The sequence below is a fragment of the Gracilimonas qinghaiensis genome (assembly GCF_046602855.1).
Taxonomy (GTDB): domain Bacteria; phylum Bacteroidota; class Rhodothermia; order Balneolales; family Balneolaceae; genus Gracilimonas.
In genome coordinates this window covers 1-115,343 of record NZ_JBKINJ010000003.1, presented here as the reverse complement: position 1 = coordinate 115,343, position 115,343 = coordinate 1, and the positions used below count along the sequence as shown (strand labels likewise).

Genomic DNA, 115,343 nt, shown 5'->3' with positions numbered 1-115,343 from the left:
CATCTGCGACTACAATAACTCTTATCTCATCGGCTTCCTCATCTATTTCATAGAAATGATTCAGGTTATCTTCATCTATATCAGACATCGAGCTATCCCCGGCGGCCTTTCTGAGATCGAAATCTGATAAATAGATTCCATCTTCACCTATTTGCTCATTCATCACGTCTTTAAAGGTTGCCACAATAGATTCCCTGTCATTTTGGTGATACTGTCCCAGTACGTAGATCAATTTTTCACGGACATCGGCCTGCGTGCCCCCGGAATCGATCGTCTTACGTATCTCCAGCAAAAGGTCTTTTTGGTAGTCCTTTCTTCCATAATCATGAGCAAAAGCGATCGCATGAAATAGAACAACCAATACAACCAACCCATAAAAGATACGGTAAGCCACTTTCGATTCGAATTCCTTTTCACTCAGGCTTAATACTCTGCCTAGAAATATTACACCAATAATAAATGCAATAAATAAACCTAACCAGATCTTCCCGAAATAAAGCGGGATAAAAAAGCCTAATGCAGCAACGGCTATTCCCCCGATCAACAGTTTTGTTTCTCTTTCCATAAAACAAGATTTATGAGTGTTTTAGAGAATAAGCGAAAATTCGGTAATTATTGCAAAATGTAAATTCAGGCTATGTCTTTTGATAAAATTGAGCTCTCTTTGTATTTCTCTGTATGCTTAATGTTTATCAGATGAAAAGCTTATAACCTGAATTCTATTAATGACATAAAAAAACCCACATTGTTACTCTGAGAGCATCTTAATGTTCAAAAGTTCCCATGCACTACGCGTTCCCGAGACATCGGGTCAAAACATGAACAGCATCATAAACATTTTAGGCCATAAGATCTTTCGCGGCATGCAATTATTTTTAAATGAGCTTGCAGGCGCTTTGGATAACAATCTCCAAAAAGGCTTATAATCTAACTCAGATTCAATAGACCCGACACTTCTTACAGGTGCAATTGTAAACACATACATATAATACTAAATGATGATTTACTCCGGTGGTGCCATATATTCAGGACGTGAGTGGCTTTCAACGGTTCCTTCAACGATCTCTTCGATCTCGTTTATCTGTTCTTTTGATATTTCCCAGCCAAATACTTGATTGAATGTAACTTGCTCAGGCTTCCTTGCACCCCAAATGGCTGAATCTATGCCTTTATCCAAGATCCACCTTACAGCCAGATGTATAACTTTCTTGTCAAAGTTAAGAGCAGCGTATTCCTCAAGTTTATCAACTGCTTCCAGATATTTTCTAAAGTCATCTCCCTGAAATTTTGGATCCTGATCTTTTCGCTGATCTCCTTCCTCAAAGGTGTAATCCTCATCCATCTTGCCTGACAGCATTCCACGGCAAAGAGCTCCATATGTAAGCAGACTAATGTCATTTTCTTTACAATAGGGTACCAGATCCGACTCAATCTCACGTTCAAACAGGTTATACGGTGGCTGACATACGTGTATCGGAGCTGTGTTTCTAAACTCATCCATTTGCTCCGGAGAAAAATTTGAAACCCCAATTGCTCTTATCTTTCCGCTTTCATAAAGTTCTTTTAAGACAGCAGCAGTTTCCGAGAAATTCGTTTTCAGATCCGGCCAGTGAATCTGATAGATATCAATATAATTTGTCTGAAGTCTCTCTAACGAATCTTCAATTTCTTTCAGGATACGCTCAGGTGTTGAGTTACGGATTATATTTTCGTCCTCATCCCATTCCAGACCGGCTTTTGTGGCAATTTGAATGTTCTCCCTATCACCAAATTCCTGAACGGCTCGTCCTACTAGTTCTTCACTTTTCCCAAAACCATAAACAGGTGCCGTATCAATGGTCGTGATACCCTTTCGCAACGCCTCCAATACGGTGTCAACAGCTTGTTCTTCATTAGTTCCACCCCACATCCATCCTCCGATGGCCCAAGTTCCCAGTGTGACACGTGAAATTTCAAAATCCAGATTACTAACTCGAGTAAATTCCATATCTATTCCCGGTTCATTAAGATTATCACTTATTGTTCTTTCTTATAACGTGAAATCTCTTCCAAAAAGTCCGCTGATGATTCAAAAATAGCTTTTTTATCCTCGTTGCTCTTCTTATCAAACATATTCACCATAAAGTTGGCCCGGCCGTTCTTGGAGAACGTCTCTCGCTGTTTATCAATGAAGTTCCAATAGAGATAATTGAAAGGACATGCATCTTCACCTGTCTTCTTGCTGATCTTATAATCGCAGTGTTTACAGTAATCGCTCATTTTATTGATATAATTTCCACTGCTCACATACGGTTTTGAAGCCAGTACTCCCCCGTCAGCAAACGTCGACATCCCCAGCACGTTTGGGAGAACCACCCATTCGTACGCATCCACATAGGCTAAATGGAACCAACGATTCAATTCCCGCGGATCAGTTTCAGTAAGATTACTGAAGTTACTGAGTACCATCAGGCGTGGGATATGATGCGAATAACCCTGCTCAATAACAGGTTTCAGGCACTCACTCATGCAGTTCATTTTGGTCTCGCCGGACCAATACATTTCCGGTATCTTATTAGTGAAATCAAAGTGATTAGCCTCCCGAACTTCCGGCATCATGGCTTCGTAATACACCCGAATATATTCACGCCACCCTATGATCTGACGAATGAACCCTTCTACAGAATTCAATCTGGCATTACCGTTCTTATATGCTTCTTCTGCTTTATCGCATGCTTCTTTAGGAAGGATCAAGCCATTATTTAGATACACTGATAACTGTGAATGAAACAGATCATATTTACCCTGTGCCATCGCATCTTCGTACGGACCAAATTCATCGAGACGTTCATCAATAAATTCATTTAGCCGGTATAAAGCTTGCCTGCGGGTCACGGCATAGGTGAAATCTTCACTCTCTCCAAAATGACCCGAATACCACTTCTCCACCATTTCAATGACTTCCCGGGTTATCTCATCCGTTTCTGTTTCGGCAATTGACGGTACAGAATGATCCTTTGGAAGCTTTTCCCTATTCTGTTCATCATAATTCCACTCCCCGCCTTCAGGCTGTTCCCCATCCATCAGATAACCGGTCTTGCGGCGCATTTCGCGATAAAAGTATTCCATGAGCCACCCGTCTTTTACGCGCTCTTTATATTCTTCTGCATCTGCCAAAAAGAAGTTATTGGGAATCTCTTCTACTTTGGTACTGAATTCGGATATCACTGTCCGAAGTCTTTCCCTTGAGTCCCACTCGGATGGGGTCATAAAAGTAAAATGAAGGTCTTCATACTGTGACAGTATATCCTTTAGTGCTCTGTCATAATGCTGTTTAGTGGAATGATAGTAGACAGGAAATCCGGCCTCGGCACATTCAATAGCAAAATGACGCATACTGCTCAAAAGATATACCAACTTTTTTTTGTGATATGGAAGAGTCTTCCCTTTTGCAGCTGATTCTATGAATATGAGCAGTGGTTTCTCTTCACGGATCCAGCTTGGCCAGGTATCCAGATTCAGCTGATCGTGCAGAATGAATACGGCATTCTTATGCTGAGTGAAATCTACGTCACTGATAGAGGTGTCGATATTGGTCAGGTATGTTCGGTTCATGCAAAATAAATGTTTAATTAAGCTTTCTGCGTTCCTTCATTCGAATATTAACGGGCTAACTAGTATACTCAGATATGATTGACAAAAGTATTATAGGTATTATGGGGCCCGGTGAAGGTGCAACTGATGCAGATATTGAAATCGCCTTTCAACTCGGTAAGGAACTTGCCCAACATAATCACGTGATCTTAACAGGTGGGAGACCAGAAGGTGTGATGGAAGCTGCCATGAAAGGAGCTAAAGCCGGTGGCGGTTTGACCATCGGTATTTTACCCTCCGAAAACGGTTGTGACCAATCGGATTATGTTGATATTCCCATCAAAACGGGCATGGGAAGCACCCGGAATAATATTAACGTACTGACTGCTGATGTAGTGATAGCCGTGGGTTTGGGTGCCGGAACTACTTCGGAGATCACCTTCGCATTAAAAGCTGAAAAGCCTGTCTTTCTCCTGAATTGGACAAACAAAACCAAAGTCTTTATCGATTCTCTTGGTAATTTCGATGTTACTTACTGCGAATCAATCGGCCAGATCCTAAATATACTCGAGCCTTCCTAAAATAATTCTTGAATTTTATATCATTACTATTATATTAGTACTAATTAATTAAATCACTGCCATGAGAAAATCACTGACACCCCTTGGAGAATCGGAAATGGAAATCCTGCACCACGTGTGGGCACTGGGTGAAGCTACCGTCGCCCAGGTTAGAGAGCGCATCCTGAAAGAGCGTAAAGTAGCCTATACTACAGTCATGACTATTATGAAGAATTTGAATGATAAAGGTTTCCTAAAATATTATAAAGACGGGAATACCTATGTATACAGTGCACGTATCGAGCCTGAAGAAGTGCAATCCAATCTGGTATCGGGACTGATCGATAAAGTATTTAAAGGATCCACGTCCGATCTTGTACAAACTCTGGTCAAAGGAGAAAACCTCAGCGATAAAGAGCTTAAGGAACTCAAAGACCTGATCGATGACATGGAGGATCAGTGATGTATGAACTCATCTATTATTTGAAAGAAATTGGAAACTTTAGCCTGGATGCCATTTGGTTTCCACTTGCTATCTGGACGGTTTGTTGCGGACTGGCATTCCTGGCACTGCGTAATCGCGATAACCTGAACCCACTTTTTCATTACCACCTCCGAACCGCTGCTCTGCTTTCGTTACCTTTTGGGATCGGAGCTGCTGCGCTGATGAATCATATTCCGGTCTGGTTTGCTGAATCGAACATCGAAACAGCTTTTTTTGTGGTTCAAAATCCTATTGAGTTAGTACCCTCAGGCAATGAGTCTTCTGCTGAAATATCCATTAACTGGCTTGAACCGTCTCTTTTGATTGGGATGGGTACCATGATCCTTGGTCTCGTTTCCTTATTCATGATCGGGCGACTCATCAGTAATTACCTGGCGCTAAAATCACTATACAAGAACCTGCACATCACGGAATTGCAGAACGTACTTTCGAATGAACCTTACAACAACCGAACGATAAAATTAGCTTTTCATGATCATCCGCTGGTTCCATTCACTTTTGGATGGAAGCAGCCGGTGATCGTGCTCCCTAAATTATTACAGCACGAACCGGAAAAACTGGAGATGGCCCTTCATCACGAACTCACCCATATTAAACGCGGTGATTATCTGCTGCAGCTAGCCTTATCTATGGTCGAATCGCTCTTTTGGTTCCACCCCCTCATACGGTATGGAAATCAGGAGATAGACACCTACCGGGAAATTTCCTGTGATCAGGAAGTACTTTCCAGATCCGATTTCTCCATAAAATCCTATGCCAGTCTGCTTTATGAGTTAGTTCCTTTAAGCAGCGGCGCGGGACGGTTGTCAGTAAGCATGGCAGTGAAGAACTCAACCTTAAAGAAACGGATCAAAACCATGAAATATCACAAATTACATAAAGCCTCCTTCCGGCAAAGCATCGCTTTTTTATTGCTGATGATCGTTGGAATTACACTACCTATTGCCTGCTCAGACCTTAGAGGGCCACAAAGCTTATCTGAGGAAGAGTTAGAGAACACAGAATTTCAGGTTTCGGGACTTGAATTAGAGATTAATGGTCAGACTATTATTGAACCTGAACCCGGGGTTGGATTTACAACAACAGGAGTATCCGCCTTTTTCCTGAATGCTAACGACCACGGTGTTTTTAAAATTTCACCTGTTCAATTCAATAAAGGAATCAAAGCAGGTAAAATAGATGAGGATAACATCTCATTTACAATTAATGAATTAAATGTAGTCATTAAATCTACAGAAGATGTGCTTCCTGAGATAAACAGTCAGGTTGATGTTTGGGTAGAACACTATCCTGCAGCCATAAAAGGTTTCTCTCATGGCGTTGCCAGTCCTTTCAAATCACTTGACGATTATGTTTCTGAATACATTTCGTCAGTTGATCAAAAAAAAGAGGATTATTTCGTAGTTGTGGAAAAAATGCCCGTATTAATTGACGGTATGAAATCAATTCAGAGTAAGATCCAGTATCCAACCAGGGCTAGGCGAGCCGGTATAGAAGGCCGTGTCACTGTTCAGTTTATTGTGAATGAGAATGGGGACGTAGAAAATGCTCAAGTCGTTCGAGGTATTGGTGGCGGCGCAGACGAAGAGGCACTTCGAGTAGTCAAGGAAGCCAAGTTTGAGCCGGGTATACAGCGTGGTCAACCGGTTCGAGTTCAATATGCTATGTCAATTAATTTCAGGCTGGAAGATTCTGACTTTTCATCAGGTGAAAACAATGTTCAAAAGGATAACGGCAGCGGTTTAAATTAACCGGATAATACATACTAACTTTATATATTTAGCGAAGCTTAATCGGCTTCGCTTTTTTTATTGAACTTTTTTTGCAACATCTTTTTTGAGCGGGCGTAACAAAGGCTAGATTATAATCTAAAAACAAATTCATCATGCCAGCTAAACTCAGAAAATCACGCACCGATAAAATGCTTGCAGGCGTTTGCGGTGGCTTTGCCGAATATCTTGGATGGGACTCAACCCTGATTCGCGTATTATTCATTTTACTGATCTTCCTCGGTTGGGGATCACCTATACTATTATATTTTATTCTTGCCATTGTAATGCCCGACTAACCTCTTTCTTGTAAAAGTCGTACCGGCTTAGCATCTTGACCTCCAACTTAACGTGGAGAGTATATGAAAATTGGAATTATCGGAGATGCCAAACGAGCTGTGGCCTGGGAGCGACATTTACGTCCCCATCAGATCGTGCATGAAGTAGAATTATGCCCGAGCATATCTGAATTGGGCAATGTGGATGCCTGCTTTTTGGTGGATGAATCTGAACAGAACCTCGATCTGCTTCTCGAAGGTATTCATCAAAGGTTGAACTGTTTCCTGGTCGCATTACAGCCAACCGATACTGAAAAGCTTGAAACCATTTATCGAGCGTCTATGGAAGCAGGGGTTCACGTACAGTTTTCTCACTGGCCAACTCTGGCCCCCGCCACCCAGTGGATGATGGACCGCATGCCCCGCCCTTCTTATCTCAGTATCTCACGTGATATTCATTATACCCAGTTCATGAATGCCAAAAACGAATTCAGGCATTTTTGGATCGATGAACTTGGTCTCTGCATGAAATGGATGGATAGTGGTATTCATCATATCGAGGCTAAAAATGTACTGTTGAACGATACGCATCCCTCGGCATTGCATCTGTTCATCCGCTTCGATAATGGCTCCACGGCTGACATCAACATTTACACCGGAGCATCTTCGAACAGACACAAACGTATTTCAGGAAGCAGGCATGAGATCCTTGACTGTGATGCTCCTGAACAAGTGGTTCGCATAGGCCGTTTAAGCACCGGAAAACACCTATACTTTGAGAAACAGTCATTTGACCCCTCTAAAGCTGCAGAAAAAGCCGCCCTGATGTTTTTAAAATCTGTACAAATGAAAAGAGAGACTCCTTTTACTCCATACGATGCTTATCAACTCTCGCTACAAATTAAACAGATAGAAAAGCGCCTCTCACAGTACCACTGAGCCCTATGTTAACTTAATGTTAACTTTTCGTTAACAAACCATTTACATTGAGTTAACAATTTCTTAACATTGGGGTGAACTAAGTGGAGAAATACTATGAAGAAATTAATTACGGCGTTTTTATTTATTCTGATCTTTTCTACCGGCCTTTTTGCACAACAAACGGTTAAGAATGTTGAACATGAATATGTGATCACACATGTTGAGAACAACATTTATAACGTTAAGTTTTTTGATGATGAAGGAAATATCCTTCAAAAAGGTCAGTATTGGAAAGATGGGGATACGGTAAAACCACACGGAACCTGGGTTCTTTTCGGCTTTAATTCTGACGAGGTGATAACCAAAGCCGTTTACGATAAAGGCGAAAAACTCAGTATTGAAACTATTATTGACGGAAAAGTAGTAAAGGCCGATAAAGAGCTGATTGCTACCAAAAATTAGTAGCAACTGCATTTCCACTATTCAACAACAATCATCTTTAAATACAGCACCAATTATTAAGAGGAGGTGCCACTATGAGAGCTAAATTATACGAAAAATACTACAAACTAGGATTTGATCATTATATCTTTAAAAACATTTTTGGCCTGCATAAGCCGGATAAAAATGTAAAACGATTCTACTATTTGGTCATCGCATCTGTGTTGATGATCGGCATGGTGATTTAATTATACTTTGATCACTTTTTAGGCTTCATGGCCTTGAACATCTTTTTCAGTTCACTGCGAGGCATTAAGCCGTCTATAAAGTTAAACTGACCTGCCTGAAGCCTTTCCCCTCCATCTATGACCACACATTCACCGGTCATATAGGATGAGAGATCAGACATTAAGAATACTGCAAGATTGGCGAGCTCTTTTGGCTCGCCATATCTTTTTAAGGGAATTTTTCCTATAAATTCCTTTTCCATAGTTTCTTCAGGAACCAAACGGGACCATGCCCCTTCTGTTGGAAATGGCCCCGGAGCAATAGCGTTCAACCGAATTCCATATTCCGCCCACTCGAAAGCCAGCGATCTTGTCATAGCCAGCACTCCTGCTTTGCCACAAGCCGATGGCAATACGAAAGCACAACCCGTTCCTTCAGCATAGGTTGTTACCATATTCAAAATATTTCCCTCTTTGTCGTTATCGATAAGGTAGTTCCCGAAAACATGAGTGCAGTTAAAGCTGCCATGAAGTACAATATCAACAATGGCTTTAAACCCACCGGGCGTAAGGTCTTCCGAAGCCGATAGAAAGTTACCGGCCGCATTGTTCACCAGTCCTTCAATAGAGCCGAAATCTTTAATAATATGTTCAAACATTGATGTTACACCTTCATAGTCGCGAACATCGCACTGATAATATCTGGCAACAGCTTCTTCCCTTTCATTTTCGATCTCTTTGACGGCCTTTTGGAGCTTTTTTTCTGTTCTACCGCAGATAGCAATATCGGCTCCTGTTCTTGTAAATGCTTTAGCCATTGCTAACCCAAGGCCACTGCCACCCCCGGTTATTAAAATGGTCTTTCCTGAAAGAGTGTCTTCTGTATACATAAAATTGAATTAATGTTTGTTTCATTGATCCCATAGGGGCAATTCATGAATTGCCCCTATGGGATCAATATTTTGAATTGAAACCAACTTTGAAAAACTTTATACCCTCAAATTCTCAAAAATACCGGCGGCTCCCATTCCCCCACCGATACACATAGTAACCATTCCATACTTGGATTTCCGTGCTTGCATCTCGTACAGGATCTGAGTAGTCAATTTGGCGCCGGTACATCCAAGCGGGTGGCCCATAGCAATAGCCCCACCGTTTACATTGGTGATCTCTTCATCCAATCCAAGCTTTCTTATCACTGCCAGCGATTGTGATGCAAAGGCTTCATTCAATTCGGTCAGATCAATATCGGATAAATTTAATCCCGTCTTATTTAAAACTTTTGGCACCGCTTCGATAGGTCCAATTCCCATGATCTCAGGCGCGACTCCTGCCACCTGAAAGCCCACATAACGAGCCATGGGTTCAAGTCCAAGTTTCTTGACCATTTCCCCGCTCATCACTACTACTCCGGCAGCTGCGTCATTCATCTGGGATGAATTGCCGGCCGTTACGCTTCCGCCTTGTTTAAAAGCAGGTCTTAATCCTGAGAGAGCTTCAACCGAGGTATCTGCCCGCGGTCCTTCATCTTGCCTAAAGGTGAACGTATCCTCAACAACTTCACCTCCCGCAGTAACTTTCTTTTCACTTACTTCAATAGGTGTGATCTGTTCATCAAATTTACCTTCTTCCCAGGCATGGATAGCTCTTTGGTGACTGCGATATGCAAATTCATCTTGGTCCTCTCGACTGACATCATATTTATCCGCAACGTTTTCTGCAGTAATACCCATACTCACATACACTCCGGGCTTATTATCGATCAAATCAGGGTTAGGCTGAACCGACATGCCACCCATTGGAACAAGGCTCATTGACTCAACACCTCCGGCTATGATCACATCCGCTCCACCGGCCATTATTCTTTCAGCTGCCATTGATATGGTCTGCAAACCTGATGAACAAAACCGATTAACCGTTACGCCGGGCACCGAATCAGGTAATCCTCCTAAAATTGCGATCTGTCGGGCAACATTGAGACCCTGTGAAGCTTCAGGAAATGCACATCCCATGATCACATCTTCTACCTGCTCCGGGTCTAACCCTTTAGTTCGATCTATGAGATCTTTAACAACGGCTCCACCCATAGAATCAGGTCTGGTAAATCGAAGTGACCCTTTATTGGCTTTTCCACATGGTGTTCGTGCTGCTGAAACGATGTATGCTTCTTTTGTATTTATAGTCATGAGTTTTGAATAGTGAGTTCTGAGTCTATAATTTTTTATTGAAGGAGTAGATCATTTTCTGAATTTGGTCTATTTCTTTTGATAACTCTTCATGTATTTCAGTTTTTAAATATCCAAGATTCATAGAGATTAATAATTGGGTTTCAAGTTCATAAATTGATCCATAAGCAATATTCAAAAATCGTTTAAATTCTTTTTTACTCCCCCTGCCAGCTCCTTCAGCAATATTTGATGGAACTGAAACAGAACATCTTCTAATTTGAGATGTGATTCCATATTTTTCTACATTTGGGAATGATTTTGTAACATTATAAACTTCAGTAGCTAAAGCCACCGACCTTTTCCAGATCTCCAAATTCTTATATTTATTCATAACAGCCCATTACTCAGAACTCACAACTCACAACTAATTTCTCAACGGTTTACCCTTTTTGAGCATGTGTTTTATTCTTGCCAGTGTTCGGTCATCTTGAAGACACTCCAGAATCGCTTCTCTTTCCAATTTCAATAAATAAGATTCCGGCACTTCCTGAGCTTCACTCAGATCACCGCCCGCCAACACATAAGCAACTCTCTCAGCCACGACCTGATCATAATCGGTTATATATTTTCCTTCATGCATCACATGCAACATCAACTTCATGGCTGCAAATGCTGTTTTGCCCAATACTTTAACAGGAGTTTCTGCCGGTGACTGATATCCGGCTTTAACCAGATTTATCGCTTCTTCTTTTGCGGTTTTGATAAGCAGATCCCTGTTCATCACAATGGTATCAGTCGCGCGCAAATATCCAAGCTCTTTAGCCAAGTACGCACTTTCAGAGACTTTGGCCATTCCTATTGTTTTAAATACTTCCCGGATAAAGGCTAAAGGATCAGCCTCTCCTTCAAGTTTATTCATTGCTCTTCGGAGCATCTCTGTAGTTCCTCCACCGGCTGGAATCAATCCCACGCCTACTTCAACCAATCCCATATAGGTTTCATGATGGGCCACTACTTTATCAGCATAAAGGCAGAATTCCACTCCGCCACCTAAGGTTTTTCCAAAAGGGGCAGTGATAACAGGGAATGGCGCATACTTCAAAGCAACTGCTGTTTTCTGAAAGTTATTTACAGCATCAACCACACTATCCGAATCACCATTTTGTTTAGCTGAAAGTGCTTCTTTCAGGTTCGCCCCAAAAGCAAAATTATCTCTATCGTGGCTGATCACCAAAGCTTCAAAATCAGCCTTCACCAAACTCAAAGAATTATAAAGTGATTCAACCAACTCTGCCCCAAGTGTTGAATGGGGGGTTTTAAATTCGAAAATGGCGACCCCGTCTCCCATATCATGGAGGGCAGCACTGTCATTCTCCATTACAGAAACACGATCTTTTTTCAGATTCGAGACCTTTATCTCTCCTTTGGCTTGAGGTGGTATATCGATCATAGCTTTTGATTGCGGATCATACACTTTTCCATCAGAATAGAAATGTGTGATGCCCTCACTCAACATATCTGAGATCAACTCCGGCACTTCCTTATCTTCCCTTTCAATGCGATCAGCTGTTTCCTGTAAGCCTAAAGCATCCCATCGCTCAAACGGACCCATTTCCCAGTTAAAGCCCCACTGCATAGCGCGATCAATAGATAATGGTGAATCTGTAATTTCCGGTATTCGGTTGGCTGCATACATCAACAGGTCGCGATGAACATTCCACAGGAAATCACCGATCTTACCTTCAGAGTTCACTAAAAATTTAAGCCGCTCGGATGTATCCTTTATTTTATTAGCCTCATCAAGAACTTCATCCTCCATCTCCTTCTGAGATTCATATTCAAACGTGTCAGGATTAAGTACCAGGTACTCACCATCTTCTTTGGTATAAAAGCCTTTTCCGGCCTTGTTTCCGATCATCCCCTCATCAACCATCTTCTGAAATTCATCAGGCAGATTGAAGGTTTCCCGCATTTCATCATCCGGAATAGAAGGATATAGATTTTTGGCGACGTGGTTTGTTACATCAAGCCCGGCCATGTCGGCTGTTCTGAATGTAGCCGCTTTTGAATAACCGGTAAGCGTACCTGTCAGTAGATCTATTTCTTCAGCCCTGAAATCACCGTTAAAGAAGTAAGGCATGATGTTGGCAATAGAAAATATACCCACGCGGTTAGCTATAAAATTAGGGGTATCTTTACATATCACGACCCCTTTTCCAAGTGACTTCTCACAAAAGCGGTGCATATATTCGGTCACCTGTTCAGACGTTGATTCTGTAGGAATCACCTCCAATAATTTCATATACCTCGGCGGATTAAAGAAATGAGTCCCCAAAAAATGAGCCTTCATTTCTTCTGAGCAATCCTCTCCGATTTCAGAGATAGGCAGACCGGAGGTATTAGAACTTACAATAGCATCTTTCTTCCTGATATTATCTATGCGGGACATCATATCCTTTTTGACATCCATCTTCTCAATGATCACCTCACAGATCCAATCCGCATCTTTAAGCAGATCAAAATCTTCTTCGAAGTTACCGAGCTCAATACGTTTAGCGAACTCGGGCTTGCCAAAGGGGGCCGGTTTCATATCAGAAGCTTTCTTAAGGCTTTCTTCAACAATTTTATTAGGTTGATCCGGCTCGTCACTTTGTAGATCTAATAAAACGACGTCCAGTCCTGCATTTACGCAATGGGCAGCGATCTGACACCCCATCACTCCCGACCCCAAAACGGCTACTTTTTTGATCCTATAATTCTTGCTACTCATAAATTTGATTCTCTTTTAGTATTACAATTATCCTTCAGATTCCTCATCCGCATAAATTGAATCGATGACGTCTTTATATTTTTTGTTGATCACATTTCGCTTCACTTTCATAGTAGGAGTGATCTCTCCTTCTTCGATCGTAAATTGATCTTTAAGGATCTTGAACTTTTTCACCTTTTCCCATTTTGAAAGGTCAGCATTCACCTTGTCCACTTCTTTCTGAATACGCTTGATGACGTATTTATTCTCAGTGATATTCTCTTCAGGAAATTTATGATCAGTGGTCTCAAAACGCTTTTTCATGTTCTCCCAGTTCGGTACGATCAGTGCAGCACAGAATTTATGCTCACTTCCTACAACTACAGCCTGTTCAATAAATCCACTGTTAACCAATGCATTTTCAATAGGCTGAGGAGCTACATATTTACCCGTCGATAGTTTAAATAGTGATTTTTTGCGATCAGTAACAAACAGCCATCCATCATCATCCAAATGACCAATATCCCCGGTGTAGAACCAGCCTTCGTCGTCAATGACCTCTTCGGTCTTTTCAGGCATTTTGAAATACCCTTTCATGATATAAGGTCCCTTAGCTAATATCTCACCATCTTCAGCGATCTTGATCTCAACATCGGCAATGGGCTTACCGGATGAGCCGATACGTAATTCACCTTCCGGTGGTCCTGTAAGTACCGGAGATGTTTCAGTTAAACCATAGCCAAGTCCGCAGTAGATGCCAATGCCATTGATAAATCGTGCAATGTTTGGTGACAGAGCGGCCCCACCAACATTAAACCCAACCATTCTACCCCCAAATAATTCTCTTATGTTAGCATATACAAGCTTATCTGCTATTTTCTTTTTCCATGCGGACGGAGGGTTATCCGGGTCATAATTTTCAGCCAAGTTTACGGCCCAGTAATACAATCTCTTCTTAATACCGCTGAATTCCTGACCTTTTACTTTAATCCCCGTCACTACTTTCTCCAACAACCTCGGAACCGTTACCAGATAGATGGGTTTTACTGTTGCAAAGTCTTCCTTGATCTCTTCCACGTCCTCTATATAATATGATGGAACACCGCAGTATGCATATATATATGAAGCCGTTCGTTCAAACATATGCGCTAATGGAAGATAGGATAACACCTTTGGCTCAGCATAGTCATCGGGATCGAATGGGAATATCTCATAAGCAGCTAATGCATTTCGAGCAATGTTATCGTGCGTCAGCATAACACCTTTTGGTACACCCGTTGTACCAGAGGTATAGATCAATGTAGCGAGGTCTTCAGGTTCAACATCATTCCTTAGTTTCTCAAACAAACTTGGATCTTCTTCACCCTTTTTATGCCCGAGTTCCAGAACCTGATCTAAGGTCTTCAGTTTTTTGTGTTCCGATTCCATTATAGAAATAACTGCTGTGATATTCGAGATCTCTTTTATGAGCGGTTTTGTTTCAGCAAATACATCATCGTTGGATACGAAATGGATCTTGGACTCTGAGTTCTCTAGAATATACTTTATTTGTTCGCCCGGTTGAGTGGTGTAAATAGGGACTGTTGCTGCTCCGATCGAGAGCACAGCCTGATCGATGATCAGCCATTCTGTTGAATTTTCTGCATGTAAAGAAACCTTATCACCTTTGCGCACACCAAGCTCATACAGGCCCAATGCCAGATCCCGAACCATTATCTTAAAATCATTTATGGAGGTTTCTATCCATTCTCCGTTTCTTTTAACGGCTGAATAAATACCTGTTTTGTTTTTTTCATAGCCCTGTTCGACTATCGATAAAATAGTAGTTGGATCGTATTTCATTTTAATTCCATATCATGTTCTCGGATAATGATCAATATACACTTTCAATATTCTTTTGAAAGCGTTTCCATACATTAATGAAATAACTTAACACCGTTAATCAAAAGCAAATTTTATGTTCATTGAGGATAGCCTGAAAGACAAAGCTGAAATCTACTTCAATTTTAAGCACAAGCATATGGGGCATGCCCTTGGTATAGATTTTAAACATGTTGCTGAAGACAAGGTTGTAGCTACCATGCCGGTTGATGAAAACTCAGTTCAACCTTTTGGAATTTTACATGGAGGTGCCTCTGTAGCCCTGGCAGAAACTTTATGTTCAGTTGGTGGCTGGTTTTTACTTGAAAACGAGAATAAAGCTGTTGTTGGGCTCGAGATCAATGCCAATCACATCCGTTCTGTTAAATTAGGAGGAAAGGTGACCGGCACTGCACGTCCGATCAATTTAGGAAAGAGAATTCATGTTTGGGAATGTGAGCTTCGTGATGAAAATAATAAATTGGTTTGTTCCTCAAGATGTACACTGGCAGTAATAAACAAGCCTTGATCCAAACAATTCACCCAAGAATCTTATCTAGGGTCTTATATACTTTAGTTCTTTGATCAGGCTTGAAACCTTCCATCGACTGAATACATATAAATTTAACTTTGTTATCCCTGATCTTTTTTAATTTCAGATCCAATAAAAAAGAGGGATCCATTTCACCGTGAACCATCAAATATTCGGATTTTTTTCTCAGGATGGCTTTATCATATTTTATATCCAAGTGATTAGCTAATATGATCGCCGAAAACTGATCGGTACTGCGAAAGGGATATTTGATATTATTTTCGAAAATTTCAGGATTTTCCTCGAAAAAAGAGGCTAAGGTATCTTTTTGTATAGGGTGAGGAACATGAGGTACATAGAAATATTGGTCAGAGAATCCTGCAACCTGAGCTGATTTTACCTGAAGCAGAGTATGCATAGACCGCGTTATCCCAAATAATTTCTTTGTCAGCCTGCCAAGGAATTTATTCCATTTCAGCCTTAATGGACCATATTTTTTGATTTTATGCCACGAACCCTGTAACACTGTTTTGCCGTCAACAAAAAAGTCTTCAACTTCTACCTTTCTCGTCAATACAAAGTCATCATCAAAATTTATAAAACGTGGTGCAAGCCCGGGAATTCTCCACATTGCAGTAACTATGGTGCGGGTATTAAACGTAGGAAGTGCCCACTCGTACCCCGTAAATATTTCTTTATGGTCGACTATATATATGTTGTTTCTTTCCATGTATTCATCGGTCAAAAAATCAGGTCGTTGATCATCTGTAATGATGTAAATATTTCTGATCCATGAAGCAAACTTGATAATGGATTTGATACAATATCTGATCTCGTCATTATCAGAAAAACGCGTTGTATCGGCTCCGCTGGGCAAGGTGTTTATTTCACCGTTATCAGAGTCTTTGAGTGCGCTCAACCTTTTTTTGCGATGAACCGGGTCTTCGCCATCTACCCAGGTTATTACCGCATCAATATTTTCGTCTTTTGATATCATTAAATATACTGCAAATTGTTGACCGTGAAGATAGGTCCTTTAACAATTAAATATTTCCAAGTTCTATTTAGGTTTTACTATACCAACGTATGTCTATCTTTATATAATCGTATCGAATTTATATCTCTTATGCATCCTGCAATTTATAAGTTCTTTTCTTTGAATTGTATCTCCTTCCAGTCCTTAAATTGATGAGCAACTTTTAAGCGTTGATACTTGCCTGTAGATGTAACTGGGAGATCATTCCCAAAAATTACAACTTTTGGTGCTTTAGCATGTGGTAAATGATTTTGACAATATTGCAAGATGGCTTCTTTATCAGATTTAGCACCCTTTTTAATCTGAACAAAAGCACCAACCTCTTCTCCGTACCAATCATTCTCAAATCCAACAGCAATTCCTGCTTTAACACCGGGAGCTTTATTAATAACCTCATCTATCTCAAGTGGTGCAAGATTGACTCCGCCGCGAATGATCAATTCTTTAAGCCTCCCGGTAATGAAAAAGTATGAACTACCCTCCTTGTCTTTTTTAAAAAAGCCTTCATCACCGCTTCTGAACCATCCATTTTTGAATGCATTTTCATTTGCCTCACGATTGTTAAAATATCCTTTCATCACATTCACCCCGCGGATAACGATCTCGCCTCTTTCACCTTCACGAACGGGGTTTCCTTCTTCATCATGAATAGCCATCTCATTGGCCGGAACAGGGTTTCCTATGCTTGGATAACCAAAATCACGCATCCACTTTTTGTGATCATTGTAAGATTGATCAACCGGCAGAAAACAAGAGTAGCAAGTAGTTTCTGAGAGTCCATAGCCATGAATGATCGGAACTTTGAATTTCTCTTCGAAATTCTTCGCTACCTGAACCGTTAAAGGACCTGCCCCGCAAATAATATGCTGTAATGAATTTACCGGCGGTTTTTCTTTTTCTGTGTAATAACTTGTTAGATATTGAAGTAATGTGGGAACAACACTAACTATATGTACCTTTTCTTTTTCGACTACTTCAAAAAAATGCCCTGCACTGAATTTTTGATTTAAAACGGTAGATCCTTCAGCAAAGAATGGCGTTATCATAGTCACAACTGTACCGTTAACATGGTGGATCGGCAAAACGCACATCATTTTTGTTTGACTATTGATGTTATGCCATTGAGTAATAGCTCGAGCATCTTCAAGTAAATTACGCTGTGTAAGTACTACACCTTTTGGATTGCCGGTTGTACCTGAAGTAAATACGATCAGTGCTTCTGATTCTATATCTGTAACATCACCGGATAAATTCTGCTCGTATACCTGAAAGCATTCAGGATCGCCTTCACACTCAACCAGCGTAATATGTGCCAAGGAAGCATGTTCATTAACGATTTTCTGAATACGCTCTACGCAGTTTGCTCTAACCAGTGCAAGTTGTACCTCGGCATTTTCCAGGATATAGGTGATCCTATTGTCATCCTCACCCAGATTAACAGGTACCACCACAAGCCCAGAATACCATGCCGCAAAATATTGAACCACGGTATGCCAGTGATTATGTGAGATGGTAGCGATCTTGTCACCTTTTTTAAGCCCTTTGGACTGATAAAACTGAGCGGTTCCTATTACATGGCTATAAAATTGCTTGTATGATACTTCTATTCTATTTTGATCGGTATCCCAATAACTTAAAAATACCTTGTCACTTTCTTTACTTCTCTCAAGTAACTTAATGAAGTTGGTGTCCAGGTCTTCAGGTTTATTCGCCAAATTTCTGGCATGAGCGATCTTTTCTTCTAAGCTGCTGAACTCCATATCATTCCAATAATTTTTAGTGCAGAGTGTAGCAGATGTTCGCCGGAAAGGCAAACATGCTTTTCTCATGTTAGTACCGGCACTTTACTTAAATTATTATCAATGTTTGCACATTATTGTTTAGCCGGTATTCTTGGTATCGTCATGATCTCTTTCTGTCTTCCATCAATATACCACACTCCGGTGCTGTCTAAATACGCATCTTCCTCAAGCATGATGCGTATTTCCTTACCCCACTCTTCAATATATGTGGCATTGTTGAGTTCAATAGAATATGCAGTGTTCAAGTGCAATGGGTAATCACCGTCGCCGGGTACGCCATCCTGAGCATCCCACATTCCCAGCGTAGTTCCTGCCGCATGTCCGTGGTATCCTAGTGGATGAGTATAGATACTGGGTTTTAATCCTTCATCAATAGCTTGTTGCCTCGACATTGCCAATACTTCGTTTCCAGTTCTGCCTTCTTTAAAATTACTTGTAAAGATATCCTGTAACCTGTTGGCATTATCAAATGCTTTTTTCAGGTACTCAGGAACGTTGGTCTCACCTGGTTTGAGTACATAGGCGTGTTGCTGGGTATCGGTGTTAAGTCTCAGGTATTTAATCCCGAAATCGACATGGAGCAGATCACCCGGTAATATCACATTTTCCTCAGGACGACTATCAAATGTTCTGAGATGATCAAATGATTCAGGATCAGCCCTCTGTATAGATACACTAGGATGGAACCATGTAATAAGATTTAGATCTCTGATCTCCTCCCTGAACCACCATACAACGTCATCTGTCGTGGTAACGCCCGGTTGAATTACACGATCTGAAAAACCTTCAGCTATTATCTCATGAGCAATTCTTACGATCTGAGGATAGATCTGCATTTCACGTGGCGTCCGTGTTTCCAGCCAACCCACAGCAAGTTCCTCAGCTGATACCAATCTGTTGACATATTCACTACCAATAGCCTCTTTCATTTCTTTATGATCGGTAACTACCAATCCATCGGCATGGCCCCAAATACTTGAAATATTTATTCCGATCTTTTTCGGATCAAGCTCTTCTATAATATCAGCCAGTCTTTTCCATTGATCTGGTTCTTCTTCCGGGTCCCAGGCTTTTTTGAACATGTCACCGACATCATATCGGGCAACAGCCAGGGTCTCAACATTTCCACCCCCTTTATTATGCATTACTAATATTGTTCGCCTGCGGGCAGCATGCCATGTGGAAGGTAAAAATGTTTTGATTACCGGATCCTCATTATACTCACGCGATACTATCACCCACATATCAATACCTGATCTTTCCATGAGTTCAGGCAGCACGCTTTCAACTTTGTCCTTCAGCAAGTCATCGATCACCTCCGCTCGTTCTTTCATCGATAGGATATTTGGATAATCCTGAGCTGAAACGGGTAATGCGATCATTATAAGTAAGAGGACTAGTAACAATTTTTTCATGGGATAATGTGTTTGGTTAGTTCTTTCGGCTGAATATGTAGAGTTAATTTTATAGGTGCAATTTATTATCAGCCTTTAACAAAGTGCAAAAAAAATCCCGCACAAAGATTGATCTTATGCGGGATTTGAAATTGATCAACTAAAAGATCATTGTTTACATGGAAGCCAGGTCTCTCAGTGTTTGAGCAAGTGCTCTTACTTTCTCAGTTTGAGATGAAGAAAGGGCTTTGCCCTCAATGTCACTTGCCAGCTCAGTTAGAGCACGAGTATTTCTTGAATTCTCAGCACTGTAGATACCGGATCTAAGTGATGCAATATCAGCATTACTCAATCCATTACCTCTATCCAGCTGATCAACATAAGCTTTGGCTAAAGCGTAAGTGGTTGGCCATTCAAACTTAGGCTGACCCTGAGCGTTCAGGTACTCTAAAGTAACCGTATTGGCTGCATCGATCTCATTCTGAGTTATGTATGGGCTTGGCTCCAATTCAAAGATATCAAGTCCACGAGCGATCTCTGAGTTAACGATCATGCCATTGTACCAATATACAGACCAACTACCACCCATGGCCATTTGTGTACTATCCACGGGGCCTCTGTCATGGTATGCGATCTCTACTGGATTCTCAGGGTTTGTCCAATCAAATACTGAAATACCGCCCTGATACCAAGACTGTACCATAATCTCTCGTCCGGGTACCGGGATCAATGACCCGTTATGAGCCACGCAGTTTTCATATACAGACTGAGGGGCGGGAAGTTTATAATAGCTTTCAAATTCCATCTCCCCATTATTGATTGTGAAAATAGCGTTAGCTCCCCATTCCATTGGGTCAGTTTCACGACACTTAGGTTGGCCACCGCCACCCCACTCGTCAGTGAACAGTACTTTTTCACCATCATTACTGAAAGTAGCAGAGTGCCAGTACGAAAAGTTGGAATCAGCCACTGCATCAATACGCTTAGGATTTACAGGATCAGAAATATCGAGTAGGAGGCCATAACCTTCACAAGCACCGCCGGCTAGACCGATCTCAGGATAAAGAGTGATATCGTGGCATTGGTTAGGACCTCTGTTGTCCATGTCATCATCACCACCGCCAAACATTTGCGCTACCATATCCGGAAGTTGTTCTCTGAGAGCAGCACTGTCAGCTGCAGTTGGATTTCCTGTATCGTTTCCTCGCTGTTGCATCACGTTGCTCATTAACTGATTTACAAAACGATCAGGGAGAACCCGGGGTTGACCGCCTAATTCTACAACAAAAGCACCAGCTTCACGCGCTTCTTGGATTGCTGCACGGTCGGCAGGAGCCAGTCCGTGAGTTGGAGCTGCTTCAAGATCTTCAAAGATCCTTGGTGAGTTTACAATAGCTGCTTCTTCAGGACTATCAAGAGGTACTTTTATAACCTCAATTCTAAACAAGGCTGAATTTGGATCGTCATCAGGTAATGTATTTACACAACCCGGTAATTCTTCTTCAGGTCGAACCGGCGCAGAACCGGAGATATATACAAATACATTCTCATCGTCATTTGGATCTTTAAGCACAGAGTGGGTGTGAGAACCACGGCAGGTTTGAACGTTTGCAATATACTCAGGCTCTTCAACATTGGTAATGTCAAAGATACGCAGACCTCTGAGGCGCTCTTCACTTACGCGCTCTTCAACCCCTTCAGTTCCACAATCGATACGACCGCCAAAACCTTCACCGGAAATAAAAAGCAGGTTTCCATAAACAGAAACATCACTTTGTGAGGCAGGACATAGATAGTCAACTACCAGTTCGGGCGATCTTGGGTTGGATACATCCCATACGATAACGCCATTGTAATTTCCCTGAAATACATAATTGTCCTTGAATGCCAAGTCAGAGTTGGTTACACCTAGAAAATCAGCCGGAGGTCTTTCCTGAGCTATCAGGTTAAGATTCCAGACAGCTTCTTCGGCATCAAATAAACCTGCACCTAAACCTACCCGCGGGTCAGGAGATGGAGGGGTTACTTCGGTCATTGCTTTTGGCTGAATAGCCGGCTCTACTGCTTTATTATCGTCTACCATAGACGAAGATGAACAAGCATAGAAGCCAAAAATCATACTAACTAAAAACGCCAGTATTACATTAGATCTCCTCATCACATTAGATGAGTTCAAGTTTGTAATGGTTTTCTTCATACTTTGATTATGTGTGTTGTTGTTATTGTTTAAACAGGTTGTTATACCGCTATTTGGAAGCTGTTATTTTATCTAACATGAGCTGCATTCTTGCGATCTCTGTCCTCTGGTCGACCTGAATATCACTTGCAAGTCTGAAAGCTGCCTCATCACGGGTAGCCCCTTCGGTATTAAATAATTCTGTAACCATATGAACCGCACCTTTGTGATGCTCTATCATATATTTCAGAAAAAGTCGGTCAAATTCTTTTCCTTTTGCTTCACTCAATTCCTGCAGCTGTTGTGGTGATAGCATTCCCATCATATTAGTATGGTCCATATGCATATGATCCTCACCCAAACCGTGGATCATCAATTTCAGTCCCTCAATGTGAACTTCCGGAACGGGTTGCTCCCGATCTCTGAGCCAGGTTTGCATAAGACGGATCTCATCTTTTTGGGAATTTATTATGCGTGCAGCCAAGGTTTGGATCTCAGAGCTTGCACCGTTTTCAGGTGCCAGACGAGACATGATCAACGCCTGCGAGTGGTGAGCGATCATGCCGGTCATAAATTTAACGTCATCCTCTGTAAAATTCATTCGAGCACTGTCCTGACGGGCCCAGAATAATTCTTCCATTTCAGCTTCAGTCATTCCTGCAGTTTCTGAAGTATCGCTTGAAGCTGTTTGCGAATTTGCACTTTCTGTACTTTTACAAGCCACAGAACCAAGTACAATAAATAATAAAACCGTGATCTTGAAGAGCACTGAAAACTTGATATTGCTTATTTTTAATATGTCCATAACTAATTTTTGTTGCGCTAACCGTTATCAGATTTACATTATAAGGTCATTCTTGATGAAAAACCATTTCAAAACTAAGTGAGACAATTCCTATTAGAAAGCCATGAACAAGAACTCATATGAAGTGGAATTTATTTTGTTTCGATCAAATTCAGTCCAGCCAGCTATTTCGTTTTTGTCTTTGCGATGAATTGATATCATTTAAGTACTTTGTTTGATAGTCAGGATCCTTCATAAGGATAGCTGTAGTTGTTTTCTGCTGCCCCCATCTTATAAAAGTGATCTCAACTGTGTCTCCGGGCTCATAATCTTCCAGTATTTCATCCACACTATTTACACTGTTCAGACGGTTACCTGCAATGGATAATATCTCATCAGTAGATTCAATTCCTGCTTCGTAGACAGGTGAACCTTTTATGGCATTGCTTGTCAAAATACCAACTCCATTTTCAATTCTAATATTAGTCCCCAGGCTTGCTTTGCCTGGATTGGCTTTCCCGAATTCAATGCCAACGGCCGCAAGTAATGCTTTATAATCCGGCATTCGACTATCAAAGATATATTTACTGAAGAAGTTTGATGCAAATTCTTCTCCAGCATACTCAGTCAAAGCATCTTCAATATCTCTATTGGTATATGGAATTTCCTTTTTCCCAAATTTGATCCACATCAGTTTCATGAAATCATCAAGATTTTTATCACCATCCATATCCCTAAGTGACAGATCGAGAGCTAAACCCAATACACTTCCGTACGTATAATATGAAATGAAGGTATTCTCTCGGTTCACGGGATCTACAGAGCGGGCTGCATCCACAAATGGCGCCTGATAGCTCATTTCAACTGGATTGAAAAATTGCGTACCAGGGTGATTGAAAACATAATTGATACCACCGGCCAGGCCTTCTACATATTCTTTCGGAGTTCTGATTCCTGCTCTGGTAAGGATCAGGTTAGTGTAGTAACTGGTAAAGCCCTCAGCAAACCATAGTTCGCCACTCATATTGGCTTCTTCAAAATCAAAAGGTTCTAGGCTTGCAGGACGAATGCGCTCTACATTCCAGGTATGTACAAACTCATGTGAGATTGTACCAATACTGGTCTCACCAAGTGGCTCATCAAGCGGTTTTGAGTTTGTCACAACCGTGGAGTTTCGATGCTCCATCCCATCTCCACTGGCGTTTGGCATAAAGCAATTCAGGAATACATATTCACCATAATCCAGATCCGGAAGTTCACCAAATACTTCTACCTGTTCATTAACAATAGCCATTACATTCTCAAAATAAGAGTCAACTTCACGATCTGTTGATTTAGTATGCAAGGCCATCTTTATAGTTTGCCCCCCTACTTTTTTAGACCTTTCATACAGATCAGCGATTTCTACAGGACTGTCCAAAAAATAATACAGATCGGGAGCATAATAGGTTGTTTCGCTCAAAGGCTTTAACTGCGTGGCGATCTTCCAGTTCAGGTGTTCCGGTATATCAAAATCGATCTCGATCGGCCGTTGTTCATAGTCTCTGGCCCACACAAAAGTTGCCGGCATGTTTAGGTGAGCATGTGTTTCATCCACCTGCGAATAAGTACCATCTCCCCGATTGGCAAATAGTATATATTCAAAATTTACGGTACCATCGTGGCCACTTACATTCCACTGATGTGGGTTAGGTCGTGTCACTTTCAGCTCCTTTCCCTCACCGTCAGTAGCCCTCACTCCATACACATTCTTGGCGAACTCATGCAACGCATAACGACCCGGAGAAGTGCGGCTCATCCTGATCTCAAGAACTTTATTTTCCAGATTTGTAAACTCCACCCGAATTTCTGCCTCGTGGTGAACAGCGTTTTCAAATGAGATATTGTACTTAGTGGTGCTTTGAGCTTGTGCAAAAAATATCAACACAAGTGAAAAAATGAGGGCTGTCGATGCTTTTCTCATAACAAAGATTATACTTGAATTACTATAAAGGCCGTGAATATGAACAGAGTTTCCTTCAGACGCAAAGGAACAGAACGTTAAAAGATTTGAAAGAAATGATAAATGACGAAACCATTAATTATTCAAAGAAATATCCAACGAAAAAATCCCTTCTATAGTTATTGCAATAGACATATAAAAATCGCTTTTTACATGGTGAAACAATTAAACAGAATTCAATTCAATTATGGTTAAAAGTTATCAAGCACCGAAAAAGAAAGAACCCAAGTTTAAAGGGCAGGCTATACAGGTTAAAGATTTTATGACTAAAAATCTTATCACATTCTCTCCGGATGACTCTATGGGACATGTATTACGAATTTTGGTTAAAAAAAAGTTCTCGGGAGGACCTGTGGTTAATGATGAAGGCGAACTTGTTGGTATCGTATCCGAAGGGGATTGTGTAAAGCAAGTTGTTCGCGGAAAATATACCAATACCCCTGAACTGAATGGGACCGTAAGTGAATACATGACGCCTGCACCTATTACGGTAGGCCCCAATGAAAACATCATAGAAGTTGCACAGAAATTCCTGAAACTTCGGCTCAGACGATTTCCGGTAGTGGATAATGGAGAATTAGTTGGACAGATCAGTCAGTATGACGTAATGGTTGCCGTTGATTCTCTCAGAAATGAAACATGGAGTTAATGTGCCCTTCTTAAGTATATAAATCCATTAGATGGCATTATTAATCATTTAACCAAGAATATGGATAACTGGGATCATCCAATCGCATGGCTTCTTCGGTAACATACATAGGATGGAAAGTGTCGATCATAACAGCATATTCATCTGTCTCTTCCGCCCCTATACTGCCTTCAGCTTTACCGGGCTGAGGTCCATGTGGGATACCCCCCGGATGCAACGTTATATCCGCATACCCAATACCTTTACGACTCATGAAATCGCCTTCCACATAATAAATCATCTCATCGGAATCTACATTAGAGTGATTGTATGGCGCCGGAATTGATTCAGGGTGATAATCGAACTTACGCGGGCAGAAACTGCACACCACATAATTGTGCCCTCTGAACGTTTGGTGAACCGGTGGCGGCTGATGAATACGGCCGGTGATCGGTTCAAAATCCTTAATATTAAATATCCAGGGATACAGATAACCATCCCACCCAACCACATCGCATGGATGGTAATCTACTGTATAATGATGGAATCGCCCGCCTTTTTTGATCCGAACCTCAAATTCTCCTTCTTCCGGAAAGTATAACTGCTCGGATGGCAACCTAAAATCCCGTTCGCAAAATGGAGAATTTTCCATGAACTGCCCCATTTCGGATAGGTAGCGTTTGGGGAAGTCAATAGGGCCTGTTGAGTCGGCAAAGAGATAACGGGCTTCTTCTGTCTCAAAATTGATCTGATACGTAGTACCACGAGGCATATATATATAGTCGCCCCAACCAAAATCGAGTCTACCGAAAACCGACTGTATATGCCCTTCACCCTCGTGTATAAACAGCAGTTCATCGTGCTCTCCATTACGATAGAAATAATCCATATCACCGGTTGGTCGTGCTACGCCGATCTGAATGTCGTTATTGAACATTAGCACTTTTCGACCGGTAATGGGATCCCCTCCCGCGGGAATATCCTTGGTATTCAGTAAACGGTGGCGCAAAGTCTTCTCATCCGCTTTTTTGACATCGATCTTTGCACCTTCCTCGATCTTGATAACCCGAGTTGGCATATTATGATGATACAGCAGCGAACTGTTTCCATGGAATCCCTCCGCTCCAAATAGTTCTTCAGTGTAAAGTTCACCATCCTCTCTGCGAAATATCGTATGTCGTTTGTGCGGGATCTTCCCTAATGCGTGGTAATACATGGCTAAAATTTTGAATTTTGAATTATGGATTTTGAATTGCTGTATTCCAGCCAAATTCAAAATCCATAATCTCTAATTTATAATTACAAATTGCCTCTAAGGTCTTGTTCACGCTCGATGGCTTCGAAAAGGGCTTTGAAATTTCCTTTTCCAAAACCGCGGGCACCTTTGCGCTGGATGATCTCGTAGAATAAGGTCGGCCGATCTACTACCGGCTTGGTGAATATCTGAAGCAGATATCCTTCATCGTCACGATCCACCAGAATTCCCAGATCTTCAAGTTTCTCGATGGGCTCATCGATGTTGCCCACACGGTCTTCCAATTCTTCATAATAGGTAGTCGGTACTTTGAGAAACTCTACGCCCCGATCACGGAGTTTGGTTACGGTATCGATGATATCACCGGTAAGCATAGCTACATGTTGTACACCGGGACCTTCAAAGAAATCAAGGTATTCCTCGATCTGTGATTTTCTCTTTCCGTCTGCAGGCTCGTTTATTGGGAACTTGATCATTCCTCGACCACCTGCCATCACGCGACTCATCAGGGCCGAATATTCAGTTGAAATATCTTTATCGTCAAAGCTGATGTACTGAGTAAAACCAAGCACATCGCGATAGAAATCAACCCAGCGCTCCATCTGCCCCAATTCCACATTACCTACACAATGGTCTACGAACTGAACACCTACAGGATCCGTCTTCAATAGACTTTCTTTAGGCTGATATCCCGGCATAAACAAACCATCATAACTTGAGCGATCTATGAAAGAGTGGATCACATCACCGTATGTTTTGATTGCTGCCCTGCGAATGATCCCATGTTCGTCTTTCATATCGTAAGGTTCCGTAACTGCCTCAGCTCCCCGTTTTACGGATTCATTAAACGCTCGATCTACATCCTCCACATGCATGGCAATATCTTTTACTCCATCACCGTGTTTATGTACGAACTTTGAGATCGGCGAGTTGCTGTTCAAAGGAGACGATAGTACGAAACGAATATTTCCTTGCTCTAAATAATACGATGCCCGATCCCGTACGCCTGTCTCTAATCCCGAATAAGCTTTCATCTCAAATCCAAACGTGGTAATGTAATAGTGTGCTGCTTGCTTGGCATTACTTACATAATGCTCCACGTAATCTACATCCTGAAGTCCAAGATGGTCATCAAATTTTTCTTCTACGGGTCTTTGAAGGGTGTCTTGCTTTCCAGCCATTTTACTTGGTTCTCTTAAATTTCAATTAGCTTAGTGGGCCTTTCCGTTTTTTAACGATTTTAAACTATCTTTCGAATGATTGTAAGGCTCACATTGTTTAATTTACAAAATAAAAAAGCGCTTCCACATGGAGAATCAAGAAAAGTTAGACGAATTTCAAGCCCGCATTGATGCGGGAGAAAAAATTGAACCCAAAGATTGGATGCCAGAACGGTATCGCCAGCAATTAATCAGAATGATGAGTCAGCATGCCCACTCTGAAATCGTGGGTATGCTTCCGGAGGGGAACTGGATCGAACGAGCTCCATCACTCAAAAGGAAATTGGTACTCCTTGCTAAGGTTCAGGACGAAGCCGGTCATGGTCTCTATTTGTATAGTGCGACCGAAACCTTGGGAATCGAAAGAAAAGAACTCGTTGATCAATATTTATATGGAAGTGCCAAGTACTCAAGTATTTTCAACTACCCTACTATGACTTACGCCGATATTTGCGCGATCGGATGGCTTGTGGATGGGGCAGCGATTGTAAATCAAACCATGTTGGCACGCTCTTCATATGGACCCTATTCTCGTGCCAACGTTCGAATCTGCAAGGAAGAAAGTTTTCACAAAAAGCAGGGATATGAGATGATAGCCAAGATGGCTTCCGGCACACCCGAACAGCAAAAAATGGCTCAGGATTCTGTAAATCGCTGGTGGTGGCCCAGCCTGATGATGTTCGGTCCGCATGACACCGATTCTCCAAACAGCGCCGAGCTCATCAAATGGCAGGTTAAGCTGAAAACCAATGATGAACTCCGTCAGCATTATGTTGACCGTATGGTCATGGAAGCCGATGCAATCGGTCTCGAAATTCCCGATCCGGATCTGAAATATAATGAGGAATCCGGTCACTGGGATTTCGGTAATATTCCCTGGGATGAATTCTGGGATGTAGTAAAAGGTAACGGTATCATGAATCGTGAACGCATGAAAGCTAGAAGAGCAGCTCATGAAAACGGTGAGTGGGTTCGTGAAGCAGCCAATGCTTACGCACGAAAGAAAAAATTAAGCCAAGAAAAAGCATCTTAAAAAAACAGTTTTCAGTTAGCTGCCACCAGTTAACAGATTACTTATCTCTTTTTAATCAGTTGAAACTAAGATTTTCATGTCAGATAATAATTCCGAGAAAGATAATTGGCCTCTTTGGGAGGTTTTTACTCAGCCAAAATCAGGTAAGCCCCACGAACACGCAGGAAGTTTGCATGCAGCCGACAAAGAAATGGCGCTTCAGAATGCGCGTGATGTCTATGCCCGAAGAAATGAAGGCGTGAGCATTTGGGTAGTTGAATCAAAACATATCACTGCCTCAACTCCGGATGATATGGGACCGTTTTTTGATCCGGCTAATGACAAACCGTACAGGCACCCGCAATTCTACAGTGTACCAAGAGCTGTTAAAAAGAGATCATAGTTAATGGTTATTCGTTATTGGGATTTCCCGATCAACCATTAAACAAATAGCGATCAACTAAAAATTATTTGAAAGATGAGTACTGAAACTAAAGAATTAGCAAAAAAAGAATCGTTTCTTACCTATTTGCTCAGGTTAGCTGATGATCGCCTTATTTTTGGCCAAAGAATGAGCGAATGGTGTGGACATGGACCTCAGCTTGAGGAAGATCTGGCTATGGCCAATATTGCGTTGGATCTTATCGGTCACGCTACTGCCCTTTACGAATATGCCGCAGAAATTGAAGGAGAAGGGCATGACGAGGACCACTTTGCTTACTTTCGTGATGATAGGGATTTCACCAACCTTCAGCTTTGCGAGCTTCCCAAAGGTGACTTTGCATTTACTGTTGCTCGTCAGTTTATATTCAGTGCATTCAGCTACTTCCAGTATCATTATCTGAAAGATGTCAAAGATGAGCAGTTTGCAGGAATGATCAACAAGCACCTTAAGGAGATCAAATACCACCTGCGTCATTCCAGGGAATGGGTATTAAGATTGGGTGACGGCACTGAGGAAAGTCATGACCGCATTCAAGCTTCTTTTGATGAAATCTGGATGTATACAGACGAGCTTTTTTATATGGATGAAGTTGATAAGACCATGATAAATGAAGGACTAGGTGTAGACTCATCTGAATTCAAAGGCGAGTGGAAAAAATTAATTGAGGATACTTTAACAGAAGCCACATTGACAGTGCCTGACTGGGATCAATTTATGATGACAGGCAGTCGCAAGGGAATACACACTGAGCATTTGGGACATATGCTTGCACAGATGCAGTTTTTGCGCAGATCATATCCTGATGCAGAGTGGAAATAAAATAGTCATGAGTAGTGGGTTTTGAGTCATGAGAACTCTGCTCAAAACCCACTACTCATGACTCAAAACTAATAAATGCCAACCAAACAACTACATACTAAAGAGCAGATCTGGGATTTCCTGAGGGAAGTAACGGATCCTGAAATTCCGGTATTAAATATTGTGGAAATGGGAATTGCCCGGAAAGTTGAGATTGATAATCTCGGTAATATATTGGTTAAGATCACACCTACCTATTCCGGCTGCCCCGCTATGAATGCAATTGAAAAGCTGGTAGTTGAAAAGTTAGAAGAAAGAGAGGTAGAAAATTTCAAAGTGAAGCTCGACTTCGCAGAAACGTGGACTACCGATTGGATGACTGAAGAAGCCAAATCAAAGCTTAAAGATTATGGTATCGCACCACCGGAAAAAACCGAAGAGGAAAACGATTTTTTAAAGAATTTATCCAAAACGAAAGTCATACCCTGCCCTTTTTGCGACTCTTTCGAAACTAAATTAGTCAGTCAGTTTGGTTCAACCGCCTGCAAGTCACAATACTATTGTAACAACTGTGAACAACCATTCGAGCATTTTAAATGCATTTAAGCTGTACACTATTATAGTTTTGGTTTGTCTTTGAAATCTGTTCTCAGAGTACGCATATTTCTTTTCGACAAACTCCGCTCACACTTTGGCAAATAACAACCTAGTCCTAAAACCCATGATTGAAACAAATCTCACCAACGGCGTTTACACGATTACACTAAATCGGCCTGACAAACTCAACAGCTTTAATTTTGAGATGGCCGACCAAATGAAAGAAGCCCTAATGGAGGCTGAGTCAAATGATGAAGTTAGATCTGTTTTAGTAAGGGGAACGGGCAGAGCATTTTCTGCAGGTCAGGATCTGGCAGAAGCAACTGAAATCTCTAATGATCCAGAGCGCGATCTGAGTGAGATCGTCTACCATACCTACATTCCGATCATTAAAGGTATTCGTGAACTGGAAAAACCTGTTGTCTGTGCAGTAAACGGAACCGCAGCCGGAGCCGGAGCCAACATTGCCCTAGCCTGTGATATTGTTATAGCCAGTGAAGAAGCTACGTTCATTCAATCCTTTTCACAAATAGGACTGATCCCTGACAGTGGTGGAACCTACATTTTGCCACGATTGATAGGATTAGCACGTGCTACAGCTTTGACCTTTCTGGGTGAAAAAGTATCAGCTCAGGAGGCCGTTGAAATGGGAATGATCTGGAAATCGTATCCGGAAAATGCTTTTATGAAAGAAGCTGAGGCTATAGCTTCAAAATTAGCCAAAATGCCAACCCGTGGATTTGGACTCACTAAAAAGGGTTTTAATGCAGGTTTCTACAACAATCTTGAATCCCAAATGAAACTGGAAGCCGATCTTCAGGCTGAGGCTGGAAACACTCATGATTATAATGAAGGCGTTCAGGCCTTTTTAGAGAAGCGAAAACCAGATTTTAAAGGCAAATAAGGGCGAAGGTTACTCAGACTTAAATTTTCACCTAAGAAAAGAATACTCCCTACTGAACTTTCAGAGATCACTTTCGTATTCTGCGGTTAAACCAAAAAAAATTAACTGCTATGAAAATTGAACTCAGCAGAACCTTAAAAGTCCTTCTAATTTTTGAAGAACTGACTCTTTTCATGGGTTCTCTCATCTTATTTGAATTGACCACCACTTATAGCTTCTGGTTGTTTGCTCTTCTCTTTTTCCTGCCTGATGTTTCATTTAGCGCTTATTTGATCAACAAACAAATTGGCTCAATAGCTTATAATATTCTTCACCATAAAGGCATTATGATCGCAGTTATATTTACCGGTTATTTTATTGAAGTTGAATGGCTCCTTACTGTTGGTATTATATTCCTTGGTCATGCTGCTTTTGATCGTATATTTGGCTACGGTCTTAAATTTTCTGATGACTTCAAACACACACACCTGGGTTGGATTGGAAACTGAACAGCCTATTGAAATAATTTCGAAGCTACTATTTCCATTTTTTGGTACATATTTTAAACAGTATTCCGCTTTGGATTTATTATCTTGGAAGCGATTTTTCAGACGTTAAACAAACTATTTTCTATGATACCAAAAGATACTAAGGTCGGCGTTATTGGAGCCGGAACAATGGGAACCGGAATTGCGCAAGTAGCAGCAACTCAGGGGCATCAAGTCTTTCTTTACGATGCATATCCTCAACAACTTGAAAAATCAAAGGCAGGACTGGAAAGTATTTTATCACGGCAGGTTGAAAAAGAGCGTATGACCCAGGACCAGATTGATGACATCCTTGAACGAATTGAATTCGTAGATAACATCACTGACTTTGGCGAATGCGGATTTGTAATCGAAGCCATTGTTGAGGATCTCGATATTAAAAAAGACACCTTTGCGCGGCTTGAAGGTATAGTTCCAAGGAATTGTGTTTTAGCTTCCAATACCTCCTCACTTTCAATTGCGGCCATTTCATCAGCACTGAAACGACCTGAGCGATTTTTAGGCGTTCACTTTTTTAATCCTGCTCCTCTGATGAAGTTAGTGGAGATCATTCCTGGAATTGCTACTGAAGATGATATATTTGACTCGACCAAAAACTTCGTTAAAAGCTGGGACAAGATCACCGTTTCTGGTAAAGACACTCCCGGATTCATCGTGAATCGTGTGGCACGACCTTTCTATGGAGAAGCACTCCGCATATACGAGGAAGGCATTGCTGATGCCGCTACCATTGATTGGGCAATGAAAGAGATCGGCGGTTTTCGCATGGGTCCCTTTGAACTCATGGATCTGATTGGCCATGATGTGAATTATGAAGTTACCAGTACGGTTTTTGAAGCGTTTTACTACGATCCTCGGTTCAAACCGTCTTTTGCCCAAAAACGAATGGTTGAGGCCGGTTGGCTGGGCAGAAAATCAGGCCGCGGGTTTTACCACTACAAAGATGAGTCCAAAAATTCTGCACCAAATAAAGATGAAAAAGTCGGTCAGGATATTTTTAACCGGATCCTAACTATGCTGATAAACGAGGCTTGTGATGCCGTTTTTATGAATATAGCCTCGATTGAAGATGTTGACTTAGCCATGCAAAACGGAGTTAATTACCCAAAAGGATTACTGAAATGGGGTGATGAAATTGGACTCAAGAATGTGCTCGACAGAATGACAGCACTACAGGTTGAATATCGTGAAGACCGATACCGTCCAAACCCACTGCTGAAAAAAATGGTGGCTGAGGGTAAGAATTTTTATAAATAATAGCCATCAGCTAACTGATTTCAGCTTTCAGTTTTGGCAAACTGACGAATAAAAGCCTTAAGCCAACACCTATGAGTAAAGAAACCCATCCCATAACAAACAAGATGCTTCAGAGCGATGCCTTTTCCCAATGGATGGGAATTAAGGTTTTAAAATCTGAGCCCGGTTACTGTAAACTCTCAGTGAAGATCAGGGAGGAAATGACAAATGGGTTTGGTGTTTGCCACGGTGGGGTTACTTTTTCTTTAGCCGACAGTGCTTTAGCTTTTGCCTCAAACTCAAGAGGTTCGCTCTCGCTAGCTTTAGAAAACAACATCAACTTTACCAAGAAAGTGAATGTCGGAGACGAGTTGACTGCCGAAACTGAAGAGCTCCAAAATGGCCGAACTATTGGAGTTTACAAAGTCAGGGTTTCTAATCAGAATACTGAATTGATCGCTGAATTCAGAGGTACCGTCTACCGAACGGGAAAGCAACACGAATTGGATAATTAAAAATTTAATATTTAGAAATATAAAATTATATGTCAGAAGCATATATTATTGACGGAATAAGAACTCCCATTGGTAAATTAAAGGGTTCTCTCTCCCCTATACGGGCAGATGATCTCGCAGCCATACCCATAAAAGAACTTATTAAACGAAATCCTGAGATCGACCTGGAATCTATTGAGGATGTGATCCTTGGGTGTGCCAATCAGGCCGGTGAGGATAATCGCAATGTGGCAAGAATGGCTTCTCTCCTAGCCGGTATTCCCGTTTCAGTACCCGGCGAAACCATTAATCGACTATGTGCATCAGGAATGAGTGCCACTGTGAAAGCCTATCATGCGATCAAAGCCAGAGAGGGTGATCTTTTTATTACCGGGGGCGTAGAACATATGACTCGTGGCCCTATCGTTTTAGGAAAGGGATCTTCTCCCTATTCAGGAACCACAGAAATGCACGATTCAACTTTTGGATGGAGATTCGTTAATCCCAAAATGAAGGAAATGTATGGAACCGATGGCATGGGAATGACCGCAGAAAATGTCGTTGAAAAGCATAATATCAGCAGAGAAGACCAGGATAAGTTTGCGGCCTGGAGTCAGCAAAAAGCGGGAGCCGCACGTGATTCGGGCCGACTTGCAAAAGAAATCATTCCGGTTGAGATCCCCCGCAGAAAACAGGATCCATACCTATTTGAACACGATGAATTCATGCGACCTGATACCACCCCTGAAATACTGGCTAAACTTAGTCCCGCATTTAAAAAAGGCGGCTCTGTTACTGCCGGGAATGCCTCAGGATTAAATGACGGTGCAGGAGCTTTATTGGTCGCCTCTGATAAAGCAGTCAAAGATTTTGGATTGACGCCAAAAGCCAGAATTGTGGCCCATGCTGTTTCAGGAATTGAACCAAGAATTATGGGATTGGGTCCGGTTGAAGCAGCTCAAAAAGTATTAAAACGCGCCGGTATGAAGCTGGATGATATGGATATTATAGAGCTAAATGAAGCTTTTGCCGGGCAATCGCTCGGTGTAACCCGAATCCTCGAAATGGATGACAATGATCCCCGACTCAACCCAAACGGTGGAGCTATTGCCTTAGGTCACCCGCTGGGCATGACCGGACAGCGATTATTGCAAACAGCTACAATCGAACTTCACGAAAAAGAATCATATAAATATGCACTTTGTATGTTGTGTGTGGGCGTGGGGCAAGGTATGGCCGTGATCATCGAAAAAACTTAGTAATTAACTGCAAAGGACGCGGAGGTATCGCAGAGGACGCTAAGCATTTATTCTGCGAACTTTGCATGATCTTAGCGCTCTTTGCGGTTCAAAAAACACTCGATTATGTCAATTTATGAGTTTAAAGGATATCAGCCAGTCGTTCACGAAACGGCTTTTGTGCATCCACTTGCAGCAGTTACCGGAAATGTGATCATTGGGAAAGATGTGTATATCGGTCCCGGTGCGGCTATTCGTGGTGATTGGGGCAAGATAGTGATCGAGGATGGATGTAATGTACAGGAAAATTGCACCATCCATATGTTTCCGGGAGTGACGGTGATTTTAGAAAAATCCGCTCATGTCGGGCACGGAGCTATCATTCATGGAGCTCATCTTGGCGAAAACTGCCTGATCGGTATGAATGCTGTAGTTATGGATAATGTGAAGGTTGGAAAAGAATGTATTATTGGAGCTCATTCATTTGTACCTGAGGGAATGAAGATCGCAGAACGAAAACTTGCCGTGGGAAATCCGGCTAAGATCGTGAAGGATGTAACCGATGAAATGATAGAATGGAAGACGAAAGGCACAAAGCTCTATCAACAACTTCCCAAAGAATTACATGAGACCTTAAAGGAATGTGAACCACTGAGTGAAGCCCCGGAAGGCAGAGAAGACCAGAAGATGGGGTACGAGACATGGGGAAGAAAGAAATCAAAAATCAGAACACAGCAGTCAGAATAGAAATAACTGAGTTCTGAATTCTGACTGCTGTGTCCCTTTATATTAATAGGAAATTATATGATAAAAGTACAAAGTTACATACGAGGCAAATGGTTAACTGAAGGCGAAGAAACTGACCTTCTTAGTGCGGTAAGCAATGAACCGGTTGCACAACTGGTGGAGGCGGATATTGATTATAAGTCTGCACTTGAATATGCTCGACAGCTTGGAGGACCAAAGCTCCGCGAGATGACAATCCATGAGCGGGCATTTAAGATCAAATTTCTGGGTCAGCACCTGATGAAACGCAAGGAGAAGTATTATGATATCTCCACGCATACCGGAGCCACCAGAGCTGATTCATGGATTGATATTGAAGGTGGGATCCTCACGGCTTTCGGTATTTCGAGCAAATCACGCCGCGAACTTTCAGATCTGCCCTGGCATGTTGAGGGTAATACCGAACGACTTTCCCGTAAAGGCTCATTCATGGGGCAGCATATTTGTGTTCCAAAGCATGGAGTTGCCATTCATATCAACGCTTTTAACTTCCCAATCTGGGGAATGCTTGAGAAGATGGCACCTGCTATCATCGCTGGATTGCCTGTTATGGTGAAACCGGCTCCAACAGGATCATATCTTTCCTGGACAGTTTTCAAGGATATCATAGAATCGGAAATTCTACCCGAAGGATCCGTTCAATATATCGCAGCTGACAAACCCGGCGATCTGTTGGATCATTTGACAAGTCAGGATTCAGTAGCCTTTACCGGTTCAGCACTGACCGGAAAGAAACTGAAAGCTCATCCAAATATTATCGCCAATAGTGTACAATTTAATCTTGAAGCCGATTCATTAAACTGTTCTATTCTCGGGGAAGATGTCACTCCCGATATGGAAGAGTTCGATCTCTTTATCAAAGAAGTGGCAAGCGAGATGACGGTTAAAACCGGTCAAAAATGTACAGCGATTCGACGGACTATAGTACCTGAACATTTAGAGGATAAGGTCGTCGAAGCTCTGAAAACCAGATTGGATAAAACCACGATCGGTAATCCAGGACAGAAAGAAACCCGAATGGGCCCACTAGCAAGTTCATTACAAGCCGAAAGATTTGAAGAACAGCTTCAGCAACTATCTGAGATCACAGAAACCGTATATATATCTAGCGGAGATAAGAAAGATGCCTTCACAAATCCCCGTGTACTAGTTTGTCACAAACCTATGCAGGTTGATGCGGTTCATCGGCTTGAGGCCTTTGGTCCGATGACCACCGTCATGCCGTATAAAAACACTCAGGAAGCTATCGACATAGCTAACAAAGCTAACGGTTCACTGGTTGGTTCCCTTTTTACCGCTGATGATGAGCTGGCTCATAAAATTGCTTTGGGATGTGCCCCCTACCACGGACGTTTTATGGTGATCAATAGAAATTCCGCAGGTGAATCCACGGGTCATGGTTCACCAATTGCTTCTTTGGTTCACGGCGGGCCAGGCCATGCAGGCGGTGGCGAGGAATTGGGAGGTGCCCGTGCGGTTCTTCACAATATGCAGCGAGTTGCTCTGCAGGGTTCACCTACTACATTGAGAAACATTGTTAAGCAACATATCAAAGGAGCGGAAACGAGAGAAACCGAAAAGCATCCATTCCAAAAATATTATGAGGAATTGGAGATCGGTGAAGCAATGACTACCGAAAAACGGACCGTCACTGAAAAAGACGTAAAAGAATTTGCAGAATTAAGTGGAGATCACTTTTATGCTCATACTGACCCCGAGGCAGCAGCCCGATCACTATTTGGAAAGATCGTAGCCCATGGTTATTTCGTACTCTCTGCTACGGCGGGTTTGTTCGTGGATCCAAATGAAGGACCGGTCATGTTGAATTATGGATTAGAAAATCTGCGATTCGTCGCCCCGGTTTTTCCGGGTGATACCATTCAAGCTAAATTGATATTAAAGCGGAAGAACGTCCGCCAACAAAAAAAGGACGACAAATTTCCTTTCGGCGTAGTGTACTGGGATGTGGAAGTAACCAACCAGGATAATACACTGGTGGCAGAATACACCATACTTACTCTGATGAAGCGAAAGCATAAATTAGATATAGACGAAGTGTAGTTTTAGAAAGTTTGTAAGGTTTTTCAAATTCATCGCTCTAACTGTTTAAGAATTCAGAAATCAGAATTAAACAGATAAAGCAATGAGAAAACCGGCAAAGACTTTTCGTGATTTGATTGTATAGCAAAAAGCACATCAATTTGTGTTAGATACTTATAAATTCACGCAAAATTTTCCTAAGTATGAACTATATGGTTTAAGTTCTCAATTCAGACGAGCGGCGGTTTCCATTCCAGCTAACATTGTTGAAGGATTTAAAAAACGTGGTCCAAAAGACACAATGAGATATTTAAATATTTCACATGGTTCATTGGAAGAAAGCAAATACTACATTATTCTTGCCAAAGATTTGAATTAAGGTGATACAGACCATTTGAATAATTTATTAAAAGAAGTTAGCCGACTACTTGATGGCTATTATAAAGCCATTCTGAATTCAGAGTCCTGAGTTCAGGATCCTTCAACATAAAAGTATAATGTTAAATAATTTTGAATTAAATAATGAGTGAACAAAACGGAGCGGTAAATCTTAGCATCGAGCATAACATTGGAACCATTGAGTTCTATCACCCCAAAGGAAATTCCCTGCCGGGTGCCATTCTTAGAAAACTGGCAAATACGATCACTGAGGCCGGAGAAAATAATGAAATTCACGTCATAGTGATCAAAAGTCGGGGCGAAGGAGCCTTTTGTGCCGGTGCATCTTTCGATGAACTGATCGCTATTGAGGACTACGATACTGGCAAAAATTTCTTTATGGGATTTGCCCTTGTATTGAACGCCATGCGAACCTGCCCAAAACTCATCATTGTTCGAGTACATGGAAAAACGGTAGGCGGTGGCGTGGGAATTGCCTCAGCCGGTGACTATACATTCGCACACGAAAATGCTTCCGTCAAGCTGAGTGAGTTAGCTTTGGGCATTGGCCCATTTGTGGTTGGTCCTGCCGTTGAGCGTAAAGTTGGAACCAGTGCTTTTTCCACAATGGCCGTGGATGCTACCAACTGGTACGACTCTAAATTTGCTGAGCAGAAAGGACTCTTCAACAAAGTGTTCGACTCAGTCTCCGATCTAAATCAAGCGGTGCGAGAATTAGCAACTCAACTTGCCCAAAGCAGCCCTGAAGCTATGCGGGATCTCAAAGCTGTTCTTTGGAAAGGGACTGAAGACTGGGATCTTTTATTGGAGCAAAGAGCTGAGATCAGTGGCCGGCTGGTTCTTTCTGACTTCACAAAAAATTTCATCAATAAGTTTAAATCTAAATCATAGTCGCTAGCTGTTAGTAGATTTTACTATACTCTTACAAATTCAATTTAATACGACGTTATGAAATATTACGCTATCCTGATCACTCTTTTATTATCCTGCTCACCTCTTCTTGCACAGGAAGAATGGGATGTCAGCAATCCTGACCTGGGTGCTACGATTGACACTACCTTCACTACGGATGAAGGAACCTGGATGAACCTGGACGTTAGTCCGGACGGATCTCAGATCGTTTTTGACCTGCTAGGTGATATTTACCTACTGCCAATTAACGGAGGTAAGGCATCGTTGATTCGAGGTGGGCATGCTTATGAGATCCAGCCAAGGTTCAGCCCTGATGGTTCTCAGATACTTTTTACCAGTGATGCCGGAGGTGCAGATAACATCTGGGTTATGGATGCTGACGGGAACAATGCCAGGCAGGTCACCAACGAAAATTTCAGATTGTTGAATAACCCAGTTTGGACTCCGGATGGAGAATACATCATTGCAAAAAAGCACTTCTCCTCTACCCGTTCACTTGGTGCCGGAGAGATCTGGATGTATCACAGATCAGGCGGTTCAGGAGTTCAGTTAGTTGAAAAAGCTAACGAGCAGCAGGATACCGGTGAACCATGGGTCTCTCCTGATGGTCAATATGTGTACTACAGTCAGGCCGTATATCCCGGCGGATATTTTCAGTATAACAAAGACCCAAACAGTCAGATCTACGTCATCCGAAGATACGATCGTGAAGATGGTGAAATTGAAACAGTAACAGGTGGAAATGGAGGAGCGATCAGACCACAGATCTCTCCGGATGGAGAAACACTAGCCTTTGTACGCAGGGTAAGAACAAAGTCAGTTCTGTTTTTGAGAGATCTTAATACCGGAAGAGAATATCCTGTATATGAAAATCTAAGTAAAGACATGCAGGAAGCCTGGGCTATTTTTGGCCCAAACGCAAACTTCAATTGGATGCCTGACAACCAGCATATTGTCATTTGGGCAAATGGAAAGATTAATAAAATCGACACAGAAACCGGTGAATCTGAAGTTATTCCATTTGAAGCAGAATCATCTCACAACATTGTTGAAGCTGTACGTTTTCAGCAGGATGTAGCTCCGGATAAGTTTAGGGTTAAAGCTGTGCGACAGCTTAGAACTTCACCTGATGGCAATACCTTTGTGTGGAGCGCAGCCGGTAAACTCTGGAGCAAGATGCTGCCCGATGGTACACCTAAACGCATCACCAATTCGACTGATTTCGAATTTGATCCGGTATTTTCAGCTGATGGAAATTCTGTTGTGTATGTTTCATGGAGTGATGAAGATATGGGGGCCATCAAAACCGTAGATCTTAATCCTACTCCAGAACCCGGTACTCCGACCAAGCTCACCACAAAAAAAGGAATATACAGAGAGCCGGAAATCAGTCCGGATGGAGACACTATTGTTTTCCGTAAAGAAAGCGGAAATGGTCAGCTCGGTTTTACACACACTTTGAATCCTGGTATTTATACCATTCCGGCCAGCGGTGGTTCTGAGACCATGATCACGGATGAAGGTGCCAAACCAAAATTCAGTCCTGATGGTCAGCGTATCTGGTATCAGACCGGAGGATATATTTTCGGATCCATCAACAAAGCCTACAAAAGTGTGGACCTCTCCGGAAATGATGAAAAGACGATGTTTACCTCGAGCTATGGACACGAATTTGCTCCGAGTCCTGACGGTAAATGGATGGCTTTCTCAAATCTCCACAAAGTATATCTCGCTCCTATCCCTAAAACAGGTAAAACAATAGAGATCAACCCGAATACAAAGGCAATACCCGTGAAGCAGATCTCGTCTGAGGCCGGATATCATATGCACTGGTCTGCCGAAAGTGATAAGATCCACTGGACTCTTGGAAGTGAGTACTTCACCGTTGACTTAAAAAACACATTCGAGTTCGTTGAAGGAGCTCCTGATTCATTACCTGAACCGCCTACCCAAGGCATTACGCTTGATCTGGAACTTGATACCTTCGTCCCCGAAGGGCAGGTGGCTTTCACAAATGCTCGCATCATTACCATGAATGGAGATGAGGTGATTGAAAATGGAACCATTGTAGTTGATGGAAACAGAATTTCTGCGATCGGTACGGATATTACGGTACCGACTGGTGCTAAAGTGATCGATACGTCCGGAAAAACAATCATACCCGGTATTGTGGATGTGCATGCCCATATTGGAAATTTCAGGTTAGGAATTAGTCCTCAACAACAGTGGGAATATTACGCTAACCTTGCATATGGCGTGACTACAGTTCACGATCCATCATCCAACTCCGAAATGATCTTTTCCAACTCCGAAGCGATCAAAGCCGGCAATATGGTTGGTCCACGTTTATTTTCTACCGGAGTTATTCTCTATGGAGCAGACGGTTCCATAAAAACTGAGATCAATAGTTATGAAGATGCCCTGTTTGCACTTGAACGCACAAAAGCATGGGGTGCCTTCTCAGTTAAAAGTTATAATCAACCCAGACGTGAACAGCGACAGCAGATCATCAAGGCGGCCAGGGAACTTGAAATGATGGTAATGCCTGAAGGCGGCTCAACCTTTACCCATAACATGAGTATGATCCTTGACGGACACACAGGTATTGAACACAACGTGCCGGTTGCACCGCTTTATAATGATGTGATCAATCTTTGGTCTGCCAGTGAAACCGGTTATACTCCTACTCACGTGGTGAACTTTGGGAGTATGAGCGGCGAGTACTATTGGTATCAAAACTATAACGTTTGGGAAAATGAACGCCTACTGACTTTTACCCCACGCAGCGTTATTGATCCGCGATCACGCCATCGTACAATGATCCCGGAAGAAGAATATGAAAATGGACACATTCTCACTGCCGAGTCTGATAAAAAACTCGCAGATGCGGGTGTTAAAGTTAATCTTGGTGCTCACGGTCAGTTGCAGGGACTTGGTGCCCATTGGGAGCTCTGGATGTTTGAGCAGGGAGGCATGAGTAACCATGAAGCTTTACGAGTGGCTACGATCAACGGTGCACACTATCTTGGCATGGATCACGAGATCGGTTCTCTAGAGACAGGAAAACTCGCTGACCTGGTAGTGCTGGATAAGAATCCTTTGGAAAATATTCGAAATACCGATTCCGTGACACACACTATGGTAAATGGACGCCTGTTCGATGCAGCTACTATGAATGAAGTCGGTAATCAGGAACAGGAAAGACTCCCCTTTTGGTGGGAACGTGACGGTTATGACAAGCGATTTGACTGGCATGCCATCACTATAGCACCGGCCGGAATACAGTGTACTTGTTTCACTACTCACTAGGAAAATTAATTAAATAAACTAGTTCAAAAAGCTCCGGCACCCCTGTCGGAGCTTTTTTTTATTTAAAAAGAGGATGTTAAATTCACATTTTTAAAACTTTATTAACTAAAATTGTAACAAACCCTTTGTTTGATACTCTTGCCAATTAGTTGGCATAATCGGGTAATACGTATCAGCTTTTAAAAAAACACCGGCAGGCTTACCAGCATATGGGAATGGATCGACAGATAGAAAAAAAAACATGGACACCAAAGCGCATATTCACAATTATTGCTGTTTTGGCTGTCGTAACTTTTGGTATTTATGTGATCTGGTTCATGGATACCCGTTCAACCATGGCTATTGAACAAAATAAGGTCACTATTTCGGAAGTCAATGAGGATGTCTTTCAGGAATATCTTCAGGTGAACGGAACGGTTCAACCCATACAAACTTCATATCTTGATGCCATCGAAGGCGGGGTGGTTCAGAAAGTCATGTTGGAATCAGGCGCTATGGTTGAAGCCGGCGACACAATTTTGACCCTAACTAATTCAGGGCTTCAGCTTCAGGTCATGCAACAAACCTCAGGCCTATACGATCAGATCAATAACGTCAGAAATTCAAGGCTCAACCTGGAACAGAATACACTCAATCTTCAGGAGCAACTGGCCAATGCAAAAGCACAGATGGAAATTCTTAGAGCCAGATATGAACGGCAGCAGCAGCTTTTCGAAAAAGAGCTTATCTCTGAAGAGGAATATCATAACACCAGGGAAAATTACCAATTTCAGAAACGACGTCACGAGCTGACCTATGAATCATTTCGTAAGGACTCCATTCAATCGATCAGTCAGCTCCGGCAACTTGACGATTCTGAAGAACGTATGTACCAAAATCTTGAAGCCGTTCAGCAAATTTTAGACAACCTAACGGTAACCGCTCCCATATCCGGACAATTAAGCACCAACGAGTTGAATCAGGGGCAATCTATCTCATCCGGGGAACGGTTGGGGCAGATTGATATACTAGACGGTTACAAGATCAGACTTGCGATCGATGAGTATTACTTGGCAGGAATTGCTACCGGATTGAAGGGTTCGTTTACTTTCAATGAACAGACTCATGAACTTGAGATCACCAAGATTTACCCGGTTATTAATAATGGTCAATTCGAAGTAGATATGGAATTCATAAGTCAAGCTCCCGGAAATCTACGCCGTGGTCAAACTGTAAGGATCAGGCTTGAGCTGGGAGATTCCATACAGGCCATTCAGATACCTCGTGGAGGATTTTATCAGAATACCGGTGGTAACTGGGTTTTTATAGTCGATGAAACAGAAAATAAGGCATATAAGCGGTCCATTCGCCTGGGTAGACAAAATCCTGACCATTTTGAAGTACAATCTGGACTGAGTCCCGGAGAAAAAGTCATTACATCAAGTTACGATGCTTTTGGTGACAATGAGGTTTTAGTTCTGGAATAGCTGTCAGCTATCAGACTTCAGCATTCAGTGCCACCTAAGCATACTGAAAATTGAGAGCTAACTGCTGATTTCTCAATCACTACTGATTTTTTGGTGAAGTGAAGTCAACATCCGCTTTACTTCAGTTACTTGACTTGTTTGTTCTTTGAAAATTTGGTCATTTATAAATCCTAAATCCTTGGATAAGATCAATTGGTATTCTAATTCTGAGGCAGATCCCATTCCAATATTCAAGAAATGTGCCAGTTGCGATTGTGTGTTTCTACCACATCCTTCAGCTATATTTGAAGGAACTGAAGAAGCAGATCTTCGCATCTGATTGGTCAACCCATACATTTCCTCTTTTGGATAAAAAGTAGTTGATTTATAGATATCCAATGTTAACCGATGGCTTTTTTGCCAAACCGAAAGTTTTCTAAAATCTCTCATGTATACCCTACAATTATTATTGAATTTAAAATTGCTGACCGCTGAAACCTGAAAGCTGACAGCTTTACAGTTAGAGCATTTATAACCTGTTTCCTTACAAATTTTTTTAAAGACTTAGAACTAAACGCCAAACATCATGATCGAAACGAATAACCTTAAAAAAATTTATACCACTGAAGAAGTTGAAACCACAGCTTTGAATGATGTAAATATTTCAATCAGGGAAGGGGAATTTGTGGCTATCATGGGACCATCAGGTTGTGGAAAATCAACCCTGCTCAACATCATGGGACTTTTAGATAATCCAACGTCTGGGCAATACCACTTCAATGGACAAGAGATCTCAAGTTATTCAGAAAAACAGCGTGCTCAGCTACGCAAAGGTAATATTGGGTTCATCTTTCAAAGTTTTAATTTGATAGACGAGCTTACCGTATTTGAAAATGTGGAACTTCCATTGCTCTACCTTGGAATTGATTCTGCAGAACGAAAAGAAAAAGTAGAAAAAGCATTGGAAAGAATGGGTATGATGCACCGCCAAAATCATTTCCCGCAGCAACTTTCCGGTGGTCAGCAACAGCGGGTAGCTATTGCCAGAGCTGTTGTAGCCAACGCCAAACTCATCCTTGCTGACGAACCCACCGGTAATCTTGATTCCGATCGTGGTGATGAAGTGATGAAGCTGCTGTCGGAATTGAACGACTCAGGTACTACCATAGTAATGGTAACCCACTCCCCTTACGACGCTAAATATGCTGAACGGCTCATTAATCTGTTTGACGGAAAAGTTGTGACTGAAGATATGAAAGAAGGCTTTCATGTATAGGTTCTGAGAACTAAATGATCAGATAATAACTAACTGACAAGTTTTAACAAGCAAGCACTTGATTAAGTGTGGTCTTTGGGGTTAAATGATAGTTAGTCAAAATATTCATTTAATCTCTACCTGTTATGAAAAAAGCTGCTTCTACTACACTCCTGCTGGTTGTCATGCTTATCCTCAACAGCACAGTATTAGCACAGGATAAAGCACTAACCGTTGACGATTATGACCGCTGGTCTCGAATCGTTGGTGCCGAGATTTCAAATAACGGGGATTGGATGGCTTATGGTCTTCGCCCCAATGGAGGTGATGACACCCTTCATGTCATTTCATTAAGAAGTAGTTCTGAACACATTATTCCTCTCGCTCAAAATGTCAGTTTCTCAGATGACAGTAAGTGGGCTGCTTACACCGTCGCAGTTGATGAAGAAACAAGAAAAAAAATGAACGAGAGCGGTGATGAAATCTATAGTCAGGCTGAATTGCTAAATCTTGAAACTGGAGAAAAATATTCGGTTGAACGCTCAGCAAAAATGGAGTTTTCTGAGGATGGAAGTTATTGGGCCGTACACCGCGAAATGCCGGAATCAGATAAAAGCAAGCATGAAGGCCGTGATCTGATAGTACGCAACCTTCAGGATGGTACCGTAACGAATATTGGAAACGTCTCAGAATTTGCATTCAATAAGAAAAGTACAATGCTTGCTTATTTGGTTGACGCCAGTGAAAAAGAAGGGAACGGAATATATCTCAAAAACCTAAATACCAATGCCCTAACCTCTCTTGATACCGATACCCTTTCTTACACAAATTTAAGTTGGGATGATGAAAATACTCATCGAACCAAATGGAATGACAAAGGAACCGGGCTTGCCGTATTGAAAGAGACCGCCATAGACAGCCTTTCTCATCCAAAGACCGAATTATTAGTATACCGCAACTTAGATACCAATTTAAATAGATCACTATTAAATCCCGACTCACAATCCAGTTTTCCTGACAATATGGTGATAAGTGCAAACAGGGATCTTTCATGGAGTACCAATGGTGAACTGATTTTCCTGGGATTTCGTGAGCAAGAGCCTGAAATAAAAATGGACAAAGACACCGTAGCCAATGTCGATGTTTTCCATTGGAAGGATGATCGCATCCAAACCGTTCAGGAACGCCAGGCAACAAGAGACCTGCAATATACTTATGTGGCTTCCTTTAACCCCAAAAACTCTACTTTTGCTCGGCTGACAAATGAAGAGATGCGTGCTTTAAATTTCTCAGACCATAACCGATATATGATCGGTCGCGATGAAAAACCATATATGGATGATATAAACTGGGGAGTATCACCGGCAGATCTATACAGGGTTAACCTTCAAAACGGTGAGTGGACGCTATTTGCTAAGAACATAAAACGAACAAATGGATATTCTCCTGACGGACGGTATTATTTGTATCAGAAAATAGCAGAGCAGGACACCATGTTGTATGTGTATGATGTGGAACAAAACACAAATACCAATTTATCTGAAGCCGCACCTGTACTGTTTACGAATACCGATCACATTTACCCGCACGAGAGCCCAACCTTTGGCATAGCCGGGTGGACCAAAGACGGTGAGTCTGTGATCCTGAATCACAAATACGATCTATGGATGCTGGCGCTTGATGGTTCACAAGCTCAAAATATTACTAAGGGTTTAGGTGAACAGGAGAAAATAATTTTCAGGTACGAAACACTGGATGAGGACGAAGAATACATCAATACATCTAATAAATTATTGCTTTCTGCCTTTGGCGAATGGTCCAAGAAAGATGGTTTTTATAAACTGAATATTGGCGATTCGCCCAAGCCACTCATCTATGAGGATGCCAGTTTTGGAAACGTGGAAAAAGCCCGTGATGCAAATCGCATCATACTAACCCGCCAGACTTTTGTGGAATTCCCTGATTACTATCAAACGAATTCGGAATTTAATGACCTTGAAAAAATTACGGATGCCAACCCACAACAAGAAGAATATGCCTGGGGCGAAAGAGTGTTGGTTGACTACGAAAACAGCCGCGGTATAAAATTGCAGGGTACCCTTACACTACCAGCTAATTATGAACCGGGTAAGAAATATCCGATGATCGTGTATTTCTACGAAAAAATGTCTGACCGCCATCATCAGTATTCCATGCCTGTTTATGATGACCGTCCGCATATGTCAACCTATGCCAGCAATGGATATCTGGTTTTTATGCCTGATATCGATTTTGAGTTTGGAAGACCAGGAACAAGCTCTCTTGATTGCATTACTTCCGCCACTCAAAAGGTGATCGACCTGGGTTACGCTGATCCAGATCAACTGGGATTACAAGGTCATAGCTGGGGTGGTTACCAGTCTTCATTTATTCTTACACAAACCGATATGTTTGCAACCGTTGTAACCGGAGCACCTCCTACCAACCTCACAAGTTTCTATAATAATATTTATGGAAGTACCGGTACCAATCACCATGGTATCATGGAAATTGGACAAGTGCGAATGGGACGCAATGTAACCCCATGGTCTAATCTCGAAGCCTATCAAAGAGAAAACCCCATGTTTCATGCTCCTGATATTGAAACACCATTTATGATCCTGCACGGAACCGACGATGGCGCTGTAGACTGGATGCAAGGTCTGGAGTTTTACAATGCTGCCCGCCGTCTCAACAAAGAGGTTGTACTACTATCCTATCCGGGTGAAGGACACCATTTAGGTATAGAAGCTAACCAAATTGACTTTCAGCTCAGAATGAAAGAATGGTTTGACCACTATGTGAAAGATATGCCTGCAGCTGAGTGGATAACAGACGGCATTCCGTATATCGAAAAGAGATATAATAAAGCCGAATAAGAATACCCCATAATGAGAGGATTTCATTGATCAAAGAAGTGTATTTATTTCAAAACACTTCTTTATCAGATAGTATTGAATCAAAGTATCGATTGCTGATATTTTCTTTGTTTTTGTTTTGTGTCTTTTTCATGTACCTGCACATTTGACATCAATTTGTGGGCTTCAAATATTATGTAAACCTACGGGCTAGCATACATACTCTCTGTTTAAAGACACCCATACGAAAGATCTGTAATATTCATGCATGCATTCTCAGTAATTATTTAGTGTAGCTACCTTCTACTGTACCCTCTTTATCACCATGATCGTAATATCATCGCTTTGTTGGTAACTATCCGAATGGGAAATTACTTGTTCATAGATCTGCTGTAGAATAAACGAAGCAGATTCTTCAGCACAATTTTCAATTACGGCTACAGTGCGGTCAAGACCAAACTCCACTAGATCCTTATTCATTGCCTCAGTAATACCATCCGTGAAAATGATAACGATATCATCAGGCTCGAGGGATATAGACTTACATTCATAGGTAGCCTCGTCAACTACTCCCAAAAGCATGCCTGTGACTTCCAGTTTTGAGTGTAATTTATTTGTTCTAAAAACAAGGGGCTGGTCATGACCTGCATTACAGTAATGAATTTTATGATCTTTCCTATCAAGCACCCCATAGAACAAGGTAGCAAACTTAGTTGCCTCGGTGTTTCGGTAAAGAAGCTTATTAATGTTTTCCACACATTTGTTTGTCTCCTTATGTATCAGCACCTGACTTCTTAAAGAGGCCTGAAGCCCCGCCATTAATAATGCAGCAGGCATCCCTTTCCCTGTAATATCACCAATACAGAAACCCACATTGTTTTCATCAATTTCAATAAAATCATAGTAATCACCACCAACTTCCTTAGCGGGAACATTGAATCCAACAATTTCATAAACCGGTATATCAGGATTCTTATCCGGAAGTAAATTATTCTGGATCTGCGTGGCAACCTTCATTTCTTCTTTCAGCATCAGATACTCTTTTTCCTCTTCATAAAGACGAGAGTTCTCAATGATCTGAGCAGACTGAGATGCAATTATAACTAACAGACGGCGGTCTTTTTCTTCAAATAAAGCTTCATTTTTTTTATTAAAAACTGCCAGATAACCTATCAGATCACCCTTGGCAATAAGTGGTACACATAGCATACTCTGAATCGATGCTCCTGTTTCAGGCGGAAGTGTGAATCGGTTATCAGCACCCAGGTCATTGCTTAAAAGTGGCACTTGTTTTCGCAACATCCATCCTGTTATTTGATGGTCCAGATGAATGGGAACTCTTTGCTGGGTTAAATCTTGTCTGCGGATCATAGTATGGAATTTTATATCCTCACTCCCTTTTTCCAGCAAGCTTACGGTTCCCTCTTCCGCATTCAAATGCTTAACGCACTTTATGACTATAGTATCAATGATCGTTTCAACAGACTGTGTAGAACTGATGGAGGAGGCAATATTATTCAGTATGGATAGCTCATTTACTGCCAGTTTTAGCTGTTTATTTTCCTCAATAAGTTTTTGAAAATCATCCATATCTGGTCATAAAAAGTAATGTTAGCGAAATTGGGTAAAATAAATCAGGCTATTACCACTTTTTAATGTACATTATAATGTATTAAGCGATCTAATCATATATATTTTTAAGTTATGGGTTCTTTTTAAAAACTATGATAGGTAAGCAAATCCTACATTATCAGGTATTACAGAAACTTGGCGAAGGGGGGATGGGTAAGGTATATCTGGCTGAGGACACGCGCTTAAACAGAAAGGTTGCTTTAAAGTTTCTTGCTTCCGGGGTTACTTCCGATGATTCTCAGGTGAAACAATTCAGAAATGAAGCACGCATTGCAGCCTCCCTCAGTCACCCAAATATAGCTCAGGTTTATGCAATCGAAGATTGTGAGGAAGGCAGTTTTATTGCCATGCAATATATTGATGGGGAAGACCTTGATACTTTTTTAACTAAAGATGAAGTCACAATAAAACAAAAAGAGGAGATCGCATTAAAAGTTGCTGAAGGTATCTGGGCAGCTCACAATAAAGACATCATCCACAGGGATATAAAAGCCGGTAATATCATGGTTACCAATGAAGGTCAGGTCAAGGTCTTGGATTTTGGTCTCGCACAGCTTGCCAGTGTCTCTAAACCGGCAAGTACAGGAGTGCGAATTGGAACTGCTCCCTACATGGCTCCGGAATTGATCCTAGGTAGAGATGCCGACATTCGTTCTGAAGTATGGGCCTATGGAGTCGTACTCTATCAGTTATTTACCGGGCAACTTCCTTTTGATGGAGCTTACGATCAAGCCATTACCTATTCCATATTAGATGAAGAACCACAGGCTGCTCACAGAGTTGCAGCTGATATCCCATCCTACATTGAACTGATCATTGATAAATGTCTTCAGAAGAAACCCGAAAACAGATATCAAAGTTTTCAAGATATTATTTCTGATATCAAAGAATACACTCATGCTGCCTTTACTAAAACGGGTAACCCACCGACTTTAGTTAATATAATAACCTCAAAAAAGATTGCCCTATTTTCCGTGTTAGCCTTATTGATCATTATTCCATTAGGCTTTATAATTTATCAAATGTCAAACCCCTTTGATGGCAAAATCAGAAAACTAGCCATCATTCCATTCAAAAATGTTAATGATAATAATATAAACCGTGTACTGCTGGATGGTGTACTTGAAACCATGACCAGTAAGCTTTCACAAATTGATAATTATAAAGAGGTTCTTTGGGTCATCCCATCAAGTGAAGTTATCAATAATAATGTTTCTACGGCCCAGGAAGCCTATAAATTTTTTGGAGTCAACCTTGCAGTAACGGGTAGTTTTCAGGATCTGGATGAGATTAAGAGATTGACGATCAATCTGATCGATGCAAAAAACCTGAGGCAATTGAAGTCCAGTGTTATTGATATATCAGGTGATAATATTCTGAATCTCCAAACCGAAACCGTACTGAAGCTTATTGAGATGCTGGATATCCAGGCGGATGATCAGATCAAGGGGACTCTGAATCAAGGAATTACAAATGACCCTGAAGCTTCATCCTATTATATCAGTGGACAGGGGTACCTGCACCGTTATCTGCAAGAAGACTATCTAAATAATGCTATCATGCTTTTTAATAAAGCCATAGAGGAAGATCCTGATTATGCCTTAGCCTACGCTGCCCTTGGTGAATCGTACTGGAGAAAATATGAGATACTTAATGTCGTCACATATGTTGACTCTGCAAGAATATTCCTAAATAAGGCCATGGAGATTAACAGTGAATTGACACCGGTCAAACAAACTATTGGCCTCTTGGATCTGGGTACGGGTGACTATGAAAAAGCTATTGATGTTTTCACCTCCATTCTTGAGCAAGAACCTGGGAATGAAGTTGCCTATGGAGGCCTTGCTGAAGCCTATGATAACTTGGGGATGTATGAAGAGGCCGAGAAAACCTATAAAAAAGCCATTGACCTGAAACCGGGTTTCTGGTTGAGTTATAAACGGCTTGGTAATTTTTACCTCAGAAAAGGTGAGTATGAAAAAGCATTGAAGCCATTGTATGAAGTAGTTCAATTAACTCCGGATAATCACGACGGATACTCAAATATTGGTGTTATTTATTACTACATGGCTAATTGGGAAATGGCTAAAAAATACTTCACGGAGTCATATGAAATGGAACCAACCTATTCAGCCGCATCTAATCTTGGCACTGTCAATTATATTGAATCGAATTATGAAGAAGCTGCAAAATATTACTCTCTGGCTTTAGCGATAAATCCAAACGATTATCAAATTTGGGGTAATCTGGCTTCTCTACAAGGATTACTAGGGGCAAAAGAAGACGAAAGAGCTAATTATTTAAAAGCCATCGAGGTTGCAGAAAAACAGCTTGAAATTAATCCCAATAACATAAACCTTATTTCAGTTCTTGGTTCATATTATTCTGATGTAGGAGATTCATTGCAAGCTGTCATATATCTGGAAAGATCATTGAAATTAGCCCCGGAGTTACCTGATCTAATATTCAGAGCAGGAAGTGCCTATGAAAATCTTGGAAATAGAGAAAGAGCCATAGAATTGATGACTCAGGCTCTTCTTAGAGATTATCCACTTGAAAACATATTAATTCAGCCTGAATTATCTAGCTTGGTAGCCGATAGTCGGTTTCAGGAAGTAATTAATACATATAGAACCACCGATTAGGATTACATAAGTAATAATCCAAATAGGTTTAACATGAACCAATAATATGGAAGCAAATGAAAAATACAATAAACATATGGGTGGGTCTAATTGTTATTGCTTTAGTAAGCATGGCATCAGTGACTCAAATAAAAAAAATCACATACTCCGTTAAAAAAATTGATACCAAGTGGTATGTCGTTAATGAACAAAATAAAGCAATGCCAATTGAGGCTAACAGAAATGATGATATCGAATGGGCTGCAGAAGGGTCAGATATGGTGTTTCAGTTTCCTCAGGAACTCAGCGTTTATTTTACCAAAGAAGATGGAAGTACAGTTGGAACCGGATACTACATTGAAGTAAAAGACGGAAAAAAACTTAAACTAAAGGTCAAAAATGATGCACCACTTGGCAGATATGTGTATTCTGTTCTCGTTAAAAAAGATGGCACCTTTGCTGAAGGAAGCTCACCTCCAATTTTGATCATCAGGTAATTTCATTATTTAATTTTTTAACAACAGTCAGCTTTTCATTTGAAGCCGTTCAATTTACTATTAACTGGAACGGCTTCTCATGATCCTTATCAACTAGCATGGAACGTTAATTCAATAATATTCAGTTTGTTATTAGATTTAATTGCTCACAATGACTCTACGGATATCTCTTATAACCATTGGTCTTAATTTAGTTTATACTTTTGTCCTTTTTGCCCAACCCTTAAATGGTTATAAGGATAGTCTTGAAAACACCATGAAGCAGGCTGATTCAATAGAATCACTCAGAAGCATACTGATTCAAAAAGACGGAGAATTACTGAGCGAAAAATATTTCCGAACCGCATCCCCCGACTATCCCTACAACATCAAATCGGCATCAAAGAGTATCATTTCACTATTGGTTGGTATAGCTGTAGACAAAAGTGATATTTCAATTGATGAAACTCTTGGTGGTTATTTCCCCGAATACTTTGCATCTAATCCGAATTCCAGGAAGGAGTCCATAACGATCCGCAACTTGCTTTCCATGCAATCAGGATTGGAGACTACCAGTTTCTATAATTACAGGCGTTGGGTAATAAGCGACAACTGGGTTGAATTTCAATTTGATCAACCCTTAGAAGAAGAGCCCGGAGGCAAGATGGTGTATAGCACAGGGATCTCCCATTTACTTTCAGTGATCATTACTAAAGCCACTGATATGAGCACCAAAGCGTTTGCCGAAAAATATTTATTCACACCGTTAGATATTCAGGTTGGAGGTTGGGATCGCGACCCTCAAGGGTATTATATGGGAGGAAATAATATAGCTCTCAAACCCCGTGACCTCCTTAAGATCGGTCAGCTTATGCTAAATCGCGGTACCTGGAATAATGAACAAATTGTTTCACAGGGTTGGGTTCGTGATTCATTTCAAACTTACACCCACAGTAATTTTAATCCCTATGATTATGGATACATGTGGTGGAACCGACCTGTCGGCGGTTATGAGGTTTATTTTGCTTGGGGTTTTGGAGGACAATATATTTTCATCATTCCGGAGTTAAACAGTGTGACAGTTATCACCTCTTTCCTGGAAAATGCTACACAAAGAAGAACGTATAAAGAACCGATCTTTGATCTACTCGAAAAAAATATAATCCCCTATCTCAAGAATAATTAATATCTCCCAGTAATTATTTAAATAAAGTTTAACAATTTTGTAACAAAGGTTCAGCTCAGTACTCTATCAATATATAAGGTACAATTAGGGTAATACATACTTCCGTTGGTAGTTAGAGGATTCACTGATGCTGAAAAATTACATCAAGATTGCGATAAGAAATCTCCTTAAAAAAAAGGTCTATTCGCTTATCAACATCACAGGTTTAGCTATTGGTCTTGCAACCTGCATTCTTATCGTAACTTACGTTATTAATGAAAGGAGCTATGACTCTTTTCATGAAAGATCAGAACAAATTTACAGAGTCGTTCAAACCACAATATCCGCTGATCGAGATGAGGATCAGGCTACAACTCCGTTTGGACTTGCCCCGATCTTAAAGGAAGAATATCCTGAATCCATTTTAAATACGGTCCGGTTTTTTGATATGCAACAGGAGTCCCATACATTTGTGAACCGAGAAGACCAATTCTCATTCCGCGAAGAAAACTTTTATTTCACTGATTCCACATTTTTTGATGTCTTTTCAGCAGTAATGCTTCAGGGAGACCCGACCACTGCACTGCGGAACCCTCTTTCACTTGTGCTAACAAAAGAGCTTGCTGAAAAATATTTTGGAGATAAAAATCCCATCGGTAAAACACTGAACTATAAAGGCATTCGCGACATGACCATTACAGGCATTATGCAAAACTGGCCTGAGGAATCACATATGAAGATCGATCTGCTAGCCTCCTTTACAAGCCTTGATGATATTTATGCAAGCAGCCCTGAGTACAACACAAGCTGGCTTTGGAACCCCATCTGGACATACGCGGTCATTGGGAAAAATACTGATCCAAATATTCTTGAAGAGCAACTTCAGACACTTGCTGATAAATACTATTACGCTTATTCCGGATGGCCGGCTGATGAAACCGTATATCTTGAACTGCAACCCATCACAGACATCTATCTGCACTCCAACCGTGACCAAGAAATGGAAGTTAACAGTTCTTCACTATACACAAATATCCTTTTGGCAGTCGCTATTTTTATTCTGATCATCGCCTGCATCAATTTCATGAACCTTTCAACGGCTCGATCGCTGGAAAGAGGTCGCGAGGTGGGTCTCAGAAAAGTAATGGGTGGTTATAAAAAACAGCTTGTTTCTCAATTCTTAGGAGAATCCTTCTTCATATCCCTTATTGCGATCATTCTGGGAGTCGGCATGATTTATCTTGCGCTGCCATTCTTTAATGATTTGACCGGAAAGGCTTTACGTTTTGAGCTTTTTCAAAATAACTATACTATTCCTGCTCTTCTGGGACTCACCATATTCGTTGCATTTTTTTCCGGCTCCTATCCTGCTTTTTTTCTCTCATCGTTTAATCCGGTTCAGGTTTTAAAAGGTAGCGGACTTACTAAATCGTCCGGTGTTCTTTTTCGAAAAGTTCTTGTCACATTTCAGTTTTCACTTTCTGTGATCCTGTTGATCGGAACAGCTGTAATTTTTCTTCAACTAAATTATTTACAGAAAAAAGACCTAGGCTTTGATAAGAATAACGTGCTCCTTCTTCCCACCAAGCAAAATCTTATTAGCTGGGAATTCGATACATTTAAGGAACGAAGTTTAAATCACTCCCAAGTTCAAAACATTACTGGCTTGGGAAAGATACCCGGAAGTGAAGTACAGGAATTTTATCGATATGTGCCGGCCGGAACCGGAGAATCAGAAGATGCCACTAATCTGACACTTCACGTTACCCATGACTTTATTGATACATTCGACCTAAACCTTTTGGCAGGCCGTACGTTTTCCCGTGATTTTACAAGTGATTTCGATCAAAGTATTTTGATTAACGAATCCATGCTTTCAAAACTGGATGCAGAAACTCCCGAAGAGGCTATCGGTTCCACTTTTTATTTTTATCCGCCTGTTGGGGACCGTGAATCTTTTACAGTTGTTGGAGTGACCGAAGACTTTAACTACTCGTCCCTTAAAAAAGAAATTCAACCATTGGTCATAAAGTTGGTTCAGGGAACACAACCAATTCTAGGTTATGTGGTACACACGGCAGTGGAACTTTCACCGGGCAATCCTTCTTCTGCCATTGAGCATCTGGAGCGTGTTTGGAAGCAGATCAACCCTATTGATCCATTTGAATACCGTTTTTTGGATGATCGTCTTAACGAGATCTATGAGTCAGAACAGAAAATGAGTTCATTAGCTACTGTATTTTCGGTCCTTAGCATAATTATTGCCTGCCTTGGTTTATTAGGGCTATCCTCCTATTCTGCTCACCTAAAACAAAAAGAGATAGGCATCAGAAAAAGTCTCGGAGCCTCTGTGATGAATATCGTAAATCTGCTATCAAAAGAATTTCTGTTATTGGTGATCTTTTCCAATCTCATAGCCTGGCCAATATCATATTATGGTGCAAAAAAATGGCTTGCGAACTTTCCCTACCGGTTTGACCTCTTTACATACCTTCCCATCATTTTTGTTACATCCGGTCTGATCATATTGATTATTGCACTGGCAACCGTAAGCTATCATTCTATAAGGGCTGCTATGATCAACCCGGTTCAGGCTGTACGGAACGAATAGTCTTAAGTTCTTTAAAAATTCATGTGGTTTACGTACCATTATGGAACCTTTCATTTAGGGCAATCATTGGGTTAGTATGAGATCGAAAAATTATATATCGCTTTTATTAGCACTAATATTTCTTCCCATCACGCAGGCGTCCGGAAATATTGTGCAACAAGACAGTACAGTCGATAAGACCGTTACTGTTATTACGATTAAAGGCACGATTGGGCCTACTACCACCAATTATATTACCCGCGGCCTGGAAACAGCTATAGAGCAAAATGCTGAAGCTCTGATAATAGAGCTTGATACCCCTGGCGGACTTCTAAATTCTACCCAAGACATCGTTCAGGAAATGCTTGCTTCAGAAATGCCCATTGTTGTTTACGTAACCCCTTCCGGTGGAAACGCAGGAAGTGCAGGAACCTTCATCACCCTTGCCGCACATATTGCGGCCATGGCTCCGACTACAACTATTGGTGCAGCATCGCCCGTTTCAATGGGTGGAGGACAACAGGATACAGTGATGCAGAAAAAGATCTTTAACTACTCAGAAAGTTTTATTGAGAATATCGCCAAAGAGCGGGATCGAAATGCGGAATGGGCTAAATCAGCCGTGAGTGACGGAGAAGCGATCACCGAAACTGAAGCATTGGAATTAAATGTCATTGACTTGATCGCAGCTGATCTAAATGACCTGCTTGAACAAATTGATGGAAAGGAGGTCGAAGGCAGAGTTTTATATACTTCAAACGCCACTATTGAGCCACTTGATGAAAGTTTTGCAGAGAAATTCTTCAGCTTCATCATGCGTCCTGAAATTATGCTAATACTGACTATGGTTGCGATATACGGTATAGTCGGTGAGGTTACCAACCCCGGAGCTATTGTTCCGGGTATGGCTGGCGTCATTGCATTGATCTTGTTACTCTATGGGTCAGCTGCCATGCCGATAAATGTAGCCGGATTTATTTTGATAGGATTGGCTATTGTCTTATTTATAACAGAAGCATTCACCCCAACCTTTGGAATTCTTATGACAGGAGGAGCCGTTTCATTTTTCCTTGGAGCTTTAATGTTGTTCCAGGATTTCCCCAAAGAAATGCAGTTGGATTGGTACTGGTTGGTCCCTGCAACCATTTTAATGGTCATATTTTTTGGTTGGATCGCAACTTCGGGCATCAAGGCACAATTTACAGGACACCGAACAGGCCTAGAGTCACTTATTGGGAAAAAAGCCAAGGTCATTGACGATGTTGACGAAAATTCGGGTCGCGTTATGGTATCAGGTGAATATTGGAATGCTGTTACTGAAGGAGAAGAGATTAAATCAAACGAATGGTGCGAGATAGTCCGTTTCGAAGGACTTACCGTAACCGTAAAACCTTACACCCCTAAAGAGGAGACTCATCATGGAGCCGACTGAAGTATTTTCAGGATATATAACCTGGGTAATTACCCTTGTTGTTTTCTTTGTATTATTAGCCCCGCAAGTTTTCAAGATCTTACGAGAATATGAACGAGCCGTTGTTTTCCGTCTTGGTAAATTTCAGAGCGTAAAAGGACCGGGACTTATTATACTGATCCCTTTTATTGATAAAATCGAGAGAGTGGACCTTCGTGTACTCACCATCAACGTTGATCGTCAGGAAGTGATCACCAAAGACAACGTAACCGTTAACGTAGATGCCATTACTTTTTTTCGAGTGGTAGATGCCGAAGCAGCTGTTATACAAGTTGAGAGGTATATTCATGCCACATCCATGCTGGCCCAAACAACATTGAGAAGTATTATTGGTCAGGTTGAATTGGATGAACTGCTTGCCAACCGTGAAAAGATCAATAAACAGATCCAACAAAATATTGATACTCAAACTGATCCATGGGGAATTAAAGTAGTATCTGTGGAAGTAAGGGATGTTGTTCTTCCTGAAAACATGAAGAGAGCAATGGCACGTCAGGCTGAGACCGAGCGTGATCGTCGAGCGAAAGTCATCAACGCCGAAGGTGAGTTCCAGGCCGCAGAAAGACTGGTTGACGCTGCCAAGATGATCGAAACCGCACCGGCCGCTTTACAATTGCGCTTCCTGCAAACCATGAATGAGATAAGTGAAGAGAACGCCACCTTTGCCTTCCTTCCACTGCCAATGGATTTTCTGGAAGCTTTCAAAAAAGTAGTTCCATCAGATCAGATCAAAAAGAAAGACAGTGATGATAAATAGAAAATCATAGATCAGAGCATCCATTGGTTCCAACACCAATTTTTCTCTGATACAAATACCCTGGCTCCGATGCTTTGCGTCGGAGCCTTTTTTATGTACATGTTTCCTCCTTCATGCCATCTATAGTTTTCTTAATTTCGGCTATCCTCGAACTAACAAATAAAGATCTCAATATGAGGCCTATCAGATTACTGACTCTATTTTTATCAATCTTCATTATCTGCTCCGGAACGGCATACGGTTTTCAAGAAGTACCCGAATCAACTCCGGAACCTCGCCAACAAGATCTGCTGGCTAATCCACAACGCACCGTTCACACCTTTTTGCACTGGCAACAAGCCGGACACAAAAAACCGGAATATGTGGTTACCACCATGAAGCTGGCCGGTGGTAATAAAGATAAAAAATTAGAACTGGCTGAGAGACTTCTTAAAGTTTTGGATGCACGGGGTTTGCTCATTGAATATGAGGATATTCCCAGTAATTCAAACTACACTGACAGCCTATCAGGACTCCAACAGTACATTTTGTTTCAAAGCCTGCCTGAGATCTACCTTACCAAAACAGCACAAAATGAATGGGTATTTTCTAAGGCAACCACTCAGGCTATACCGGAATTATATGCGAATACATTCTCAAGCGCGTTTACCTTCCTGATCGACCAACTACCGGAATGGTCCAGCAACGAATGGTTTGGGATCAAGGTATGGCAGTATCTCGCTGTATTCTTTTGGATATTACTTGGTCTTATATTCATGAAGGTATTTGAATTTTTTCTGGACAACTACGTTCGCCGTCTGGCACACAAAACCAAATTTACCTGGGATGACGACCTCATTGACGGCATTGAAAAACCATCCGGTTATATCTTTGTAACAGCCTTTTTTCTACTTACCTATTCGAATCTTCAGTTCTCCGTTACAGTCAGCCATGCACTATCCGTTTTTCTTGAGGTCGCATTATCTGCTACGGTCGTCTGGCTTTTTTATAATCTGTCTGATGTATTTTCGAAATACCTAACGGTTGTCACTTCAAAAACAGAGACTGAGCTAGACGATCAGCTTGTTCCCCTCATCCGAAAAACTCTTAGGTTCTTTGTCTTAGTAATGGGTGTTATCGCCATTCTTCAAAATAACGGTATAAATGTAGCTTCACTGATTGCCGGATTAGGTATTGGTGGTTTGGCAGTAGCGTTGGCTGCACGGGAGACACTCGCTAATTTTTTCGGATCAATTACTATCTTCATGGACCGGCCCTTCAAGATCGGTGACTGGATCAAAACCGGAGATGTTGAAGGAACGGTAGAAGAGGTTGGCTTTCGTTCAACCCGTATTCGAACTTTTTATAATTCGTTGGTGAGTGTCCCAAACTCCAGTGTTGCCAACACAGATATCGACAATCTTGGATTGAGGAAATACCGGAGGTTAAAAACTGTACTCAACCTTACATATTCAACCACACCTGAGCAAATGGAAGCTTTTGTGGAAGGTATCAAGGCCATTGTAAAAGCCAACAAGCACTTTCGCCAGGATATGTATGAAGTGCATTTCAATTCCTTTGGGCCTCACTCCCTTGATGTGCTGGTCTATGTCTTTTTTGATGTTCCTGATTGGAGCACTGAATTACAGCAGCGCCATAATTTCCTATTAGAAATACTGCGACTTGCTAAGGAAGTGGGTGTTGAATTCGCCTTCCCAACGCAGACTTTACATATGGATAGTTTTTACAAAGATCAGCCGCGCAAAGTAGGCGAAGAACGAACTGAAGAGGAGTTGGTATCTGCTGTAACTGAATTTGGACCTGATGGGAAAAAAGGGAAACCGGCAGGTATTCGAATATACAGAGATGGCGAAGAATTAGATTTTGGACCTAATAAATAAACAAAACGAAAGGCCACAGAAAAAATCATTTAAATCTCTGAAATACATGCTCCCAAAGATCTTGTATCCTTAGCAAAAACAAAAAGCCGACTCTAGTGAGCCGGCTTTTAAAATGAATCTCAACTATGACTCTTCAAGCTTTATTTTTCAGCTTTCTCATCTTCCTTCTTGCCTGAAAATGCATCAAACACCATAACCAGATCATTAGCAACTTGCTCCTTAGTGCGCCCTTCAATACGATGCCGCGGTATTAGTGCTTTGATCTCTCCATCTACGAAATAAGCGAAAGATGGTGAGGATGGTGGATATTCACTAAAATAAGCTCTGGCATGTGCCGTTGCTTCTTTATCCTGACCGGCAAACACGGTTACCATATGATCGGGCTTGGTCTCTGTATTCTCAATAGCGATTCCCAAACCGGGGCGTGCATTTCCTGCCGCACAACCACATACCGAATTCACGACTAAAAGCATTGTTCCTTCGTATTCCTTCATCGCACGATCAACATCGTCAGTGGTCTTTAGCTCCTCAACACCAAACTGAGTCAGCTCTTCTCTCATCCAAGACGTATCAGGTCCCATTCCAAATCCAAATTGCATAATAATCTCTTTGTTTTATTGATTGCTATAACGTGTTAAAAATACAAAATATTTAAGCCAAAAATAGATGAGGCTTTCCATTCCTGGAAAGCCTCGAAATATATTAAATACCCAACCCTATGCAGGTCAGACTTAATAGGTCTCGTATTTATTTAGCAGATTTAAAGTTTTCTGCAACCTGATCCCAATTGACCACATTCCAAAAAGCTGCTACATAATCCGGTCGACGATTTTGGTAGTGCAAATAGTATGCATGTTCCCAAACGTCAATACCCATAATTGGTGTATAACCTTCCATCAACGGGCTATCCTGGTTTGCAGTAGAATGTACTACAAGGTTTCCACTGCCGTCTACTGACAACCATGCCCATCCGGAACCGAAACGGCCACCGGCTGCAGACGAAAATTCTTCTTTGAACTTGTCAAAACTTCCAAAAGATTCGTTAATAGCTTCAGCAAGCTCACCTTCTGGTTTTCCTCCTCCACTTGGAGACAGAATAGTCCAAAAAAGATTATGATTAGCGTATCCGCCACCACTATTAATTACAGCCTGTTTGACATCAGAAGGTACTTCATCAATTCTGCGTAGTACTTCTTCAATATCTAGATCGGCAAATTCATGTCCTTCAAGGGCTGCATTCACTTTGTTTGTGTATCCTTGATGGTGCTTGGTATGATGGATCTTCATCGTACGGGCATCAATATGTGGTTCAAGTGCATCGTAGTCGTACGGCAGATCTGGTAATGTATAAGCCATTGTTTACTCCTTAATTTAATATTCGTTAACTGACGCTTAAATCTTGTGCGCCTATTATTTATCGTTCCTAAACATAAGCAAAACGGTCATTAAATTCGTTCCTCCCATCCATCAATAGCTTCTATATTTTAGATTTACTTATACTATAACATAAATGTAACTCTGAAATCCATTTAGATTTAAAGTATCTTTAAGTTCAAATTCACATTACTTTTACTCACTCACATTACTTATGAAGTACAATTACGACGTCATAATCATTGGTAGCGGCCCGGCAGGTTTTTCGTGCGCCATGCAGAGCTCAAAATTCGACAAGAAAGTTTTAGTTATTGAAGCTAATGAGGATTCTTTTGGTGGCACATGGATCAACTCCGGAACCATTCCAAGTAAAGCCTTACGCGAAACAGCCCGGATCATACAGCGTTTTCAAAGTCAGTTTGAGCATCTTTCTGACGAAAAGGCTTATCAGCATCATCAGATGTCCGAATTGCTCAAGTACAAGAGTGAGATACAGCAAAGCAAGAACACTAAGGTTGAAAATGATTTCAAAAAAAATGAGATCGATACGGTTCGTGGCTTTGGAAAATTAACGGATGATCACACCGTTGAGGTAACTGACAAGGAAGGCAAGAAAAAAACCTATAAAGGTGAATTTATCTTCCTTTCACCGGGTAGTAAACCGGTCAAACCCAAAGGATTTGACCTGGACCACAACAAGGTGCTTGATTATACTTCTATCTTGGACCTAACCCATATTCCCAGAAAATTATTAGTCATCGGAAGCGGTGTTCAGGCTTTGGAATATGCTACCACCTTTTCTAATCTTGGAAGTCGCGTTTCCATTTTGAATGAAGCAGATTCATTTCTGCCTTTCCTTGATAATGAGATCAAAGATCAGCTTGATAAACTATTGGTAAAACAGAAGATCGAAGTCTTTTCCGATGCTGAAAAAATCGAGATCAATACAAATACCATCCGTAATACAACAGAGGTCAGATATAACCTGCGACAGGATAACGAAGGTAACAGAACCCGCGTTATTGAAACAGAACATGTTCTCTATCTCGGGGGAAAAGTGCCAAATACAGAGGGTTTAGGGCTGGAAAATACCGGCATTGAAACCGATGAGGAGGGTAATATTTTAGTTAACGACGATTACCAAACGAGTATTGACAACGTTTATGCCGGTGGAGATGTGATCGGCTATCCCGCCCTTGCTTCAGCTTCTTTTTCTGAAGGCCGGCTGGCATCATGTAATATGTTTGGAATTCAGGTTTTGGACGTTCCACCCGAAATTCCTTTTGCAATCTACTCCATTCCTGAAATTTCTAGTATTGGATTGACCGAAAAGGAAGCTAAATCACGCGGTTATGATGTCACTATTGGTCGGGCTTACTATAAAAATATTACACAGGGTGATATCAGTAATCAGCAGGACGGTTTATTAAAACTGGTTTTTGAGACTGAATCTCTGAAATTGGTTGGTATCCATATCATTGGTGAAAGAGCCAGTGACCTGATCCACCTTGGACAGGCAGTGATGTCACTTGGTGGAGATATCCGCTACTTCATCAACCATGTTATGAACTATCCAACTTACAGTGAGGCTTATCGTATTGCAGCCTTTAATGGGATCAACAGAGTCTACAAAGCAGGCGTCAAATACAAGAAGATCCTAAAGAACAATAAGTAAAATACTGAACAAGGAATATTTAATATTGAAGTAATGTAAAACGGCTGCTTCCAGCTTGGAACCAGGCTACTTCTTATATCGATATTCCTTATTCAATATGCGATATTTTAAACGTAGTGTATTGCTTTACGCATTCCTTCTGAGTCATACTCAAAATCTTCCGGCAAGGTTTTTATGCCTTTTTCCTCAGAGATCTTAGCGGAATAAGCCAATACCATCGCGTCCACTATATCATCTTCTTCGACTTCATTACGCCGAAAATCTTCCTTGATATCCCGGAAGAAGTCATCTGCAATAGGCTCTCGGTCTTCGATCAGTTTTAAACGATGCTTTATTCCTTTTTTCAGGTTTTTCTTTTGATAGATCATCCCTCCGTTTATGGTTTGAAAAAGCAATTCAGGATGAGATTCCAGAACCTTATCCCTCAGGCTTTCATCAGCTCGCAGCAATTCATCCACTAGCTGGATCTTTGGTGTGATATTCCATGACTGCAAAGTCAGTTTCTTATCGGTGTACTCATGGCTGATCATATTTGCCTCCACATACGAGGGTGCCATCAGTGCTGGCCGTATCGGTGGGCTGAATACACTTGAGGCGTAATCACCACCAACTTTGTTACGTAATAAAGCATCTGCCTCACGAGTATAATTTTCATCCTCAAGACCGATCGGCATGTCAATGAATATTCTGTCAAAGGTCTCAAAAGCATTCTTCAAATCCTCCCTATTTCTAAGCACTTCGTACTTTTCATCACCTTCATCAAATGTGATGAGGATCCAGCCCGCTTTACAACCGTCTATTCCTGCTGTTTTCACTTTAATTGATCTTTAATGTTCTTCTTTATCTGAATATGCAATTCGTCCAGCTGATGTTCATCTACTACATCAGGGGAATTATCCATCATGCTTTGTGCTTTCTGGTTCTTAGGAAACGCAATAACATCTCGAAGGCTTTTTGCCCCGGTCAGTAACATCACGGCCCGATCCACTCCAAAAGCTATGCCTCCGTGTGGAGGAGCTCCATATTTAAAAGCATCGAGCAGGAATCCGAATTTTTCTTCAGCTTCACGTTCCCCGATCCCTAAAAGTTCAAAAACTTTACGTTGCATTTTCTGATCATGGATACGTATGGAACCGCCACCGAGCTCATTTCCGTTCAGTACCAGGTCGTAGGCTCGTGCTTTTACTCTTCCAGGATCCGAATCCATTAGTTCCAAATCTTCTTCTCTTGGTGAGGTGAATGGATGGTGCATCGCATGATAACGTCGCGTTTCTTCATCCCATTCAAGCAATGGAAATTCAGTTACCCATAGAAAGTTATATTTTGTCTCGTCGATCAGGTCGAACTCCTTGCCCATCATCAATCGTAGCTGCCCAAGTTGCTTGAGAACATTGGGTTTTGGCCCGGCCAGGATCAACACCAGATCACCCTGTTTGGCTTCTGATTTCTCAACCATTTGATCCACGATCTCGTCAGTCAGGAATTTAGCCACACTGCAAAGTGGCCCGTCATCCTGCATCTTGATATATATAAGCCCACCTGCGCCGGTTTCCTGTTTTACGCGATCGGTTAGACGGTCAATAGCACCGCGCCCCATATTACCCTGACCAGGAACAGTAATTCCAACTACACCGCCTCCTTTTTTAACCGTATCAGAAAAAACTTTAAACTCTGCATCTTTAACAATATCTGAGAAGTCTTTAAACTCCAGTCCAAAACGAATATCCGGTTTATCAGACCCGTAAGTATTCATTGCTTCCTCATAGGTCATTCGTGGAAAAGGCGTTTCCACTTCATAACAGATAGTATCTTTAAATACTTTTTTCCAGAGCGATTCATGGGTTTCATACACATCTTCCTCATCCACAAAACTCATTTCGACATCTATCTGAGTAAACTCGGGCTGACGATCAGCACGTAAGTCTTCATCCCTAAAACACTTCACGATCTGAAAATATTTATCATAGCCTGAAACCATCAAAAGCTGCTTGTACGTCTGCGGACTCTGAGGCAATGCAAAGAACTTTCCGGCATTCACACGGCTGGGCACCAGGTAATCACGCGCTCCTTCAGGTGTACTGCGCATCAATACCGGAGTTTCCACTTCTACAAAATTGAGATCGTGATAAAATTGACGAACCGACTGATAGAACTTCGAACGCAGCATAATCTTTTCCTGAACCTCCGGTCTTCTTAGATCCAGATATCGGTATTTAAGCCTTACATCTTCATTTGTTGAAATGCCGTCTTTGATTTCAAACGGAGGGGTATCAGCTGCGGAATAGATCACAAGGTCTGTCGCTTCGATCTCAATCTCACCCGTTGGCATTTTGGGATTTAAATTCTCTTCACCCCTCGTGATGACTTTACCTTTAACACCGATCACATATTCAGCGCGCAATTGTTCTGCTTTCTCATGCAGCTGATCATCTTCTTCGGTAAATACAACCTGAGTTACGCCATAACGGTCACGCAGATCTATGAATATAACACCGCCCAGGTCACGGCGGGGTCCAACCCATCCATTTAAAATTACTTCTTCGCCAATATTTTCTGCTGTAAGTTCTCCGCAGGTATGTGTTCTTTTAAGGGTCATTCTTTTAGATGAATCGTAAAGTGAAAACTTTTGGTTGTTAAGGCGCTGAAAATACGCATAATGTAAACGAATCGCTTAATCAATGTCGCAGGAACTCATTTTTCTGATAAATACTTTCGCTACTTTTTTCATGACCGGGCTTATATGGATCGTTCAGCTCGTTCACTATCCCTCATTTCACTATGTAGGAAGTGATAACTTCAAAGCCTTTCAACTTCACCATGTGAATAGTATCGATAAGATCGTGATTCCGGTAATGGTTGTTGAACTCGCAACTTCGTTTGGATTGGCGTGGTTTGATGGTTTTCTAAGCCTTAATGCTGTCGGTTTTTATATCGTTATTCTTATATGGGCTTCAACAGGTCTTTTCTCGGTTCCGGCTCATAATAAACTTGAGTCTTCAAAAGATCATAATGTGATCAAAAATTTAGTATTAACCAATTGGTTGAGGACTGTCTTATGGTCTTTAAAATCTGGGCTTAGCCTATACATTTTAAGTAAACTCATCATTTTTTAAGTAGTGATTTTGCAATAAAAAAAAGCGCATGAATAATGCGTTAAAATTAAATTAGCGCAATTACCTCATTTTTAACTACATTATATGCCCTTCTGCGAGTGGGTCGTGGAGGGAACCATTCTACCTGGGGAGGTAAAATGAATATCATCGACACTATTGTTGCAGACGGCAACGAAATATTCAGGCACGGGCTAAGTGCGATCTTACGCACTGAAGGAACATTTGAAATTCAAAGTGAGATCGATAACGGAGCCCTGGTTTTAACCGCTTATGAAAGCGTAAGGCCCGACCTGTGTATACTCTCCTTTTTTATGCCCGAAATGGAAGGCATTATTATCGCCAAAAAGATCATTGACAGAGATCCCGATGCCAATATCCTATTGCTTGCTGATGAAACAAACCGCAAAACCTTGAACGAGTTTCTGGATTCAGGTGCATATGGGCTCATACATAAATCTGCTCACCGTCTGGAACTTATTGATGCCGCTGAAAAAGTAGCCAAAGGTGAGAGATATCTTGGTAAGCAATTCTCCAGAATGATGACAGAAGAATACAAACGCCTCGCCCAAAAGAAAAAACGCCCCGACCCTGTCAAGTCTATCACTAAAAGAGAGCGCGAGATCCTTGGCTTACTCACAGAAGGGCTCACCAGCACTGAGATAGCAGACAAACTTTATATCAGCCCACGAACAGTAGAAAAGCACCGAACCAATCTTCTTAAAAAACTGGATCTCAGAAATACCGCTGCCTTGGTTCGGTTTGCCATGGAAAATGAGCAAGCTCTTCTATAAAAATCTCCTCACTTTACTATTTTTTAAGTGCATGAGTTCTGATTTGTTATATATTCAGAAGGCTTTGACGATTTAACACTCTGCCTATCATAATCTTACTATAAACTTACAGTTATGAAATTCAAGTACTTTCCTTTTTATCTGCTTCTTTTCTCACTCATCATAGTAATCCCGGATCGATCTCTTGCTCAGTCGTCCAAAACTGAGTTTTCTATTGAAGATTATTTTAAACTAAAAAATGTAGGATCACCTGTCATTAGTCCTGAAGGCAAGTGGATCGCCTATACTGTTACTGAAACAGATTATGAAGATGACAGTCGCGAAACCCGTATCTGGATGAGTCCGGTTGATGGAGGCAAGGCCTTGCCAATGACTGCCGAGGGATACTCAGCAAGCAGTCCAAAATGGAGTCCGGATGGGAAATACCTATCATTCATGGCATCGAGAGGTGAGGTGGAGAAAACACAGGTTTGGACATTGAATATGAAAGGCGGCGAAGCTGTACAGCTTACGAATATTGAACAAGGTGTATCAGATTTTGAATGGTCACCAAAAAGTGATCGACTTTTACTTTTGATAAAGGACAAAAAAGAGGAGTCGGAACGACCTGAACCCTATGTGATCGACCGGCTTCAGTTCAAACGAGATTACGTCGGTTATTTAGATAGACGAAGAACACATATCTACACCTTCACGCCCGGTGATACTTCCGCTGTTCAACTCACCTTTGGAGATTATGATGATTCTCAGCCGGTATGGAGTCCCGATGGAAATAAGATCGCATTTGTCAGTAACCGAACATCAAATCCAGACGGCAATATAAACAGCGATATTTGGGTAGTTGATGCGAATATCCCGGGCAAAGCACTAACTAAAATTACTGAAAATCCGGGTGGTGACTCTTCCCCGGCCTGGAGCCCGGATGGAAGATCAATTGTCCACACTTCTGTTATAGATACAAGCGCCATCTGGTATGCTACTAACAAGCTGACTATTTCTGACGCCAACGGTAACGGTAACGGTAATTCTCGCATCCTGCTTGATGATCTGGATCGTAACATCTCTTCACCAACCTATTCTGAAGACGGTAATAATATCTGGTTCCTTTTGGAAGACCGTGGTGAGACACAACTTGCATCTATTTCTCCAAATGGAAGAAATTTAAAGAGAGTCCTATCAGGGGACCTGAGCGTAAGTAGCTTTGACATTGAAAACAACACTATCGCTACCTTACAAGCTACTTTTGACAGACCACATGAAATTCACGTTTGGAAAAATGCTGAACTGAACAGAATTACACACGTTAATGATGGGCTTCTTGACCAGAAAAAACTAGCTCAGATGGAAGAGATCCGGTTCAACAGTGAAGATGGTACTCCAATTGAGGGTTTTCTGGTTACCCCCGCTGAATATGATGGAAATGAGAAGTTGCCGACAATCCTCTGGATCCATGGCGGCCCGGTGGCGCAGTATGAGCACAGCTTTAGTTTCATTCCTCAGTTGTATGCAGCTAACGGTTATGCAGTTCTGTTGATCAACCCCAGAGGTTCCTCGGGCTATGGACAAGAATTTTCTGAGGTCTTGTTTGCAGATTGGGGCAATAAAGATTTTGAGGATGTGATGGCCGGTGTAGATCACGCTATTGAAAAAGCTGTAGCTGACCCCAATAAACTTGGTGTTGGCGGATGGTCCTATGGCGGGATCCTCACGAATTATGTGATCACCAAAACAGACCGGTTTGAAGGAGCCATTTCCGGAGCCAGTGAAACCCTATACCGTTCTAATTACGGACATGATCATTATCAACTAACCTGGGAAAAGGAGTTGGGACTTCCTTGGGTCACACCGGAGAAATGGGAACGAATATCTCCGTTCAACGATGTAGGCAAGGTCACGACTCCAACGCTCTGGATAGGTGGTGCTGAAGACTGGAACGTACCTATTCTGGGATCAGAGCAAATGTATCAGGCTATGAAGCGACTTGGGCTTGAGACTCAGCTTGTGGTTTATCCGGGAGAACATCACGGAATTCGAAAACCCACCTTTCAAAAAGATCGCTTTGAGCGATACCTCGGTTGGTTTGACACGTATGTTAGAAGTAATGAGTAGCAAGCTACGTGAAATTACGTAGGCAAATTACGTAATTCTCACCATTGACGGCCATGCCCTATTAATGTAAATTAATTATGCAAATGGGGTAATAGCCGTCTGTAGATGATATCTGCCGCCACTCATTGAGTTGAGGGCGGCTTTTTTTATGGTTCTATTTATTGGAATTAAGGTGTTTCATCTTTATACCCCTCAATTCGTGATAATTGTTATACTCATCCACCATAGAAGAGAGTGCGAACAAATCATAAAGTGCCCCTAAGCCTAAAACACCTCCGCTCAATATCCATGCGATCCCGGTTCCTATCTTACCAAGGTAAAAACGATGAAAGCCAAAGATCCCAAAAAAGGATATGAACCAAAATAGATAAGCTTTTGCCTTAGATTTTTTCTCAAAACCGGGAACGTCGATTCCCTGAATAATAGATAGTTTTTTAATGCCGCCCACTTTTGCTATAAAATCTTCATAGCTGGACATCAGCTTTTTGGCAAATATCCTTGGCTTGGCCGATTCACTTTTTCGTATCTCCAATTCACTCTGTAATACCTGATACTCAAAGATAAATTCTTCTATTACTCTCTCCATTGATAGTTTATCCTGAAGATAAGCGTCGATCTTTCTTCTCAGATTTCGAATGGAATCATGTATCGTGATCATGAGATCAGACCTGGAATCAGTCCCATCCACCTCTGATATCTCTTCATATTTCTGAAGAGCTTTGTAAAGTGCCTGATCCGCTACTATAGCGATCTCATATTCTTCTGATATCCGCATATTGCCCTATTGATTTAACACCTATCCTATTCGGATTAAATTATCATTTGTTTCAGAATCAGAAATAGGCTTAAAATAAAAAAGCCCGATCCAACGAAGAATCAGGCTTTATATATGTACCGTGGGACGGAATTGAACCGTCGACCTCACGATTATGAGTCGTGCGCTCTAACCATCTGAGCTACCACGGCATATTTCTTTTCATAAAGAGCATCAAATATACGAGTTTATAATACAAAGGGTAAAACATTTTTTTTGACTACAATCCAATGTGGAATAGCCACAATGAACAAAATAGTTCATACTTAAGAGGTAATCAGGAAAGTTGGAGCTTCCGAGACTGCATTACCATATCGGTGCTTGGCAACGAGGTTTTAAAAAAGTTTTCAAACATTTTCCACCCAAACATTTTTTCAGTCTACCTGCCTTATTCTCTACGCTAAGTTTCTTAACTTCCCACTTATAAAGAAAATCAATTTAAAACAGGTTCATGGCTAAAAACATAACAACGCAGGAAAAAGATTATTCACAATGGTATCTGGACGTCGTTCGGGAAGCAAAACTGGCTGAACACTCACCGGTGCGCGGAAGCATGGTGATCCGCCCAAACGGAATGGCACTGTGGGAAAATATGCGTAACGCCCTCGATCAGATGTTCAAGGATACCGGCCATGAAAATGCCTACTTCCCGCTCTTTATCCCCAAATCATTTCTTTCCAAAGAAGCACAGCATGTGGAAGGTTTTGCGAAAGAATGTGCCGTTGTAACGCACAGTCGACTCAAAAGCGTTGACGGTGGCGTAGAGGTGGATCCGGAATCAAAGCTCGAAGAAGAGCTGATCGTTCGTCCTACTTCAGAAACCATCATTTGGGATACTTACAGAAACTGGATACAATCCTACCGTGACCTCCCAATATTGGTGAACCAATGGGCCAATGTTGTCCGCTGGGAAATGCGTACCAGACTGTTCCTCAGAACCATGGAATTTCTATGGCAGGAAGGGCACACGGCCCATGCCACTAAAGAGGAAGCCGTAGAAGAGACACTGCAAATGCTGGATGTATATGCAACCTTTGCAGAAGAATGGATGGCAATGCCTGTCTTGAAAGGGGTGAAAACCGAAAGCGAACGTTTTGCCGGAGCCGTTGATACCTATTGCATTGAAGCCTTGATGCAGGATGGGAAAGCCCTGCAGGCCGGAACTTCTCACTTCCTGGGGCAAAATTTCGCCAAGGCTTTTGATGTGAAATTTCAGGACAAAGATGGCGAGCATAAATTGGTGTGGGCCACAAGCTGGGGCGTTTCAACGCGTCTGATCGGTGGATTGATCATGACACACTCTGATGATCAGGGGCTTGTTCTTCCTCCAAAACTGGCACCAACCCAAGTGGTGGTGGTTCCAATTTATCGCAGTGATGAGCAACGCGAATCCGTACTTCAATATGCCGATGCCATTTATGATGAACTGAAGGAATTGGGTGTTCGCATCAAAGTGGATGACCGTGACAATTACAACCCCGGTTACAAATTTGCCGAACATGAGGCAGCCGGAATACCGCTTCGAATTGCTGTTGGACCCCGCGATCTTGAAAACAACAATGTGGAACTTGCCCGTCGTGATCTGAAATCCAAAAATATCGAAAGTCGGGAAGGACTTGGTGAAAGGGTAACAAAACTACTTAATAATATTCAGGATGAACTATTTGATAAGGCTAAAAAGCGGCGTGATGAAAATACCCGGGAAGCAGATTCTTATGAAGAATTTCAAAAAATGATCGAAGAGAAAGGTGGATTCATCTGGGCACATTGGGATGGAACACCGGAAACGGAAGAAAAGATCAAAAATGATACCAAAGCTACCATCCGCCTTATTCCATTGGAAAAAGGCGAAGAAGGCAAATGCATGGTCACCGGCAAGCCTTCAAAGCAAAAAGTGTTGTTTGCCGTGTCGTACTAAAAACTAAATCGTCATTGCGAGGAGCCAACTATGTTTGTCCAGGTTTTATCTGTTTTTCAACGAAGCAATCTCCCTGATATGAACTGTGAGCTCAATTCCGGGAGATTGCCACGAGATTTACTCACTTCGTTCGCTGAATCTCTCGCAATGACAATTCATAAATAACAAATGCCAAAAATTCCATATCAATATTATCTCTGCTCGGCTGAACAATCCCGGTTTATGGATGAAAACACCATTTCAGAGTTTGGGATCGATGGATTTACACTGATGGAAATTGCCGGTACACGGGCCGCTGATATCATTATGTCTGAAGTGCCGGGCGGTTCACATGGTATATTCTTCTGTGGAAAGGGAAATAATGGAGGCGATGCGTTGGTTATTGCCCGACTTCTTTCTCAACAGAATTATAAGATCACAGTGTGTTTTCTATCAGCATCCGATGATCTGAGTCCGGATGCAGATAAGAACTTTGAGCTCCTCCAAAAGCTGGATAGTGAGATCGAGATCTTAGATTGGGATGGTTTCACCCCGAAAGATTACGATTTTGTAGTGGATGGCATGTTGGGAACAGGACTGGATTCCGAAGTTCGAGCTCCCTATTCAGACGCCATCGATTGGATCAATGAACAAGTAGCACCGGTATTTGCCCTGGATGTACCAACCGGATTAAATGCCGATACCGGACAAGTTATGGGCTCAACAGTTCAGGCTGATTTCACCCTGAGTTTCGGTGCCTTAAAATCCGGATTTTATCTAAATGATGGTTTTGATACGACCGGCGAGGTTATATTGTGCGAACTTTCATTCCCCAATAAGTACAAAAAAGCCTCAGCCTATCTGATCGACGAACACTGGGTAGACAGTGATGCACCAACGCAACAGATCAGAGAACATAAATATGATGGTGGAGTGCTTTACATCATAGCAGGTTCAGAAGGCTTGACCGGAGCGGGAATTCTATCAGCGAGAAGTGCCTGGTCGACTGGATTGGGAGCAGTAGTGCTCATCACACCGAAGGGATTGCTGGAAATTTATGAGAAACAGCTTGAACAGATCATCAAGAAACCCGTTGGAGACCGCAAAGACATATTTTTCAAGGAATCTCATCTCGATGAAGTACTGAAGATCCTGAGTGAAAAACCCGGAAAAATGCTCATCGGCCCTGGACTTGGCCGTAACCCGGACACCATAGAGTTCGCACAAAAGTTACTTGCGGATTATCAGGGAGATGCAGTCATCGATGCTGATGCCCTTTTCGCTTTATCAGAACTTGATGAGATCGATAAACCAAAATCTGCAAACTGGATCCTGACCCCACACCCCGGTGAACTGAGAACACTGGCCAGTAAGGACATTAAATTTGACCATGAGAGACTGATTGGGGTCAAAGCTTTAGCAGCAGAAAAAAATATTATTATATTATCTAAGGGGATGCCGGGCATTGTTGGAACAGAAACCGGGAACGCCTATATAACAGGATATGATACCCGGGCTTTTACTCGCGCCGGATTCGGGGATGTTCTGGCAGGCAAAGTATCTGCCTATTGGTTGATCTCAAAAGATGCTGAGGTCGCATGTTTCAAGGCATTATTGGACGGCAAAGACAAAGCAAATAATTATTATTCATCACATTCCGGGGTGTTAGAACCAATTGATATCATTTAATGACGAAACCTTTTAAGCAACTGACACGCTCAGTAAAACTTTATCTGATCCTGCTCATTATATCTACTGTAGGAATTCTCTATGGAACACTGTTTCCTGTAGATTATAGCGTGCCACGTTCATTTTACGGCCTGGATAAGTTTGTACACTTTGTCATGTTTGGAGCCTGGACATTCTTTTTTGGAATCGTAAGATTTTTAAAGGGAAATTTTAAATTGATGACCATCTTTATGGGCGGGTCTGCATTTGGTGTCCTTATCGAGGTTCTTCAACACTTACTTCCCACCGGAAGAAGTCCTGAATTACTGGACCTTGTAGCTGATATTACCGGCACGGCCGCGGCAGTAATAATATTATATATCCTCTCTAAAACCGTGACACAGTTTTCTCCAACCCCACATGATAATGCTATTTAATCTTTTAGATAGATTAATTTGATTGAATGTAGATGCCTAATGCAAACAGGAACTTAAATTGTCCTGAGTATTTAGTTAAATTAACAACTGATTACTTGCACAGTATCGATAAAATTCCGTTCTTTTTAGCGGATTATAACTGACTAACTCTGTACCTGAATTATGAGAAACGAAAGAAAATCACCAAAAGCCGATCTCAAGAGATCCTATACTGTCTATTTAGAGGCAGGTTTGATCCTTGCACTGCTTTTAATGATTACTGCTGTAAATGTGACACTGGAATCCGAAGGACCCCGTGTAGTTGAACTTAACGAGCAGGAAGTTGTTGAAATGGAAGAGATCGTTCAAACCAAACAAATTGAAACTCCACCTCCACCACCCAGACCACCGGTGCCTGTTGAAGTTCCAAACGATGAGATCATTGAAGATGAAATGATCGACCTTGATGCGGAATTAGATTTCGATGCACCTATGGATCTGCCTCCTCCACCTGAAGAAGAGGAAGAAGAAGAAGATTTCTTCGTGGTAGTAGAAGAAATGCCTAAACTTATAGGTGGTATGGCCAAGCTTCAGGGAAGTGTAAAATATCCCGAAATGGCTCGACGTGCCGGTATTGAAGGGCGTGTCACCGTTCAGTTCATTGTAAATGAGCAAGGGAAAGTTGAAAACGCACGTGTTGTTCGCGGCATTGGCGGTGGCTGTGATGAGGAAGCTCTTAAAGCAGTTCAACAGGCAGAGTTTGAGCCTGGAATGCAGCGTGGACGCCCCGTTCGCGTGCAATATGCACTCTCTATTAATTTCCGCTTAGAGAACTAATTCTATCTTTTTTGAAAGATTATAAGGTGTGATCAAACGATCACACCTTTTTTTATGTCATGAATTTTTTCAGGATATCTTTCAAATTATTATAGCCGGCTATTTTGACAGCCTTGTTTAACGGCATCCATTCTATCTTTTCGATACCCTCTTCTTTCTGAGGAACCAAATCTTCTTCCTGTGTAAATATCATGGAATACCAATGAGTCGTTTTACCCATGATCTTCCCATTCTCAGGATATTCATGATAGGTTTCTCCCAGTTTTTTTACAAGGGATGGAATTTTACTTCCCACTTCTTCAGATACCTCCCGGGCAGCACACATCTCAATCGTCTCTCCTTCTTCATGCTTTCCTTTGGGAAGATCCCAAACCCCATTCCTGAAAATCATCAAAACCTCAGGGCGCTGGTCCTTATCTAATCGATATACAATTCCGCCTGCCGCCGTTATCGGCTCTGTTTCAGTATTACTCACTGTCTGCGTTTTTCTTTTCTTCTCCACCCTGTTCTTTTTCTTTTTTCTTCTCATCGGCATAATTGAGCCGTAGGGTCGTAAGAGTCTGTTCAAGATACCCCGAAGCCTCATCTGAAAGGTTTCCTTTGGTATATTTTTTTAGCATCGCCAGAGTATCAATAGCATACTTAGCTGAGGATAGGTCTTTTTCCATTTCCTGCGTAGCCGGGTTTTGGAGTTTACCTAGACTCATCATGGCTATTTGCTGATGCTGTTGAATCAGCATCATAAATAGTAGCTGTTCTTGCTGTTCTTCGTTCAGATTTTTGTTGTTTGTATCCATTTTAATCTCTTTTTATTTACACAATTTGATTGTGATAAATTTAATAAAGTTCATTTTTATGTACCTTCAAGAATTCTAAGGATAACCAAATTTATACACATAATATGGCCGTTTTAAAGCCTTTTAAAGCATGGAGACCCAAACCCGAATTTGCAGAAGAAGTAGCTTGTGTTCCCTACGATGTAATCAACACATCTGAGGCAAGGGAAATGGCCGACGGAAACGACAAAAGTTTTCTGCATGTGATTCGGCCTGAGATCGATTATCCCTCCGGAACTTCTGTCTATGATGAAAAAGTGTATCAGAAAGGGAAAGAAAATTTGTACGGTCTTTTGAACTCAGATGTCTTTCTTCAGGAGCACAAAGAATCATTATATATCTACAGGCTAACCATGAATGGTCGTTCACAGATCGGTCTCTTTGGATGTGTGAGTGTAGAAGATTATGATAAAGATGTGATTCTCAAACATGAAAAGACCCGCCCCGATAAAGAAGATGACAGAACCAAACACATTGTAACTCAACAAGCCCACGCTGAACCGGTTATGTTGACTTTTAGGGATTCTGAGGGCATATCAAAGTTCATGAATGACTTTATCCATCACAATCCACCCCTATACGACATTAAAACGGATGACGGAATATCTCATACCATATGGAAAGTTGAAGAACACTCACCTTTGACGGAAGCCTTTAACAAGATCCCAAAGATATATGTAGCTGACGGTCATCACCGATGCGCAAGTGCAGCCAGAGCAGCGAACATATCAGCTTCGAACGCCCCTGATCATAGCGGTTCCGAAGAATACAATTATTTTCCGGCCGTTCTTTTTCCCACAGATCAGCTCGAAATTATGGCTTACAACCGGATCGTACTATCTATTCCTGATGATTTTTTAAAACAGCTCTCTGCCCGATTCAACGTTAAAAAAAATGCTCACCCTGTTCCCCGGGAAAAGGGAACCATTGCCTTCTACCTAAATGATAACTGGTATAGTATTGAACTCGAAAACAGTGAGGGTTCTGATCCTGCTTCCTCATTGGATATTTCACTTCTTCAAAAACAGGTCTTGGAGCCAGTTCTAGATATCAAAGATCAACGAACGGATCCGAATATTGATTTTGTGGGAGGAATCAGAGGTACTGACGAACTTGAAAAACTGGTCGATACAGGTGAAGCCGCACTGGGTATCAGCCTCTATCCTACCAGTATCGAGGAACTGCTTGAGGTATCAGACGCCGGTTTATTGATGCCTCCAAAATCCACATGGTTTGAACCGAAACTCAGATCTGGACTCCTTGTTCATACTTTTGAGTGATCAAACAGAACCAATTAATTCTATACTTTAGTCAAAATGCATCGAGTACACAATTTTAGTGCCGGTCCTGCCGCCCTACCTGATGAAGTCCTTGAAATAGCCAGGAAAGAGCTCATGGATTATCATGGTCAGGGTACATCCATCATGGAGCAAAGTCACAGAGGCGAGGCTTACACCAAAGTGGACAATGAGGCTAAGGAAAGACTCAATCGCATTCTTGACCTCGATGATCAGTTTCACATTATGTTTTTGCAAGGGGGAGCCAGTTCCCAATTCATGCAAGTTCCCTTCAATTTTTTAAAAAAGGATGAAACAGCGGATTACATCAACACCGGGGTTTGGTCTAAAAAAGCGATCAAAGAGGCTAAATTATTTGGCGATGTAAATGAGTCTTACAATGGAGAAGAGGAAGGATTTAGCCGGGTTCCTCAAAATTCTGAACTGAAATTAAACGATCAAAGTCGCTACGTTCATTTTACCAGCAACAACACTATATATGGAACCCAGTTTTCGAAGGAACCAAATACGAATGGCGTTCCCCTGGTTTGCGATGCCTCCTCTGATTTCATCTCCAGACCTCTTGAATCCAATAAATACGGGCTGATCTATGCCGGGGCACAAAAAAACCTTGGTCCCTCGGGAGTAACGGTTGTATTGGTTAGGAAGGATTTTCTTAAGACCATATCAAAGAATGAAATACCCACCATACTGGATTACAGAACTCACGCAGAGAGGATATTCAATACCCCTCCTACCTTTGCAGTTTATTTGGTTAACCTTGTACTCAAATGGGTGGAAGAAAAAGGTGGTATTTCTCATTTTCAGAAATTGAATACAAAAAAAGCCGGGCTTCTTTACAGTGAGATAGACAAAAATGCTTTCTACAACGGCACGGCCAATAAAGATTCCAGATCAATAATGAACGTCACCTTCCGCCTTCCTGACGAGTCTCTTGAAGATCGTTTTATAAAAGAAGCAGCTGAGAATGACCTATTAGCTTTGAAAGGCCACCGAAGTGCAGGTGGCATTCGTGCCAGTATCTATAATGCCTGCAAACTGGAATCAGTTGAGGCATTGGTTAGTTTCATGAATCAGTTCAGAAATAAATACGGCTAGAGACTGCTTAGATTAAACCAAAGACTGTAAGAAAATGATCGATCGTATTAGGTACGAATACGATCAGGTAAACCACTCCCCACAGGGCGCCGGCAATATGAGCTTGGTGATTTATCTTTCCTTCTTTTCGGCTTGCGTACACACTGTACACCAAAAATAAGACTCCAAAGATTATAGCCGGTATCCCAATTGGAATGAACATGATATAGATCGGATCTAACGGAAAAAGAAATATGAAACCAAAAAGCACTCCTTCGACGGCTCCCGAAGCACCGACCGTGGCAAATTCAGGATTATCTTTTTGGGTATATAATGAAGGCAAACCTGATACGATAAGTCCGGTAAAGTAAAGTGCCAGAAAATGGCCCTGCCCAATGGTTCTTTCCAACACCAACCCAAAGAAAAACAGAACGAACATATTCAGAAAAAGGTGCCCCATTCCGGCATGCAAAAAGCCTGAACTGATCAATTCATACCAGGTCTTCTCACGAACGGTGCGATAAGGCTTCAACATGAATTTGTTGAATAACTGTGGCGCTGCGTAAAGTGTCACAACTGACACCAACACATTTAAAGCGATCAGCGAAATAGTAATGGACATTTAGTTTTTCTTTTTAAGTTAAGATGAAAACAGGTCTGTTGCAGAAGAATCGAAAAGTGTTGTAAATTTACCCTGACCAAAGTCAAAGTAACTTAGTGGCAGAGTCCCGATATAGTAATAAGCCAATATAGCTCAGCTGGTAGAGCAATCCCCTCGTAAGGGATAGGTCGTCGGTTCGAGTCCGACTATTGGCTCAAGTTAAAGTCTCCGACACACCAGCCCTTGAATTAACTTATAAACTCGCTTTAGCATTTCTTTGAAAAGCGAAAAATATTTTCATATCAAATACCTATTATCATCTGCATGAGATCATTACAAATAACAGTTATCATTGTATTGGGTGCCTTCGTGTTAACCGGTTGTGGAATGTCCAAAGAAACCCTTGATTCAGACTACACATCTACTGAAAATACCCGTGCTATTGAGAATGGTATCTCTAGCTGGTACGGTCCTAACTTTCATGGAAAACTGACTGCAAACGGTGAGATCTATGATATGAATGGTATTACTGCAGCTCACCGTACTCTCCCATTCGGCACGATTCTACTTGTTGAAAATCTGGATAACGGTAAAACTATTCAGGTAAGAATCAATGACCGCGGACCCTATGCCAAAAACCGGATCATTGATCTTTCAAAGGGGGCTGCTGAAAAAATAGAGATGATCGGTCCGGGTACAGCCCGTGTTCGGCTTTATCTACTGGAGGGTGACCTCGAGAATTCGCGCGTCACAGATCTCAAGGTTCCCACCTACACCGTGCAACTCGGATCATATAAAGATATTCAACAAGCTGAATTACAGGTTCAGCAGATTGATGGCACCCGTATTGAAACCATAGAAGCTAAAGACAATACTTTCTATCGCGTCTATTACGGAACGTACACAGATCCTGAAGAAGCCAGGCATCAAATGCAACGCCTCAATGATATGGGCTTTGCCGGGTTTGTGAAGCAGATCGAAAATTAATTACTCTTTCCGGGACTGATTATTCCTTTTTTTCCGTTTTCCGCACAAAGAATAAAATCACATTTACTATGAAAAAGAATATCATTGTTATTGGAAGTGGATTTGGCGGCTTAGGTGCAGCATCGCGTTTACTTTCTGCAGGTCACGATGTAACCATACTTGAAAAAAGAGACAAACTTGGCGGGCGTGCCTACGTTTACGAAAAGAATGGTTTTAAATTTGATGGTGGCCCAACGGTAATAACTGCTCCTTTCATGTTCGATGATATTTTTGAAGCAGCCGGAAAAAAGAGAGAAGATTATTTTGAATTGGTGCCTTGTGATCCATTCTACAGAATATTTGACCACGAGGGCAAAGGTTTTGATTACAACAGTGATCACGATTTTATTCTTTCAGAAATTGAGAAAAGAAGTCCTGAAGATGTAAAAGGCTACGAAGAGTTCATCAAGACAACCAAGCCAATATTTGAGAAAGGATTTGTAGAACTGGCTGACAAGCCCTTCCTCAAATTTACAGACATGCTTAAGGTAGCTCCGGATCTTATCAAACTAAAATCGCATCAGTCAGTATATAAATATGTATCCCAGTTCATTGAGGATGAATTCCTGAGAAGAGCTTTTTCATTCCATCCTCTCTTAGTCGGAGGTAATCCTTTTGATACTACTTCAATCTATTCTATGATCCATTATTTAGAGCGGGAATGGGGTGTTCATTACGCCATGGGTGGAACCGGTGCCATTGTAAATGGTCTGGAAAAATTGATCATTGAGCAAGGCGGAAAAATTCACACCGAAACTGAGGTTGAAGAGATCCTTGTCAATGATGGTAAGGCTGTAGGTGTTCGCCTGAAAACCGGTGAAATACTGGAGGCTGATGAAGTAGTCTCAAACGCAGATGTTGCTTTCACTTATAAGAACCTGATCAATCCAAAACATCGCAAAAAATACACTGACCGAAAGATCGAGAAGACCAAGTACAGTATGTCTTTATTTGTGATCTATTTCGGCACCAGGAAACGGTATAACGACACAAATCTTGCTCACCATAATATCATTCTGGGTGAGCGTTACAAAGGATTGCTTTCAGACATCTTCCACGATAAAAAGCTGTCTGACGATTTCTCCCTCTACTTACACATGCCTACCAAAACTGATCCGTCGATGGCACCAAAAGGTCATGAGGCATTTTATGTACTCTCTCCGGTTCCACATTTAGACGGTGAAACCGACTGGAATGAAATGGCTCCGATCTATCGGGATAAGATCATGAACTTCCTGGAAGAAAATTACCTGCCGGATCTTCAGGAAAACCTGGTAGCAGAACATTATATTGATCCTCTCCACTTTCAGAATGAATTGAACAGTTATAAAGGGTCTGCATTTTCTGTTGAACCGATCCTGACGCAATCAGCATGGTTCCGTCCGCACAATAAATCAGAAGACGTGGATAGCCTGTATTTTGTGGGAGCTGGAACTCATCCTGGAGCCGGATTACCGGGAGTGCTTTCTTCATCGATCATTGCCCAGGATCTGATCGGCAAAGCTTAAAAGACTAACATCAGTTATCGAATAGAGGCTCTCTAAAGTCGCTGGCCCTTCACGAAATCTTAATCAGGTTTACCTAGATTTTTGATATAGATAAACGGAGGGACCTTCGATGAAAACTGCCTTTATACTATTCATGGTTTTACACGGATCGATACATTTGCTTGGTTTTTTAAAAGCTTTTGAGTTTGCTGAGGTCAAAGAACTTAAAATGCCTATCACAAAAGCTTCCGGAATGATCTGGCTGATCACCTCAATTCTTTTCATTATTACTGCCGCTCTTTATCTGACTGATTCTGGATTGTACTTGGGTTTCGGAGTCTCCGCTGTAACTTTGTCCCAGGCGTTGATCTGGCGCGATTGGGAAGATGCCAAATATGGCAGTATACCAAATCTTATCTTTGGGGTGGCACTCTTTTTATCTATCTAACTTTCTGATCTTGTAAAATCTTAACAGAAAGATGTATGTACGCCGTCTCCATTGTATATTCATGGCCTAATCATAGAATAAACCTATATACGATGAGAAAATTACTGCTTATAATTGCTCTGCCACTCCTATTTGTAGCCTGTCAAACTCAGTCTAAGTTTGATGCTCTTGGTCTAGAAGAAATAACTATTGCTGAACTTAGAGAGGGTTATGAAAATGGCTCATTTACCATAGAAGAAGTGACATCAGCATATTTGGAGCGTATCTCTGAAAAAGATCAAAACGGTCCTAAACTCAATTCGATGTTATACATCAACCCAAACACGTTGGAGGCAGCCAAAGAACTTGATACTGAATTACAAGAGGGAAATTCACGAGGACCGCTTCACGGAATCCCGGTTGTTTTAAAAGACAATATTGACACTAAGGACATGCCAACCACTGCCGGGGCCAACATTTTAGAGGGTTCTATTCCTGTTCAGGATGCTTTTATAACCAATAAACTACGTGATGCCGGTGCCATTATTCTGGGCAAAGCCAACCTGAGTGAATGGGCCAATTTTCACAGCAGCTTTTCTTCCAGCGGCTGGAGTGCACTGGGTGGACAAGTAAATAATCCCTATGATCTCACCCGAAACCCTTGCGGTTCCAGTTCCGGTCCTGGAGCAGCTGCATCCGGAAATATGACCGTTTTTGCTATCGGAACGGAAACCAATGGATCCATAACGTGTCCTTCTTCAGCAAATGGCCTTGTTGGAATCAAACCTACAGTTGGCTTATTAAGCCGAAGTGGCATCATTCCTATTTCTTACACGCAGGATACTGCAGGACCAATGGCTCGAACCGTGACTGATGCCGCTATTGCCCTTGGCACTATGGTTGGTGTTGATCCGGCTGATGATAAAACTACAGCCAGTGAAAGTAACTACCACAGGGATTACACCCAATTTCTGAACGAAGACGGCTTAGCCGGAAAACGCATCGGTCTTTGGACCGGATCTCTTGGTGGCCATTTCAGAGTTGATACTCTGATGCACGAAACTGTTCGTTTGCTGGAAGAGCAAGGTGCTGAAGTTATTGAAATAGAACAGATCTCTGAAGAAAATGCAGGCAGTGATTCTTATCAGATCATGCTATTCGAGTTCAAGGACGGTCTCAACAAATATTTTGAATCTCTTGGAGATAATGCGCCGGTCAAGAACATGGATGAACTGGTTGAGGCAACTCTGAATGATCCTGAAGAAATGAGATACTTTGATCATGACATCCTGATACAGGCCAGTGAAAAAGGCAGCCTTGAATCCGAAGAATATAAGGAAGCCCTTGAACGTATGCTCAGAATTACCCGCGAGGAAGGCATAGATCGAGTGATGGACGAACACAACCTGGATGCCATTATCGGCCCGACCGGTGGACCCGCCTGGAAAACGGATCTCACAAATGGGGATAACTTTGCTGTTTCCTCAAGTTCTCCGGCTGCGCGTTCAGGGTATCCCAACATTACAGTTCCAATGGGATATATTGACGACCTTCCAGTTGGTATTTCATTTTTTGGAAGAGCATGGAGTGAGCCAATACTTTTGGAAATTGCCTATTCTTTCGAGATGGCAACGAATGTAAGAAAAGCCCCCGAATTCTAATTCACATACAAAATACAGTTGATACAAAAATAGGCACTTTTGAGTGCCCATTTTTATTATAAATCGAAAATTAATTACTTAAAGCTTTCCTGAAGGTCTTCCCAGTCTTTTAGGAATCGCTCCAAACCACTGTCAGTTAGCGGATGCTTCAACAAGCTCTTGATCACATTCAAAGGCATCGTTGCCACATCAGCACCCTCTTTCGCGCACTCAAGCAAGTGCATTGGGTGACGAATACTGGCAGCAAGAACTTCAGTTTCGTATCCGTAGTTATCATAGATCTGTACAATATCGCGAATCAGCTGCATCCCATCGGTTGAAATATCATCCAATCTTCCAAGAAATGGTGAAATGTAAGTTGCACCGGCTTTAGCTGCGATCAAAGCTTGAGTTGGCGAGAAACAAAGGGTACAATTTGTTTTTATTCCCTCTTCTGAGAATGTATTGATGGCTTTAATCCCATCTTTTATCAATGGCACCTTTACAACTACATTATCAGCAATTGCGGCGATCTGCCGCCCTTCTTCAATCATTTCTTCGTATGTCGTAGAAACAACCTCAGCAGAAACATCACCATCTACAATTTTACATATTTTGGCAATGTGGGCTTCAAAATCTTTAACCCCAATTTTAGCACACAGGCTAGGGTTTGTGGTTACGCCATCAAGAACACCGAGATCGTTAGCTTCTTTGATTTCGTCGAGATCAGCAGTATCAATAAAAAATTTCATTCGAGTGAGAAAGTTTATTTAAAATTTAGCATCAAATATAAAGATAAGTATTTCAATCCTCCCATTCATTTTCATTGTAAATCAAAGGATCTATCAAATCAGAGATATTCCTTTTTTTACAAATTAACACGTCACGAATCCAAACTTTCTCTAGAAATTTGGTGTATTACAATAGATCCTTGAAACCTTTAAAAACAGACACAGATCAAGTGAAAAAACAATTTCTTTTATTAGCCTTGCTGAGCATGACCTTAATTAGTTGTGGCAGTGATAACTCAGAAGGTAACGGTGAATCAGGTTTTTCAGGCTTTGGCGGACCGGGGCAACGCACAACAAGCGTAGAAACCAGTGATGTTCAGATCGGATCCATTGCAGAACAGGTACGTTCATATGGTAATATTAAAGCACAGAATGTAGTTTCTGTGCTTCCACAGGTAAGTAATCGTATCACAAGGCTCTATGTAGATCTGGGTGATACGGTAAGCCAGGGGCAGACTCTTGCAAAGATCTACGATGTTACTTTTCGCGATCAGTTGGCCCAGGCACGCTCTCAGCTTGAGCAAAGCAGAATAGCCGTTAAAAGAGACAGTGCTGAATATGTGCGTCAGCAAACACTTATGGAACGCGATCTTACAAGTGAAGCCGAACTTGAAATAGCCGAGGCGGCTTATCAAAGTTCGCTTTCCCAGTTTGAAGCAGCAAGGGCCTCAGTTACACAAGCTTTAGAAAATTTCAACAATACCGAAGTCAAGTCACCGGTAAATGGTGTTGTGATCTCAAGAGCCTTGGAAGAAGGCGACCTGGCATCTACCGGAACTGAAATATTTCAGATCGCGAGTATCAATGGATATGAGTCGCGCATTTATCTCCCTGTAAAAGACTGGCGTGCAGTTGATATCGGACAGGAAGTAAACATGAGAGTTTCCAACGAAAGTGACGTAAGTGCCCGTGGAGTTGTATCACGGAAAAGCCCTCAGTTAGATCCAACCACAGGGCTTGGTGAAGTAGTGATCACACTCACATCTTCCGGAAACTCTATTTACCCGGGTATATTAGTTGAGAATGTAATCAATATAACTACCAAGGATCAGGTTATGATCGTATCAAGAAGTGCACTGGTAGAGCAAGTTGAAACGGTTATTAATCCTGAAACTAACACTATCGACCTTGACAGAACGTATTCCGTATTTGTCTCCAAAGGGGATACGGTTGCTGAACGTCGTCCATTGGAACTGGGCATTGAACAAGGCGATAGAATTGAAGTCTTGTCCGGCCTGCTTCCAAGTGATGAGATCATCATTACCGGTCAAAGCGGACTTGAGGATGGATCAAGAATATCAGTTGCCACAGGAGAACGGTTTCAGACACCTGAGGAACGTCAAATCAGTACAGAGGGCCAAAACTCAGGAAGTAATAGAGCCATGGGTGGACAAAATCCGCTAGCAAATATGAGTGAAGAAGAAAGAGCCGAAGCCAGAGAAAAGATGCAGGGTATGTCACGTGAAGAACGAACGGCATATCTACGTGAGCTTCGTCAAGATCAGTCTGCTAATTCCGATTCAACCTCAAACTAAAAGGAAATAATGGGATCTTTATCCAAACTGGCGGTAGACCGTCCGATCACGTTTTTAATGGGCACGCTGATCCTGCTTGGATTCGGTTTATTCGGACTTCAAAATCTGAGGCTGAACCTTTATCCTGATGTCTCATTCCCTACCATAACGGTGTATACAAGCTACGAAGGTGTAGCACCTGAAGACATTGAAACTCTTGTCACCCGACCTATTGAGGAATCTGTAGGCAGTATCAGCGGAATTCGCAGAGTGCGCTCACTTTCTAGTCAGGGTGCATCTGTTGTAAAACTGAATTTTGAATGGGGAACCGATCTTTATAAAGCCGAAAATGATGTTCGTAAGGAACTTGGTTTTGTAGAACGCTCGATCCCGGATGATGCTGAAACTCCTCTCGTTTTTTCATATGATCCAAATCAGGAACCTATTGTCGTTCTCACTCTCACATCAAATGCACGAAGTGCCCGAGAGCTCCGAACTTATTCTAAACAGGTCCTTGAGCAACGAATCGAACGTACTAATGGCATTGCTTCGGCAGAAACTTCCGGTGGGCTTGAGCGACAAATAAACGTCCGTATCGATAATGAAAAGATGCGGCTCTATAACATCAGTATTGCTGAAATTGCTCAAAAGCTGCAACAGGAAAATATTCAGGTTCCGGCCGGTCAGCTAACCGAGGGTAATACAAACTACTCTCTACGCACACTTGGTGAGTTTAAGAATGTTGATCAGATACGAAATACGATCATCACAGTGAGAGAGGGACAGCCACTGTTACTGAAAGATATCGCTGATGTAGTAGATGGCATCGAACAACCTATAGGTAATGTTCGGGTAAATGGTGAAGATGGTATCGTGCTAAATGTCTACCGTCAAAGTGATGCCAACGTAGTAACTGCAGCAAATGCCGTGGTTGATGGTTTGGATGAGATCCGTAGCACTTTACCGGCCGATATTGAAGTGAGTGTACTCACTAACAAGGCTGATTTCATTGAACAGTCGATCAGTAATCTGCTTTGGACCGGTATTCAGGCTATATTTCTGGTTGTTTTGATACTGCTCGTTTTCCTCAGAAGTGGGCGATCTGCCACTATCATTGCCATCTCAATTCCGGTTTCGATCATCACCACTTTCATGGTGATGGATCTGGCTGATCTGAGCTTGAATATCATTTCTCTTTCCGGACTTACACTGGCGGTTGGATTGGTAGTTGATAATGCCGTGGTGGTGCTTGAGAATATCTTCCGCTTTCGTGAGCAGGGAGCTGATCGCGACGAAGCTTCTGTGAGTGGGGCTAAGGAAGTGGCTGTTCCCATCATCGTGTCAACACTGACAACCCTCGTGGTTTTCCTTCCTATTTTGTTCGTACCCGGTATTGCAGGATTCCTGTTTCGCGACCTCGCACTAACGATCTCATTTTCCCTGATCGTCTCAACCTTTGTAGCTTTAACGCTGATCCCTCTGATGGCCTCTCAGTTTTACAGGGAATCTGCTCAAAATATCAGCGCCAATAATAAGATAGCAAACTACTTTGGAGACCTGCTTCAAAAGCTTGAAAACACCTATAACAGTCAGCTTCAAAAAGTGATCGACAAAAGCGGCTTGATCGTTTTGGCAGCCTTCATCCTGTTTGTTGCAAGTGTACCTCTATTTTATGTGATCGGTGGTGAATTCTTCCCTCGTGTCGATGAAAATGCTTTTGTGCTCGAAGTACAACGCGAACCCGGTGTTAACCTTTTTGAACTGGAAAGATCCATGGGACAAGTTGAATCTATAGTACGTCAGGAAGTACCTGAAGCCAGACTTGTTGTATCTGATTATGGTGATAAAGAAGGTATTGAAGGAGCTGATGATCCGGGTGGGTTTACCGGGACTGTACGGGTTGAGCTAGTGCCTCAGGGTGAGCGAGAGCGCTCGCAGGCAGATATCACCAGCGATCTAATGCAACAACTGAAAATTGTGCCGGGTGTAGAAATTCAGGAAGTTATCATTGATCCGTTAAGCCCGGACGGTGAAAACGGTCTGATCGTACAGATATTTGGTTACGATGCCGCGACCAAAAAAGAATTGGCAGAAGGCGTAAAAGAAAGGCTCCTTAATATTGATGGCATCAACAATGTTTTCAGTTCAGCGGATCAGGGCCGACCTGAGCTAAGGCTGATAATGGACCGCGAAAGGATCTCACGGGTCGGTATGACGACCAATCAGGTCGCAAGTGCTGTCAGTAACGCAGTGAAAGGAAACGTAGCTACATCGTTTGTAGATCAGGGCATCGAATTTGAAGTAGTGGTTGAATTGGATCCTAAGGATAAATCACAGTCTGTGGACCTGGCTAACATTCAGATCCAGACACCCGCCGGTGATTGGATGCCGTTAAAGAACCTGGCCAGAGTGGAGAGATTCACGGGCCCAACGAATGTACTCAGAATTGATCAGGAACGTGTTGCTGAAGTGACAGCAGAACTTGCCGGCATCGATCTTGCTGCGGCTTCTGACCGGGCTCGTTCAACTCTTGATCAGGTTAACTGGCCGGATGAATACAGATATGAGATCTCCGGAACGGCTGAGGAACAATCCGAATCTTTTAGCTACCTGATGTTCGCTTTCATGATCGCAGGTATTTTAACCTATATGGTCATGGCATCACAGTTTGAAAGCCTGATCGAACCCTTCATTATCATTTTAACTATTCCCCTGGCTTTGACCGGTGTTTTAGTAATGCTATGGATAACCGGCACATCCATCAGTGTTACCTCCATGGTCGGCTTAATTCTACTAACCGGTATTGTGGTAAACAACGGTATTGTGATGATCGATTACATCAAGATATTGCAAGCGCGAGGCTTAAATCGTAAAAAGGCTATTGTTGATGGTGCTACACGGCGTTTACGCCCAATTTTAATGACAGCATTTACAACCATTCTTTCCATGGTGCCACTGGCTCTAGAACTTGGTTCCGGTTCCGAAACCTGGAGCCCAATGGCCAGAACCGTGATCGGTGGTTTGACCATGAGTACACTTCTGATGTTGTTTGTGGTACCTTGTTTTTACAATATCATCAACGGATTGGTGGAACGACTAGGTTTTGATGCGGTTCATAAAGAAGATCCACTGGCTAAAACCCAAGAGGCACTCGCATGAAAAAATTCTCAGTAGCAGGCAGTATTTTAAAACGCCCGATCACAGTCATTATGATGACCCTGATCGTAATAGGTTTCGGTGTATTCTCACTCACCAACCTAAAAGTTACCCTATACCCTTCTTTTAACATTCCTGTTCTGGCAGTTTCAGCCGGATATAATAATGTAGCTCCGGAAGACATCAACCGGATCATTGTGAATCCAATTGAAGGTGCTTTATCTGCTATTGAAGGCATTGAAACTTTGGAAGCACGCGTCAGCCGTGGCAGTGCGTTTATCATTCTTCGATTACGTGACGGATCAGATATACGAAAAACCGAACTAAAAGTTCGGAAAGCTATCGATCAGATCCGTGGCGACCTACCACAACAAGCACGGGAACCGGTGATCTTTCAGTTCGATCCGGAGAACAGGCCAATCATGCGACTCAGTATAGATGCTGATAATAGAGGGCTTGACGAACTTAGAAACATCGGACTTGAGTTGGTTGAAACGAGACTGGAACGCATTGAAGGACTTGCATCCGCTGAAACTCAGGGTGGTTTAGAGCGCAGGATCTATGTGGATGTTTCCCCAATGTCGCTAGCTCAATACAACATGGTACCGCAGGATATTGAAGGAGCACTTCGATCAAATAACGTACAGCTTCCTATAGGTAATGTTATATCAGAAAAGATCAATTACAGTATTCGGGCTGAATCAACTTATGAAACAGTAGATCAAATAAAGAATACCATCATAAGAATGTCTGAAAATGGTATTCCCATTCGCGTAAACGATGTTGCCGATGTATCTGATGGTTTTACGGATATCACCTCTTTGGTCAAAGTTAATGGAAAGAATAGTGTTTCTGTTGAGGTGCAAAAGAATTCTGACGCCAATACCCTCGATGTCGTTAACGAAGTAAAGGCAATGGTTCCTGAGATCAATGAGATCCTCCCACCCGGTATAACCCTGCGTGTACTTTCTGATGAAGGTAAAACCATTGAAGATTCCATCAATAATCTATCTCAGTCTGCATTAGCAGCACTTGTTGTCGTAATCCTAGTTATCCTCGTATTCATGGGTGGCTGGCGGATTTCTCTGGTGGTGGCTTCAACCATCCCGGTTTCCATTGCTGCCACATTTGCGGCTATGTACGCCGCCGATTTGACTCTGAACATTCTAACTATCTCAGCTCTTGCTCTTGCTATCGGTCTTTTGGTCGATAACTCGATCGTGGTAACTGAAAGTATAGCCCGAAAGCTGGAGGAAGGCTTATCCAGGTTCGATGCTGCCCTGAAAGGCACCAATGAAGTTATAGGAGCACTGCTCGGTTCAACTCTTACCACACTTGGAGTATTTGTTCCCATTATCCTTATTTCAGGAACACAAGGGGCTTTCTTTAGAGAGTTTGCCTATGCCATTTGTTTTGCCATTGGCTTTTCATTCCTTTCATCTATCATCCTGGTACCGGTGATCTCACTTCTTGCACTGGATGCCAAACAATTCAACAGCAAGAATCTGGCCTTTAAAGGAATCTCGAAACTTGAAAAATTATATACTGATTCCCTTTCATGGTTATTCCAGCATAAATGGATTCCTCTAACTTCAATGATACTGATCGCGGGTGGTACTTTTATGCTGTACACAAACATTGAAAAATCAGGCTTCCCGGAAGCAGATTCCGGTCAGATCGACGTAAACATTAGCTTACCTGAAGGAAGTCAGCTGATTCGCACAGCTGATGTGTTGGATGAATTCAGCCGTCGTGTGGATGAAATGCCTGAAGTTGAGACCATTATCACCAATATTGGCCGCAGCCGCTGGAGCAGCAACAGTAACCGCGGTGAGATCAGTCTCACTTTGGTATCTGAAACACAGAGAGACATCAGCAGTACCGACTTTGCAGCTAAACTGCGTCAGGAATTGACCTCTCCTGGTGTTGATGTTAGAGTTCGCGTAGAAGGCGGTGGGTTGCGCTTTGGCCGTGGCTGGGATTCCGGTGGAAACTCTATTCGCTTGAGCCTTATTGGTGCTGATATCGAACAGCTGCTCGCCATTTCACAAGAGATCGAAGCCAATCTGATGGATGATCCCACAGTAATAGACGTTGATAATGGCCGAACCGATCCAACCCCTGAGCTCCATTTTATTGCAGACCGTGAAAGGCTCGCGATACTTGGAACCAACTTAAATACAATAGCCAGTGCTTTACGTACGCAGACATTGGGTAATCAGGCCGGTTATTTTATCAATGAAGGACGTGAGATCCCCATCGAAGTTAGAACTCAGAAGGAGGAACTCACAAGCCGCGAAGAACTTTTTGATCTCGAGGTATTTCAGTTTGAGGACCAGAGAATTCCTGTCTCAGCTGTTGGTCAGTTTATCCCGGTTCGCGGTGTAGATTCCTTCCAGCGCCGAGACCGTGAAACGGTATTGGACGTAAATATTCAGGTTCAGGGTAATGCCCTGGAATACGAAAGTGTGATCAGAAATTTTATTGAATCTGAGATCATTTTACCTGACGGCTACCGATACGAGTTTACAGGGGGGACAGCTGAAACTCAGCAAGGTCAGGCCGAATTCGGGTTTGCCCTGCTTGCCGCTCTGATCCTGATGTTCATGATCATGGCCTCATTATTTGAAAATTTCAGGGACCCATTTGTGATCTGGCTTTGTATTCCACTCGCCATGTTCGGAGCACTTGCCTACCTATACCTGATTGGCGACCCACTGAGTACAACCGCCAACATTGGGATGTTCATGCTGGTTGGTATCATCGTCAACAATGGGATCGTTTTGGTTGATTACATGCACCTTTATACCAAAGGCATGGATTATGATTTATTGAACCGTAAATCAGTGAGCTGGAAGAACCTTTTTATTCCGGTTTTCTTTTGGAAAGAAAAACCAACAGTCAAAAATTCCAAACTGCTTAAGGAGATCCTGGAAGCCTGCCGAAGAAGAATGCGTCCAATTTTATTGACAGCTATTACCACGATCTGCTCTATGATCCCACTATCCCTGGAGTTAGGTTCAGGTGCAGAAACGTGGTCACCTTTGGCTAAAGCTGTTATCGGAGGCCTGTTATTCGGGTCACTCCTAACCCTTTTCATCACCCCTGTACTATCTGTTTCACTGAGTATGACCATCGAATGGTTCAGGGAATTATTCAGGAGAAGGAAACCTGAGGCTATAAAAGCCTGACCGGAAGCACAAAGAAGTAAAATCCCCCCTAAATACCTATCGTACATATGGAAATTGGAACTTGTTCTGCCTATACTTGTTTTAAATAACAAAAAGGAGAAATATTATGAGTAAATCAGATTTTATTTCAGGAATAGTATCAGGAGCACTTGTTGGAGCCGTATTTGCTCTGCTTTACGCACCGGATTCAGGTAAAAATACCCGGGATCGTCTATCTTATAAATTAACCGAATACTACGACGAGTTAAACGACTTGATCGAACAGTTGAAAGATGAAAAAGAGATCTTGGTTTCAGAAGCTAAAGATAAGGGTGACAAAGTAGTGCTGGATGCCAAAGAAAAAGCAGAAGGCCTCATCGCTGAAGCCGAACAGCTTTTGGAATCCATTGAAACAGCTAAGGAAGAGTCAGCTAAGAAAAAAGGCTGATCTCTTAAACATTTTACAAGCTTGAAGTCCCTTGCATTTATTTGTCAGGGACTTTTTTATGGCATGAATTAAATTAATACTGCCTTTTACAGTTTATTCTGATTCCGCGCCTTTTCCTCTTTCTGTTGCTCCGGTATCATGGAGGCTCTGAATCATACTATATAACCCTAACAGCGCTGTCTGATATTATACTTTTTACAATTTATGGATGTTAGCGCCCATAGTAATATTAAGCCTTTCTTATTAATTTGAGGCATAGCTTTCATTGGTGCATTGTAGAGCCTAGCACCGCAACGAATATTAAATGTTGTTTGCCTTTATTTTTACACCTTGCATTTTTGCCCGTCTTTGGCTAATTCCTGATATCCTGTAACCAAGACATTCGGAAAATGGAGTCACGCAAACAATTTTTGAAAAAAATTGGATCCGCAGCCGCCACATTAGGTGCCGGCGTCTTATTCAGTCCACTTAAAGCGAGGGAGATCACCGAAGATCTCAAGCAATTTACAGGATCTGCATCCGATATTGCACAGAATGAAGACTACTGGGCAAGGGTTCAGCAGGCATTTACCGTTGACCGAAGCCTCATCAACCTGAACAATGGTGGGGTTAGCCCTTCCCCCGATTTTGTGCAAGCCGCTATGAAAAAGCATCTGGATTTTTCGAATCAGGCTCCGGTTTACAATATGTGGCGCATTCTGGAACCACGGAGGGAAGGAGTCAGGCAGCGCATTGCCCGTAACTTTGGCGTTGATGCCGAAGAGATCGCTCTCACAAGGAATGCCTCCGAAAGCCTTCAGATCTGTCAGTTTGGATTTGACCTGAAAGCCGGTGATGAAGTTTTGACCACTGATCAGGATTACCCGCGCATGATAAATACTTTTTTGCAACGTGAACGGCGGGAGGGAATCAAGCTAAACCAGATCAGCATTCCGGTTCCCGCGGAAGATGACAAAGAGATCGTTCGCCTAATTGAAGAAGCCATCACTCCAAATACGAAACTGATCCTGATGTGCCATGTCGTCAATCTGACCGGACAGATACTGCCGGTCAAAAAAGTGGTACAGATGGCCCGGAAGAAAGGCATTCCGGTTATAGTGGATGGAGCTCATGCTTACGCTCATTTTGATTTCAAGCATGAGGATCTGGACTGTGACTACTACACAAGCAGCCTGCACAAATGGCTTTTTGCTCCGCACGGTACCGGGCTTCTTTACGTGAGAAAAAATAAGATCAAAGACCTATGGCCATTGATGGCAGCAGCTGAAGCACAGGATGAAGACATCCGCAAGTTTGAAGAAATTGGCACTCACCCTGCAGCAAACTATCTGGCCATCGGAGAAGCTTTGACCTTCCACGAAGGAATCGGTTCAAAACGAAAAGAAGCAAGACTTAAATATCTCAATGATCTCTGGATCGATGAGATAGTGGATGGCGATAAGGTAGTACTTCATACCAGTCGTGATCCTAAATATGCCTGTGGTATTGCAACGGTAGAGATCAAGGGACTTGAACCGGGGGAACTGAACAGTGCATTGTGGAATGAACATAGAATTATCACCACACCCATTGTTCACGATCAATTCAAGGGCATCAGGATCACGCCAAATGTTTATACGACCCATGAGGAAATTGCCCGATTTACATCAGCTATGAAACAACAGATCAACAAAGTTTAAACAATATGAGATACCTGCTTTTATTAATACCCTTATTTTTAACGATCTCCTGCGTTAAAACAGAATCATCTTCTCAACCTAAAGAGATCATTAGAACTGATAATGCACCGGCTCCGGCTTCAGAAGGTGTGTATTCACAGGCCGTACGATCCGGTAACACTCTCTACCTCTCAGGACAGATCGGACTAATTCCTGAATCCCGTAAACTGGTAGCTGATGATCTGGAATCACAAACTCATCAAACCCTGAAGAACATCAAAGCTGTTCTGGAAGCTGCCGGTTATTCCATATCTGATGTGGTCAAGGCTCAAGTTTTCCTGGATGATATAAATGACTATGGAGCCTTCAACGATATTTACACCACTTATTTCTCTCAGGATCCCCCCGCCCGTGCTGTGGTAGAAGTCAGCCGTATACCGCTGGATGCCAAAGTTGAGATCATGGTTACCGCAAACAAATAAATAATATGTCTGATCTGAAAGATTTTATAAACCTTCGCCACACCCTCCATCGCTATCCCGAACTTTTCAAGCAAGAGTACGAAACTTCTCGAAGGATCTCTGAGTTCATGCAGCAGTTTGAACCGGACAAGGAGATCGATGTAGCCGGTACCGGAAAGATGTTCATTTTTGATGGAAAAGAACCCGGTGAGACCATCCTCTTTCGCTGTGAACTGGATGGCTTGCCAATTCAGGAGCAGGCTCCAAACCTGGCCTATCGATCGGCACATGATGGAATATCTCATCTTTGTGGTCACGATGGCCACATGACCATAATTGCCTATCTCGGAAAGCTGATCTCTGAAAACCGTCCACAAAAAGGTAAGGTCATCCTATTGTTCCAACCGGCAGAGGAAACCGACCAAGGAGCTAAAGATGTTGTTGAATCTCCGGAATTCCATCGGCTCAAGCCGGATTACCTATTTGCTCTGCACAACATTCCCGGTGTAAAGAAGAACACTGTTTTGGTAAAAGATGGAAGTTTCACTGCAGCTTCCTGCGGAATTACGGTAAAGCTAAAGGGACGAACCTCACACGCCGCTGAGCCTGAAAAAGGAAATAACCCATATTTTGCCGCCGAGAAGATCTTTGATGAAGTTCAGGCATTAACCAGGTCTGAAGAAGGATTTTCGGATCATGTCATTTCAACCCTGATCTATATGCGGTTAGGTGAAATTTCATTTGGTGTTTCACCCTCTGATCTTGAAATGGGAATAACCCTTCGGGCTTATGAAAATGATGACCTCGACCTGCTCTGTCAAAAAACTGAATCTATTATCAAAAAACATGCTCATGCACAGGGACTTGAAGCCTCTTTCAGCTATGGTGAGATCTACCCGGCAACCATCAACAATCCTGATTGCGTAAATATGGTAATTGAAGCTACAGAATCTCTGGGATATGGGCTGGTAGAAATGGAATCTCCCAACAGTTGGTCTGAGGATTTTGCCTACTTCACAGCGACTAATAAGGGTGTTCAGTTTGGATATGGAGCCGGTGAAGATCAGCCCAACCTCCATGACCCGGCCTATAATTTTCCCGACGATCTTATCGAGCCGGCCGGTCAATTATTTTTTGAGATCTACAAGAAAAGACTGCTTTAGATTCATATTTAAAACACTTACCCCTCTTGTCTTAAACGTAAAATTAATTATTTACGGGATTCATTTATTTCATTTACAGCTATATTGCTTAATAACCAAAATTAAAGAATAAACAATATGAAACGACTGATACTATTCTTCTTTGCACTGATCCTTTCAACTTCTGTTTCATTAGCTCAAAGTACGGATGAAGTTGTGGAAGCGATCGTCAAAGAAGCCAACGAAAATTCTCAACTCGAATATCTTGCGCACCAGCTTACGGATGTGATCGGTCCCCGCCTGGTAGGAACCCCGCAACAGCAGCATGCTCACGATTGGGCAGTTGAACAATTCAACGAATGGGGTATTGAAGCCGAAAACCAAAAATTTGGAATGTGGCGCGGATGGGAGCGTGGTATCACACACATCGATCTCATCTCGCCCCGTGTGGTATCCCTGGAAGGACAACAACTTGCATGGAGTCCAACTACACCTGAGGGTGGAGTTACCGCCTCTCTGGCGATCCTACCCACGGTAGAAGATCAAACTGAGTTTGATGAGTGGCTTAAAACCATCGATGGTAAGATCATACTAATCTCGCAACCACAGATCACCGGCCGACCTGACTATAACTGGGAAGAATTCGCAACTGAAGAATCTTTTGAAAAGATGCGTGAAACCCGCCAACAATTGAATGAGGAATGGCGAGATAACCTGAGCCGTATCGGTTATGGCCGCGACCTGAACAGCAAGCTGGAAGAAGCCGGTGCTGTTGCACTGTTTCAATCAAGGTGGTCAAATGGTTTTGGGGTCAACAAGATCTTCAGTGCCAACACTGAGAATATCCCTGTTGTGGATATTTCACTGGAAGATTACGGAATGCTTCATCGCATGGTAGAGTATGGTAATGATCCAGTGGTACGTGTAAATACTCAATCGAAAGACCTTGGCAATGTTCCTATGTTCAACACCATCGCAACCATTCCGGGCACTGAAAAGCCAGATGAGTATATCATTCTTTCCGCCCATTATGATTCATGGGATGGTGGTACCGGTGCTACGGATAATGCAACCGGATCTATAACTATGATGGAAACAGCACGTATTCTCAAAAAACTATATCCTAACCCAAAAAGAACCATCATTGTTGGCCTTTGGGGCAGTGAGGAGCAGGGACTTAACGGTTCAGGTGCTTTCGTGGAAGACAACCCTGAGATCGTTGATAACCTTCAGGCTTTGTTCAATCAGGATAATGGTACCGGCCGTGTAGTACGAATTTCGGGGCAAGGCTTCCTGCATTCTTATGAGTTCATCCAAAGATGGCTAAATCCGGTTCCCAGAGATATCACCCGACATATTGAAACCATATTCCCCGGCACTCCCGGTGGCGGCGGTTCCGACTATGCTTCTTTTGTGACAGCCGGTGCACCCGGATTTTCACTCAGTTCCCTAAGCTGGAGCTATTGGAATTACACATGGCATACCAACCGCGATACTTATGACAAGATCGTATTCGATGACGTAAGAAATAACGTGATCCTGACGGCTATCATGACCTATATGGCCAGCGAAGACCCGGAAACCTTCCCACGTGATCGTGCCGTACTGCCTATAAATCCACGTACAGGTGAACAAATGGAGTGGCCTTCTCCAAGAACCCCTAATAGAGATGGGACTAGTAATTAGTTAGTTCTTCTATTCAATTATTAATTTCTACAACAAAGCCATCCTAGTAAATTAGGATGGCTTTTAATTATTACTACTTAATATATTTATATGCTAGTATCTATATACATATTTGCATATCAAATTTTAATAAACTCAGAAGCCTTGGTTGTATTCAGAAAATCTGATTGTGTTATTAGAGACTGCATCTGGTCATAGTTCGATTTCGTCCCGCTCAATAATCAAAGTGCTGAGACTAGTGCTGAAGCCAACTTTATTTAAAGAATAAATAATAGTGATGACATCAACATTACTTGGTACAACCTAATGGGTAAATTCTATTCCCCGATAATTACTGCAGGAATATCATTTTCTTTAAAAAAGGCATTGAAACCGGCTACATCTTCAGAGAGAATTGTCTGCATAGCATACTTCCGCTCCCTCCATACCAGCTGCAGATAACCAAACCGCTGTTTCGCACCTTCTGTCACCGGCGGTACAGTGCCGTTGATGCTATTGTAAAGATAAAGAAACTGAGCGTTCAGCTTATTTGGGAAGTTGATCACATCCTGAAAGGTCTCTTGTTTAGGCTGAACCACACTTTCGATCCACTTGGTTACTTTCTCATTAACGGCTTCACCGTTTTTAGCCACATCTTCACCCTTAGGATGTTCTTTTGTGGCCTTGATGAGGCGGTTGATCTGATCCCGGACAGATATCATTTCGTTGACCGATATATGTATCTCATCTGTAGCATGGAAAATTTCACTGAGCAAACGTTGCTGTTCATCATAGCCTTCTGTCACTTCCACACGAGGGTCGGCTTTAACTTCAAAGGATTGTTCCGAAATCTGTCCATCTACTGTGAGTCGAACTGTATACCTACCGGGCTTCACGCGGTAGCCCGCTGTATTTCCAAAAACAAAGTAGCCTGGCACCGTGGTCATCTCAGCAGTACTGTAATCCCATACAAGCCTGTTCATGCCCTGCTTAATGGGCAAGCCTTCCCAAGACGCCTCCGATTCATTTTGTTGATCGTATTTTTCTTCGTTGCCGAGAGCATAGGTTCTGATAATCTCATTTTCGCTATTCAAGATATCTAGCTTCACTTCTACTTCCGAAGTATCCGGCTCTTCCATGAAAGTGTAATAGATCAGAGAACCATTCGGTGGGTTTTTCCCCTGGTTAAGATCGCCACCCTCACTGCCACCTACCTGATATGTGGTCCCAGGTTTAAAAAGATAATGTTCAGCCTTAGCCACCTCTGCTTTGATCTGCTGCATCGGACTCAGGTCGTCAAGGATCCAGAAACCACGCCCCTGTGTTGCAGCCACCAGATCGTTATTCCGAATCTGGAGGTCAGTGATAGGTACGATAGGCAGATTATTCTGGAATGGCTGCCAGTCGCCACCGCCATTGAATGAGATATACATCCCAAGTTCTGTACCGGCGTAAAGCAGGTCTTTTTTCTGTTTATCTTCGCGTACCACTCTCACCCAGGCCTCTTCATCGATCCCATCTACGATACGGTCCCAACTCTTTCCATAATCTGTGGTTCTATAGATATACGGGGTAAAATCATTGAATTTATAACGGGTGGCTACCACATAGGCAACAGCAGGGTCATGCGGTGAGACTTCAATAGAGTTGATCATTGCATCTTCAATGCCGTTTGGAGTAACCTCCTGCCAATTTTTCCCTTCATCACGTGTAATATGTACAAGTCCGTCATCGGTCCCAACCCAAAGGGTACCCTTGTCGTGGGTTGATGGCATGAGGTACATGATCGTATGGTAGATCTCACCACCGGCAGCTTCGTTGGTAATCGGTCCACCACCTGCTTTAAGTTTTGCAGGATCATTTTTAGTTAAGTCCGGACTGATTTCTTCCCAACTGTTACCGCGATCTTCTGTCTTCAGCACATGATTACCAGCGTGATAGATAACGGATGGATCTTGCGGGGATGCTACGATAGGGGCATTCCAGTTAAAGCGATATTTATGATCTTCAGGATTGGTCCCAAGACCCAAGTAAGGAACAGCCATAACCAGCTTGTCTTTCTCTGTTTCATGGTTATACTCGTTTATTATACCCTGATAACATCCACCATAGACAAGCTTTGGATCGTCAGGATCAAATGCCAGGTACGCGTTTTCACATCCGGCCGTTGCATACCAGTCCTTCCAGCCAATACCGCCGTCAGAGGTTCGACTAGCTATAGCCACTGTACTGTTGTCCTGCTGTCCACCGTATACATAATATGGGAATCGGTTGTCTGTATTCACCCGGTAAAATTGGGCTGTGGGTTGGTTTCGCTGGGTAGACCACGACTTTCCGCCGTTGTAGGAGACGTTCGCGCCTCCATCGTTTGAGTTGATCATTATGTTGTTATTCTCCGGATTGATCCAAAGATCGTGGTTGTCGCCGTGTGGAACTTCAATTTCTGTGAGGGTCTCCCCGCCATTGGTGGATTTCATAAATGGAGCATTCATGATATAAACGGTATTCTCATCTTGTGGGTCGGCTTTGATGTGCATATAATACCATGCCCGTGCACGAATGATGCGATCATCATTGATCAGCTTCCAGGATTTACCCGCATCGTCTGAGCGATAGAGTCCTCCTTTCTTACCTTTGGCTTCTACAATTGCATATACACGCTCATTGTTAGCGCGCGATACATCTATACCGATCTTACCCATAAGGTCTGGAAGACCTTCAGTCAATTTTTCCCAATTGTCACCTCCGTCGGTGGTCTTCCAGATGCTGCTGCCAGGCCCTCCGCTCCGAATCTTCCACGGAAAGCGTCGGTGATCCCAAAAGGCTGCATAGATTACACGCGGGTTGGTCATGTCGATGCTCATGTCACTGGCACCGGTGTCCTCATCAATATGAAGCACCAGCTCCCAATTATCGCCACCGTCGTCGGAGCGATAGATACCTCTCTCTTCATTGGCCCCATAGGGACTGCCCTGTGCAGCTACGTACACCAGATCGGAATTACTAGGATGTACTTGTACCCGTGAGATCTGCCGTGTGTTATCAAGCCCAATGTGCGTCCACGTCTTACCGGCGTCTGTTGACTTATATACCCCATCACCATGTGAGGTCGTTACACCGCGTACAGGCGACTCGCCCATGCCGACGTATACAACATTAGGATCGGATGTGGAAACACCGATAGCCCCTACCGAACCAGTATTAAAAAACCCATCTGAGATATTATTCCATATTTCACCACCATCAGTGGTTTTCCATACACCGCCACCCGTAGCTCCCATATAATAGGTATCCGAATTCCCTATCACACCGGATACCGCCGTAACTCGTCCGCCTCGGAAAGGGCCGATATTGCGCCACTCCATAGCCTGGTAGGTTTTTGTGGCGTAATGATAGTTATCTGTCTCTTTTTGAGCCTGGACCTTCTCCGGCTGCAAACTTGCAATGAAGAACAGAACTGCTAGACAGGCAGCAGACAAAAACCGGTATCTACTTGGTTCTCTATTTTGTATGCTGTCTTTAAACATGTATATGGTGACCATAATACCCTGTTATTTTGAAATTTTAAAAATTGATGTTCAAGCTTTACAATGTCCGCGATACGTGGTGAGAGAAACTGCCAGATAATCTCATACCAATTTGATTTTTAAATCAATCCTAATAAAAGGTTAAATATTTAAAACAAGCAAGCCTGATAATAAACCTCTCGAATAACTTATGGAAAAGTCTCATTATCATCCTTCACTACTATTCAATGATATCAAAATAATTGAGGCATCGGGTTTAACCTCTGGCCTCTAATGTAATCGCCCTTCTGCAAAACTGAAAAACGTAAATAACAGGGTTCTCACCATAAGCGTCTTTCATTACAAAACTGTAAAATATTTTTAATTTGATAATTAGATTGCATCATAAACCATCATAGCAGGTTATGGTTTGAAATATATTTTTAATTACGCTAATGCATAATTACATATATATGTTTCTATGCAAATTCTATTTAAAATCTCACTTATAACTTGTCAGATAGAATCTCATTGAATATTAAAAAATAAGGGTAGCATATATTGCCTAATTTGCTTGTAAGCACTTTTTATATGCATTTTCATAACGTTTCTTTGAAATTTAACTCATTTAGGATAGATTAATGTTACACTTAAACTCTAATTGGAGGATTTATGAAGAATAAAAATTTTGCGTTATTACTGCTTCGTCTCGGTGTAGGCATAATTTTCATTGTTGCAGGATGGGGGAAACTAACAGGAATTGAGAACGTACAGGCATTTTTTGGCAATGTTGGCATTCCATTAGCCGGATTTATGGCCTGGGTAGTTGCACTGGTAGAATTTATTGGTGGAATTATGGTCTTAGTTGGCTATAAGGTCGAACTCCCTTCACTTCTGCTGGCCTTTATAATGGTGGTAGCAATACTTACTGTGAAACTTGGCGGTGATGGTGGTTTCAGTGGAATGCGCATTGATATCATGCTTTTGCTCACCAGCTTAGCTATTGCAATAATGGGATCAGGCGGATACTCACTTGAAGGTATGCTTGGTAAAACACCGGAGGATTAATTAAATCTAGTTGAAAGGTATTTAGAGTGTGATCTAACCACTATAATATCTATTCATACCGCTCTAATACACAAAGCCATCCAGAGAGAACGGGATGGCTTTTTAAATTGAATTAAGGCAATTATTCCGGACAAATCTTTTCCATTTGGGTCATGATATCCAATTTAGTATTCCGAACCTGGAGGTTCGAATCGAGCATTACTTACTTTAGATGTCCCAACCTGATTTCATACCCTCCATTTGATTCGTTAAGTGTATAAATCACGTCATTATTGCCAACCACAAATTCAGTGGGTTTATGATCGAGTTTATATCCATGCTCCAGATTTAGATTCCAATCAAACTCTTGAATCAGATCGGTTTCAAAAGGATTGGAGGAATCTTCAGAGCGAGGTATTCCTGAATAACTTGCATACAAGTGATGATCATTACTAACCACATCGGTATATCCTACAATACCATTGTTATCAACTGGCCAGTTATCTTCAAGAATCATACTTGGAAGAGGGTATTTCTCTCCTTGAACTCTCTTAAGTAAGGTGCCTTCCATGTCATACTTTTCGATGAAGTCTGCATTCTCTGCAAACAGACAAATATAGTTCTGACCAAGATTCATCGCTGCATGAGATAACCAAGCAATACCGTTATCTCTTGGTGTAAAGTTTTTATCAAAAACAATATAGTCACCCAAACTGGTCTTGATTGACCCGGTCTCATCAAACACCTGAATTCTTTCATTCAGAAAAACACCTGCAGCTACTATACTCCCATCCTTCAACATAAACATAGAGTTTGGAAGACCCCTTGTGGTAAGTTCTCTTCTTTTATGATCCCGTAGTTCACCATTGGTATTATATGCGGTTAAAGAGAATTGATTTCCATCATACACATAGAATAGTGAGTCCGAATCAATAATTTCCATTAATCTTTCATATTCTCCCGGTCCCCTACCTTCACGGCCAATTCCCTTCAGGTATTCAACCCCTCCATCTTCTTTGATTTGAAACATGTGTATGGATGGACTCCCCCCAACTTCTCCAATAACGATCTTATCATCAATGATCCGTACTACTTTGGGATTTCTTACTGTTTTCGCTAAAACAGCTCTGCTCGTTTTAACCGATTGATAATCAATAGTTCGCTGGAAGTGATTTTTTTCTTTTGTAGAGGTTGTACACGCAGTTATTCCCAGAATTATTACTGTAATACTAATACTCAAGAATAGGCTTTTCGAAGTAATTATCATTATTAATCCTTTTGCAATTCAAGTTTAGTAATTAGAATTAGTAGCCCTTTAAAGTACTTTAGCTCTGCGTACCAGGTCACCCTCCAAAGCATTCCGAACTTAGAGGTTCGAACAGAGGTTAAATGTATATAATTCAATCTATAATCACATAAGAAATGTACCCCAACAAAAAAGCCCCGATCAACTTAATGAACGGGGCTTCAAATTGTCTGTTAGAAAGCTAACGGGAGGTTAGTCTTCGGCTTCAGCGGTTTCGCTTTCACCGTTTTCACTGCCACCAAGTTCTTCAAATACCTTGGCGATCTCCTCGTCTCCTTCTTCCATATCTTTCTTCGAACCAACCACGATATCTTCGTAGTCGCGAAGTCCGGTTCCGGCAGGTACTTTATGTCCAACCACCACATTCTCTTTGAGTCCGCGGAGGAAGTCTTTCTTAGCTTCAATAGAAGCCTGAGTCAGTACCTTGGTCGTTTCCTGGAATGAAGCAGCTGATAACCAGCTATCGGTAGAAAGGGCAGCTCTTGTGATACCCAACAGAATTGGCTTTGAAATTGCCGGCTCTGCTTCACGGGTTTCGAGCTCTTCTTTACCGTCTTTGATCAACTCATTATTGTGATCACGAACCTGACGCCGATCAAGGATGGTACCCTTCTTAAGATCAGAACCACCTTCGTTTGTAACCACAAACTTACCGATCAATTCGTCATTACGCTCGTTAACTTCAAAACGGTCAACTTTATCACCTTCGAGGAACATAGTGTCGCCCGGATCGGTGATCTCTACCTTCTGCATCATGGTGCGAACAATAGTCTCAATGTGCTTATCATTGATCTTCACACCCTGTAGTCGGTAAACCTCCTGAATTTCATTCACGAGATATGACTGTACTGCATAAGGTCCGAGGATATTCAAAATATCCTGAGCCGGAATAGTACCGTCAGATAGCGGTTGACCTGCTTTCACAAAATCGTTGGATTGAACCAGGATATGCTTACTTAACGAGATCAAATACTTCTTCTCATCCGTGCCATCCTTAGACTTAACGAATACTTCCTGGGAACCACGTTTACGACCACCCATTTCGACAATACCGTCAATTTCAGTAACAACGGCAGGTTCACTTGGGGAGCGAGCTTCAAACAGCTCAGTAATACGTGGAAGACCCGCGGTAATATCCTTAGACTTGGAAGCTACACGAGGTATCTTAGCGATAACCTGTCCGGCTTCTACTTTCTCACCGTCATCAACCACAATGTGTGTATCTACAGGAAGTGTAGTCTCGCGAACACGATCATTACTTCCCTTAATCATAATGGTTGGAACCAGTGATCGGTCTTTAGAATCTGTAATAACTTTTTCACGGTGACCGGTTTGAGCATCAGTATCATCAGATGAAGTTACTCCATCAATGATATCCTTATACTCGATGGTACCGTCAATTTCTGAGAAGATCAGAGCATTATATGGATCCCACTTACAGAGCACTGCTCCTTTTGGAACCATATCACCATCTTCAACCAACATTTCAGAACCATAAGGAACGTTATACGTAATGAGGGTGGTGCCTTCATCATTAATGATCTTGATCTCACCCGCACGTGAAAGAACTACATTGTGATCTTCCTCTCCATCGTTGTAAACAACAACGCGTACGTTCTCAAATTCAACTTTACCTTCAAATTTAGTTTTGTGCTGTGATTCAGCCTCTAAACGAGATGCTGTACCACCAACATGGAAGGTTCTAAGTGTAAGCTGTGTACCAGGCTCACCAATTGATTGAGCAGCGATAACACCCACCGCTTCACCTTTTTCAACCATAGTTCCTCGGGCAAGGTCACGTCCGTAACACTTAGCACACACTCCGCGAGGAGTTTCGCATGTAAGTACTGAACGGATCTCGACATCTTCAATAGAGGTCTCAGCTATCTTGCCAGCAACTGTTTCGTCGATCACCTGATTTGATTCACAGATCAGTTCATCAGATATCGGATCATAAATATCGTGCAGTGACACACGTCCAAGAATACGGTCTTCCAAACTTTCAATGATATCCTCATTGTCTTTCAGAGCCGTCATTTTAATTCCACGGAGTGTACCACAGTCATTTTCGTTAATGATAACGTCTTGAGACACATCAACGAGTCGTCGCGTCAGATAACCGGCATCAGCTGTTTTCAGAGCTGTATCAGCCAAACCTTTACGAGCCCCGTGAGTAGAGATAAAGTATTCAAGAACTGTCAAACCCTCTTTGAAAGAAGAGAGGATCGGGTTCTCAATAACCTCATTACCCTGCTGCATGGAACTCTTCTGAGGCTTAGCCATCAGACCACGCATACCGCCAAGCTGACGAATCTGCTCTTTAGATCCACGAGCGCCGGAATCAGCCATCATATAAACTGGATTGAACCCATTCCGGTCGTTTTGAAGTGCCTTAAATAGCGTTTCAGACACGCGGTTCGTGGTACTTGTCCACTTATCAATTACCTGATTATATCGTTCATTATCAGTGATGAAACCCATTTCGTATCGGCCCTGAACGTCTGATACCTCGTTCTTGGCTTTAGTAATGAGTTCTTCTTTAGCATCCGGAATGATGATATCGTCAAGACTGAAAGAAAGCCCACCAATTGTGGCCTCTTCGTAACCTAACTTCTTCATGTCATCAAGGAAGTTAGAGGTCTTTGCAGTTCCTACTACATCATGGATCTCGCCGATCAGATTTCTCAGCTCTTTTTTACCAAGGGTCTTATTGATGAACGGGATCTCGTCCGGTACGATCTCGTTAAAGATCACGCGCCCGGTTGAAGTCTTAATTACTTCATACGTTTTTTCGCCTTCCTCGTTTATTACGGGAATTCGAACATTGATCTTAGCATGGGTATCAAGTTTACCCTGATCAAATGCTACCAAGACTTCTGCAGGTGATGAAAACGTCTTGCCTTCACCTAAGCTGCCATCATCAGGCTTAGTCAGATAATACAAACCCAGGATCATATCCTGAGAAGGCACGGCTATAGGCCCACCGTTAGCGGGTGCTAAGATATTATGTGAACCTAACATCAATACAGATGCTTCAATAACAGCATCGTGACTCAATGGAAGGTGAACAGCCATCTGATCACCATCAAAGTCAGCGTTGAATGCTGTACAAGCGAGCGGGTGTAATCTTATAGCTTTTTCCTCGATCAGTACTGGCTGGAATGCCTGAATACCTAACCTGTGCAATGTTGGAGCACGGTTAAGAAGTACAGGGTGTCCGTCAATAACGTTTTCGAGCACTTCCCAAACAACGGCATCACGTCGGTCAACTACTTTTTTGGCGCTCTTAACCGTTTTCACATATCCGCGCTCAATGAGTCGGCGTATGATGAAAGGTTTGTAGAGCTCGACCGCCATTTCTTTTGGTAGTCCACATTCGTGCATTTTCAGCTCAGGTCCAACCACAATTACAGAACGGCCGGAATAATCAACACGCTTACCAAGAAGGTTTTGACGGAAACGTCCACTCTTACCTTTCAGCATATCTGAAAGTGACTTAAGCGGACGGTTGTTATTCCGTACGGCGTTTGATTTTCTTGAATTGTCATATAGTGAATCAACCGCTTCCTGCAGCATGCGTTTCTCGTTACGGAGAATCACATCAGGAGCTTTGATATCGATCAATCGTTTCAGACGATTGTTACGGATGATCACACGACGATAAAGGTCGTTAAGGTCGGATGTTGCAAATCTACCTCCTTCAAGAGGTACCAATGGACGAAGTTCCGGAGGAATAACCGGGATCACGCCTTGTACCATCCACTCAGGACGATTCTCAGTATGCTTATTTGCAGCACGGAAGGATTCAATTACCTGAAGACGTTTTAGCTTTTTCTTTTTACGCATCTGTGAAGTTTCATTCTTCACTTCATAGCGCAACTGATAAGCAAGTTCGTCAAGGTCAAGGTCGGCAAGGAGGGCTTGTAAAGCATCTGCTCCTTCCTTTACGATGAACTTATCGTCATCGTCATCGTCCAATTCCTGATTTTCTTCGGGTAGTTGTTCTAAAATATCCCACTTCTCTTCTTCAGAGATCATATCACCCTGTGCGTAACCAAGGTCACGCGCAACACCTGGATTAATGATCACAAATGTCTCATAATAGACGATCTTATCCAGATTCTTAGAAGAGGTTCCAATAAGATATGCGATCTTATTTGGAAGTGATTTGAAGTACCAAATATGTACTACAGGAACGGTCAGGGTAATATGCCCCATTCGTTCACGGCGTACTGCTTTCCGGGTAACTTCCACACCGCAACGGTCGCAGATGATACCTTTATAACGTATACGCTTGTATTTACCGCAATGGCATTCATAATCTTTAACCGGGCCGAAGATCTTTTCACAGAAAAGACCATCCATTTCGGGTTTAAAGGTTCTATAGTTTATTGTCTCAGGAGTCAAGACTTCACCGTGAGAACGAGATAATATCGTTTCAGCGGAAGCAAGGGATACCCCAATGCTGTCAAAGTCTTTTGTGACTGTTAATGTCTTAGTTACTGGCAAGGATGTTCCTCCAAATTATTAACAGTGAAATTATTCAATGTGCATTTCAAGGCCGAGACCCATAAGCTCTCGTAACAATACCTTGAATGATTCGGGCACGTCACCATCAGGCAGATTCTCACCTTTAACGATGGCCTCATATACTTTAGAGCGCCCTTTAACGTCATCACTTTTTACAGTGAGCATTTCTTTCAGGATGCTGGAAGCACCATATGCGTACAGTGCCCACACCTCCATTTCACCAAGTCGCTGGCCACCAAACTGAGCTTTACCACCCAATGGTTGCTGCGTGATCAATGAATATGGACCAATAGAACGAGCATGCATCTTATCCTGAATCAAGTGATTCAGTTTCAGCATGTAAATGTATCCTACTGTGGTCTTCTGCGCAAAAGGTTCACCTGTACGACCGTCATACAACTTAACGCGGCCATCTTCAGGTAGCCCTGCATCTCTTAGTTTCTCACGAACTTCATCCATGGAAGCACCATCGAAGATAGGTGATGCAAAAGTAACACCCATTTTCTTGGCAGCCCATCCGAGAATGGTTTCGTAGATCTGTCCAAGGTTCATACGTGATGGTACACCCAGCGGGTTCAAACAGATATCGACAGGAGTTCCGTCTTCCATGAACGGCATGTCTTCCTGTGGCACGATCTTGGCAACAACACCTTTGTTACCGTGACGACCGGCCATTTTATCACCTACTTTAAGCTTACGTTTTTTAGCAACGTAAACCTTGGCCTTCTGGATAATTCCGGGTGGCAACTCGTCTCCAACCTGAATAGCAAACTTACGACGCTTAGCTTCAGTATCGATCTCACGACGAAGCTCACGGTAGTTGGAAAACAGTTTTTTAACAAGTTTCACCAATTCACCATCGGTAGCCCAGTCAATATTCTCATTGATATTGACGGGATCAAGTTCTTCAAATACAGATTTTTTGTATTTCTCGCCTTTTGGTATCAACTCTACATGGCTGTAATTGTAAACACCGGGAGAAGTCTTATCACGAAGCAGGGAGTACATCTTATCAGCCCACTGCTGATTCAACTCTGCTACTTTTTGTGCATGACGCTCTTCTTCCTGCTCAACACGTTTCTTCTCTTCTTTACGAGAGATCAGTTCATCGCGCTTACGGCTAAAGAGTTTAGTATCAATTACAGTACCTTCAACACTTGGCGGTACTTTCAATGATGCGTCTTTAACATCACCGGCTTTATCACCGAAGATCGCTCGCAGTAGTTTTTCTTCAGGAGTAGGATCTGTTTCTCCTTTCGGAGTGATCTTACCCACCAGAATATCACCGTGCTCGATCTTGGCACCGATTCTAATGATTCCACGCTCATCAAGATCAGATGTGGCTTCTTCACTCACGTTTGGAATTTCACGAGTCAGTTCTTCCTCACCACGCTTGGTGTCTCGTACCTGCTGCTCAAATTCTGTTACGTGAATGGATGTATAGATATCATCCTGTACAATTCTTTCACTTACAACGATGGCATCCTCAAAGTTGTAACCTCTCCATGGCATAAAAGCCACAAGCAAATTACGCCCCAGGGCAAGCTCACCTTTATCAGTTGAACAACCATCAGCAAGAGCTTGTCCTGCTTTCACTTTGTCTCCGATCTTTACAACAGGACGTTGATTGATCGTAGTATCCTGGTTAGTTCTTACAAATTTGGTCAGATCATAAGTCTTTACCCCACCATCGAAGTAGCAATTTTGCTCTTCCTCAGTACGGTTATATTTAACTCTGATCTCAGTAGCACTCACATATACTACTTCACCATCAGCATCAGCTGTGATGATAGCACGTGAGTCACGAGCTGCACGCTGCTCAAGTCCGGTTCCAACCACAGGGGCTTCAGGTCGCAACAATGGTACGGCCTGGCGCTGCATGTTAGAACCCATCAGTGCACGGTTAGCATCATCATGTTCAATAAACGGAATCAATGCTGCTGCCAGAGACGTGATCTGGTTAGTGGCAACATCCATATATTCGATCTCATCCGGCTTCACACGAAGGTAGTTACCTTCACGTGTTCTTGAGAAGATGGCATCCGTTTCGAACATGCCTTTGTCATCTATCTCTGCGTTAGCCTGAGCGATAACCGTTTCATCTTCCTGCTCGGCCGCAAGATATTCAACATCTTTTGTAACCTTACCTTCTTTCACTTTACGATAAGGGGTCTCAATAAATCCAAAGTCATTTACCTTGGCATGTACACACAATGAAGAGATCAAACCAATGTTTGGCCCCTCAGGTGTTTCAATCGGGCAAAGTCGACCATAGTGAGTGTAGTGAACGTCACGTACCTCAAAACCGGCTCTCTCACGTGTCAAACCACCAGGTCCCAAAGCAGACATACGCCGCTTGTGAGTCAACTCAGCAATAGGATTCGTTTGATCCATGAACTGAGATAGCTGGTTCGTTCCAAAGAACGTATTGATCACACTTGAGATCGTACGTGCATTTACAAGATCCTGTGGTGTCAACTGTTCAGCATCCCGTGAATTCATTCTCTCACGGATAGTACGTGCCATTCGGGCAAGGCCAATTGCAAATTGCTGACCTAACTGTTCTCCAACAGTACGAACACGCCTGTTACTTAGGTGATCAATATCATCTACCTGAGACTTCATGTTCTTCAGGCGGATAACTTCTCTAACAATAGCAACGATATCTTCTTTAGTCAGATATTGTAGGGTATTTTCCTGATCAAGTTTCAAGCGTTTATTCAATCTGTAACGACCAACTTCTCCAAGATCATATTTCTTATCACTGAAAAACAATCTTTCAAGAATTGAACGAGCAGTTTCCGGATCCGGCATTTCACCTGATCTGATCTGCTGATAGATCTCACCAAGTGCAGACGATTCATCGTAAGTAGGATCCTTACGAAGAGTATTCATCATTACGGAACGTTCAGATTCCTCAGCTGAGATCTTTTGAACTAAGACCTTTTCAACTTCTGCATCTTTAAGTGAGCCATAATCATCTTCAGTCAGTTCATGGTCACGTTCAAATATGATCTGACGATTCAAGGCTTCTGTTACTTCACCTGTTTCATCGTCAACCACTTCTTCCATGCTTTCTACAACAATATTTTCGGCTAGTCTTTTACCAACCAGTTTCTTGTTGTAATCGGCTTTAGATCCAAACTTGATATGTTCTGACAGCTCAAACAAGCTTAACAGTTCAATATCAGAGGAATATCCAAGTGCTCTTAACAGGGTTGTTGCAGGAACTTTCTTCTTGCGATCAATATATGCCCACAACACATCTCTTATGTCGGTTGTAAACTCGATCCATGACCCTTTGAAAGGAATCACTCTTGCAGAATATAGTTGAGTTCCGTTAGGGTGAACGTTCTGTCCAAAGAAAACACCCGGTGATCTGTGAAGCTGACTTACGATAACCCGCTCAGCACCATTAACAATGAATGTACCTCGATTGGTCATCCATGGAAGGTCTCCTAAGAAAACTTCCTGTTCAATGGTTTCACTGGCTTCATCGCTGTCATCAACAGATGAAAGTCTTAATTTTGCTTTTAACGGAACAGAATAAGTCAGGCCACGATCCTGACACTCAGATTCAGTGTAGCGTGGAACATCTATATTAAAGTATAGAAATTCTAGAATATGTGTTTCACGACTATCCTGAATGGGAAAATTTTCATTGAAAATCCGTTGTAAACCCTGATCTGCTCTCTCATTGGGAGCAATATCAAGTTGTACGAATTTTTCAAATGACTCTAGCTGAATATCCAGAAAGTCAGGATAATCAAGCACATGTTTGGTTTTTCCAAACGATAAGCGTTCCGTGTTGGGAATAGTTTGCATCTTCTTGCTCAAAAGGAACCTCTCCTCTTAGATTGAAGGTAATTTATACGGGGAAACCCCAAATGTATTGGGGTCAGTTTTTTTAGACGCCAATAGCCAATACCGATTTAACGGCATTGGCTAATAACGAATTTATAAGTAAGAATTACTTAAGCTCTACTTCGGCTCCAGCTTCTTCAAGCTTGGATTTGATGTCTTCTGCTTCATCTTTAGAAACAGCTTCTTTAACAGCGTTAGGAGCTCCGTCAACTAATTCTTTAGCTTCTTTCAAGCCAAGACCAGTGATGCCGCGTACTTCTTTAATTACGGCAATTTTCTTAGCACCGGGACTCTTAAGAACAACATCAAATTCAGTTTGCTCTTCAGCTGCTCCGGCTTCTCCGCCACCAGCAGGTCCAGCTACTGCAACAGCAGCTTGAGCAGGTTTGATATCGTATTCTTCTTCAAGAATAGTTGCAAGTTCGTTTGCTTCTTTGATAGTTAGGTTGACAAGCTGTTCAGCTAAATCTTTAACGTCAGCCATTATATTTCTCCAGTTGTTTTAAATAAAAAAATTCTAGTTGATAAATAAGGGTTATTCTTCGCCTTTTTCAGCGATGGTGTTAATAGCACCAACAAGGTTAGATCCTTGTGAGTTAAGTGCACCAACTATATTTGATAGAGGTGACATTAACAGACCAAGGATATCTCCAATAATCTCGTTCTTAGACTTCATAGCTGCAAGAACTTCCAGTTTATCTTCGCTGTAGAAATCACCATCTACAATTGCGGCCTTAAACTGTGGTTTATTGTGCTCCTTGATAAAATCTTTCAATACCTTGGCAGGTGCAGATAATTCTTCATCTACAAAAGCGAAAGCATTCTGCTCAACTAAAGAAGGTATGATTTCATCATATCCACCAGCCTTCTCCATTGCGAGCTTCATTAACTTGTTTTTGTACACTTTGAAGCGAATATCTCCCTTACGAAATGCACCACGCAGTTCATTAACTTCAGGTACCGACATTCCGGAATAATTAGTGATATAAAGAGCACTAGAGCTTTCCAGCTTCTCGGCAATTTCGTCTAAGACTGCTTGCTTTTCTGCAGTAGGCATAATTCATTTCCTCCTTTTATAGGGATGTTACTGCGGTTCTGCTTAACGGGATGCTTGGTCCCATAGTACTGCTCATGAAAACACTTTTCACGTACAGTCCTTTTGCGGAAGCCGGTCTTAAGCTCATCACTGTCCGAAAGAATGCTTCTGTATTTTCTTTCAGATCGCTAGCGCTAAAACTAACTTTACCAATAGATGTATGAAGGATTCCGGCTTTATCAACACGGAAATCAATCTGTCCGGCTTTCACTGTTTTCACAGCTTCAGCCACATCCATTGTAACGGTTCCACTTTTCGGGTTAGGCATCAGTCCGCGGGGGCCTAAAAAACGCCCAAGCTTACCGAGTTTACCCATTACGTCAGGCGTGGCGATAATAACGTCTATATCGCTCCACCCTTCTTCAATTTTTTCGATGTAATCATCAAGACCAACATGGTCGGCACCGGCTTCTCTGGCTTCATCTTGTTTGGCTTCATTAACGAGAGCCAAAACACGTACATCTTTACCCGTACCGTGAGGCAAGCTCACTGTACCGCGGACCATTTGGTCTGCATGTCTTGGGTCAACGCCTAAACGGATATCAATATCCACTGAAGCATCAAAATTTACGTTAGATGTTTTTTTAACCAGATCGCACGCTTCTTCCAAAGTATACTCTACCTCGGGATTCACGAGTGCCACAGCCTGTTGATATTTCTTTCCTCTTTTTGCCATGATCACAATTTCCTTACTTTTCGCGATTTACTCTAAGACCCATACTGCGAGCCGTTCCTGCAATCATTTCCGCACCAGCTTCGACGTCAAACGCATTTAAGTCTTCCATCTTTTCTTGTGCAATGTCTTTGCATTGGCTCCAGGTAACCGTACCTACTTTTTTTCGGTTTGGTTCGCCTGATCCGGACTTGATTTTCGCTGCTTTCTTAAGAAGCACAGGTGCTGGTGGAGTCTTTGTTTTAAATGTAAAAGACTTATCAGCATAAACCGTGATCTCAACAGGAACAACAGTTCCGGCCTTGTCCTGAGTCTTAGCGTTAAAGGCTTTACAAAACTCCATAATATTGATTCCTGCTTGACCGAGTGCCGGTCCAACAGGTGGCGCAGGGTTTGCCTGCCCCCCAACAATCTGGAGCTTCAGGATGTTCTCAACTTTTTTAGCCATGGATTCTCAGGATCCTATAATTAATAACTTCTGTTTATTTGTGCGTAATAGCTAGTGTGCATCAACTAGGTTCTTTATGTAGCCGATTCAACTTGGTTAACATCAACTTCCACCGGAGTTTTACGGCCAAAAATACTAACCATAACTCTCAGTTTAAGTTTTTCAGGATTCACTTCCTGAACGGTTCCGTCAAAATCTTTGAACGGACCGGATATCACTTTAACCAAGTCGCCTTCACTATACGGAATCTCAATATTCCGCATTTCATCGCCACTGTCTTTAACTCTGCCAATGATGCGTTTGACTTCGTGTTCTTTAAGTGGCTTTGGCACCGTTTCATTTTTACCTACTTTCAGAAAACCTAAGCAGGATGGTGCGGACTGTATTAAATTATTTACTTCTTCATCATAATGAGTATTTAAAAGGATATAACCCGGAAAGAAATTTTTCTCTCTGGTTCGTTTCTTTCCCGATCTGATCTCTACTACTGTTTCTGTAGGAATAAGGACCTCCTTAATCTTGTCTTCCAGGCCCTGCTCTTCGATCTCCCGCTCAAGAAACTCTTTAACTTTTTTTTCATGGCTTGAGAAGCAGCGTACTACGTACCAACCATGTTCTTGTTCTTTACTCATTAGTTATAAATAGCTTCTAATATGGTGCTATAAACTTGGTCTACACCAAAAATGAAAACTGAAATAATGATGGAGAAGACAACTACGATGATCGTGTTGTCAATCAATTCCTTTTGTGTTGGCCAAGATACCTTCTTGAACTCCTGAACAACACCATCAAAAAATTTATTAATCTTACTCATATAATTTTACTTGTTTGCACGGGTGGAGAGACTCGAACTCCCGACACCTGGTTTTGGAGACCAGTGCTCTGCCAACTGAGCTACACCCGTGTAAAGTGCACAAGAGCGACTACCGAAGTAACCACTCTTTGCACTGGCCTAAGTTCAGGTCGACTTTCTTAGTCTAAGATTTTAGTTACCACGCCGGCACCGACAGTACGGCCACCTTCGCGTATCGCAA

General features: G+C 42.1%; 92 protein-coding genes, 3 tRNA genes and 1 pseudogene (1 of these 96 running past the window's edge). 57 read left to right on the top strand and 39 right to left on the bottom strand.

Annotated features, from left to right (window positions below):
• From ACKGJO_RS14545 to ACKGJO_RS14535, 3 genes are all read right to left on the bottom strand, one after another.
• Positions 1-565, bottom strand: the 5' portion of a protein-coding gene (locus ACKGJO_RS14545) for a hypothetical protein (protein WP_411324188.1). It extends 110 nt beyond the left edge of the window; 565 of the gene's 675 nt are visible here — the first part of the coding sequence; its start codon is at positions 563-565; its stop codon lies beyond the left edge, outside the window.
• A gap of 438 nt (positions 566-1,003) precedes the next feature.
• Positions 1,004-1,987 (bottom strand): aldo/keto reductase, encoded by a 984-nt coding sequence (locus ACKGJO_RS14540; RefSeq protein ID WP_411324187.1) that lies wholly within the window; start codon positions 1,985-1,987, stop codon positions 1,004-1,006.
• Positions 1,988-2,016: 29 nt separating this feature from the next.
• Positions 2,017-3,594 carry a cryptochrome/photolyase family protein gene (locus ACKGJO_RS14535; RefSeq protein ID WP_411324186.1) on the bottom strand — a complete coding sequence of 526 codons (1,578 nt, stop codon included), beginning with the start codon at positions 3,592-3,594 and terminating at the stop codon, positions 2,017-2,019.
• Positions 3,595-3,668: 74 nt separating this feature from the next.
• Between ACKGJO_RS14535 and ACKGJO_RS14530 the strand changes: the two genes are divergently transcribed.
• The 7 genes from ACKGJO_RS14530 (at position 3,669) to ACKGJO_RS14500 (ending at position 8,295) form a co-directional block, all read left to right on the top strand.
• On the top strand, positions 3,669-4,154 hold the full coding sequence (locus ACKGJO_RS14530; protein ID WP_411324185.1) for a TIGR00725 family protein: 486 nt from the start codon (positions 3,669-3,671) through the stop codon (positions 4,152-4,154).
• 61 nt (positions 4,155-4,215) lie between these two features.
• The gene (locus ACKGJO_RS14525) at positions 4,216-4,596 is read left to right on the top strand and encodes a BlaI/MecI/CopY family transcriptional regulator (protein ID WP_411324184.1); all 381 of its coding nucleotides are present in this window, start codon (positions 4,216-4,218) and stop codon (positions 4,594-4,596) included.
• A complete protein-coding gene (locus ACKGJO_RS14520; protein WP_411324183.1) occupies positions 4,596-6,389 on the top strand; it encodes a TonB family protein in 1,794 nt (597 codons plus the stop codon). Before ACKGJO_RS14525 ends, ACKGJO_RS14520 begins: the two co-directional genes overlap by 1 nt.
• Before the next feature lie 134 nt (positions 6,390-6,523).
• On the top strand, positions 6,524-6,706 hold the full coding sequence (locus ACKGJO_RS14515) for a PspC domain-containing protein (RefSeq protein WP_411324182.1): 183 nt from the start codon (positions 6,524-6,526) through the stop codon (positions 6,704-6,706).
• Positions 6,707-6,769: 63 nt separating this feature from the next.
• Positions 6,770-7,624 (top strand): hypothetical protein, encoded by an 855-nt coding sequence (locus ACKGJO_RS14510; RefSeq protein ID WP_411324181.1) that lies wholly within the window; start codon positions 6,770-6,772, stop codon positions 7,622-7,624.
• A 96-nt stretch (positions 7,625-7,720) separates the two neighbouring features.
• Positions 7,721-8,068 carry a hypothetical protein gene (locus tag ACKGJO_RS14505; protein ID WP_411324180.1) on the top strand — a complete coding sequence of 116 codons (348 nt, stop codon included), beginning with the start codon at positions 7,721-7,723 and terminating at the stop codon, positions 8,066-8,068.
• A gap of 74 nt (positions 8,069-8,142) precedes the next feature.
• A complete protein-coding gene (locus ACKGJO_RS14500) occupies positions 8,143-8,295 on the top strand; it encodes a hypothetical protein (protein WP_411324179.1) in 153 nt (50 codons plus the stop codon).
• Between the two features lie 11 nt (positions 8,296-8,306).
• Here ACKGJO_RS14500 and ACKGJO_RS14495 read toward each other — a convergent pair whose 3' ends face one another.
• From ACKGJO_RS14495 to ACKGJO_RS14475, 5 genes are all read right to left on the bottom strand, one after another.
• Entirely contained in the window at positions 8,307-9,164 is an 858-nt protein-coding gene (locus tag ACKGJO_RS14495; protein WP_411324178.1) for an SDR family oxidoreductase, read from the bottom strand.
• A 99-nt stretch (positions 9,165-9,263) separates the two neighbouring features.
• Positions 9,264-10,460, bottom strand: a complete 1,197-nt coding sequence (locus tag ACKGJO_RS14490) for a thiolase family protein (protein WP_411324177.1) — start codon at positions 10,458-10,460, stop codon at positions 9,264-9,266.
• A 25-nt stretch (positions 10,461-10,485) separates the two neighbouring features.
• Complete coding sequence (locus ACKGJO_RS14485) at positions 10,486-10,833, bottom strand: four helix bundle protein (protein ID WP_411324176.1); 348 nt, start codon at positions 10,831-10,833, stop codon at positions 10,486-10,488.
• A 33-nt stretch (positions 10,834-10,866) separates the two neighbouring features.
• The gene (locus ACKGJO_RS14480; protein ID WP_411324175.1) at positions 10,867-13,212 is read right to left on the bottom strand and encodes a 3-hydroxyacyl-CoA dehydrogenase/enoyl-CoA hydratase family protein; all 2,346 of its coding nucleotides are present in this window, start codon (positions 13,210-13,212) and stop codon (positions 10,867-10,869) included.
• A gap of 27 nt (positions 13,213-13,239) precedes the next feature.
• Complete coding sequence (locus ACKGJO_RS14475; protein ID WP_411324174.1) at positions 13,240-15,033, bottom strand: AMP-dependent synthetase/ligase; 1,794 nt, start codon at positions 15,031-15,033, stop codon at positions 13,240-13,242.
• A gap of 115 nt (positions 15,034-15,148) precedes the next feature.
• Between ACKGJO_RS14475 and ACKGJO_RS14470 the strand changes: the two genes are divergently transcribed.
• Positions 15,149-15,580, top strand: a complete 432-nt coding sequence (locus tag ACKGJO_RS14470) for a PaaI family thioesterase (RefSeq protein WP_411324173.1) — start codon at positions 15,149-15,151, stop codon at positions 15,578-15,580.
• A gap of 10 nt (positions 15,581-15,590) precedes the next feature.
• Here ACKGJO_RS14470 and ACKGJO_RS14465 read toward each other — a convergent pair whose 3' ends face one another.
• The 6 genes from ACKGJO_RS14465 to ACKGJO_RS14440 form a co-directional block, all read right to left on the bottom strand.
• The gene (locus ACKGJO_RS14465) at positions 15,591-16,580 is read right to left on the bottom strand and encodes a Stealth CR1 domain-containing protein (protein WP_411324172.1); all 990 of its coding nucleotides are present in this window, start codon (positions 16,578-16,580) and stop codon (positions 15,591-15,593) included.
• A 143-nt stretch (positions 16,581-16,723) separates the two neighbouring features.
• The gene (locus ACKGJO_RS14460; protein ID WP_411324171.1) at positions 16,724-18,448 is read right to left on the bottom strand and encodes a class I adenylate-forming enzyme family protein; all 1,725 of its coding nucleotides are present in this window, start codon (positions 18,446-18,448) and stop codon (positions 16,724-16,726) included.
• Between the two features lie 44 nt (positions 18,449-18,492).
• The gene (locus tag ACKGJO_RS14455) at positions 18,493-19,836 is read right to left on the bottom strand and encodes a M24 family metallopeptidase (RefSeq protein ID WP_411324170.1); all 1,344 of its coding nucleotides are present in this window, start codon (positions 19,834-19,836) and stop codon (positions 18,493-18,495) included.
• A gap of 154 nt (positions 19,837-19,990) precedes the next feature.
• Entirely contained in the window at positions 19,991-22,012 is a 2,022-nt protein-coding gene (locus ACKGJO_RS14450) for an LVIVD repeat-containing protein (protein ID WP_411324169.1), read from the bottom strand.
• A 49-nt stretch (positions 22,013-22,061) separates the two neighbouring features.
• A complete protein-coding gene (locus ACKGJO_RS14445) occupies positions 22,062-22,796 on the bottom strand; it encodes a DUF305 domain-containing protein (protein ID WP_411324168.1) in 735 nt (244 codons plus the stop codon).
• Positions 22,797-22,947: 151 nt separating this feature from the next.
• Positions 22,948-24,738, bottom strand: coding sequence for a M61 family metallopeptidase (locus tag ACKGJO_RS14440; protein WP_411324167.1), 1,791 nt, complete (start codon positions 24,736-24,738; stop codon positions 22,948-22,950).
• A gap of 301 nt (positions 24,739-25,039) precedes the next feature.
• Here ACKGJO_RS14440 and ACKGJO_RS14435 point away from each other — a divergent pair, with 301 nt between their 5' ends.
• Entirely contained in the window at positions 25,040-25,426 is a 387-nt protein-coding gene (locus ACKGJO_RS14435; RefSeq protein ID WP_411324166.1) for a CBS domain-containing protein, read from the top strand.
• 40 nt (positions 25,427-25,466) lie between these two features.
• Here ACKGJO_RS14435 and ACKGJO_RS14430 read toward each other — a convergent pair whose 3' ends face one another.
• Both ACKGJO_RS14430 and hppD read right to left on the bottom strand, forming a co-directional pair.
• A complete protein-coding gene (locus ACKGJO_RS14430; protein WP_411324165.1) occupies positions 25,467-26,621 on the bottom strand; it encodes a homogentisate 1,2-dioxygenase in 1,155 nt (384 codons plus the stop codon).
• 83 nt (positions 26,622-26,704) lie between these two features.
• Positions 26,705-27,841 carry a 4-hydroxyphenylpyruvate dioxygenase gene (gene hppD / locus ACKGJO_RS14425; RefSeq protein WP_411324164.1) on the bottom strand — a complete coding sequence of 379 codons (1,137 nt, stop codon included), beginning with the start codon at positions 27,839-27,841 and terminating at the stop codon, positions 26,705-26,707.
• Positions 27,842-27,968: 127 nt separating this feature from the next.
• On the opposite strand from hppD, the gene paaA reads away from it, so the two are divergent.
• The 15 genes and pseudogenes from paaA to ACKGJO_RS14350 all read left to right on the top strand — a co-directional run bounded on the left by paaA (position 27,969) and on the right by ACKGJO_RS14350 (position 44,043).
• On the top strand, positions 27,969-28,913 hold the full coding sequence (paaA, locus tag ACKGJO_RS14420) for a 1,2-phenylacetyl-CoA epoxidase subunit PaaA (protein ID WP_411324163.1): 945 nt from the start codon (positions 27,969-27,971) through the stop codon (positions 28,911-28,913).
• A gap of 76 nt (positions 28,914-28,989) precedes the next feature.
• Entirely contained in the window at positions 28,990-29,295 is a 306-nt protein-coding gene (paaB, locus tag ACKGJO_RS14415) for a 1,2-phenylacetyl-CoA epoxidase subunit PaaB (RefSeq protein ID WP_411324162.1), read from the top strand.
• Between the two features lie 75 nt (positions 29,296-29,370).
• Positions 29,371-30,156, top strand: a complete 786-nt coding sequence (paaC, locus tag ACKGJO_RS14410; RefSeq protein WP_411324161.1) for a 1,2-phenylacetyl-CoA epoxidase subunit PaaC — start codon at positions 29,371-29,373, stop codon at positions 30,154-30,156.
• Between the two features lie 75 nt (positions 30,157-30,231).
• Positions 30,232-30,741 (top strand): 1,2-phenylacetyl-CoA epoxidase subunit PaaD, encoded by a 510-nt coding sequence (paaD, locus tag ACKGJO_RS14405; RefSeq protein WP_411324160.1) that lies wholly within the window; start codon positions 30,232-30,234, stop codon positions 30,739-30,741.
• Between the two features lie 115 nt (positions 30,742-30,856).
• Positions 30,857-31,636, top strand: a complete 780-nt coding sequence (locus ACKGJO_RS14400; RefSeq protein WP_411324159.1) for an enoyl-CoA hydratase-related protein — start codon at positions 30,857-30,859, stop codon at positions 31,634-31,636.
• 110 nt (positions 31,637-31,746) lie between these two features.
• Positions 31,747-32,124: a DUF4260 family protein gene (locus tag ACKGJO_RS14395; RefSeq protein ID WP_411324158.1), complete on the top strand. Its 378-nt coding sequence runs from the start codon at positions 31,747-31,749 to the stop codon at positions 32,122-32,124.
• A 93-nt stretch (positions 32,125-32,217) separates the two neighbouring features.
• Entirely contained in the window at positions 32,218-33,420 is a 1,203-nt protein-coding gene (locus ACKGJO_RS14390) for a 3-hydroxyacyl-CoA dehydrogenase NAD-binding domain-containing protein (protein WP_411324211.1), read from the top strand.
• A 71-nt stretch (positions 33,421-33,491) separates the two neighbouring features.
• Complete coding sequence (locus ACKGJO_RS14385; RefSeq protein ID WP_411324157.1) at positions 33,492-33,914, top strand: PaaI family thioesterase; 423 nt, start codon at positions 33,492-33,494, stop codon at positions 33,912-33,914.
• A 29-nt stretch (positions 33,915-33,943) separates the two neighbouring features.
• Positions 33,944-35,152: a 3-oxoadipyl-CoA thiolase gene (gene pcaF / locus ACKGJO_RS14380; protein WP_411324156.1), complete on the top strand. Its 1,209-nt coding sequence runs from the start codon at positions 33,944-33,946 to the stop codon at positions 35,150-35,152.
• A gap of 105 nt (positions 35,153-35,257) precedes the next feature.
• A complete protein-coding gene (locus tag ACKGJO_RS14375) occupies positions 35,258-35,878 on the top strand; it encodes an acyltransferase (protein ID WP_411324155.1) in 621 nt (206 codons plus the stop codon).
• 57 nt (positions 35,879-35,935) lie between these two features.
• Positions 35,936-37,978, top strand: a complete 2,043-nt coding sequence (gene paaZ / locus ACKGJO_RS14370; protein ID WP_411324154.1) for a phenylacetic acid degradation bifunctional protein PaaZ — start codon at positions 35,936-35,938, stop codon at positions 37,976-37,978.
• Between the two features lie 82 nt (positions 37,979-38,060).
• Positions 38,061-38,426 (top strand): annotated as a pseudogene (locus ACKGJO_RS14365) (four helix bundle protein).
• Between the two features lie 53 nt (positions 38,427-38,479).
• Entirely contained in the window at positions 38,480-39,247 is a 768-nt protein-coding gene (locus ACKGJO_RS14360; protein WP_411324153.1) for an enoyl-CoA hydratase/isomerase family protein, read from the top strand.
• A 57-nt stretch (positions 39,248-39,304) separates the two neighbouring features.
• Positions 39,305-42,577, top strand: a complete 3,273-nt coding sequence (locus ACKGJO_RS14355) for an amidohydrolase family protein (protein ID WP_411324152.1) — start codon at positions 39,305-39,307, stop codon at positions 42,575-42,577.
• Between the two features lie 215 nt (positions 42,578-42,792).
• On the top strand, positions 42,793-44,043 hold the full coding sequence (locus ACKGJO_RS14350) for an efflux RND transporter periplasmic adaptor subunit (RefSeq protein WP_411324151.1): 1,251 nt from the start codon (positions 42,793-42,795) through the stop codon (positions 44,041-44,043).
• 72 nt (positions 44,044-44,115) lie between these two features.
• On the opposite strand, the gene ACKGJO_RS14345 is transcribed toward ACKGJO_RS14350, so the two are convergent.
• Complete coding sequence (locus ACKGJO_RS14345; RefSeq protein ID WP_411324150.1) at positions 44,116-44,472, bottom strand: four helix bundle protein; 357 nt, start codon at positions 44,470-44,472, stop codon at positions 44,116-44,118.
• Positions 44,473-44,608: 136 nt separating this feature from the next.
• On the opposite strand from ACKGJO_RS14345, the gene ACKGJO_RS14340 reads away from it, so the two are divergent.
• A complete protein-coding gene (locus ACKGJO_RS14340) occupies positions 44,609-45,298 on the top strand; it encodes an ABC transporter ATP-binding protein (RefSeq protein WP_411324149.1) in 690 nt (229 codons plus the stop codon).
• Between the two features lie 125 nt (positions 45,299-45,423).
• Positions 45,424-48,174 (top strand): S9 family peptidase, encoded by a 2,751-nt coding sequence (locus ACKGJO_RS14335; protein WP_411324148.1) that lies wholly within the window; start codon positions 45,424-45,426, stop codon positions 48,172-48,174.
• 282 nt (positions 48,175-48,456) lie between these two features.
• Here the strand turns inward: ACKGJO_RS14335 and ACKGJO_RS14330 are convergent, their stop codons facing one another.
• Positions 48,457-49,743 carry a GAF domain-containing SpoIIE family protein phosphatase gene (locus ACKGJO_RS14330; protein WP_411324147.1) on the bottom strand — a complete coding sequence of 429 codons (1,287 nt, stop codon included), beginning with the start codon at positions 49,741-49,743 and terminating at the stop codon, positions 48,457-48,459.
• A gap of 134 nt (positions 49,744-49,877) precedes the next feature.
• Here ACKGJO_RS14330 and ACKGJO_RS14325 point away from each other — a divergent pair, with 134 nt between their 5' ends.
• The 7 genes from ACKGJO_RS14325 to ACKGJO_RS14295 all read left to right on the top strand — a co-directional run bounded on the left by ACKGJO_RS14325 (position 49,878) and on the right by ACKGJO_RS14295 (position 60,748).
• Positions 49,878-52,430, top strand: a complete 2,553-nt coding sequence (locus ACKGJO_RS14325) for a protein kinase domain-containing protein (RefSeq protein ID WP_411324146.1) — start codon at positions 49,878-49,880, stop codon at positions 52,428-52,430.
• A gap of 56 nt (positions 52,431-52,486) precedes the next feature.
• Entirely contained in the window at positions 52,487-52,906 is a 420-nt protein-coding gene (locus ACKGJO_RS14320) for a hypothetical protein (protein WP_411324145.1), read from the top strand.
• A gap of 151 nt (positions 52,907-53,057) precedes the next feature.
• Complete coding sequence (locus ACKGJO_RS14315) at positions 53,058-54,071, top strand: serine hydrolase domain-containing protein (protein ID WP_411324144.1); 1,014 nt, start codon at positions 53,058-53,060, stop codon at positions 54,069-54,071.
• Positions 54,072-54,198: 127 nt separating this feature from the next.
• Positions 54,199-56,661, top strand: coding sequence for an ABC transporter permease (locus ACKGJO_RS14310; protein ID WP_411324143.1), 2,463 nt, complete (start codon positions 54,199-54,201; stop codon positions 56,659-56,661).
• A gap of 76 nt (positions 56,662-56,737) precedes the next feature.
• Positions 56,738-58,072 (top strand): NfeD family protein, encoded by a 1,335-nt coding sequence (locus ACKGJO_RS14305; RefSeq protein ID WP_411324142.1) that lies wholly within the window; start codon positions 56,738-56,740, stop codon positions 58,070-58,072.
• The gene (locus ACKGJO_RS14300) at positions 58,059-58,868 is read left to right on the top strand and encodes a slipin family protein (protein ID WP_411324141.1); all 810 of its coding nucleotides are present in this window, start codon (positions 58,059-58,061) and stop codon (positions 58,866-58,868) included. Before ACKGJO_RS14305 ends, ACKGJO_RS14300 begins: the two co-directional genes overlap by 14 nt.
• 173 nt (positions 58,869-59,041) lie before the next feature.
• On the top strand, positions 59,042-60,748 hold the full coding sequence (locus ACKGJO_RS14295; RefSeq protein WP_411324140.1) for a mechanosensitive ion channel family protein: 1,707 nt from the start codon (positions 59,042-59,044) through the stop codon (positions 60,746-60,748).
• A gap of 140 nt (positions 60,749-60,888) precedes the next feature.
• Here the strand turns inward: ACKGJO_RS14295 and ACKGJO_RS14290 are convergent, their stop codons facing one another.
• On the bottom strand, positions 60,889-61,347 hold the full coding sequence (locus ACKGJO_RS14290) for a BrxA/BrxB family bacilliredoxin (protein ID WP_411324139.1): 459 nt from the start codon (positions 61,345-61,347) through the stop codon (positions 60,889-60,891).
• 148 nt (positions 61,348-61,495) lie between these two features.
• Complete coding sequence (locus ACKGJO_RS14285; protein ID WP_411324138.1) at positions 61,496-62,104, bottom strand: superoxide dismutase; 609 nt, start codon at positions 62,102-62,104, stop codon at positions 61,496-61,498.
• 232 nt (positions 62,105-62,336) lie between these two features.
• Here ACKGJO_RS14285 and sthA point away from each other — a divergent pair, with 232 nt between their 5' ends.
• Positions 62,337-63,797 (top strand): Si-specific NAD(P)(+) transhydrogenase, encoded by a 1,461-nt coding sequence (sthA, locus tag ACKGJO_RS14280; protein WP_411324137.1) that lies wholly within the window; start codon positions 62,337-62,339, stop codon positions 63,795-63,797.
• Between the two features lie 107 nt (positions 63,798-63,904).
• On the opposite strand, the gene ACKGJO_RS14275 is transcribed toward sthA, so the two are convergent.
• Complete coding sequence (locus ACKGJO_RS14275; protein WP_411324136.1) at positions 63,905-64,612, bottom strand: DUF429 domain-containing protein; 708 nt, start codon at positions 64,610-64,612, stop codon at positions 63,905-63,907.
• On the bottom strand, positions 64,609-66,393 hold the full coding sequence (gene aspS / locus ACKGJO_RS14270) for an aspartate--tRNA ligase (protein WP_411324135.1): 1,785 nt from the start codon (positions 66,391-66,393) through the stop codon (positions 64,609-64,611). Before aspS ends, ACKGJO_RS14275 begins: the two co-directional genes overlap by 4 nt.
• An 82-nt stretch (positions 66,394-66,475) precedes the next feature.
• Between aspS and ACKGJO_RS14265 the strand changes: the two genes are divergently transcribed.
• The 3 genes from ACKGJO_RS14265 to ACKGJO_RS14255 all read left to right on the top strand — a co-directional run bounded on the left by ACKGJO_RS14265 (position 66,476) and on the right by ACKGJO_RS14255 (position 69,810).
• Positions 66,476-66,910 carry a hypothetical protein gene (locus ACKGJO_RS14265; RefSeq protein WP_411324134.1) on the top strand — a complete coding sequence of 145 codons (435 nt, stop codon included), beginning with the start codon at positions 66,476-66,478 and terminating at the stop codon, positions 66,908-66,910.
• 137 nt (positions 66,911-67,047) lie between these two features.
• The gene (locus ACKGJO_RS14260) at positions 67,048-67,701 is read left to right on the top strand and encodes a LuxR C-terminal-related transcriptional regulator (RefSeq protein ID WP_411324133.1); all 654 of its coding nucleotides are present in this window, start codon (positions 67,048-67,050) and stop codon (positions 67,699-67,701) included.
• 114 nt (positions 67,702-67,815) lie between these two features.
• Complete coding sequence (locus tag ACKGJO_RS14255; protein ID WP_411324132.1) at positions 67,816-69,810, top strand: S9 family peptidase; 1,995 nt, start codon at positions 67,816-67,818, stop codon at positions 69,808-69,810.
• A 154-nt stretch (positions 69,811-69,964) separates the two neighbouring features.
• On the opposite strand, the gene ACKGJO_RS14250 is transcribed toward ACKGJO_RS14255, so the two are convergent.
• Positions 69,965-70,585, bottom strand: coding sequence for an NINE protein (locus ACKGJO_RS14250; protein ID WP_411324131.1), 621 nt, complete (start codon positions 70,583-70,585; stop codon positions 69,965-69,967).
• Between the two features lie 117 nt (positions 70,586-70,702).
• Positions 70,703-70,776 (bottom strand) — tRNA-Met (locus ACKGJO_RS14245).
• Between the two features lie 299 nt (positions 70,777-71,075).
• On the opposite strand from ACKGJO_RS14245, the gene proS reads away from it, so the two are divergent.
• From proS to ACKGJO_RS14225, 4 genes are all read left to right on the top strand, one after another.
• On the top strand, positions 71,076-72,542 hold the full coding sequence (proS, locus tag ACKGJO_RS14240; RefSeq protein WP_411324130.1) for a proline--tRNA ligase: 1,467 nt from the start codon (positions 71,076-71,078) through the stop codon (positions 72,540-72,542).
• 168 nt (positions 72,543-72,710) lie between these two features.
• The gene (locus ACKGJO_RS14235; protein ID WP_411324129.1) at positions 72,711-74,210 is read left to right on the top strand and encodes an NAD(P)H-hydrate epimerase; all 1,500 of its coding nucleotides are present in this window, start codon (positions 72,711-72,713) and stop codon (positions 74,208-74,210) included.
• Positions 74,210-74,626, top strand: coding sequence for a VanZ family protein (locus tag ACKGJO_RS14230; RefSeq protein WP_411324128.1), 417 nt, complete (start codon positions 74,210-74,212; stop codon positions 74,624-74,626). Before ACKGJO_RS14235 ends, ACKGJO_RS14230 begins: the two co-directional genes overlap by 1 nt.
• Before the next feature lie 162 nt (positions 74,627-74,788).
• Entirely contained in the window at positions 74,789-75,442 is a 654-nt protein-coding gene (locus ACKGJO_RS14225) for an energy transducer TonB (protein WP_411324127.1), read from the top strand.
• A 52-nt stretch (positions 75,443-75,494) separates the two neighbouring features.
• Here ACKGJO_RS14225 and ACKGJO_RS14220 read toward each other — a convergent pair whose 3' ends face one another.
• Positions 75,495-75,917, bottom strand: coding sequence for an NUDIX hydrolase (locus ACKGJO_RS14220; protein ID WP_411324126.1), 423 nt, complete (start codon positions 75,915-75,917; stop codon positions 75,495-75,497).
• On the bottom strand, positions 75,910-76,239 hold the full coding sequence (locus ACKGJO_RS14215) for a DUF1844 domain-containing protein (protein WP_411324125.1): 330 nt from the start codon (positions 76,237-76,239) through the stop codon (positions 75,910-75,912). Before ACKGJO_RS14215 ends, ACKGJO_RS14220 begins: the two co-directional genes overlap by 8 nt.
• 104 nt (positions 76,240-76,343) lie before the next feature.
• On the opposite strand from ACKGJO_RS14215, the gene ACKGJO_RS14210 reads away from it, so the two are divergent.
• Together ACKGJO_RS14210 and serC are read left to right on the top strand one after the other, a co-directional pair.
• Complete coding sequence (locus ACKGJO_RS14210; protein ID WP_411324124.1) at positions 76,344-77,558, top strand: DUF1015 domain-containing protein; 1,215 nt, start codon at positions 76,344-76,346, stop codon at positions 77,556-77,558.
• A gap of 36 nt (positions 77,559-77,594) precedes the next feature.
• Positions 77,595-78,674 (top strand): 3-phosphoserine/phosphohydroxythreonine transaminase, encoded by a 1,080-nt coding sequence (gene serC, locus ACKGJO_RS14205; RefSeq protein ID WP_411324123.1) that lies wholly within the window; start codon positions 77,595-77,597, stop codon positions 78,672-78,674.
• Positions 78,675-78,681: 7 nt separating this feature from the next.
• Here serC and ACKGJO_RS14200 read toward each other — a convergent pair whose 3' ends face one another.
• Positions 78,682-79,275, bottom strand: a complete 594-nt coding sequence (locus ACKGJO_RS14200; RefSeq protein ID WP_411324122.1) for a rhomboid family intramembrane serine protease — start codon at positions 79,273-79,275, stop codon at positions 78,682-78,684.
• Between the two features lie 121 nt (positions 79,276-79,396).
• Here ACKGJO_RS14200 and ACKGJO_RS14195 point away from each other — a divergent pair.
• The 5 genes from ACKGJO_RS14195 (at position 79,397) to ACKGJO_RS14175 (ending at position 83,855) form a co-directional block, all read left to right on the top strand.
• Positions 79,397-79,469 (top strand) — tRNA-Thr (locus ACKGJO_RS14195).
• A gap of 109 nt (positions 79,470-79,578) precedes the next feature.
• Positions 79,579-80,241 (top strand): septal ring lytic transglycosylase RlpA family protein, encoded by a 663-nt coding sequence (locus ACKGJO_RS14190; RefSeq protein WP_411324121.1) that lies wholly within the window; start codon positions 79,579-79,581, stop codon positions 80,239-80,241.
• 68 nt (positions 80,242-80,309) lie between these two features.
• Positions 80,310-81,788 (top strand): phytoene desaturase, encoded by a 1,479-nt coding sequence (locus ACKGJO_RS14185; protein ID WP_411324120.1) that lies wholly within the window; start codon positions 80,310-80,312, stop codon positions 81,786-81,788.
• A gap of 109 nt (positions 81,789-81,897) precedes the next feature.
• Entirely contained in the window at positions 81,898-82,215 is a 318-nt protein-coding gene (locus tag ACKGJO_RS14180) for a hypothetical protein (protein WP_411324119.1), read from the top strand.
• Positions 82,216-82,307: 92 nt separating this feature from the next.
• The gene (locus tag ACKGJO_RS14175) at positions 82,308-83,855 is read left to right on the top strand and encodes an amidase (RefSeq protein ID WP_411324118.1); all 1,548 of its coding nucleotides are present in this window, start codon (positions 82,308-82,310) and stop codon (positions 83,853-83,855) included.
• Between the two features lie 74 nt (positions 83,856-83,929).
• Here ACKGJO_RS14175 and fsa read toward each other — a convergent pair whose 3' ends face one another.
• The gene (gene fsa, locus ACKGJO_RS14170) at positions 83,930-84,586 is read right to left on the bottom strand and encodes a fructose-6-phosphate aldolase (protein WP_411324117.1); all 657 of its coding nucleotides are present in this window, start codon (positions 84,584-84,586) and stop codon (positions 83,930-83,932) included.
• Between the two features lie 209 nt (positions 84,587-84,795).
• Between fsa and ACKGJO_RS14165 the strand changes: the two genes are divergently transcribed.
• From ACKGJO_RS14165 to ACKGJO_RS14130, 8 genes are all read left to right on the top strand, one after another.
• Positions 84,796-86,160 carry an efflux RND transporter periplasmic adaptor subunit gene (locus ACKGJO_RS14165; protein ID WP_411324116.1) on the top strand — a complete coding sequence of 455 codons (1,365 nt, stop codon included), beginning with the start codon at positions 84,796-84,798 and terminating at the stop codon, positions 86,158-86,160.
• Positions 86,161-86,169: 9 nt separating this feature from the next.
• The gene (locus ACKGJO_RS14160) at positions 86,170-89,298 is read left to right on the top strand and encodes an efflux RND transporter permease subunit (RefSeq protein ID WP_411324115.1); all 3,129 of its coding nucleotides are present in this window, start codon (positions 86,170-86,172) and stop codon (positions 89,296-89,298) included.
• Positions 89,295-92,486 carry an efflux RND transporter permease subunit gene (locus ACKGJO_RS14155; protein WP_411324114.1) on the top strand — a complete coding sequence of 1,064 codons (3,192 nt, stop codon included), beginning with the start codon at positions 89,295-89,297 and terminating at the stop codon, positions 92,484-92,486. Before ACKGJO_RS14160 ends, ACKGJO_RS14155 begins: the two co-directional genes overlap by 4 nt.
• A 106-nt stretch (positions 92,487-92,592) precedes the next feature.
• The gene (locus ACKGJO_RS14150) at positions 92,593-92,913 is read left to right on the top strand and encodes a YtxH domain-containing protein (RefSeq protein WP_411324113.1); all 321 of its coding nucleotides are present in this window, start codon (positions 92,593-92,595) and stop codon (positions 92,911-92,913) included.
• Positions 92,914-93,302: 389 nt separating this feature from the next.
• The gene (locus ACKGJO_RS14145; protein WP_411324112.1) at positions 93,303-94,592 is read left to right on the top strand and encodes an aminotransferase class V-fold PLP-dependent enzyme; all 1,290 of its coding nucleotides are present in this window, start codon (positions 93,303-93,305) and stop codon (positions 94,590-94,592) included.
• Positions 94,593-94,597: 5 nt separating this feature from the next.
• Entirely contained in the window at positions 94,598-95,053 is a 456-nt protein-coding gene (locus tag ACKGJO_RS14140; RefSeq protein WP_411324111.1) for a Rid family detoxifying hydrolase, read from the top strand.
• A 5-nt stretch (positions 95,054-95,058) separates the two neighbouring features.
• Complete coding sequence (locus ACKGJO_RS14135; RefSeq protein ID WP_411324110.1) at positions 95,059-96,195, top strand: amidohydrolase; 1,137 nt, start codon at positions 95,059-95,061, stop codon at positions 96,193-96,195.
• A 117-nt stretch (positions 96,196-96,312) separates the two neighbouring features.
• Positions 96,313-97,860: a M20/M25/M40 family metallo-hydrolase gene (locus tag ACKGJO_RS14130; protein WP_411324109.1), complete on the top strand. Its 1,548-nt coding sequence runs from the start codon at positions 96,313-96,315 to the stop codon at positions 97,858-97,860.
• Between the two features lie 317 nt (positions 97,861-98,177).
• Here the strand turns inward: ACKGJO_RS14130 and ACKGJO_RS14125 are convergent, their stop codons facing one another.
• Positions 98,178-101,381 (bottom strand): VPS10 domain-containing protein, encoded by a 3,204-nt coding sequence (locus ACKGJO_RS14125; protein ID WP_411324108.1) that lies wholly within the window; start codon positions 101,379-101,381, stop codon positions 98,178-98,180.
• 636 nt (positions 101,382-102,017) lie between these two features.
• Here ACKGJO_RS14125 and ACKGJO_RS14120 point away from each other — a divergent pair.
• Positions 102,018-102,413, top strand: a complete 396-nt coding sequence (locus ACKGJO_RS14120; RefSeq protein ID WP_411324107.1) for a DoxX family protein — start codon at positions 102,018-102,020, stop codon at positions 102,411-102,413.
• Between the two features lie 202 nt (positions 102,414-102,615).
• Here the strand turns inward: ACKGJO_RS14120 and ACKGJO_RS14115 are convergent, their stop codons facing one another.
• The 10 genes from ACKGJO_RS14115 to ACKGJO_RS14070 all read right to left on the bottom strand — a co-directional run bounded on the left by ACKGJO_RS14115 (position 102,616) and on the right by ACKGJO_RS14070 (position 115,213).
• On the bottom strand, positions 102,616-103,632 hold the full coding sequence (locus tag ACKGJO_RS14115; RefSeq protein ID WP_411324105.1) for a BF3164 family lipoprotein: 1,017 nt from the start codon (positions 103,630-103,632) through the stop codon (positions 102,616-102,618).
• Positions 103,633-103,890: 258 nt separating this feature from the next.
• Positions 103,891-108,207 (bottom strand): DNA-directed RNA polymerase subunit beta', encoded by a 4,317-nt coding sequence (gene rpoC / locus ACKGJO_RS14110; RefSeq protein ID WP_411324104.1) that lies wholly within the window; start codon positions 108,205-108,207, stop codon positions 103,891-103,893.
• A 30-nt stretch (positions 108,208-108,237) separates the two neighbouring features.
• Complete coding sequence (gene rpoB, locus ACKGJO_RS14105) at positions 108,238-112,053, bottom strand: DNA-directed RNA polymerase subunit beta (RefSeq protein ID WP_411324210.1); 3,816 nt, start codon at positions 112,051-112,053, stop codon at positions 108,238-108,240.
• Positions 112,054-112,198: 145 nt separating this feature from the next.
• Positions 112,199-112,576 (bottom strand): 50S ribosomal protein L7/L12, encoded by a 378-nt coding sequence (rplL, locus tag ACKGJO_RS14100; RefSeq protein ID WP_411324103.1) that lies wholly within the window; start codon positions 112,574-112,576, stop codon positions 112,199-112,201.
• 51 nt (positions 112,577-112,627) lie between these two features.
• Positions 112,628-113,149: a 50S ribosomal protein L10 gene (gene rplJ / locus ACKGJO_RS14095; protein WP_411324101.1), complete on the bottom strand. Its 522-nt coding sequence runs from the start codon at positions 113,147-113,149 to the stop codon at positions 112,628-112,630.
• A 16-nt stretch (positions 113,150-113,165) separates the two neighbouring features.
• Entirely contained in the window at positions 113,166-113,864 is a 699-nt protein-coding gene (gene rplA / locus ACKGJO_RS14090) for a 50S ribosomal protein L1 (RefSeq protein WP_411324100.1), read from the bottom strand.
• A 13-nt stretch (positions 113,865-113,877) separates the two neighbouring features.
• Positions 113,878-114,309 carry a 50S ribosomal protein L11 gene (rplK, locus tag ACKGJO_RS14085; RefSeq protein WP_411324098.1) on the bottom strand — a complete coding sequence of 144 codons (432 nt, stop codon included), beginning with the start codon at positions 114,307-114,309 and terminating at the stop codon, positions 113,878-113,880.
• Between the two features lie 74 nt (positions 114,310-114,383).
• Positions 114,384-114,941, bottom strand: a complete 558-nt coding sequence (gene nusG, locus ACKGJO_RS14080) for a transcription termination/antitermination protein NusG (protein ID WP_411324097.1) — start codon at positions 114,939-114,941, stop codon at positions 114,384-114,386.
• The gene (gene secE, locus ACKGJO_RS14075) at positions 114,941-115,123 is read right to left on the bottom strand and encodes a preprotein translocase subunit SecE (protein ID WP_411324096.1); all 183 of its coding nucleotides are present in this window, start codon (positions 115,121-115,123) and stop codon (positions 114,941-114,943) included. The genes nusG and secE overlap by 1 nt, the downstream gene beginning before the upstream one ends.
• A gap of 17 nt (positions 115,124-115,140) precedes the next feature.
• Positions 115,141-115,213 (bottom strand) — tRNA-Trp (locus tag ACKGJO_RS14070).
• Positions 115,214-115,343: the final 130 nt, after the last annotated feature.

Coding starts and splice junctions, on each gene's coding strand:
- ACKGJO_RS14540 (WP_411324187.1), bottom strand. CDS start 1,987: ATGGAATTTACTCGAGTTAGTAATCTGGATTTTGAAATTTCACGTGTC.
- ACKGJO_RS14535 (WP_411324186.1), bottom strand. CDS start 3,594: ATGAACCGAACATACCTGACCAATATCGACACCTCTATCAGTGACGTA.
- ACKGJO_RS14530 (WP_411324185.1), top strand. CDS start 3,669: ATGATTGACAAAAGTATTATAGGTATTATGGGGCCCGGTGAAGGTGCA.
- ACKGJO_RS14525 (WP_411324184.1), top strand. CDS start 4,216: ATGAGAAAATCACTGACACCCCTTGGAGAATCGGAAATGGAAATCCTG.
- ACKGJO_RS14520 (WP_411324183.1), top strand. CDS start 4,596: ATGTATGAACTCATCTATTATTTGAAAGAAATTGGAAACTTTAGCCTG.
- ACKGJO_RS14515 (WP_411324182.1), top strand. CDS start 6,524: ATGCCAGCTAAACTCAGAAAATCACGCACCGATAAAATGCTTGCAGGC.
- ACKGJO_RS14510 (WP_411324181.1), top strand. CDS start 6,770: ATGAAAATTGGAATTATCGGAGATGCCAAACGAGCTGTGGCCTGGGAG.
- ACKGJO_RS14505 (WP_411324180.1), top strand. CDS start 7,721: ATGAAGAAATTAATTACGGCGTTTTTATTTATTCTGATCTTTTCTACC.
- ACKGJO_RS14500 (WP_411324179.1), top strand. CDS start 8,143: ATGAGAGCTAAATTATACGAAAAATACTACAAACTAGGATTTGATCAT.
- ACKGJO_RS14495 (WP_411324178.1), bottom strand. CDS start 9,164: ATGTATACAGAAGACACTCTTTCAGGAAAGACCATTTTAATAACCGGG.
- ACKGJO_RS14490 (WP_411324177.1), bottom strand. CDS start 10,460: ATGACTATAAATACAAAAGAAGCATACATCGTTTCAGCAGCACGAACA.
- ACKGJO_RS14485 (WP_411324176.1), bottom strand. CDS start 10,833: ATGAATAAATATAAGAATTTGGAGATCTGGAAAAGGTCGGTGGCTTTA.
- ACKGJO_RS14480 (WP_411324175.1), bottom strand. CDS start 13,212: ATGAGTAGCAAGAATTATAGGATCAAAAAAGTAGCCGTTTTGGGGTCG.
- ACKGJO_RS14475 (WP_411324174.1), bottom strand. CDS start 15,033: ATGAAATACGATCCAACTACTATTTTATCGATAGTCGAACAGGGCTAT.
- ACKGJO_RS14470 (WP_411324173.1), top strand. CDS start 15,149: ATGTTCATTGAGGATAGCCTGAAAGACAAAGCTGAAATCTACTTCAAT.
- ACKGJO_RS14465 (WP_411324172.1), bottom strand. CDS start 16,580: ATGATATCAAAAGACGAAAATATTGATGCGGTAATAACCTGGGTAGAT.
- ACKGJO_RS14460 (WP_411324171.1), bottom strand. CDS start 18,448: ATGAGAAAAGCATGTTTGCCTTTCCGGCGAACATCTGCTACACTCTGC.
- ACKGJO_RS14455 (WP_411324170.1), bottom strand. CDS start 19,836: ATGAAAAAATTGTTACTAGTCCTCTTACTTATAATGATCGCATTACCC.
- ACKGJO_RS14450 (WP_411324169.1), bottom strand. CDS start 22,012: ATGAAGAAAACCATTACAAACTTGAACTCATCTAATGTGATGAGGAGA.
- ACKGJO_RS14445 (WP_411324168.1), bottom strand. CDS start 22,796: ATGGACATATTAAAAATAAGCAATATCAAGTTTTCAGTGCTCTTCAAG.
- ACKGJO_RS14440 (WP_411324167.1), bottom strand. CDS start 24,738: ATGAGAAAAGCATCGACAGCCCTCATTTTTTCACTTGTGTTGATATTT.
- ACKGJO_RS14435 (WP_411324166.1), top strand. CDS start 25,040: ATGACTAAAAATCTTATCACATTCTCTCCGGATGACTCTATGGGACAT.
- ACKGJO_RS14430 (WP_411324165.1), bottom strand. CDS start 26,621: ATGTATTACCACGCATTAGGGAAGATCCCGCACAAACGACATACGATA.
- hppD (WP_411324164.1), bottom strand. CDS start 27,841: ATGGCTGGAAAGCAAGACACCCTTCAAAGACCCGTAGAAGAAAAATTT.
- paaA (WP_411324163.1), top strand. CDS start 27,969: ATGGAGAATCAAGAAAAGTTAGACGAATTTCAAGCCCGCATTGATGCG.
- paaB (WP_411324162.1), top strand. CDS start 28,990: ATGTCAGATAATAATTCCGAGAAAGATAATTGGCCTCTTTGGGAGGTT.
- paaC (WP_411324161.1), top strand. CDS start 29,371: ATGAGTACTGAAACTAAAGAATTAGCAAAAAAAGAATCGTTTCTTACC.
- paaD (WP_411324160.1), top strand. CDS start 30,232: ATGCCAACCAAACAACTACATACTAAAGAGCAGATCTGGGATTTCCTG.
- ACKGJO_RS14400 (WP_411324159.1), top strand. CDS start 30,857: ATGATTGAAACAAATCTCACCAACGGCGTTTACACGATTACACTAAAT.
- ACKGJO_RS14395 (WP_411324158.1), top strand. CDS start 31,747: ATGAAAATTGAACTCAGCAGAACCTTAAAAGTCCTTCTAATTTTTGAA.
- ACKGJO_RS14385 (WP_411324157.1), top strand. CDS start 33,492: ATGAGTAAAGAAACCCATCCCATAACAAACAAGATGCTTCAGAGCGAT.
- pcaF (WP_411324156.1), top strand. CDS start 33,944: ATGTCAGAAGCATATATTATTGACGGAATAAGAACTCCCATTGGTAAA.
- ACKGJO_RS14375 (WP_411324155.1), top strand. CDS start 35,258: ATGTCAATTTATGAGTTTAAAGGATATCAGCCAGTCGTTCACGAAACG.
- paaZ (WP_411324154.1), top strand. CDS start 35,936: ATGATAAAAGTACAAAGTTACATACGAGGCAAATGGTTAACTGAAGGC.
- ACKGJO_RS14360 (WP_411324153.1), top strand. CDS start 38,480: ATGAGTGAACAAAACGGAGCGGTAAATCTTAGCATCGAGCATAACATT.
- ACKGJO_RS14355 (WP_411324152.1), top strand. CDS start 39,305: ATGAAATATTACGCTATCCTGATCACTCTTTTATTATCCTGCTCACCT.
- ACKGJO_RS14350 (WP_411324151.1), top strand. CDS start 42,793: ATGGATCGACAGATAGAAAAAAAAACATGGACACCAAAGCGCATATTC.
- ACKGJO_RS14345 (WP_411324150.1), bottom strand. CDS start 44,472: ATGAGAGATTTTAGAAAACTTTCGGTTTGGCAAAAAAGCCATCGGTTA.
- ACKGJO_RS14340 (WP_411324149.1), top strand. CDS start 44,609: ATGATCGAAACGAATAACCTTAAAAAAATTTATACCACTGAAGAAGTT.
- ACKGJO_RS14335 (WP_411324148.1), top strand. CDS start 45,424: ATGAAAAAAGCTGCTTCTACTACACTCCTGCTGGTTGTCATGCTTATC.
- ACKGJO_RS14330 (WP_411324147.1), bottom strand. CDS start 49,743: ATGGATGATTTTCAAAAACTTATTGAGGAAAATAAACAGCTAAAACTG.
- ACKGJO_RS14325 (WP_411324146.1), top strand. CDS start 49,878: ATGATAGGTAAGCAAATCCTACATTATCAGGTATTACAGAAACTTGGC.
- ACKGJO_RS14320 (WP_411324145.1), top strand. CDS start 52,487: ATGAAAAATACAATAAACATATGGGTGGGTCTAATTGTTATTGCTTTA.
- ACKGJO_RS14315 (WP_411324144.1), top strand. CDS start 53,058: ATGACTCTACGGATATCTCTTATAACCATTGGTCTTAATTTAGTTTAT.
- ACKGJO_RS14310 (WP_411324143.1), top strand. CDS start 54,199: ATGCTGAAAAATTACATCAAGATTGCGATAAGAAATCTCCTTAAAAAA.
- ACKGJO_RS14305 (WP_411324142.1), top strand. CDS start 56,738: ATGAGATCGAAAAATTATATATCGCTTTTATTAGCACTAATATTTCTT.
- ACKGJO_RS14300 (WP_411324141.1), top strand. CDS start 58,059: ATGGAGCCGACTGAAGTATTTTCAGGATATATAACCTGGGTAATTACC.
- ACKGJO_RS14295 (WP_411324140.1), top strand. CDS start 59,042: ATGAGGCCTATCAGATTACTGACTCTATTTTTATCAATCTTCATTATC.
- ACKGJO_RS14290 (WP_411324139.1), bottom strand. CDS start 61,347: ATGCAATTTGGATTTGGAATGGGACCTGATACGTCTTGGATGAGAGAA.
- ACKGJO_RS14285 (WP_411324138.1), bottom strand. CDS start 62,104: ATGGCTTATACATTACCAGATCTGCCGTACGACTACGATGCACTTGAA.
- sthA (WP_411324137.1), top strand. CDS start 62,337: ATGAAGTACAATTACGACGTCATAATCATTGGTAGCGGCCCGGCAGGT.
- aspS (WP_411324135.1), bottom strand. CDS start 66,393: ATGACCCTTAAAAGAACACATACCTGCGGAGAACTTACAGCAGAAAAT.
- ACKGJO_RS14265 (WP_411324134.1), top strand. CDS start 66,476: ATGTCGCAGGAACTCATTTTTCTGATAAATACTTTCGCTACTTTTTTC.
- ACKGJO_RS14260 (WP_411324133.1), top strand. CDS start 67,048: ATGAATATCATCGACACTATTGTTGCAGACGGCAACGAAATATTCAGG.
- ACKGJO_RS14255 (WP_411324132.1), top strand. CDS start 67,816: ATGAAATTCAAGTACTTTCCTTTTTATCTGCTTCTTTTCTCACTCATC.
- ACKGJO_RS14250 (WP_411324131.1), bottom strand. CDS start 70,585: ATGCGGATATCAGAAGAATATGAGATCGCTATAGTAGCGGATCAGGCA.
- proS (WP_411324130.1), top strand. CDS start 71,076: ATGGCTAAAAACATAACAACGCAGGAAAAAGATTATTCACAATGGTAT.
- ACKGJO_RS14235 (WP_411324129.1), top strand. CDS start 72,711: ATGCCAAAAATTCCATATCAATATTATCTCTGCTCGGCTGAACAATCC.
- ACKGJO_RS14230 (WP_411324128.1), top strand. CDS start 74,210: ATGACGAAACCTTTTAAGCAACTGACACGCTCAGTAAAACTTTATCTG.
- ACKGJO_RS14225 (WP_411324127.1), top strand. CDS start 74,789: ATGAGAAACGAAAGAAAATCACCAAAAGCCGATCTCAAGAGATCCTAT.
- ACKGJO_RS14215 (WP_411324125.1), bottom strand. CDS start 76,239: ATGGATACAAACAACAAAAATCTGAACGAAGAACAGCAAGAACAGCTA.
- ACKGJO_RS14210 (WP_411324124.1), top strand. CDS start 76,344: ATGGCCGTTTTAAAGCCTTTTAAAGCATGGAGACCCAAACCCGAATTT.
- serC (WP_411324123.1), top strand. CDS start 77,595: ATGCATCGAGTACACAATTTTAGTGCCGGTCCTGCCGCCCTACCTGAT.
- ACKGJO_RS14200 (WP_411324122.1), bottom strand. CDS start 79,275: ATGTCCATTACTATTTCGCTGATCGCTTTAAATGTGTTGGTGTCAGTT.
- ACKGJO_RS14190 (WP_411324121.1), top strand. CDS start 79,579: ATGAGATCATTACAAATAACAGTTATCATTGTATTGGGTGCCTTCGTG.
- ACKGJO_RS14185 (WP_411324120.1), top strand. CDS start 80,310: ATGAAAAAGAATATCATTGTTATTGGAAGTGGATTTGGCGGCTTAGGT.
- ACKGJO_RS14180 (WP_411324119.1), top strand. CDS start 81,898: ATGAAAACTGCCTTTATACTATTCATGGTTTTACACGGATCGATACAT.
- ACKGJO_RS14175 (WP_411324118.1), top strand. CDS start 82,308: ATGAGAAAATTACTGCTTATAATTGCTCTGCCACTCCTATTTGTAGCC.
- fsa (WP_411324117.1), bottom strand. CDS start 84,586: ATGAAATTTTTTATTGATACTGCTGATCTCGACGAAATCAAAGAAGCT.
- ACKGJO_RS14160 (WP_411324115.1), top strand. CDS start 86,170: ATGGGATCTTTATCCAAACTGGCGGTAGACCGTCCGATCACGTTTTTA.
- ACKGJO_RS14155 (WP_411324114.1), top strand. CDS start 89,295: ATGAAAAAATTCTCAGTAGCAGGCAGTATTTTAAAACGCCCGATCACA.
- ACKGJO_RS14150 (WP_411324113.1), top strand. CDS start 92,593: ATGAGTAAATCAGATTTTATTTCAGGAATAGTATCAGGAGCACTTGTT.
- ACKGJO_RS14145 (WP_411324112.1), top strand. CDS start 93,303: ATGGAGTCACGCAAACAATTTTTGAAAAAAATTGGATCCGCAGCCGCC.
- ACKGJO_RS14140 (WP_411324111.1), top strand. CDS start 94,598: ATGAGATACCTGCTTTTATTAATACCCTTATTTTTAACGATCTCCTGC.
- ACKGJO_RS14135 (WP_411324110.1), top strand. CDS start 95,059: ATGTCTGATCTGAAAGATTTTATAAACCTTCGCCACACCCTCCATCGC.
- ACKGJO_RS14130 (WP_411324109.1), top strand. CDS start 96,313: ATGAAACGACTGATACTATTCTTCTTTGCACTGATCCTTTCAACTTCT.
- ACKGJO_RS14125 (WP_411324108.1), bottom strand. CDS start 101,381: ATGGTCACCATATACATGTTTAAAGACAGCATACAAAATAGAGAACCA.
- ACKGJO_RS14120 (WP_411324107.1), top strand. CDS start 102,018: ATGAAGAATAAAAATTTTGCGTTATTACTGCTTCGTCTCGGTGTAGGC.
- rpoB (WP_411324210.1), bottom strand. CDS start 112,053: ATGCAAACTATTCCCAACACGGAACGCTTATCGTTTGGAAAAACCAAA.
- rplL (WP_411324103.1), bottom strand. CDS start 112,576: ATGGCTGACGTTAAAGATTTAGCTGAACAGCTTGTCAACCTAACTATC.
- rplJ (WP_411324101.1), bottom strand. CDS start 113,149: ATGCCTACTGCAGAAAAGCAAGCAGTCTTAGACGAAATTGCCGAGAAG.
- rplA (WP_411324100.1), bottom strand. CDS start 113,864: ATGGCAAAAAGAGGAAAGAAATATCAACAGGCTGTGGCACTCGTGAAT.
- rplK (WP_411324098.1), bottom strand. CDS start 114,309: ATGGCTAAAAAAGTTGAGAACATCCTGAAGCTCCAGATTGTTGGGGGG.
- nusG (WP_411324097.1), bottom strand. CDS start 114,941: ATGAGTAAAGAACAAGAACATGGTTGGTACGTAGTACGCTGCTTCTCA.
- secE (WP_411324096.1), bottom strand. CDS start 115,123: ATGAGTAAGATTAATAAATTTTTTGATGGTGTTGTTCAGGAGTTCAAG.